Origin of the sequence: Rhizobium sp. MHM7A, from assembly GCF_005862215.1 — a bacterium.
GTDB classification, from domain to species: Bacteria; Pseudomonadota; Alphaproteobacteria; order Rhizobiales; family Rhizobiaceae; genus Rhizobium; species Rhizobium bangladeshense.
The window spans coordinates 169154-268320 of record NZ_VCHT01000011.1 but is presented as its reverse complement, the minus strand read 5'-3'; the positions used below and the strand labels follow the sequence as shown (position 1 = coordinate 268320).

The 99167-nt window shown below is 61.0% G+C and carries 93 protein-coding genes and 2 pseudogenes (1 of these 95 cut by a window edge); 47 read left to right on the top strand and 48 right to left on the bottom strand.

Going from position 1 to position 99167, the window contains the following annotated elements:
• The 10 genes and pseudogenes from FFR93_RS29475 to FFR93_RS29430 all read left to right on the top strand — a co-directional run.
• The coding region (locus FFR93_RS29475; RefSeq protein WP_138395752.1) for a GGDEF domain-containing protein at positions 1–501 on the top strand (501 nt) is incomplete at its 5' end.
• A gap of 133 nt (positions 502–634) precedes the next feature.
• Positions 635–1666, top strand: coding sequence for a LacI family DNA-binding transcriptional regulator (locus FFR93_RS29470; protein WP_138395751.1), 1032 nt, complete (start codon positions 635–637; stop codon positions 1664–1666).
• Between the two features lie 275 nt (positions 1667–1941).
• On the top strand, positions 1942–2955 hold the full coding sequence (locus FFR93_RS29465) for an SIS domain-containing protein (protein WP_138395750.1): 1014 nt from the start codon (positions 1942–1944) through the stop codon (positions 2953–2955).
• 121 nt (positions 2956–3076) lie between these two features.
• The gene (locus FFR93_RS29460; protein ID WP_138395749.1) at positions 3077–4417 is read left to right on the top strand and encodes an extracellular solute-binding protein; all 1341 of its coding nucleotides are present in this window, start codon (positions 3077–3079) and stop codon (positions 4415–4417) included.
• Between the two features lie 2 nt (positions 4418–4419).
• Complete coding sequence (locus FFR93_RS29455; protein ID WP_138395748.1) at positions 4420–5385, top strand: sugar ABC transporter permease; 966 nt, start codon at positions 4420–4422, stop codon at positions 5383–5385.
• The gene (locus tag FFR93_RS29450) at positions 5382–6242 is read left to right on the top strand and encodes a carbohydrate ABC transporter permease (protein WP_138395747.1); all 861 of its coding nucleotides are present in this window, start codon (positions 5382–5384) and stop codon (positions 6240–6242) included. Before FFR93_RS29455 ends, FFR93_RS29450 begins: the two co-directional genes overlap by 4 nt.
• A 19-nt stretch (positions 6243–6261) precedes the next feature.
• Positions 6262–7116, top strand: coding sequence for a sugar phosphate isomerase/epimerase family protein (locus FFR93_RS29445; RefSeq protein WP_246661373.1), 855 nt, complete (start codon positions 6262–6264; stop codon positions 7114–7116).
• The gene (locus FFR93_RS29440) at positions 7116–7970 is read left to right on the top strand and encodes a PfkB family carbohydrate kinase (RefSeq protein WP_138395745.1); all 855 of its coding nucleotides are present in this window, start codon (positions 7116–7118) and stop codon (positions 7968–7970) included. The genes FFR93_RS29445 and FFR93_RS29440 overlap by 1 nt, the downstream gene beginning before the upstream one ends.
• A gap of 4 nt (positions 7971–7974) precedes the next feature.
• Positions 7975–9381, top strand: coding sequence for an FAD-binding oxidoreductase (locus FFR93_RS29435; protein ID WP_138395744.1), 1407 nt, complete (start codon positions 7975–7977; stop codon positions 9379–9381).
• A gap of 124 nt (positions 9382–9505) precedes the next feature.
• Positions 9506–10243, top strand: a pseudogene (locus tag FFR93_RS29430) (GGDEF domain-containing protein); the annotation flags it as partial.
• Positions 10244–10302: 59 nt separating this feature from the next.
• Here the strand turns inward: FFR93_RS29430 and FFR93_RS29425 are convergent.
• Positions 10303–14757 (bottom strand): hypothetical protein, encoded by a 4455-nt coding sequence (locus FFR93_RS29425; RefSeq protein WP_138395742.1) that lies wholly within the window; start codon positions 14755–14757, stop codon positions 10303–10305.
• 439 nt (positions 14758–15196) lie between these two features.
• Here FFR93_RS29425 and FFR93_RS29420 point away from each other — a divergent pair, with 439 nt between their 5' ends.
• A complete protein-coding gene (locus tag FFR93_RS29420; protein ID WP_138395741.1) occupies positions 15197–16870 on the top strand; it encodes an RNA-directed DNA polymerase in 1674 nt (557 codons plus the stop codon).
• Positions 16871–17053: 183 nt separating this feature from the next.
• Here FFR93_RS29420 and FFR93_RS29415 read toward each other — a convergent pair whose 3' ends face one another.
• The 13 genes and pseudogenes from FFR93_RS29415 to FFR93_RS29355 all read right to left on the bottom strand — a co-directional run bounded on the left by FFR93_RS29415 (position 17054) and on the right by FFR93_RS29355 (position 29778).
• A complete protein-coding gene (locus FFR93_RS29415) occupies positions 17054–17863 on the bottom strand; it encodes an ABC transporter ATP-binding protein (RefSeq protein WP_138395740.1) in 810 nt (269 codons plus the stop codon).
• Positions 17860–18849: an ABC transporter ATP-binding protein gene (locus tag FFR93_RS29410; RefSeq protein ID WP_138395739.1), complete on the bottom strand. Its 990-nt coding sequence runs from the start codon at positions 18847–18849 to the stop codon at positions 17860–17862. The genes FFR93_RS29415 and FFR93_RS29410 overlap by 4 nt, the downstream gene beginning before the upstream one ends.
• A gap of 1 nt (position 18850) precedes the next feature.
• Positions 18851–19708 carry an ABC transporter permease gene (locus tag FFR93_RS29405; protein WP_064707247.1) on the bottom strand — a complete coding sequence of 286 codons (858 nt, stop codon included), beginning with the start codon at positions 19706–19708 and terminating at the stop codon, positions 18851–18853.
• A 3-nt stretch (positions 19709–19711) separates the two neighbouring features.
• Positions 19712–20716, bottom strand: a complete 1005-nt coding sequence (locus tag FFR93_RS29400) for an ABC transporter permease (RefSeq protein ID WP_064707246.1) — start codon at positions 20714–20716, stop codon at positions 19712–19714.
• Positions 20717–20834: 118 nt separating this feature from the next.
• On the bottom strand, positions 20835–22739 hold the full coding sequence (locus FFR93_RS29395; RefSeq protein WP_138395738.1) for an ABC transporter substrate-binding protein: 1905 nt from the start codon (positions 22737–22739) through the stop codon (positions 20835–20837).
• Between the two features lie 21 nt (positions 22740–22760).
• A complete protein-coding gene (locus FFR93_RS29390) occupies positions 22761–22952 on the bottom strand; it encodes a hypothetical protein (protein WP_138395737.1) in 192 nt (63 codons plus the stop codon).
• Positions 22953–24461 carry an alpha-N-arabinofuranosidase gene (locus tag FFR93_RS29385; protein ID WP_138395736.1) on the bottom strand — a complete coding sequence of 503 codons (1509 nt, stop codon included), beginning with the start codon at positions 24459–24461 and terminating at the stop codon, positions 22953–22955.
• 211 nt (positions 24462–24672) lie between these two features.
• Positions 24673–25596, bottom strand: a complete 924-nt coding sequence (locus tag FFR93_RS29380) for an ArsR family transcriptional regulator (protein WP_138395735.1) — start codon at positions 25594–25596, stop codon at positions 24673–24675.
• Between the two features lie 329 nt (positions 25597–25925).
• The gene (locus FFR93_RS29375) at positions 25926–26645 is read right to left on the bottom strand and encodes a hypothetical protein (protein ID WP_138395734.1); all 720 of its coding nucleotides are present in this window, start codon (positions 26643–26645) and stop codon (positions 25926–25928) included.
• A complete protein-coding gene (locus tag FFR93_RS29370) occupies positions 26642–27070 on the bottom strand; it encodes a heme-binding protein (RefSeq protein ID WP_138395733.1) in 429 nt (142 codons plus the stop codon). The genes FFR93_RS29375 and FFR93_RS29370 overlap by 4 nt, the downstream gene beginning before the upstream one ends.
• Before the next feature lie 2 nt (positions 27071–27072).
• A complete protein-coding gene (locus tag FFR93_RS29365; protein ID WP_138395732.1) occupies positions 27073–27792 on the bottom strand; it encodes a hypothetical protein in 720 nt (239 codons plus the stop codon).
• 24 nt (positions 27793–27816) lie between these two features.
• Positions 27817–28647 (bottom strand): annotated as a pseudogene (locus FFR93_RS29360) (alpha/beta hydrolase).
• A gap of 147 nt (positions 28648–28794) precedes the next feature.
• A complete protein-coding gene (locus tag FFR93_RS29355) occupies positions 28795–29778 on the bottom strand; it encodes an MDR family oxidoreductase (protein WP_138395731.1) in 984 nt (327 codons plus the stop codon).
• A 121-nt stretch (positions 29779–29899) separates the two neighbouring features.
• Here FFR93_RS29355 and FFR93_RS29350 point away from each other — a divergent pair, with 121 nt between their 5' ends.
• Positions 29900–30301, top strand: a complete 402-nt coding sequence (locus FFR93_RS29350) for a helix-turn-helix domain-containing protein (RefSeq protein ID WP_092751161.1) — start codon at positions 29900–29902, stop codon at positions 30299–30301.
• A 202-nt stretch (positions 30302–30503) separates the two neighbouring features.
• Here the strand turns inward: FFR93_RS29350 and FFR93_RS29345 are convergent, their stop codons facing one another.
• Positions 30504–31262, bottom strand: coding sequence for an IclR family transcriptional regulator (locus FFR93_RS29345; RefSeq protein WP_138395730.1), 759 nt, complete (start codon positions 31260–31262; stop codon positions 30504–30506).
• A gap of 131 nt (positions 31263–31393) precedes the next feature.
• Between FFR93_RS29345 and FFR93_RS29340 the strand changes: the two genes are divergently transcribed.
• Genes FFR93_RS29340 through pcaF form a run of 3 tightly spaced genes read left to right on the top strand, consistent with a single transcriptional unit; the run spans position 31394 to position 34003 of the window.
• Entirely contained in the window at positions 31394–32101 is a 708-nt protein-coding gene (locus tag FFR93_RS29340) for a 3-oxoacid CoA-transferase subunit A (RefSeq protein ID WP_138395729.1), read from the top strand.
• Positions 32098–32787, top strand: a complete 690-nt coding sequence (locus tag FFR93_RS29335) for a CoA transferase subunit B (protein ID WP_138395728.1) — start codon at positions 32098–32100, stop codon at positions 32785–32787. The genes FFR93_RS29340 and FFR93_RS29335 overlap by 4 nt, the downstream gene beginning before the upstream one ends.
• A 10-nt stretch (positions 32788–32797) precedes the next feature.
• A complete protein-coding gene (gene pcaF / locus FFR93_RS29330) occupies positions 32798–34003 on the top strand; it encodes a 3-oxoadipyl-CoA thiolase (RefSeq protein ID WP_138395727.1) in 1206 nt (401 codons plus the stop codon).
• 59 nt (positions 34004–34062) lie between these two features.
• Here the strand turns inward: pcaF and FFR93_RS29325 are convergent, their stop codons facing one another.
• Positions 34063–35001, bottom strand: coding sequence for a transglutaminase domain-containing protein (locus FFR93_RS29325; RefSeq protein WP_138395726.1), 939 nt, complete (start codon positions 34999–35001; stop codon positions 34063–34065).
• 262 nt (positions 35002–35263) lie between these two features.
• Between FFR93_RS29325 and FFR93_RS29320 the strand changes: the two genes are divergently transcribed.
• The 5 genes from FFR93_RS29320 to FFR93_RS29295 all read left to right on the top strand — a co-directional run bounded on the left by FFR93_RS29320 (position 35264) and on the right by FFR93_RS29295 (position 41521).
• Positions 35264–35746 carry an N-acetyltransferase gene (locus FFR93_RS29320; protein WP_138395725.1) on the top strand — a complete coding sequence of 161 codons (483 nt, stop codon included), beginning with the start codon at positions 35264–35266 and terminating at the stop codon, positions 35744–35746.
• A 135-nt stretch (positions 35747–35881) separates the two neighbouring features.
• On the top strand, positions 35882–37096 hold the full coding sequence (locus FFR93_RS29315) for an MFS transporter (protein WP_138395724.1): 1215 nt from the start codon (positions 35882–35884) through the stop codon (positions 37094–37096).
• 321 nt (positions 37097–37417) lie between these two features.
• Positions 37418–38212, top strand: coding sequence for an SDR family oxidoreductase (locus tag FFR93_RS29305; protein WP_064707228.1), 795 nt, complete (start codon positions 37418–37420; stop codon positions 38210–38212).
• Positions 38213–38314: 102 nt separating this feature from the next.
• Positions 38315–40471: a glycogen debranching protein GlgX gene (gene glgX, locus FFR93_RS29300; protein ID WP_138395722.1), complete on the top strand. Its 2157-nt coding sequence runs from the start codon at positions 38315–38317 to the stop codon at positions 40469–40471.
• Between the two features lie 15 nt (positions 40472–40486).
• Positions 40487–41521 (top strand): DNA topoisomerase IB, encoded by a 1035-nt coding sequence (locus tag FFR93_RS29295; protein WP_064707226.1) that lies wholly within the window; start codon positions 40487–40489, stop codon positions 41519–41521.
• Here FFR93_RS29295 and FFR93_RS29290 read toward each other — a convergent pair.
• From FFR93_RS29290 to FFR93_RS29280, 3 genes are read right to left on the bottom strand one after another with little or no spacing between them, the layout of a single operon-like run.
• Positions 41494–42219, bottom strand: a complete 726-nt coding sequence (locus FFR93_RS29290; RefSeq protein WP_064707225.1) for a glutathione S-transferase — start codon at positions 42217–42219, stop codon at positions 41494–41496. The genes FFR93_RS29295 and FFR93_RS29290 overlap by 28 nt on opposite strands.
• A gap of 2 nt (positions 42220–42221) precedes the next feature.
• Positions 42222–42512, bottom strand: coding sequence for a DUF3175 domain-containing protein (locus FFR93_RS29285; RefSeq protein ID WP_138395721.1), 291 nt, complete (start codon positions 42510–42512; stop codon positions 42222–42224).
• A gap of 53 nt (positions 42513–42565) precedes the next feature.
• Entirely contained in the window at positions 42566–42880 is a 315-nt protein-coding gene (locus tag FFR93_RS29280) for a plasmid stabilization protein (RefSeq protein WP_138395720.1), read from the bottom strand.
• Between the two features lie 175 nt (positions 42881–43055).
• On the opposite strand from FFR93_RS29280, the gene FFR93_RS29275 reads away from it, so the two are divergent.
• Positions 43056–43427 carry a hypothetical protein gene (locus FFR93_RS29275; protein WP_138395719.1) on the top strand — a complete coding sequence of 124 codons (372 nt, stop codon included), beginning with the start codon at positions 43056–43058 and terminating at the stop codon, positions 43425–43427.
• Between the two features lie 14 nt (positions 43428–43441).
• Here FFR93_RS29275 and FFR93_RS29270 read toward each other — a convergent pair whose 3' ends face one another.
• From FFR93_RS29270 to FFR93_RS29235, 8 genes are all read right to left on the bottom strand, one after another.
• Positions 43442–46168 carry a response regulator gene (locus FFR93_RS29270; protein ID WP_138395718.1) on the bottom strand — a complete coding sequence of 909 codons (2727 nt, stop codon included), beginning with the start codon at positions 46166–46168 and terminating at the stop codon, positions 43442–43444.
• A gap of 346 nt (positions 46169–46514) precedes the next feature.
• Positions 46515–47063, bottom strand: coding sequence for a hypothetical protein (locus FFR93_RS29265; protein ID WP_138395717.1), 549 nt, complete (start codon positions 47061–47063; stop codon positions 46515–46517).
• A gap of 11 nt (positions 47064–47074) precedes the next feature.
• Positions 47075–47806: an ABC transporter permease gene (locus FFR93_RS29260; protein WP_138395716.1), complete on the bottom strand. Its 732-nt coding sequence runs from the start codon at positions 47804–47806 to the stop codon at positions 47075–47077.
• The gene (locus FFR93_RS29255; RefSeq protein WP_064713364.1) at positions 47806–48243 is read right to left on the bottom strand and encodes a YqaA family protein; all 438 of its coding nucleotides are present in this window, start codon (positions 48241–48243) and stop codon (positions 47806–47808) included. The genes FFR93_RS29260 and FFR93_RS29255 overlap by 1 nt, the downstream gene beginning before the upstream one ends.
• A gap of 4 nt (positions 48244–48247) precedes the next feature.
• On the bottom strand, positions 48248–48523 hold the full coding sequence (locus tag FFR93_RS29250) for a metal-sensing transcriptional repressor (protein WP_171049276.1): 276 nt from the start codon (positions 48521–48523) through the stop codon (positions 48248–48250).
• A gap of 155 nt (positions 48524–48678) precedes the next feature.
• A complete protein-coding gene (locus tag FFR93_RS29245; protein WP_138395714.1) occupies positions 48679–49875 on the bottom strand; it encodes an MFS transporter in 1197 nt (398 codons plus the stop codon).
• A gap of 249 nt (positions 49876–50124) precedes the next feature.
• Positions 50125–51540, bottom strand: coding sequence for a chromate efflux transporter (gene chrA, locus FFR93_RS29240; protein WP_138395713.1), 1416 nt, complete (start codon positions 51538–51540; stop codon positions 50125–50127).
• A 16-nt stretch (positions 51541–51556) separates the two neighbouring features.
• On the bottom strand, positions 51557–52549 hold the full coding sequence (locus tag FFR93_RS29235) for a chromate resistance protein ChrB domain-containing protein (RefSeq protein ID WP_246661371.1): 993 nt from the start codon (positions 52547–52549) through the stop codon (positions 51557–51559).
• 96 nt (positions 52550–52645) lie between these two features.
• On the opposite strand from FFR93_RS29235, the gene FFR93_RS41985 reads away from it, so the two are divergent.
• Positions 52646–53605, top strand: a complete 960-nt coding sequence (locus tag FFR93_RS41985; RefSeq protein ID WP_138395712.1) for a Fe-Mn family superoxide dismutase — start codon at positions 52646–52648, stop codon at positions 53603–53605.
• A gap of 14 nt (positions 53606–53619) precedes the next feature.
• Positions 53620–54090, top strand: a complete 471-nt coding sequence (locus FFR93_RS29225; protein ID WP_138395711.1) for a chromate resistance protein ChrB domain-containing protein — start codon at positions 53620–53622, stop codon at positions 54088–54090.
• Positions 54091–54220: 130 nt separating this feature from the next.
• Here the strand turns inward: FFR93_RS29225 and FFR93_RS29220 are convergent, their stop codons facing one another.
• From FFR93_RS29220 to FFR93_RS29210, 3 genes are all read right to left on the bottom strand, one after another.
• On the bottom strand, positions 54221–54400 hold the full coding sequence (locus tag FFR93_RS29220) for a hypothetical protein (protein ID WP_064713367.1): 180 nt from the start codon (positions 54398–54400) through the stop codon (positions 54221–54223).
• A gap of 321 nt (positions 54401–54721) precedes the next feature.
• Positions 54722–54997 (bottom strand): DUF2934 domain-containing protein, encoded by a 276-nt coding sequence (locus tag FFR93_RS29215; RefSeq protein WP_064707215.1) that lies wholly within the window; start codon positions 54995–54997, stop codon positions 54722–54724.
• Positions 54998–55139: 142 nt separating this feature from the next.
• Positions 55140–55781 (bottom strand): UdgX family uracil-DNA binding protein, encoded by a 642-nt coding sequence (locus FFR93_RS29210; RefSeq protein ID WP_138395710.1) that lies wholly within the window; start codon positions 55779–55781, stop codon positions 55140–55142.
• Between the two features lie 160 nt (positions 55782–55941).
• On the opposite strand from FFR93_RS29210, the gene FFR93_RS29205 reads away from it, so the two are divergent.
• From FFR93_RS29205 to FFR93_RS29165, 9 genes are all read left to right on the top strand, one after another.
• The gene (locus FFR93_RS29205) at positions 55942–57405 is read left to right on the top strand and encodes a phosphatidylserine/phosphatidylglycerophosphate/cardiolipin synthase family protein (RefSeq protein WP_064707471.1); all 1464 of its coding nucleotides are present in this window, start codon (positions 55942–55944) and stop codon (positions 57403–57405) included.
• A gap of 94 nt (positions 57406–57499) precedes the next feature.
• Positions 57500–58315 (top strand): endonuclease/exonuclease/phosphatase family protein, encoded by an 816-nt coding sequence (locus tag FFR93_RS29200; RefSeq protein ID WP_138395762.1) that lies wholly within the window; start codon positions 57500–57502, stop codon positions 58313–58315.
• A gap of 160 nt (positions 58316–58475) precedes the next feature.
• Positions 58476–58781 (top strand): DUF5676 family membrane protein, encoded by a 306-nt coding sequence (locus FFR93_RS29195; protein WP_138395709.1) that lies wholly within the window; start codon positions 58476–58478, stop codon positions 58779–58781.
• A gap of 24 nt (positions 58782–58805) precedes the next feature.
• A complete protein-coding gene (locus tag FFR93_RS29190; RefSeq protein WP_138395708.1) occupies positions 58806–59180 on the top strand; it encodes a hypothetical protein in 375 nt (124 codons plus the stop codon).
• Positions 59181–59309: 129 nt separating this feature from the next.
• Entirely contained in the window at positions 59310–59576 is a 267-nt protein-coding gene (locus FFR93_RS29185; RefSeq protein WP_138395707.1) for a DUF2933 domain-containing protein, read from the top strand.
• Entirely contained in the window at positions 59569–60246 is a 678-nt protein-coding gene (locus FFR93_RS29180; protein ID WP_138395706.1) for an isoprenylcysteine carboxylmethyltransferase family protein, read from the top strand. Before FFR93_RS29185 ends, FFR93_RS29180 begins: the two co-directional genes overlap by 8 nt.
• Positions 60239–62464: a copper-translocating P-type ATPase gene (locus FFR93_RS29175; RefSeq protein ID WP_138395705.1), complete on the top strand. Its 2226-nt coding sequence runs from the start codon at positions 60239–60241 to the stop codon at positions 62462–62464. The genes FFR93_RS29180 and FFR93_RS29175 overlap by 8 nt, the downstream gene beginning before the upstream one ends.
• A gap of 94 nt (positions 62465–62558) precedes the next feature.
• A complete protein-coding gene (locus FFR93_RS29170; protein ID WP_138395704.1) occupies positions 62559–62993 on the top strand; it encodes an EF-hand domain-containing protein in 435 nt (144 codons plus the stop codon).
• 72 nt (positions 62994–63065) lie between these two features.
• Positions 63066–63428, top strand: coding sequence for a hypothetical protein (locus tag FFR93_RS29165; RefSeq protein ID WP_138395703.1), 363 nt, complete (start codon positions 63066–63068; stop codon positions 63426–63428).
• Between the two features lie 128 nt (positions 63429–63556).
• Here the strand turns inward: FFR93_RS29165 and FFR93_RS29160 are convergent, their stop codons facing one another.
• The 7 genes from FFR93_RS29160 to FFR93_RS29130 all read right to left on the bottom strand — a co-directional run bounded on the left by FFR93_RS29160 (position 63557) and on the right by FFR93_RS29130 (position 68431).
• Positions 63557–63934 (bottom strand): DUF411 domain-containing protein, encoded by a 378-nt coding sequence (locus FFR93_RS29160; RefSeq protein ID WP_246569458.1) that lies wholly within the window; start codon positions 63932–63934, stop codon positions 63557–63559.
• Positions 63935–64075: 141 nt separating this feature from the next.
• A complete protein-coding gene (locus FFR93_RS29155) occupies positions 64076–64363 on the bottom strand; it encodes a copper-binding protein (RefSeq protein WP_064713370.1) in 288 nt (95 codons plus the stop codon).
• A gap of 21 nt (positions 64364–64384) precedes the next feature.
• Entirely contained in the window at positions 64385–64864 is a 480-nt protein-coding gene (locus FFR93_RS29150; protein ID WP_138395702.1) for a plastocyanin/azurin family copper-binding protein, read from the bottom strand.
• Between the two features lie 33 nt (positions 64865–64897).
• Complete coding sequence (locus FFR93_RS29145) at positions 64898–66244, bottom strand: copper oxidase (RefSeq protein ID WP_138395701.1); 1347 nt, start codon at positions 66242–66244, stop codon at positions 64898–64900.
• 14 nt (positions 66245–66258) lie between these two features.
• Positions 66259–67722, bottom strand: a complete 1464-nt coding sequence (locus FFR93_RS29140) for a TolC family protein (protein WP_246661370.1) — start codon at positions 67720–67722, stop codon at positions 66259–66261.
• The gene (locus FFR93_RS41620; RefSeq protein WP_082928155.1) at positions 67719–67943 is read right to left on the bottom strand and encodes a hypothetical protein; all 225 of its coding nucleotides are present in this window, start codon (positions 67941–67943) and stop codon (positions 67719–67721) included. The genes FFR93_RS29140 and FFR93_RS41620 overlap by 4 nt, the downstream gene beginning before the upstream one ends.
• An 89-nt stretch (positions 67944–68032) precedes the next feature.
• Positions 68033–68431 carry a hypothetical protein gene (locus tag FFR93_RS29130; protein WP_082928156.1) on the bottom strand — a complete coding sequence of 133 codons (399 nt, stop codon included), beginning with the start codon at positions 68429–68431 and terminating at the stop codon, positions 68033–68035.
• Between the two features lie 330 nt (positions 68432–68761).
• Here FFR93_RS29130 and FFR93_RS29125 point away from each other — a divergent pair, with 330 nt between their 5' ends.
• From FFR93_RS29125 to ligD (FFR93_RS29070), 12 genes are all read left to right on the top strand, one after another.
• A complete protein-coding gene (locus tag FFR93_RS29125; RefSeq protein WP_138395700.1) occupies positions 68762–69793 on the top strand; it encodes an ABC transporter ATP-binding protein in 1032 nt (343 codons plus the stop codon).
• 187 nt (positions 69794–69980) lie between these two features.
• Entirely contained in the window at positions 69981–70952 is a 972-nt protein-coding gene (locus tag FFR93_RS29120) for a Fe(3+) ABC transporter substrate-binding protein (RefSeq protein WP_138395760.1), read from the top strand.
• Between the two features lie 54 nt (positions 70953–71006).
• Complete coding sequence (locus FFR93_RS29115) at positions 71007–72665, top strand: iron ABC transporter permease (protein WP_138395759.1); 1659 nt, start codon at positions 71007–71009, stop codon at positions 72663–72665.
• A 303-nt stretch (positions 72666–72968) separates the two neighbouring features.
• Entirely contained in the window at positions 72969–73691 is a 723-nt protein-coding gene (locus tag FFR93_RS29110) for a FadR/GntR family transcriptional regulator (RefSeq protein WP_097600853.1), read from the top strand.
• Positions 73688–74857, top strand: coding sequence for a PLP-dependent transferase (locus tag FFR93_RS29105; protein WP_138395699.1), 1170 nt, complete (start codon positions 73688–73690; stop codon positions 74855–74857). The genes FFR93_RS29110 and FFR93_RS29105 overlap by 4 nt, the downstream gene beginning before the upstream one ends.
• Positions 74858–74888: 31 nt before the next feature.
• Entirely contained in the window at positions 74889–76148 is a 1260-nt protein-coding gene (locus tag FFR93_RS29100) for a sugar ABC transporter substrate-binding protein (protein WP_138395698.1), read from the top strand.
• A gap of 188 nt (positions 76149–76336) precedes the next feature.
• Positions 76337–77272, top strand: a complete 936-nt coding sequence (locus tag FFR93_RS29095) for a sugar ABC transporter permease (protein ID WP_064707198.1) — start codon at positions 76337–76339, stop codon at positions 77270–77272.
• A 3-nt stretch (positions 77273–77275) separates the two neighbouring features.
• Complete coding sequence (locus FFR93_RS29090; protein ID WP_064707197.1) at positions 77276–78106, top strand: carbohydrate ABC transporter permease; 831 nt, start codon at positions 77276–77278, stop codon at positions 78104–78106.
• Between the two features lie 5 nt (positions 78107–78111).
• Complete coding sequence (ugpC, locus tag FFR93_RS29085) at positions 78112–79170, top strand: sn-glycerol-3-phosphate ABC transporter ATP-binding protein UgpC (RefSeq protein WP_064707196.1); 1059 nt, start codon at positions 78112–78114, stop codon at positions 79168–79170.
• Between the two features lie 229 nt (positions 79171–79399).
• The gene (locus tag FFR93_RS29080; protein WP_064707195.1) at positions 79400–80299 is read left to right on the top strand and encodes a Ku protein; all 900 of its coding nucleotides are present in this window, start codon (positions 79400–79402) and stop codon (positions 80297–80299) included.
• Between the two features lie 12 nt (positions 80300–80311).
• Entirely contained in the window at positions 80312–81130 is an 819-nt protein-coding gene (locus FFR93_RS29075) for a Ku protein (RefSeq protein ID WP_138395697.1), read from the top strand.
• A gap of 3 nt (positions 81131–81133) precedes the next feature.
• Complete coding sequence (gene ligD, locus FFR93_RS29070; RefSeq protein WP_138395696.1) at positions 81134–82186, top strand: non-homologous end-joining DNA ligase; 1053 nt, start codon at positions 81134–81136, stop codon at positions 82184–82186.
• Between the two features lie 42 nt (positions 82187–82228).
• Here ligD (FFR93_RS29070) and ligD (FFR93_RS29065) read toward each other — a convergent pair whose 3' ends face one another.
• Positions 82229–84877, bottom strand: a complete 2649-nt coding sequence (ligD, locus tag FFR93_RS29065) for a DNA ligase D (RefSeq protein WP_138395695.1) — start codon at positions 84875–84877, stop codon at positions 82229–82231.
• A gap of 311 nt (positions 84878–85188) precedes the next feature.
• Here ligD (FFR93_RS29065) and FFR93_RS29060 point away from each other — a divergent pair, with 311 nt between their 5' ends.
• Positions 85189–86520: an epoxide hydrolase gene (locus tag FFR93_RS29060; RefSeq protein WP_064707191.1), complete on the top strand. Its 1332-nt coding sequence runs from the start codon at positions 85189–85191 to the stop codon at positions 86518–86520.
• Positions 86521–86607: 87 nt separating this feature from the next.
• Here the strand turns inward: FFR93_RS29060 and FFR93_RS29055 are convergent, their stop codons facing one another.
• Entirely contained in the window at positions 86608–86922 is a 315-nt protein-coding gene (locus FFR93_RS29055) for a DUF982 domain-containing protein (RefSeq protein WP_064707190.1), read from the bottom strand.
• Between the two features lie 314 nt (positions 86923–87236).
• On the opposite strand from FFR93_RS29055, the gene pepT reads away from it, so the two are divergent.
• The gene (gene pepT, locus FFR93_RS29050; protein WP_138395694.1) at positions 87237–88469 is read left to right on the top strand and encodes a peptidase T; all 1233 of its coding nucleotides are present in this window, start codon (positions 87237–87239) and stop codon (positions 88467–88469) included.
• A gap of 26 nt (positions 88470–88495) precedes the next feature.
• Here the strand turns inward: pepT and FFR93_RS29045 are convergent, their stop codons facing one another.
• From FFR93_RS29045 to FFR93_RS29025, 5 genes are all read right to left on the bottom strand, one after another.
• Positions 88496–89320, bottom strand: coding sequence for a cell wall hydrolase (locus FFR93_RS29045; RefSeq protein ID WP_064707189.1), 825 nt, complete (start codon positions 89318–89320; stop codon positions 88496–88498).
• A gap of 248 nt (positions 89321–89568) precedes the next feature.
• Positions 89569–90609 (bottom strand): sulfate/molybdate ABC transporter ATP-binding protein, encoded by a 1041-nt coding sequence (locus FFR93_RS29040; RefSeq protein WP_138395693.1) that lies wholly within the window; start codon positions 90607–90609, stop codon positions 89569–89571.
• Between the two features lie 10 nt (positions 90610–90619).
• The gene (gene cysW, locus FFR93_RS29035) at positions 90620–91492 is read right to left on the bottom strand and encodes a sulfate ABC transporter permease subunit CysW (RefSeq protein ID WP_138395692.1); all 873 of its coding nucleotides are present in this window, start codon (positions 91490–91492) and stop codon (positions 90620–90622) included.
• Complete coding sequence (gene cysT, locus FFR93_RS29030) at positions 91482–92339, bottom strand: sulfate ABC transporter permease subunit CysT (RefSeq protein WP_064707186.1); 858 nt, start codon at positions 92337–92339, stop codon at positions 91482–91484. The genes cysW and cysT overlap by 11 nt, the downstream gene beginning before the upstream one ends.
• 8 nt (positions 92340–92347) lie before the next feature.
• A complete protein-coding gene (locus FFR93_RS29025) occupies positions 92348–93373 on the bottom strand; it encodes a sulfate ABC transporter substrate-binding protein (RefSeq protein WP_138395691.1) in 1026 nt (341 codons plus the stop codon).
• Positions 93374–93731: 358 nt separating this feature from the next.
• Between FFR93_RS29025 and FFR93_RS29020 the strand changes: the two genes are divergently transcribed.
• Entirely contained in the window at positions 93732–94748 is a 1017-nt protein-coding gene (locus FFR93_RS29020; RefSeq protein WP_064707184.1) for a porin, read from the top strand.
• A 49-nt stretch (positions 94749–94797) separates the two neighbouring features.
• Here FFR93_RS29020 and FFR93_RS29015 read toward each other — a convergent pair whose 3' ends face one another.
• The 4 genes from FFR93_RS29015 to kdpC all read right to left on the bottom strand — a co-directional run.
• Positions 94798–95253, bottom strand: coding sequence for a PTS sugar transporter subunit IIA (locus FFR93_RS29015; protein ID WP_138395690.1), 456 nt, complete (start codon positions 95251–95253; stop codon positions 94798–94800).
• A 41-nt stretch (positions 95254–95294) separates the two neighbouring features.
• Positions 95295–95987: a response regulator transcription factor gene (locus FFR93_RS29010; protein WP_138395689.1), complete on the bottom strand. Its 693-nt coding sequence runs from the start codon at positions 95985–95987 to the stop codon at positions 95295–95297.
• Positions 95988–95992: 5 nt separating this feature from the next.
• A complete protein-coding gene (locus FFR93_RS29005; RefSeq protein ID WP_138395688.1) occupies positions 95993–98692 on the bottom strand; it encodes a sensor histidine kinase KdpD in 2700 nt (899 codons plus the stop codon).
• A 294-nt stretch (positions 98693–98986) separates the two neighbouring features.
• On the bottom strand, positions 98987–99167 hold the 3' portion of the coding sequence (kdpC, locus tag FFR93_RS29000) for a potassium-transporting ATPase subunit KdpC (RefSeq protein ID WP_138395687.1). 389 nt of this gene lie beyond the right edge of the window; the window shows 181 of its 570 coding nt (coding positions 390–570); its start codon lies off the right edge, out of view; it ends in the stop codon at positions 98987–98989.

Genomic DNA, 99167 nt, shown 5'->3' with positions numbered 1-99167 from the left:
GACCAGGCGATCAAGGCCTCCTACACCGACGAACTCACCGGCGTCGCCAACCGCCGCTTCGTCATGGCGCGCGTCGAAGACATGCTGGCTTCAGTCCGGCATGGCAGCAGCGGCTGCCTCGCCGTCTTCGACATCGACAATTTCAAACGCATCAACGACCGGCTCGGCCACCACGCCGGCGATCTCGTGCTGCGCGATTTCGCCCACCGCATCCACCAGAACGTCCGCCGCAACGATTGTTTCGGCCGCGTCGGCGGCGAAGAATTCCTCCTCGTCATGCCGGCCACCGGCCCGGAAGACGCGCTTGCCATGGTCGAGCGCATGCTGACGGTGATCCGCTTCTCCCGACCGCTGCCGGACTCGCCCGACTTCAGCTACACCTGTTCCGCCGGCATCGCCGGGTGTTTGCCGACGGACAGTGCGTCCGAGCTTTACCGGCGTGCGGATCAGGCGCTTTATGACGCAAAGATGAGCGGGCGGGATAGGGTGCGGGCGGCTTAGGAGAGATACCGAGGTCCGGCCGCGCGGGTCGGGCCGCACCCATTCAAACGCCGCTCTTGAATTGGTCGGGCGTCCTCTGCTAGGCGTCATCCTGGCTTGAAGGCCGGACAAGATCCAGCGGGGACCGAGGGAAGTGGCGCCAAAGGCAGTGACGCTGATAGACGTTGCGCGCGCCGCGAACGTGTCGCGCGCGACCGCCGCCCGCGCATTGAACGGTTACGGCTATGTCGGCGGAGACGCGGCAGAGCGTGTGCTGGCAGCGGCTGATCGGCTCGGCTATCGCAGCAATCGCGTGGCGCAAGCTCTGCGGCGGGGGCAGCTGCCGCTCATCGGCTTCATGCCGGGCGATATCCAGAATCCGTTTTTTGCCCGGATCGCCCATGATGTCGATGTCGATCTGCGCGCCTTTCGGCACAACCTGCTGATCGCCAGCAGCGAAGAAGATCCGGAGCAGGAGGTGGAACTGCTGGAAAGCCTGAGGTCCCTCAACGTGCGCGGCTTCATCGTCGCGCCGACCTCGGCCGACAACAAGGAGCACCTGGTTCGGCTGGTCCGGGACGGAACGCCCCTCGTCCTCATCGACCGCGCCTTGCCGCAGGTTGCCTGTGACAGCGTCACCGTCGACAATGAGGGCGGCGCCCGCGAGGCCGTCAGCTACCTGATCGCCAACGGCCATCGCCGCATCGGCCTCATCCAGGACGATTCCCGCATCACGACCGCTCGCGGCCGTCTCGCCGGCTACATCCAGGCGCTGCAGAGCCATGGCATCGAGGTGGACGAATCGCTGATCATCGTCTCGCGATCGACCGTGGAATATGCGATCGATGCCACCATCCGGCTGTTCAGCCGGCCGTCGCGCCCGACAGCGGTCTTCACCGTCGACAGCCTGATGACGCAAGGGGCGCTTCTCGGGCTGCGCTCGATGGGCCTTGCCGTGCCGCATGCCGTTTCCCTGGTCGGCTTCGACGACTTCAACCTCGCCACTTTCACCGACCCGCAGATCACCGTCGTGGCGCAGCCGATCGCGCAGATCGGGCCGCTTGCGGTGAAGCTGCTGATGCAGCGGATCAACGGCAGCCGGGAGCCGCCGCACAGGGAGGAGTTCCCGACGCGCCTGGTCGTGCGCGGCTCCGTCTCCCGGCCGTCCCGCACGCCGGGACGCTGATCTGCTCGCGCCTCTCCTGGTCTGTCCGAGACAGGCTCTTTCCAGCGTCAGGTGAAATTTCTGCAAAAAGTGGCTTGCCATGCCGGCCGGAGCATGCATTAATCCGCGTGTGAGATCGGTCTCTCATCATTCCCGAGGAGCGACCGGTCTTTCTTTTGATCGCCGTGTGAGATCGATATCACATTTTGAAATTGGCGACTGCATGCCGCGCGCCGCAGTCCGCCGCCTGAAGTGGGGACGTGTGCGTGCTTTCTACTGACAGACAAGGGACCCGAATGTTGAACTTTGACCAAGCCCGCTTCCTGAAGATCCAGACGGGCGCCGTTGCGATTGCAGACTGGATCCGCCCGCTGATGCGCGAACTGCTCGATGCGGGGATCGAGCGGCTTTACTTCATGGGCACCGGCGGCGTGCAGCTCCTGACCCTTCCCGCGATCGAGCTCGCCGCCCGCCATACGACCTTTCCGGTCTCGGCCTGCTTCCCGGCCCAGGTGATCCTCGATCCGCCGGCCGGGCTCAACGAAAAGGCGCTGGTGGTGATGCCGTCATTGTCGGGCACGACCAAGGAGAGCGTCGCGCTTCTGCCTTTCCTCAGGGAACGCGGCGTGCGCCTGTTGACGCTCACCGGCCATGCCGACACGCCGCTCGCGCAGCAGGCCGATCATACCTATACCAACTTCGCCGAAGACGACACGTCGTCGGAGTCCTTCTACCTGCAGACCATGATCATCGTCCTGGCGCTCTTGGCCGAAACAGGCAGGATCGCGAATTTCGACGCGATCGTTTCCGAGCTGAAGAGGCTGCCGGGGCTGCTCGCAGAGGCCAAGGCGGCCTATGAAGACGAGGCGGCGAAGCTCGCCCAGTCCATCAAGGACGAGCCATACCATATCTTCACCGGCGCCGGCTCGGTCTGGCCGGAGGCGCATTATTACGGAATGTGCATCCTGGAAGAAATGCAGTGGATCCGCACGCGGCCCGTTCATGCCGCCGATTTCTTCCACGGCACGCTGGAACTGGTCGAGCCGGGCGTCAGCGTGTTCCTGTTCAAGGGCGAGGATGCGCTGCGGCCGCTCGGCGAGCGGGTCGAGCGCTTCGTCCATCGCTACACCGACAAGGTCTGGATCCTCGATTCCGCATCCGTCGCCCTTCCCGGCATTTCGCCGCAGGTCCGCAGTCTGATCTCGCCGGTGGTCCTCGCCACCCTGCTGGAGCGGCTGAGCGCCCATCTCGAAGTGCTGCGCCAGCACCCGCTGACCACTCGCCGCTACTACAAGCGGGTCGAGTATTGATGCATGCCGCGAGCCTCTTCGCCGCAGCGGCGAAAGAGGCTCGCCGCTTCTGACCGGCGGATGGCGGACGGTAGGACACCGCGATTTGCCGCACGATCAACAAGCAAAAGGGGAATGAAACATGCAACGGTCCATCCACTCCACTGCTGCGATGATTGCGGCAGTATCGGTCATCTCGATTTCCTGGGGAGCCTTCCCGGCAACAGCCTCTGCGGCCGGCGATGCGCCGGTTGCCGATCCGGCCGCCAAGGTCGACTACAGCGGCAAGCTGACGATCCTGACCAAGTTCGGCCTGCAGCTGCTTTCCCCCTATTTCGTCAATGTCGCCAAGGCCTATGAGGCGCAGCATCCCGGCGTGAAGATCGAGCTCATCCAGGAGAATGACGACAGCATCAAGGGCAAGACCAAGACCCTGGTCGCCTCGAACTCGCTGCCGGACATCTATTTCTCCTGGACGGGGACCTGGGGCGAGAACTTCATCCGCGGCAATCGCGCCGTCGATCTGTCCAAGGTCATCGGGCCGGAAACCGAATGGGGCAAGACGCTGAGCCCGGCGGCGGTGAAGGCCTTTTCGTATAACGGCAAATATTTCGGTGTGCCGCTTTATCTCGATGCGAAATTCATGGGCTACAACAAGAAGATGTTCGCCGATCTCGGCATCGAGCCGCCGAAGGATTTCGACGCCCTGTTGAAGGCGTGCGATGCGCTGAAGGGTTCGGGCGTCGTTCCGATCGCGATCGGCAACAAGGAATCCTGGCCGCTCGTCCATTATCTCGGGCAATTGCTGGCCTATAACGTGCCGACTGAGACGCTGGAGCGCGATTTCAACCCGAAAACGGCGACCTTCGATCATCCCGGCTATATCGCGGCGCTCGGGCAGTACCGCTCGCTTCAGGAGCGCTGCGCCGGCGGCGCCCAGGTCAACGGCCTCTCCTACCAGACCGCACTCCAGTCGATGAGCGACAGGAAGGCGGCCATGTACTACCAGGAGATCATCGAGTTCGATCAGGCCGCGACCAAGGAAACGGCCCTGAAGCCGGAGGAGTTCGGCTTTTTCAAGCTGCCGGCTCCGAGCGATGCCAAGGGCTCGGTCACGGCGCTCGAAGGCGCGCCCGAGGGTTACATGGTCAATGCCAAGGCGAAGAACGTTCCCCTGGCGATCGACTTCCTGAAATTCCTCACCAGCCAGGAAAACGGCAGGACGCTGTCGGCGCCGCCCTATGGCCAGCCGAGCGCCGTGATCGGCGGCGCGGATAAGACCAGGATCAATCCCAATGTCGCCGAAGGCATGGAAGAGATCGCCAAGGCAAGCTATCTCATGCCGTGGCTCGACACGGTCAACCATCCGCGTGTCGCCGCTGCCTGGCTTTCCGGCCTGCAGGCCTTCGCCGGCGGCTCCATGTCGGCGGAAGATCTTCTCGCCTCCGTTCGCAAAGCCGCCGCGGCTGCCGCCAGGCAATGACGATGGCGAGCGTGACGTCAACCCCGATAAGGAACGGTGCCGCCCTGCGCGGCGCCGTCTCCAACCGCAGGAGATGGCTGCGGCACGGCCTGCTGCAGCAGCTGGCGGCGTTGCGCTGGGGCATCGTGGCGCTGATCATCGTCGGCTGGTTCGTCTATTATCCGATCGTCGACAACCTGTTTGTCAGCACGACCACCCAGGACATCTTCACCGGCGAGGTCGATTATGTCGGGCTCGACAATTATCGCCGGCTGCTGGACGATCCGGTCGTCTGGCGGGCGCTGACCAATAACGGCCTCTATGCCGTGCTCTCCGTCATCTTCCAGGTCTTCGCCGCCTTCGTGCTTGCCGCGATCATCGAGGGGCTGAGGAGCCGCGCCTGGCGGAATTTCTGGCGGGCCGTCTATTTCATTCCCTCGGCAATCTCCACCACGGTCACCGGCCTGCTCTTCTATTTCATCTACCAGCCCGATATCGGCCTTCTCGACGCCCTGCTGCATCTGCTCGGGCTGCAGAACCTGTCTTACACCTGGCTGGGTGACGAGCGCACGGCGATCTACGCGATCATCGCGATGAGCCAGTGGCAGGGCTTCGGCTATTCCACACTGCTCTTCACCATCGCCATCCAGAAGATCCCGCGCGAACTCTACGATGCCGCCACTGTCGATGGGGCCGGACCGCTCCGCCAGCTTTTCTGCATCACCTTTCCGCTCACCCGCGAAATGACCGGCATGATGATCATCGTCACCATTGCCGGCGCCTTCCAGGTGTTCAACGAAGTCATGGTGATGACCGGCGGCGGGCCGAACAATTCGAGCCAGGTGCTGGGGACATGGCTCTACGAGCAGGGCTTCAACCAGAACGACATGGGCTATGCGGCCGCAATCGGCGTCGTCATCTTCCTCGCCACGTTGACGACAGGCCTGCTCCAGCTCTGGTACACCAAGCGGCGGAGGGTGGAGGCATGAGCGCGGTGGTCATTCCTGCGGGCGCTTCGCTGCGCAATCCCTGGCTGGTCATCGGCAAGGGCGTCCTCATGGCGCTGCTGGTGGCGGCGGGCATTCTCGTCGTCTACCCGCTGATCTGGATGGCGCTCGGCGGCTTCAAGTCGAACAGCCAGATCTTCAGCGATCCCTTCGCGCTTCCCGACCGCTGGTCCTTCGACAATTACGTCGCGGCCTGGAACCAGGGTGTGCGCAATTTCCTGTTCTCGAGCCTGCTGGTGACGGTCGTATCGACCATCACCACGGTCTTCATCAGTGCCTGGACCGCCTATGGCCTGACCCGGACGCAGATGTTCGGCAAGCCTGTCATCGTCGGTTTCGTGCTCGGCGGCATGATGCTCAGCCCGACGGTCGCGCTGGTGCCGCTCGTGCAGATGATGCAGAGCCTTGGCCTCTACAACACGCATTGGGCGCTGATCATCCTTTACACGGCCTTCCGCGTGCCCTTCACCACCTTCCTGATCCGCGCCTATATGCTCGACCTGCCGCGCGATCTGGACGAGGCGGCCATGATCGATGGCGCCAGCGAGGGGCAGATCTTCCGCAAGATCATGCTGCCGCTCTGCCGGTCGATCATCGTCTCCTGCATCATCCTGCACATCCTGTTTGCCTGGAACGAATATATCTTCGCGATGATCTTCACCAACCAGATCGACGTGCAGACCCTGCCGGTCGGCCTGACCTCGCTGATGGCCAAGCATGGCACCAATTTCGCCGAGGTCTTCGCCGCCATGACCATCTCGGCGCTGCCCATCGTCGTCATCTTCTTCTTCACCCAGCGTTATTTCATCCGCGGCCTCACCGAAGGCATCGGCAAATGATTTCATGAGGAAACCGGAAGTGCCAAAACTCTCGGCCAGGCAGCTGATCGGCGCCAATTTCAGCTTTCAGCACTATCCCTTCGAAAAGGTCGCGGAAATCATCCGCGGCTTCGGCTTCGCCGAAATCGAGCTCTGGGGGATCGCCCCCCATCTCGACCTCTTCCATGCCGATGCGGCCCGCATTGCCCGGGTGCGAGGCATCCTTGCCGACAATGGCCTCTCCACATGGTGTTTCACGCCCGAGCAGGTCATCTATCCGATCAACATAGCCTCCGGTGACAGGCAGTTCAGGCAGGACAGCATCGACCGCTTCCGCCACGCGGCGGAGATCTGCGCCGAGCTTGGTGGACGCTACCTGTTCCTGACAACCGGCCGCGGCTTTGAAAGCGCGCCCCGAGAGCGGGCCTGGGACGATGCGGCCGACGCGCTGCGGCAGATCGCAGCTCACGCTGCCGCCTGCGGCATCCGCTGCCTGCTGGAACCGCTGCAGCGAGTCGAGACGAATATCGTGACCAATGCCGCCGAGCTCTCGCGCATGCTTTCCGATGTCGGATCGCCTGTCATCGACGTGGTCCTGGATACCGTCGGCATGGCGACGGCAGGCGATACTGTCGAAGATTACCTCCGACTCTTCGGCGAGCGTCTCGCCCATGTGCAGCTGGTCGACGGCAACCCGGCAGGCCATCTTGCCTGGGGCGACGGCAAGCTGCCGCTGGGCAGCTATCTGCAGCAGCTCGCGGATGCCGGATACCGCGGCAAGCTCACCTTTGAGCCCTTCGGCAACGGCTCCTATGCTCTTGACCCCGTCACGACCTGGAGCCGCTGCCTTGAGGGGATCGCGCCTTATCTCCAGCAGGCAGGGGAGGTCGCGTGATGGCGGCGATGAGGCTGATTGCGGTTGGCGACAACTGCCTGGACGTTTACCTCAGCAAGAACAGCATGGCTGTCGGCGGCAATGCGCTTAATGTGGCGGTGCAATGGCATCGGCAAGGCTGCGATGCCCGCTATTTCGGCGTTGTCGGCAGGGATGCCGAGGGCGACGTGATCGCCACAGCGATCGAAGCCGTCGGTCTGCCTGGGGCGGACCTGGAGCGGCGGGACGGCCCCACCGCCGTTACCCTGCTCCTGGAGCAGGATGGCGACCGCAGGTTCCTGCTTGAAGATCTTGGGGTCGGGCGCAATTACGTTCCGTCTCCGGAGCGCTACGCGGCACTCAGGCGGGCCGATTGGGTTCACCTCGGCACCAATTCCAGCGCCGAGCTCGTCGAGCGGCTGATCGAGGACCGCATTCGCTTCAGCATTGACGTCTCGACGGCCCACCAGTCACTGGCTCTCAAGGGCGTGCCGCTGGTCTTCGCATCCGGGCCGGATGAGCCGCATGTGCCGGTCGAGCCCGTCATCGGAGCCTTGAGGGATCGTGGCGCTGCGAGGATCGTCCTGACCTGCGGCCCGCGCGGCGCCTTCTTTGACGACGGTGCGGAGCTCGTCCATGTGCCGGCGCAAGCAGTCGATGTCGTCGATACCTGCGGCGCCGGCGACAGTTTCATCGCCACCTTTATTGTCGCGCATCTTCTGAAAGGCATGAATGCCGGGGCAGCCATGCGCCTCGCGACCGATGCGGCCGCCGGGACCTGCCTGCATGAAGGGGGCTTCCCGCAGAGGCTGACTGCCATTCCGCCATGGCTCCTGCGGAAATATGCCGACGAAATCTCTGCCGCGGAGGGCTGACATCATGCGCTACACTTTGAGACCGCCTGTTTTGGCGCGTGGCGCGGACCGCTCCTTCTGGCTCCAGGACGCCGGTGCCGCCCCCGTCACCACGCCGCTCGCGGGCGATCAGGCCGCCGATGTCGCCATTGTCGGCGGCGGCTATACGGGCCTCTGGACGGCGCTGCGCCTGAAGGAGCAGGATCCCGGGCTCAAGATCGTCCTGCTCGAGGCGGATTGCTGCGGGGCAGGGGCCTCCGGCCGCAATGGCGGCCAGGTCCACTCCTGGTTTGCCGAGATTGATCTTCTCGCCGGGGTGGTGGGAGAGACGGAGGCGCTTTCGCTCTGCCGGGCGACCGCCGATGCGATCGACGAGCTGGAGGCCCTGCAGGCAAGCGGCGCGATCGGCATGGATCTCAGGCTGGACGGATGGCTATGGACGGCAAGCGCCAGGGCCCAGGAAGGCGCTTGGCGGCAGGCGCTTGACATGGCGGAGGCTCATGGCGAAGCGCGCTTCACCCCGCTTGATGCCGGCGAGATTGCCCGCCGCACCGGCTCTAGCGCCTCCTACATGGGCATTGCCGAGATGCGGGCAGGAACGGTGCAGCCGGGAAAGCTCGCCGCGGGCCTGCGCCGCCTCGCTCTCGCGCGCCATGTGATCATCCACGAAAAGACGCCCGTCACCGCGATCGAGCCGGGAGCCATCGCCACCCTGCACACGCCGCAGGGCCCCCTTCGCGCCGGCCGGGTCGTGCTGGCGGCGAATGCCTGGCTTGCATCCATTCCCGAGCTCCTGCGCTATATCTATGTGGTCGAAAGCCAGATCGTCGCCACGGAACGAGTGCCGGATTTGCTTCAGCGCCTGGGGTGGACGGGCGGCGAATCGATCTGCGACGCCCAGGCGCATGTGCTCTATTACCAGCGCACGCCGGAGGGGCGGGTCATCTTCGGCCGCGGCAGCGGCAAGATTGCCTACGGCGATCGGATCGGTCCCTCCTTCAACCGCGGCACGGAAAAGGGCGCGGACAACAGGCGCGAGCTGGACCGGGTCTATCCCGAACTGAGAACAGTGAAGATCGAGCACGACTGGTCGGGGCCGATCGACTGCACCGCCGATCACCTGCCGATCTTCGGCCATCTCACCGGCCAGCCCAATATCTTCTTCGGCATCGGCTTCAACGGCACCGGGATAGCCCAGACGCCCGTGGCCGGCCGCATCCTCGCGAGTCTCGTGCTCGGCCGGGATGATCAATGGAGCCGCAGCGGTCTTGTCGGACTTGGCAAGCGCAAGAAGCTGCCGCCGGAGCCGATCCGCTATCTCGGCGCCAGGCTCCTCCGCAAGGCGATCCGCCTGCGCAACGATGCCGAAATCGAGAACCGGCAGGTCAACCCGCTCGTCCGCTACATCTCCGAATTGAAGCCCGGCCGCTGACGCGTGGTATTGCGACCGTCATGCGGCGGCGGCCGAAAAGGAGCACAAGAAACGCGTCGCCAGCGTCGCTTGAGCTCGTAGTGCGACCTTCAAGATGAGTGTTGACCTATTTCATCGAGCCGAGCGGCGCAATTTCCATCTCGGCCGCGGCACCGTCATCCGCACGGAGAATTTCGAGGAGTGGCTGCGCTCGACGCAGTCGCGCCGCGGCAAGATCGGCTATCGCGCCTTCGAGACGGATCTTGCCGACGGCCGCTGGCTTTGGATGACCGAAGCGGTGCAGAAGAACGGCTGGATGCTCTGCATCGCCAGCGATATCACCCGTCTCAGGGCGCATGGCCGCACCGTCCGGCAGGATCGCGACCAGGCGATCAAGGCCTCCTACACCGACGAACTCACCGGCGTCGCCAACCGCCGCTTCGTCATGGCGCGCGTCGAAGACATGCTGGCCGCCGCCCGCCATGGCAGCACGGGCTGCCTCGCCGTCTTCGACATCGACAATTTCAAGCGCATCAACGACCGGCTCGGCCACCACGCCGGCGATCTCGTGCTGCGCGACTTCGCCCACCGCATCCATCAGAATGTCCGCCGTAACGATTGTTTCGGCCGGGTAGGCGGCGAAGAATTCCTCCTCGTCATGCCGGTCACCGGCCCGGAAGACGCGCTTGCCATGGTCGAGCGCATGCTGACGGTGATCCGCTTCTCCCGGCCGCTGCCGGACTCGCCCGACTTCAGCTACACGTGTTCTGCCGGCATCGCCGCTTGTGTGCCGACGGATAGCGCGTCCGAGCTTTACCGGCGGGCGGATCAGGCGCTTTATGACGCGAAGATGAGTGGGCGCGATCGGGTGCGGGCGGCGTAGGGCCTCGGCACATCGTCGGGTGCTCGCTGAGGCAGGAACCGAACAGCATCAAAGGTGTGTCATTTCGCGTTCCCGATGCCCATTATTTCCGGCCACGCCCTGCGAGACGCGATGTTCGGATGTCTTGGGCCCGCGTCGATGCCTCCTTCTTTGTCACGCTCTTCATCAATCTTGTTTAGATATTCAGACGCGAATGCACGCGTTTCCACATCGTCAGATGCCGTGAGGTCAAACAACCCTTCGCGCAGCCGGCGCAAGTCCCGAGGGATCAGTTCAAACTGGTTGGTTGCTTCACCTATCGGTTGGTGGTCATAAAGCAAATACTGCTGAGCGTTCCAACCAGCGCGAGCAATCACGCGCCGGCCGACGATATCACAAGCCAGCTTCAAGAAGGACTCATGGTCACCCCCCGCTAATAGCACCGACGCAACAAATTCCTTGATCCGTTGATTATCAGTGGCATTGAATCGATCGAGAAGTCGTTCTCTTTCCTCTGGCGGTAAAGCCGCGTAAAGCGTTTGTGGATAATCATACGGTGTGCCGCGACTCATCGCGTCTCTTCCGTATTTTCCGGACGCTAACTCCACAAGAAAATCGAGCGTAATTCGCCTTGGATTCTGCATTGCCATGTAGAGTTCATGCTGCGCGGCAAGTTCTGGAAATCGTTGAACGAATCCTCTTAGTAGTTGGATCCGTTCGCCCTCCGGTTTGTGCCGAACTATCGAAAGGATATCCCGGATCCGTATCCATGGAACCTTAATCTTGGTGTCGAGAAAGTCGAGGACCGTCAGCGTATCGTCTGGCTTATCGGAGAACGGCAAAAGTTTAATCCAGTCGATAATGTCCCCGAATTGGTCTTCCGAAATCCATTTGCTTTCAGCGCGCGCATCTAGAGTCTGTTTCAATGCATCCCTGATGACTGATGCCGGGACCATCAAACCCCCGACCAACATTTTGTTGGCGAGGTCGAGTTTGGAGCGGGGGTCGACATCGGCACAAATCAGTTCGACATAGAAGTCCATCCTTTGGCCATGTGGAAGAAGGGCGGCGCACCCTGCAAATTTCAGTGCACGGCGAAGGCCTTCCCCGGTGCCATCCGACTTGGCCCGCTTAGCAGCACGGAGGATAGCTTCGGCCGATACAGTCGATGTACCTCGGTCCCGGGACCGATTTGCCATTGCCCGTTCGAAATCCGGCCATGGGTGGTAGGCTTTCTTGATTCGAGGTTCGTTCCGCTGTTGCCAAATCATCTGAAGGCCTATTGCAGCCTCAACGCCGAATTCAGGATCCTCCAAGTGCGCGGCGAGAACACCTTCGGCCTCCGGTGTTCCCGCCTCCGTTAGCGACAGCCGGTACTCATGTGAGTAGGAGGACCGAATTTCCTGACGAGCCGCGTCATCTCGGCGGTTGTTCCGGAAAACAGCCTTCGCAGTGCTTAATGCTGCCAGGTCGGCATTAAGCATATCAGCAAGAATGCTGACCTGGCTGGGGTGGGCCAATCGTCGCATCACCCGAGCTAGTGCCCCCAGCTCTTGGCGACTTGCTTTTAGGTTCAGCAATTGCCGTCCCCATCCGTTCAGGAGAACGACGGCCCTTTCTCGTTGCTCGGCTGTTATCGGAAGATCTTCCCGATCATGATTGCGGCCGTGAGAGGCGATGACATAGCAGAGATCTGCAACTACTGCCGGCGCACAATCGGCTGAATAGAACTGTAATGCCTCAAAAAGAACGGGCGCGCGCGTGCTCTCGAGTATGTCGTGTAACTTTCTTACGGGGGCATAAGCGACTTCCGTGCGCAGCCCGGCAACACGAAACTCGCGCCAAGCTGCGAGGAGGCTCTCAAGGAGCCGCTTTATAGTTTCAGGGCCGACTAGGAAGGATGCATATTTAGCTGCATCACCGGCAACGTCCCCGTTAAGCAACATCTCGGGTAGGCGGCCAGAGTCGGTAGGAGCTTCTGCTTCAAGATAGCCAAATGGGCGAAATGGCAAATCGAAACCGTTCTCCAAACGCCACCGAAGTGCCGCGGCGACGGCCTCAGGTAACCTTCTGGCTGCTTCGGCCAAAGCATAAGCACCATGATCGCGGAAGGAATATTGGTAGTCCTGGAGAGTAGAAACAATAACTTCCCGTAGCGTAGCATCCGGAGCGAAACGACTAGCACTTAAGAGCCGGTCTTCGGGGCTGCGGGAGGCGGCGAGTTTTTGTTTTCGTCTCTCTAGGTCAGCAAGCAGCCAATCGTCGTGGATCGCATCTAAGTATCCGCGTTCCGCGACCATTTCAGCGAGTTCATCCCCCGACTTTCTAAGTAACTCCTCAATCCTCGTCGTTGCGCCACGGAAAGAAAGTCCAGCGAAAGCCTCGTAGCGTGTTGCGGTGCTCGGCTCCGAAAGAGCCAGCTCAAGTGCAGCATCCATACCGGTGCTGTCGCCATGATAAGCGAGTTCACCGAGTAGCGAAGCTCGGGTCTTGTCCGGAAGCGAGCAATATTTCCGTTTCAACAGATCGCCCAGCACAGATGGATTAAATCTTCGGACAAGCCGTATCGTATGCGATTGCACTTGACCGTCTTGGTTAGCCACTAAGGGCCACACAATGTCGGCGAACTCGGCCTGACCGGTGTCTATCATAAACGCTATGGCGCGATCGACTTGACCATAGGCGTGCCAAGCCCGTGCGAATGACGAGACCGGCCGGCTGACTAGTTCCCACAAGGCTGGACCCGACCTCCTTATGATCGCCGCTGCAAACGACGGATCGATCTTTAAGAGAATTTCAACTACGGCTGCAATCGCACGAACCCCAGTGGCGTCTGAACGGGACATGCGCTCACTGGCGAACAGTACTGTCTCGGCCCAAGCGGCCTCATTCAGAATCTCAATGACAATGGGGTGGTTAAGGCTGAGGTCGGTCTTGCTAGCTCGAAGGGCAACCTCCAGATCAAGCGAGGCGAACCATTCAAGGATTTGCTGATGCTGAAAGCCAAACAATTCCTCGTTCTGAACAAGGGAATGAGCATCGACTAGTTTGCTTAGGACATCCTGCGCATTCGGCGAAGCCGACGTTTCTCCGTCCTCGATTATGATTCTATTGACCGCGGCAACAGCGGCACGCGCCTCCTTCGCAGGAAGCGTTGCCCTTTCCGCTCTCTGTGCCAATGTCGCAAGAGCGGAAAGGTAGCGTCTTTGAAATCCAAAGAGTTCGCGGCTAAACAGGTCTGCGTTAGCTGGTTCAGCTTCGTGCGCGTCAACCATTCGACGCAGCACCTCCTCTTTTGTTTCGGGAAGCTTGCCTGCGTCGGAGATAGCTAAAAGAGAACGTAGATAGAGTGGGATAGAAACGAGCTCGCGAAGACCGCTCGTTCTCCAGGCTGCATCCAGGACGCGAGCGCCCGCGTCGCCCTTCAAGCCCCGAGCGATGTCCGCCTGTTGAGTGTCGGAGAGCGGCAATACGTCCAGGCGCCTACCTTTTAATGGCATCTCCAGCGATTCGCGTCTGCTGCTCATGACAATGTTCAACAAAGGAAAGTCCCTTTGCATTCCGTCCAGCTCCTTGATGAGCCGTCGCCTAGAACTTGCGGGAACCTCATTCCAGCCATCCAGAAAGAGCACCAACTCGCCATGGTGAGCGAGGATCTTCATATGATTGGCATTCAGCCCTTCATATCCATGGCGCCCGATCAACCAACCCCATAGGTCGGAGCCACCCTCGGCCCACTCTCCGAGTGGCACAAAGAGCGGCACAATACCTTCCGCCATCATAAAGCGGGCCGCCTGCAGGAGCGTCGTAGTTTTGCCGGTCCCCGGCCCGGAAATGAGCACGACTTTCTGGAGAGCAAGAATGACCTGCGGAAATCGCGAAATATCCATTGCCTCCACACGATCCCTCTCCGTGAACGCGAGCTCCAGATTTACGGGATGTCGGGGCCATGCCGGCGCCGCCTCGAAGGCCTCGATTTGAGCTAACGCGCCGGTTGCCGTTCGCGCTCTTATCCAATCCAGATCTTGCTCCTCTGGCAGCCCCAATAGCGACCGCAGGCCGCGCAATTCCTCAACTAGATCGTCGCTAGCGTTCAGAACAGCATGCCCGTGACCACCAACGAGCCGGCGGAAAGCTCGCTCCTCGGCTCCACGCTTCCACTCTAATAGAAGCTCGGTGGTGAAATGCTCTTCGTCGTGGTCGATGATGTGGGCGTGATCGGCGCAAAGCCACAATCCGTTTTCGAAAGCGCTTCGTTCCAGAACGGTCTGGCTCGGATCATACCGTGGACCTTCAGGTGCAGCTGCCTTGATATGAGCTGCGATGCCGGTACTGACGTAGCCACTGCCACCCTTCTTTGGCCCGACCGTAGGCCTTTGGCACTCCGGGTTAGAACAAAGGTAACCTACCCGCAGCGCTAACAGCCGCTTTGTGGCCGCCTTGAAATCGTCTCGCCGTCGTATTTGCGCGGAGGGGGCCGCCAGTACATCTGGGTCCTTAGGCGATGCATTGGCGGGCATATCAGCTTTTTCCATGCCGCACTTTTACGCGAGCTATGCGATTATTGCTAGAAACTGTAAGTGTCTCGGCGGGCTCAAGACGAGGTCGCGGTCCTTGCTATCTACCGGAGTGTGACAGAACACGCCCAATTGCCTGATGCCTGACCGATCATTTTATCGATCAGGCGTGGTGCTGCGGCTTGATCGACGTGAACCATTTCCCCACCTCAAGGCGACTACGGCCCTCGGGTCCCACATCAGTGATCCAATAACGTTGCTAGCGTTCGATTTGCCGAAGCGTACTACGGCTTAATCGCCTGTTAAGTGCGCATAACGGATCGATGTCTGATGCTAACACCTGCGGGAGAGGGTGAACGATCGCGCGGGCATAAAGGTTCCGAAATGTACATCCGTCCATTGCCGATGCTTCAGGGCGCAGGTATGTCTGGTTGCAGAACTGCGTTGGGGGGGGACGATGACCGCGAAGACAAAAACACAGCGTTTTAAGCGCCTGCTCTCGCACGGTTTCTTCGCGCCGGAATTGCCGCCGTGTTTTGTTTCCAATGACCTCGCGAAATACCGGAACTTCATATTGAGCGGCATAGAGGGGCTTCCTCTTTATAAGAATAAGCCCGACTTTCATCGATATATTTCAACACCCGCCTGGTTCTATCACCCGCGATTTGGCAAGAACGATCGACGTCACGGAGTGCCAAATCCGATTTCACACCTTCTCCTCTCAAATATCATCGCAAATAACTATATCGATCTCAGACGTCTAGCTAAAAGGTCCCGCATATCAGCATCGTCACCCGTTTTCGACTGGCGTGGCGGCAGGGCGCTCATGCGGCCCTCTGTCGATCTTCGGGACGATTTCCGACTGGATTTATCATCTAGACGTGAAGAGTATGCAGTCGCGGATATCCGAGCATTTTTTCACTCGATCTATACCCACGCTATCCCCTGGGCCATCTACGGAAAACCGTGGTCGAAAGCAAACCGTGACATCAAACATTACGGGAATTTGATCGATCTGCTGTGCCGGAATGCACAGGACGGACAAACTATCGGGCTGCCAGTCGGCCCAGATACATCGAGGCTAATCGCCGAAGTAGTAGCGTCCGCCATCGATGAACGACTTCAGTTGAGTATCCGCATCGGAACCCAAGATGCCTCCCGCTACATCGACGATTACACTATCAGTGCTGTTAATGGAGAATCGGGGGAGGCATTGCTCGCAGCATTGCGATTGGCGGCTACCCACTTCGAGCTCGAACTTAACAGTGATAAGTCGGCCATATTCCCCACCTCAGTACGGCAAAACCTTGGTTGGAAGCAGGCTGTCCGTAGTTTTATTCCCAAAGTTGGATCGAACAACACGGAGTTCCAACGCTTCTTCTACGAAGTCGGCCGCATCTGCGAAAGTCACCCCGATGTTAATGTCGAGAGATATGCACTGGGCAATGCTCGGTCATCCATCGTCAAGGCGGGGGACTGGCGGCAGCTGCAGAGTGCCCTCATAAATGCCTATCGTCGAAACACCAGCCTGATTTCTTTTTTGGTGGAAGTTCTGATCCTGCGGCAAACCGAGTTCATGGACGTCGACACTAAGCTTATCAGCGAGTTCATTGAGAACCGTGTGCCCGTCCTTGCTCAGGCGAATCGCACTGGAGAGGTGATATGGTTGTTGTTCCTCGCGATTAGGCTAGGGCTCGTGCTTACTCAGAAAACCTTGAAGCCACTCTACGCCACAGAAAATTCGATGATCGCACTGCTAGTAGTTTTCGCGTCAGCCCGTGGACTCGTGTCCGGACCGTTGGATCTAAGCGTTTGGAATGGTTCACTCGACTCCGACGGTTTGCGAAGCCCCATGTGGCTATTTGCGTACGAGACGGTGGGTCGCGGCATCAATCCTGCCGCCAGTACGGCGTTCATTGAAGGCGACAAATATTTCAAGCTTCTACACCTGAAGCGAGTACGGTTTCTCGACATCGATAACGGTTACAGCTCCGTTGCCGAAACTCTTCGTCTTCTTAAAGGTGAAAACGCGAGGACAAAACAGGTGAGAGATGACTTCTGGAATGATTTCGTAATTAACCTCTCCGACATAGGTTCAGATGAGGACGAAGACGAGAGTGACGCATACTGAGTTTCCGGCTTCAGTGTTCAGGCGAAACGAGTCGCGATGATCAACACATCCGAGATCCAATCGACCAGTCCTCATCTTAGTGTTTGTTCAGTCCCCGCGCATGTCGGGGCGTCTTTTAAGGAAGACATTGAATTACCAGACGGCAACGTGATCGGGTAACGGGCCGATTGATACCCCTACCACTCATACCGCACCAAACTCCGCCGCCAGCACCGCATCCTTCAGCGCCCGCGAATACGCATGCTGCGGATCATCCAGCACAGCCCGAGCCCGTCCCCTTTCGACAATCTCCCCTTTGCGCATGATGATAATATTGTCGCTGACATAATAAGCCGTCGCCAGATCATGCGTGATGTAGATGATCGAAAGACCGAGTTCGTTTTTCAGCCGGCCGAAGAGGTTGACGATCGCCATGCGCAGCGAGGCGTCGACCATCGAGACCGGTTCGTCGGCCACCAGCAGGCGCGGCTCAGGGATCAGCGCCCGGGCGATGGCGACGCGCTGCAGCTGGCCGCCGGAGAGTTCGTGGGGGAAGCGGCCCTTCACCTCTTCCAGCGTCAGGCCGACGTGATGGAGGGCGGTATCGGCCATCTTCTCCACCTCCCGCCGGTCCGGCCGGTTGCCGGAGGCGGAGAAGTTGCGGGCGGTTTCGAAGAGATAGCGGTCCACCCGCTTCAGCGGGTTGAAGGCCTCGAAGGGGTTCTGCAGCACCGGCTGCACCTCCTTCATGAAGGCCGTGCGTTCGGCCCTGTTGTGGATCGCGACGGTCTTGCCGGCAAATTGCAGCTCGCCTTCCGTCGGTTCCGTCTGGCCGAGGATCATCGCCGCCACCGTCGATTTGCCCGAGCCGGATTCGCCGACGATCGAGAGGATCTCCGGCTCCTCGCCGAGTTCGAAGCTGACATCCTTCACCGCGGTGATCAGCCGCCGGCCGAGCAGGCCGCCCTGGCGGTAGATCTTGGTGACATGCGAGAGGCGAAGCAGAGCACTCAAACCGGATCTCCCGTAACCGCAAAACACGCCACCCGCCGTCCAGGCTCGACGGTGACGAGCGGCGGAACCTTCTGTGAGCAGATGTCCATGCGCTTCGGACAGCGCGGATGAAAGCGGCAGCCCTCCGGCGGCATGGCGAGGTTCGGCGGCCGCCCCTCCAGCGAGGGCCGCGTGGTGGGGTCGCCGATCTTCGGCAGGCTGCCGACGAGGTGTTGCGTATAGGGGTGGAGCGGCATGCTGAAGAGCTTCGGGGTAGGCGCCTCCTCCACCAGCCGGCCGGCATAGACGATGCCGATGCGGTCGGAGACCGTCGCATGCACCCCCATGTCATGGGTGACGAACAGGAAGGACGAGCCCATCTCGCGCTGGATATCTCGGATCATCGAAAGCACGTCGCGCTGCACGATCACGTCGAGCGCCGTCGTCGGTTCGTCGGCAATGATGAACTCAGGCGTCAGGATGGTGGCGAGCGCAATGGTCATGCGCTGGCGCATGCCGCCGGAGAGCTCGTGCGGATAGGCGTCGAGCAGCTGCGGATCGAGCTTCAGCCTTTGCAGGTGGTTGGCGACCTTCTCGAAGAAGATTGATTTGCTCACCTTCACATGTCGAAAGGCGAAATCGGTGAAGGAATGGCGGATCCGGCGCACCGGGTTCAGCACATTCATCGAGCCCTGCATGATGTAGGAGAGGTGGCGCCAGCGCAGCGCCATGCGCTCCTCCGGCGTCATCGCATAAATGTCCTGGGTGCCGCCGCCGAAATGGAATTTGACGCTGCCGGAGACGACCCGGAGCGGCGGCCGGATGGCGCCGGCAATGGTCTTGATCAGCGTCGTCTTGCCGCTGCTCGATTCGCCGGCAACGCCGTAGACCTCGCCGCGGCCAATGGTCAGGCTGATGTCGTCGACGGCGCGCACTTCGCGATCGACCCCGAAAAGAAAGGCGCGGTAATAGGCTTTCAGATTCTCAATTTCGACCAGATTCTCCATGCTAACTTCCCATCCGGTTCAGCCGGCTGCGCGGATCATTATATTCGTTCATCGACATGGAGAGCAGGAAGAGCGCCAGGAAGAGGATGACGATGACGGCGACAGGGGCGGCCACCCACCACCATATGCCTGAAATCAGCGCCGAATGCGCATTGGCCCAGTAGATCATCATGCCCATGGTCGGCGTCTCGATATCGGTGAAGCCGAGCACCGAAAGGGTGATCTCCATGCCGATCGACCAGATCATGTTGTTCATCGTCGTGGCGAAGACGATCGGCAGCACATAGGGCAGGTGCTCCTCCACGAGGATCTTGCGCATCGTCATGCCGGAATAGACGCTCTGGGTGGTAAAGGGTCTGGTCTTCAGGCCGATCGCCACCGAGCGGATCAGGCGGGCGTCATAGGACCAGCCGAGCAGGGCCATGATGACGATCAGCGTCGTCCAGGTCATGCTGTCCTTCAGCACGAAATAGAAAAGGATCAGCAGCGGAAATTGCGGGATCACCATGACACTGTCGTTGATCGCCATCAGCACCCGGTCGACGGCGCCGCCTGCATAACCGGCCACCAGGCCGACGACCAGCGAGATGATGCGCGAGAGAATGGCGACGCCGATGCCGAAATAGAGCGTGTTGCGAAGTCCGGTCGTCAGCTGCCAGAAAACGTCCTGGCCGCGCGATGTCGTGCCCAGCCAGTATTCGCCGTCGGGCGGCATGTCGGGCGGCAGAAGATAGATGTCGCTCGCGCCATAGGGCGAGAAATAGGACAGGATGACCAGCCCGACGATCACGGCAAAGAGCAGCAGGCCGCAGAGGAATTCCATATTGTGGCGTGAGAGGTCGCGGATGATGGTAAACATGGCCTATTCCACCTTGATGCGCGGATCGATCAGCGGGCTCAGCACGTCGATGATGAAGACGGCGGCGGCGACGCCGACGATCGAGAGCGCGCTGAGGCCGAGCACCAGGCTGTAGTCGCCGGCATGCACCGCTTCGATCAGCAGGTTGCCGATGCCGGGATAGCCGAAGACGATTTCGGTGATGACGGTGCCGTTGAAGATGGCGCCCAGCGACATGGCAAGCCCGGTGAATTGCGGCACCATGGCGTTGCGGGCGATATAGGAGCGGAGGATCTTGTTCTTCGGCACTCCGCCGAGCTCGGCGAAGGTGACGTAATCATCGGTGATGATGTTGGAGACGAGCGCCCGCATCCCGATCAGCCAGCTGCCGGCGCCGACAAGGATCAGCGAGAGGGCGGGCAGGATGGAATGTTCGAGGATGTCGAGGACGAGCGCGAAGGAGAGGTCCAGATTGGCGTTCATCTCGTAGCCGCCGGTGATCGGCAGCACCGGCCAGAGATAGCCGAAGACGATGAGAAGCACGAAGGCGAGGATATAATAGGGAATGGGAAGCAGCGCGATGAAGACCAGGCTGACGCCCTTCAGCACCATGTTCTTGCGGTAGTAGCCGGCAAGCGCGCCGATCGCATTGCCGAGCACGAAGGTGATCAGCGTCGACACCGTCATCAGCCCGATCGTCCAGGGTAGCGAGCGCAGGATGATTGTCGAAACGGGTGTCGGGAAGGCCGAGAGCGAGGGGCCGAGATCGCCTGTCGCAAGCCGCAGCCAGAAATTCAGATATTGCTGCCAGATCGAGCCTTCCAGGCCGTAAAGCTCGCGCAGCGACTTGCGCATCAGCTCGATCGCATTGGGGTCGGACTGACCCATCTGGGTGATGGCGCCTATGCTTTCTTCGACCGGGTCGATCGGGGTCAGGTGGGTGACGAAGAAGGTGATCGTCACGCCGAGAAAGACGACGAGCAGAAACTGACCAAACCGCTTCAGCACAAAGATCAGATAGGACGTCATAAGGCGGAGGTTCCTCTCTGTTTTCCTTTCCGGAAAGGATCGACGAGCATGGCAACCGAGGCGCATGCCCGCCGATGAGGGGGCCGGCGCGATGGCTTGCGCGCCGGCGTTGGGAGGGTTATTGCGGCTGAGCCGGCTTCAGCTTGACCATCATCAGCCGCGAATTCGCCCAGTTCGGCACCGGATCCGTATAGGGATCCTTGATCGTCGGATATCCGGTCCAATAGGTCGTATCCATCGAGGTGAAGACGTTATAGGACATCAGCGGGATCGTCGGCATTTCGCGGGCGACCAGCTTCAGATACTCCTTGCCGAGCTCCATCCCCTTCGGATCCTCGGGACCGATGGCGCGGATGCTCTCAATGATCTTGTCGAGCTCCGGATTGGACCAGCGCTGCCAGTTGCGCGGCGGCTGGTTTTCACCCTTCTTCGCCACGAACTGCGAGTGCCAGCTTTCGAGGAAGAAGGAGAGGTCGGGATCGCCGCCCCAGGTCTCGACGCTCCAGGCGATCGCCACCTCGAAATCGCCGGGTTGCAGCGCCGTCTGCCAAAGTTTGGCGGCGGGCACGGCTTTGGCGTCGATGCCGAATGCAGCCCATTGCTGCGCGATCAGGGTGCCGGCCCGGGTGAAGACGGAGCGCGTATCGCCCTCGACAGTCATACGGATCCTGAACGGCTGGCCGTCGGGCGTCATCCACTTGCCGCCGGTTTTCTTGAAGCCGGCCTTCTCGAGCAGCTCGGTCGCCGCCTGCGGATCCGGTTTCCACCAGCCATAGCCGAAGGCATCGCTGATCGCCTGCGGGTCGGTCGGGATCTGATCCTTGAACTTCGGCTGCTTGCGCAGGATATCGGCAATCTGTTGCCCGATTGTAGGATCATATGGCTTGATCTTGCGCTTGCCGGTATCGATCTCGAAGTCCTTCAGCCAATCCTGCATCGGCGCCTGATAGTCCTTCATCGTGGCCGCCGTCGGCGGCACGCCGAGCGCCGAGAGTGTCGCAGCGCCACGATAGCTCGCCATGTCGACTGCCTTGATGTCGATCAGCAGTGCCAGCGCCCAGCGCACATCGGCCTTGTCGAAGGGCGGATTCTGGGTGTTGAAGATCACGGCCGGCAGTGTCGGATCCGGATGGGCGAAGGGGAAGCCCGGGAACCAGGTTTCGACCGTCTTGGATTTCTCCTTGAGGGTGAACATGCCCTCTGGCGTATTGTCGTGAATGATATCGAGATTGTGCTCGAGCTGAGCGATGGTGCGTTTATCCGGCGGGCCGGGATCGACATAGGTCACATATTTCGGGCCCGGTTCGCCAAAGCGGGCAAGCGAGGTCCGCTGCCAGTCCTCACGCTTTTCCCAGGTATACCACTGGCCCTGGGGATCGTAGGACTTGAGCTTGTAGGCGCCGAGCGAGACCGGATTGGCGAAATCGTAGCGGAGCGGATCCTCCACCTTCTCGAAGACATGCTTGGGCATGATCCAGGCGCCGTTCCAGCGCACCGTGAAGATCGCATGGAAACGCGAATTCGGCTTCTTCAGCTTGAACACCACGGTCTGGGGATCGGTCGCCTCGACGCTTGCCACCTGCACGGTGAAGGCCGCACTCCAGACCATGCCGGGGTGTTCCATCTGCGTCTTGACGGTATAGACCACGTCATCGGCCGTGAATTCCACGCCGTCGCTCCAGTAGAGCCCCTTGCGCAGCTTCACGGTCATTTCGGTGAAGTCGGCATTATATTGCGGCTTGTCGGCGGCGAGCGAATTATCCCAGGCTGCGCCGCCAAGCCCCTGTTCCGGGTCGATATACCAGAGCGTATCCATGGTCAGCTGCTGCAGGCCGGTGGAAACACCGCCGCCGCCATTGACCCAGATGTTGAACCAGCCGGGATTCTTGATCGTCCCTTCCGGATTTTCAACGATGAGCGTCTCCTTGCGCGGCAAGGAGGTGTATTCCTGGGCTCCGGCCACTGCGGTCAGGCCGATGGTGGCCAGCACGAAGCCGAATGCAAACCTCTTCCACTTTTGCATGAACTCCTCCCTTGAAAGCGATCATGCCGCGGCCGCTGGGGCACGCAGGGGCATGTCGCGGTTGCCGGTTCGCAGAAGCCTGGGAACGTCCAGGTCTTCGGCGAACCATTCCTCCAGCCCGCCTGCCTCCTCGCAGCCGAGCCGAACATCCCAGAGCATGATGCCGAAAAGTTTCAGCGATTTTCGGAAGACATCATGCTCTAACCATCTCATTCACACCGACAGCCGGATGACGTTATAGGACAGCGGCTTCAGCGTCGCCCGCACCCGTCCGTCTTCGACCCTTGCGCTCTCGACCTTGGCGGGCACGACCGTTTCCGGCCGCCGCGCCGTGTTGACGGCTTCGAGATCGCCATGGCTCATTTCCACCTGTTCGATCAGGCGGGCGCCGCCGAAGCCTTCCAGCCGCACGTCGAGATCGAGCGCCGTATCCGGATGGCGGTTGACGGCAAAGAAGGTCAGGCTCCTGCCATCCTCGGAATGCACCGCCGAGACGTCGAGATAGGGAACCTCGTTCTCCTCGTCGCTGTCATAGGTCGGGCCGTCGACGACGAGCTGCAGCGCGGTGCCGCGGCCATATCTGGAGGCGTAGTAGAAGGGATAATAGATCGTCTGGCGCCAGGCCGCGCCGCCGTCCTCGGTCATGATAGGGGCGATGACGTTGACGAGCTGGGCGATGCAGGCGATGCGCACCCGGTCGGAGCGGCGGATGAAGGTGTTCAAGATACCGCCGACCTGCAGCACGTCCTCGAAATTATAGATGTCCTCGAGCAGATGCGGCGCATCCGGCCATTCGTCACGCGCCAGGATCTCCTTGTCCTGCTGGTTGGAATGATACCAGACGTTCCACTCGTCGAAGGAAATGCCGATCGTCTTCTTCGAGCGCTTCTTCGCCTTGATGTAATCGATCACCCCGCCGATCGTGGTGATGTAGCGATCGAGCTTGGTCGCCCGGGCGAGATAGTTCAGCGTGTTCTTCTCGCGGTTGGCGAAATACATATGCAGCGAGATGTAGTCGGCGCTGTCATAGCACTGGTCGAGAACCTCGGCCTCCCATTGAGGATAGGTCTTCATGTCGGAATTGGACGAGCCGCAGACGACGAGCTCGAGCGACTTGTCGAAGCCGCGCATGGCTTTCGCCGTCTCGTCCGCCAGCCGGCCATATTCATAGGCCGATTTGTGGCCGACCTGCCAGGGGCCGTCCATCTCGTTGCCGAGGCACCAGAGTTTCACATCATGCGGATTGGACCAGCCGTGCTTGCGGCGCAGGTCCGACCAGTAGGTGCCGCCGGGATGATTGCAATATTCGAGGAAATTGCGGGCGGCATCGAGGCCGCGCGATCCCAGATTGACCGCAAGCATCGGCTTGGTGTTGGCCTTCTTGCACCAGTCGACGAATTCGTTGACGCCGACCTGGTTGGCTTCGCGGGTGCGCCAGGCAAGGTCGAGGCGAACCGGGCGCTCGGAGCGCGGGCCGACACCGTCTTCCCAATTATAGGCCGAGACGAAATTGCCGCCGGGATAACGGCAGTAGGGCGTGTCGAGCTCGCGCACCAGCTCGAGCACGTCGCGGCGGAAGCCGTCTTCATCGGCTGTGGGATGTCCGGGCTCGTAGATGCCGCCGTAGATCGCTCTGCCGAGATGCTCTAGAAACGAGCTGTAGAGCCTGGCGTCAATGGTCGCGATGCGAAAATCGCGGTGGGCAACGACATTCGTCTTCAACGGATCCTCCCCGTTTATGTATCAGGAATTTTGTTTTCTTGCCTCTAACTTGATATCAGCAATGCCGATCTGTCAACCAAGTTCCGGATTTAATCATACTAATAGAAAATCGGCGTAAAATCATTTTATTTCAGCAGGTTGCAGTAATTCAGCCATTGCTGAAATCGGAAATAATCGCGTTATTTAAATCAGGATTTCCGATATCATTTATTCAGACGTGCAGCCGCATGAGGATGTCGCGGCCGTGATTGCCGAAGCCGCGGCCGAAGATGTTCACGCCGCCGGTATGGCCGGCATTCTCGGCGATGCCGACCCGCAGCCGGATGGAGGAATGCTGGCCGAGCGCCAGATCGCTGAGCGTCACATTCGAGGCCGCCACCCCGTCGATGAAGGTGCCGCGCGTCGAAATCCGCCAGGTCTTCATCATTCCATATTGCGAGCCCTCGAGCTTCCACCAGGCCGGCGTGAAGGCGCCGCGCTTGTCGCCGTAATCGCCGGGTGACGTCCAGGTGCCGATCGCCATGCCGTTGACCCAGAGCGTGATGTCGGACGGCCAGTCCGGATTGGTGCCGGGCACCTCGGACGATAGCTCCAGCGCAAATTCGATGGCGCGTATATCCTTGTTCAACACCTTGGCATTGTTGGGAAATTTATATTCGACATAGCCCCGACCGAACCAGACGAGCCCGGCCTGCATGCGCTGCGGATCGAGGAAATAATCCGGCACATCGAGCGGGCCGATGACGCTCTCGGTCGAGCAGAGACCGCAGGGCGCGTGCACGTCGCAGCTCGTATAGAGCCCCACCGGCATCTCCACCTCGATGATATTGTTCGCTCGCTGCGCCGCACTTTCCTCGAAGCTGATCAGGATTTCGCTATAGACGGCCGAGCAGATCTTCTGGTTCCCCTTGCGCGCCTTGGCGAGCCGCGAATCCACCAGCCCCGCATCTTCCAGGATCTGAATACCGGTGGCGACGGTGGATTGCGGAAGGGAAAGCGCCTGGGCGATATCGTTGATATTGAGCGGTCCCTTGGCGCAGAGCAGCTTCAGAATCTCGATCCTCGCCGGCGCCGAAAGCGCCCGTATCGCCTCCCCATTCTCCCCGGCGGCAATCGTCAAAAACGAGCGTTCCATCAGTTCCCCATGGTTTCCGATGAAATGATGTATATCGGAAATTATGATACGGCAAGTGGGAGGGAACGGTTAGAACGATTTTGCGATCGGCAAGCAGGTCTGGCATCGGCTGCCGATGTGGAATGTCGAACTCGTCGCGCCCCGCGGCGGCGGGCGGGAAGCGCATCGGCGAGGTTGCGCAATACCGGCTCCTTGATCGCAAGTGCCGTATTGCGATGTGCGAAGGTGATCGGCTGACCACCCGCCGGACCCGGTCCTTGTAGAAGATGCTGGTGCGTCCCTGAGATGATCGCACCGATGCCTCGGCTAGGTTGCGGCAGAGAAGCGCTTCATTCGAAGCGGAAGTCGGAAAGGTCGACCGATACGATCAGCGGCGCTGCCAGAGGTGTATTGTTCGAGCCGCGCGGGAAGATGCGCATCCTTGATGGGAGAGAAATTCCGTCGATCTCGACGTAATCGGTGAGATAGCGTGCAGCGGCATTGCGACCTTGGATGTCCACTTCATAGTCATGCCGGACCAAAAGCCCCTCGGGATTGAAGTAGAACGTCTGTGCCCTGCTATGGGTGGCGATATCGTCCGGGAAGCAGACGTGCAGACGGCGCCAGGTCTCTCCGTTTTCCTGCCAGGGCTCGATCTCATCAGAGACGACACCCGGCCGCTTCAGGATGAAGGGTGAGGTCAGATAGGTCCACATTGTGTAACCGGCAAAGTATGCCACTTGTGGATTGCTCCAGTGGGCTTCCATTTCATAACCTTCGAAGGAACTCCGTGGATCGACGAGTTCTTCGACGACGGCCCCGTCAGGAGTCTCTATCGCCACACGGCTCGGTGTGAACACGGAATGGTTCATGGTCGGGGCAAAGGGCCAATGCGAAACGCGTTCGTCCCTGAGGTCCACGCGAACATGACAATCTTCCAGGACCGTGGGCTTGCCTTTTAGGCCCCAGAGAATGCCCCCCTGATGCAGCTTCGCCGTCAGCGATGAAAAGGCGTTGAAACGGTCGAAGCCGCCGTGCGCCCGGATGGCAAGATCGACGAGATTGGTCATGATATCTTCCTGTCTGTTCTGTCCTTGAATGCTGCCACGGCGGCTTCAGCGATCGCGACATCCTGTTCGATGCGGCCACCGCTAATGCCGACAGCCCCGATGATGCTCTCTCCCGATCGCACCGGAAGCCCGCCGCCGAGAATGACGTATTTGCCGCCGGCCACATTGTTCACGGCGAAGAGAGGCTCTCCAGGCTGGATCATCGGGACGAAGGTTGCTGACGGCGCCTGGAAGGCGCGCGCTGTTTGCGCTTTTCCAACTGCGAGGTCGAAGCCTCCTGGCCATGCATCATCCATCCGCGCGGCGGCGATGAGATTGCCGCCCTGGTCGAGGACGGCAATGGTCGCCTTGACGCCAATTTCCCTGGCGCAAGTTTCAGCGGCGGCGATCATGTGTCGCGCGGCGCTTAGTTCAAGAAGCGTCATGTCTAACGGAGCTCAATGTCGGAGATGTCGATGGAGACGACCAGGGGTTCGGCAAGGCTGCTGCCATCCGGCTGGCGTGGATAGATGCGGCGTTCGGTGGGGAACCTGATGCCCTGCACCTCGACGTAGCCGCCGATGTAATGCGCTCCCGGCGTGTTGCCCGCGATTTCGACGTCGTAGTCGTGCCGCTTCAGAAGACCTGCCTCGTCTACATAGAGCGTTTGGACCGCGCTATGAGTGGCGACCGCGTGCGGAAACGTCACCTTCAGCCGATGCCATGTCTCGCCTTTCTCTTGCCAGTCGCCAGCCTCTTCGCTGACGACGCCGGGTTTGGCGAGCAGGAAGGGGATGTTGAAATAGGTCCACATGGCAATGCCTGCGAAATATGCGAGCTGCGGTTCCGACCACGCGGTCTCCAGCTTATGTCCTGCGAAGGAGCTGCGCGGATCGGAAAGATCCTCCAGAACCTTGCCGGACGAATCCTTGAGTGTAACGCGACCCGGTTCGAAGCGGCTGCTTTTGCCCTCCGGTCCGAACGGCGCATGGGAGGCCCATTCCTCACCAAGGCCGACGGTGACATTGGTCTCGTCGAGCTTGCCGCCGTGACCCTTCAGTCCCCAGAGAGCACCGCCTTGGCTCAGGTGAGCGCGCAGGGTGGAAAACGTCTTCCAGGTCTCGAGACCGCCATGAGCGTCGATGATCTTCTTTGCGAGAGCATTCATTATGGTTTCCTTTCAATTCGATTGTCACGTGTCGAGGAAGGTCTTCACATGCGCGACGAAGGTTTGCGCATATTGGAAGAGGGCCCCGTGCCCGGAATCCGGGTAGATGATCAGGGTGGCGTCGCTCATCGCCTTGAACATCTCGTAGGCATTGACCGATGGAAACATCGTGTCATCGCTTCCATGGACGATAAGCGTCGGCTGTTTGATCGCCTTCAGCAACCCGTGATCGGGATCCTGTTCAGCACACTATGCAATGATCGATCTCGCCTGCGGCTCGCTTATGGCTTCGCCGCTGTCGGGATCGCGGTCCTGCGTTCTGGCCAGCGCTCGGTTGACGAACGCCTCACCTGCGAGCTGGCTTTTCTTCGACGGCGTGAAAAACAGCGGTAGCCGGACATCTCTTGCGTTCTTGGCGAAAGCGCCCTCGACGACCTGCAGAAGATACTCTTCGCCGCCTCTGGGCGCGCTTCCCGCGACGATCATCTTGCGCACCTTTAACGTGGCGCGCGACGCCATGATCTGGGCGATAAATCCGCCGAGCGAGAAGCCCAGAAGATCGACCTCGTCGAAGCCCAGAGCTCTTATGAAGGTCTCGGCATCGGCCGCCTGCTGCCCGACATTGTCCGGGACAGTGCCGGAGGAAGCGCCAACACCGGCGTTGTCGAACACGATAATGTTCCGGTCGGTCGCCAACCCGTTGACGACTGCCGGGTCCCAGGAATCAATCGTCCCCGTAAAGTGTTGCAGCAAAATGAGCGGCGTTCCGGTATCCGGGCCGAGACGGCGATAGGCGAAGCGAATTCCGCCTGTTTCGAGATATTCCGTTGGTGCAGTTTCCAGGGAAACAGCCATTTCACTTCCTTTCAGCGTGGGGGATTGGTAGCGGACGGCGATAGCCCCGCCGGGATGGGCTCTGCGCCATGGCAGGGCGGGGCTCCTGCATGGCGGCTCATGGAATGTCGTCTCGGAGGAATGGTGCCGGCCCCTCAGCTCGGTCGGCTATCGGCTGACATCGACCAGGGTTCGCCCGCGGACATGGCCTGCCAGCATTTGGCTTACCACCTCGGGCACATCGGCGAGGCCAACCTCGGACGCGGTCGAGGCAAGCTTCCCGAGGTCGAGATCGGTGGCAAGGCGCTGCCACGCCCGCTCGCGAACGGCTCGAGGGGCGTATACGGAATCGATGCCTGCCAGCATTACCCCACGAAGAATGAAGGGAAGCACGCTCGCCGGAAGATCCCTGCCGCCGACAAAGCCACAGGTCGTGACAACGCCCACATAGGCTGTCTGTGCCAGGATGTTTGCCAGCGAGCGCCCACCCACTGCATCGATCGCCCCGGCCCAGCGCTCCGTTGAAATCGGGGGTCCCTCGGCGGAGATTGTCGACCTGTCGATCAATGAAGTTGCTCCGAGTCCCTTCAGGTAAGGCGCCTCGCTCGGCTTGCCGGTAGAGGCGACTACGCGGTAGCCGAGCTTCGAAAGGAGCGCGATGGCAATCGAACCTACGCCACCGGAGGCACCGGTAACCAAAATATCGCCACGCGCAGGCGAGATGCCGCCATGCTCAAGCGCAAGCACGCTTAGCATCGCGGTGAACCCGGCGGTCCCGATCGCCATCGCATCGCGCGTCGAAATCGATTGCGGCAACTTCACGAGCCAGTCGCCGGGAACTCGTGCCCTCTGGGAGAACCCGCCGTGATGCGTCTGGCCGAGGCCCCACCCGGTCGCGACGACCTTGTCGCCGGGTGAATAGCGCGGATCAAGAGAAGTCACGACCGTTCCGGCGAAGTCGATACCGGTTATGAGCGGAAAGGTTTTGATGATATCATGGCCGGCCAGCGCGATGGCGTCCTTGTAGTTCACCGTCGACCACTCGACAGCGACCGAGACCTCGTCCTCGGGCAGGAATTCATCCGAAACCGTCTCTACGGTGGCAGTCATGATATCACCGCTCTGCCTTGCGACAATTGCTTGAAAAGACACTCCGCGCTTCCTCGCTCGTGGACCACGGTGCCATTTAAGCTGATCTGGAAGTCGTTGAAAGAATGCACAATTACAGCCTATACTATCATGGATGTAAGTAAGGCGCTGAGAGGCAGCTGAGATGAGACCGAAGCGTTTGGAGCCCAAGAGCGGCTGTGCTGCTGAATTGACGATGTCGGTGATCGGCGGACTTTGGAAGCCCACAATCCTCGTCAACTTGCTCATGGGCAAGAAGCGGTTCATGGAACTGTGTCGCCTGATACCGGACGCCACGCATCGGGTATTGACGCTGCAACTGCGTGAGCTCGAAGCCGACGGATTGGTGACACGCCGCGTCTTTGCGGAGGTTCCGCCGCGTGTGGAGTACGAGGCGACCGAGCTGGCAAGATCGGTCGCACCAATTCTGGCGAGTCTGCGCGACTGGGGAAACGCATTCCGAGACAATCAGCAGAGGCTTCCCGAACTTGAACCCTATTGCCCGGCAGAAGAGTTGGAGGCGGCGACCGCCTCGGCAGCAAGCTGACCCGGAAAGGCTCCCGGCTTTTGGGATTTCGATATGGGGGCCTCAAGCCGCTCAGACGGAAGACTGATCGAGGACCTCCATCGAATGAGGTGGTGGGACCGAGTCTCACGCAGCTCTCATCGGTTTCGACCGAACAGAGGCCGATCTTCTGCACGCATTCCAAGGCAAAACCGCTGCGCAATTTTGCGGCGACTGCTTGCCGTCAGCGGCGCAGCAGCGGCCGTAGGGCCGCCTGCGTTTCCTTTAGCAGCGGCAGATAACGCTCCTTCATCTCGGCCGCCGACACGATGGCCGCCGGGGCGCCGATATTGATCGCCGCGACCGTCTCGCCACGGTGGTTTTCAACAGGCACGGCAATCGAGCAGAGGCCGATCTCCAGCTCCTGATCGATAATGGCGTAGCCTTCGGCGCGCACCCGGCGGAATTCTTCGATCAGTTCGTCCGGATCGGTCTTGGTATTGGGTGTGTTCTGCTTCAGCTCGCTCCTGGCGAGAATGGCGCGCGCCTCGCTCTCCGAAAGGGCTGATAGCAGCACCCGTCCCATCGAGGCGCAATAGGCGGGCAGGCGGCTGCCGGGGGTGAGATTGATCGACATGACGCGGCGCTGCGCGGCGCGGGCGATATAGACGATCTCTGTGCCGTCGAGCACCGAGGCCGAGGCGCTCTGGCCGGCTCTTTCCGAGAGAAGGTCGAGATGCGGCTGCAACAGCGCCGGCAGCGGCGTTGCCTGGAGATAGGCATGGCCGAGCCGCAATATCTTGGGCGTCAGCGTGAAGAACTTGCCGTCGTAATCGGCAAAACCGAGCTCGGCGAGCGTCAGCAGCGAACGGCGCACGGTGGCGCGGTCGAGCCCGGTCAGCTTCGAGGCCTCGGCGATCGACAGCCGCTGCCGTGTCTCGCCGAAGGCTTCGATGACTTTCAGGCCGCGGGCAAAGCCGCTGACGAAATCGGTTTCGCGCATGGGTACGATCCTCCACTCTATGTACCAGTTTGTGCGATATATGAACAAAAGTCAAATAACGCACAAACTATCTTGCCGCTGCGCCTGTAACATTTTATTTCTGATGCAAAGGGCAGGCTGAGGAGATCCCCATGGACAAGACAATCGGCAGCACGGCGGAGGCCGTTTCCGAGATCGGCGACGGTGCGACCGTGATGATCGGCGGTTTCGGCGGCTCCGGCGCGCCGATCGAGCTGATCCACGCCCTGATCGACAAGGCGCCCAAAGACTTGACTGTCATCAACAACAATGCCGGCAACGGCCGCATCGGCATCGCCGCAATGATTGATGCCGGCCTGGTCCGGAAAATGATCTGCTCGTTTCCGCGCTCCTCGGATCCACGCGCTTTCACCGACAAATATCTCGCCGGCGAAATCGAACTCGAGCTGGTGCCGCAGGGCACGCTCGCCGAACGCATCCGCGCCGGCGGCGCCGGCATCCCGGCTTTTTACACCCCGACCGGCTACGGCACCGAACTTGCCGAGGGCAAGGTGATCGCCGAATTCGACGGCCGCCATTATGTGCAGGAGCGCTGGCTGAAGGCCGACTTCGCGATCGTGAAGGCTCGGGTCGGCGACGTCCACGGCAACCTGACCTACAACAAGGCCGGCCGCAACTTCAATCCGCTGATGTGCATGGCCGCGGCCAAGACCATCGCCCAGGTCTCCTCCATCGTGCCGGCCGGCGGCATCGATCCCGAGCATGTGGTGACGCCGGGCATCTTCGTCGATCGCGTCGTCGCCGTCCCCGATCCGCAGCAGGAAGAAGAGCTCATCCGAGCCGGAGTGGCCTACGCATGACGATCGATATCAGGGACGACATCAAGCTTTCCAATGCGCAGATCGCCTGGCGCGCCGCTCAGGACATCGCCGACGGCGCCTATGTCAACCTCGGCATCGGCTTTCCCGAAATGGTCGCCCGCTATCAGCCGCCCGGCCGCCAGGCGATCTTCCACACCGAAAACGGCATTCTCAATTTCGGCGAGCCGCCTGTTGAAGGTGAAGAGGACTGGGATCTGATCAATGCCGGCAAGAAGGCGGTGACGCTGAAGCCGGGTGCGGCATTCTTCCACCATGCCGACAGCTTCGCCATGGTGCGCGGCGGCCATCTCGACGTCGCGATCCTCGGCGCCTATCAGGTCGCGGAGAATGGCGATCTCGCCAACTGGCGGGTCGGCAGCAAGGGCGTGCCGGCGGTCGGCGGCGCCATGGACCTGGTGCATGGCGCCAAGCAGGTCTGCGTCATCACCGAGCATGTCACCAAGACCGGCGAGCCGAAGCTGGTGGAGAGATGCACCTTCCCGCTGACCGGCGTCGCCTGCATCACCCGCGTCTATACGAGCCATGCCGTCATCGACATCGTCGAGGGGCGTTTCGTGCTGCGCGAGAAGCTCGCCGCCATGTCTCTGGAGGAATTGCAGGCGATGACCGGGGCGCGACTGAACGTCGATGGGCCGGTGGCCGATCTCGTCGTTCCGAAACTCTAAAGGGAAAGCCATGACCGAAGCCTTTATCTGCGACTATATCAGGACGCCGATCGGCCGCTTTGCCGGTTCGCTCTCGCAGGTGCGCGCCGACGATCTCGGCGCCATCCCGCTGAAGGCGCTGATGGCGCGCAACGGCGCCGTCGACTGGGAAGCCGTCGACGACGTGATCTTCGGCTGCGCCAACCAGGCGGGCGAGGACAACCGCAACGTCGCGCGCATGTCGGCCCTGCTCGCCGGCCTGCCGATCGCGGTGCCGGGCACGACGATCAACCGGCTCTGCGGCTCCGGCATGGATGCGGTGATCACGGCGGCGCGCACCATCCGCGCCGACGAGGCCGAGCTGATGATCGCGGGCGGCGTCGAAAGCATGTCGCGCGCGCCTTTTGTCATGCCGAAGGCCGAGACGGCCTTTTCGCGGGCTGCCGAAATCCACGACACGACGATCGGCTGGCGCTTCGTCAATCCTCTGATGAAGAAGCAATATGGCGTCGATTCCATGCCGGAGACCGGCGAGAACGTCGCCGAGGATTACAAGGTCAGCCGCGAGGACCAGGACGCCTTTGCGGTTCGCAGCCAGGCGAAGGCAGCGGCCGCCCAGGCGAGCGGACGGCTGGCGAAGGAGATCACCCCGGTGACCATCCCGCAGCGCAGGGGCGATCCGGTTGTCGTCGACCGGGATGAGCATCCACGCGCGACGACGATCGAGGCTCTGGCGAAACTTGGCACGCCCTTCAAGCAGGAAGGGGGCACGGTGACGGCGGGTAATGCCTCCGGCGTCAATGACGGGGCGGCGGCGCTGATCGTCGCCTCGGAAGCGGCGGCGCGAAAATATGACCTGACGCCGATCGCCCGCATCCTCGGCGGCGCGGCAGCCGCCGTTCCGCCACGGGTGATGGGCGTCGGTCCGATCCCGGCTTCGCGCAAGCTGATGGCCAGGCTCGGCATGACCCAGGAGCAGTTCGATGTGATCGAACTCAACGAGGCCTTTGCCAGCCAGGGACTGGCGGTGCTGCGCGAACTCGGCATCGCCGACGACGATCAGCGGGTGAACCGCAATGGCGGCGCGATCGCGCTCGGCCATCCCTTGGGCATGTCGGGCGCCCGCATCACCGGCACGGCGGCACTGGAGCTTGCCGAAACCGGCGGCCGCTATTCGCTGTCGACCATGTGCATCGGTGTCGGGCAGGGGATTGCGATCGCGCTCGAGAGGGTTTGAGCGCAAACTGAACGCCAAATATTGAGAGGCGCCGCATCTCCGGATGAAGGTGTCGCGCCTCAGCCCTCCAACGCGCTTTCCTGACGCCGTCGCAGCGAGTTGAAGACGGTTTGGGGAAGCCGTAGTTTGTTATCCTCGGAGAAACGCCGGCTCAACGCGTCGAAATCTGCATCTGGATCGGCCGTAATCAAAGCGACCTCGTCAAAGAAATCCAGTTCGGAATGCGAAAGCGTCGCATTCAATGCTGGTTGTGCTCCCCAAACATCCCAAGGCAGGACTTCGCGACCGCTGAGAGTGGCGAGATCTCGGATCAGGTTACCGGCGATGAACCACAGACCACGAAGCTTCTCAAATTCGACGCCGAACAGATTTGGATCGAGTTCTCCGCTGCGGCATCTGCGCCAGGCCTCGGAAGCGGTCAGGAATTGGGCACGCGGCACGTCATGGATGTCGAAACCAATTCCGAGCTTGCGGATGAAAACCTCGTCGAGCTGGCTGTCCAGCAGGGCCCAGCGCCCATCAGCCGCTTTCCAGTACTCACATACCCAATGATCCTCGAACTTGCCCGGATTGAAGTAGGTGGCGAAGCCTCCGCGGCCACGGGCGGGAATTCCGTGCTGCCGAAGGATTGCGACGGACAGCAACATGTAATGGCGGCAGATTCCGACCAGACGCTTCTCGGGCAGCCGGGCGACGGAGAGCGGACGGTCGTCGAGCACCAGCAACGCATCAAGCATCTTCTCCATCGGCCGGATGTGGCTTTCGCCGCGCCGCGCTTCGGGAACCTTGTAACCATAGAATGGTTCTGCGGCGTGCTCATAGATCAGCAAAGCCTGCGCCGTGCGGGCAACGCCGGCCGGATCGGACGGCAGTATATCGAGGAGCGCAGAATGGCGGCCGGGCGCGCTAAAGGCAGAATGCCCTGCATAATGTTCATACTTACAACGCTGCGCGCCGTCATTGCCCGCGCAAAGGGCGGAAAGGGTCTTGGCGTTCATGATAAACCTCCTGTGGGTGGACTGCCAGTACGCCTGTTCTGCCATGGGGTCTGAAGGGGTGCTTGATCCTGGTTGCTGACATTTGCGCCGTATTCGCCCTCTCCGCTCTCCATCTCAGGCCGCATCGCCGGCACAATGGCACTGAGCTTGTGCAGACCGCGCGCTGTCGGCAGGGTGCATCGTAACCAGCACTTTATAACTGGCCGCGATCTCTGCGCGCGCGCAACGTTGCGTGCCGCGATCTACTTCGATAAAAACCCGCATGCTGATCCGACCAGCAAACAACGATGACCGAAGCGCGATCTGGGGGATCATCGGTCCGACGATCCGCGCCGGCGAGACCTATGCGCTCGACCGCGACCTCTCCGAAGCCGATGCGCTCGCCTACTGGATGGGCGCAGACCGCGAGACCTTCGTCGCGGAAGTGGATGGCATTATCCTCGGCACCTATTACATCAAGGCCAATCAGGCGGGCGGCGGGCGCCACGTCTGCAATTGCGGCTACATGACCGATCCCGCCGCCAGCGGCCGCGGTGTCGCCCGCCGCATGCATGAACATTCGCTCGAACATGCGCGCTTGCGGGGTTTTCAAGCCATGCAGTTCAATTTCGTCGTCAGCAGCAATCGCCGCGCCGTCGCGCTGTGGCAATCCCTCGGCTTCGAAATCGTCGGCCGGCTGCCCGGCGTCTTCCTTCATCCGACCGAGGGCTATGTTGACGCCCTGGTGATGTTCCGCACTCTCTAAACGGCACGGTGGTAAAAAGATGTGAGGGCGCTGTCGAAATCGCAGCGGTTCAAACGTCTTTAATCGCAAGGCGCGGAAAAGCAGCGATCTGCTGCACGCGTCGCGATCACTCTGTCGGCATGGAGGTATGAAGCCATGAGTGTTTCCTATCGTTGGGTCATCGTCGCCGTTGGCGCCCTGATGTCGTGCGTCGCCATCGGCGCAATGTTCTCGCTGGCGATTTTCCAGGAGCCGATCGCCACCGCCACCGGCTGGTCGCATGTCGGGATTGCCAGCGCCATGACGCTGAATTTCATCGTCATGGGCGTCGGCGGCTTCCTCTGGGGTGCGGCAAGCGACCGTTTCGGCCCGCGCCTCGTCGTGCTGGTAGGGTCCGTGCTGCTCGGCCTGGCGCTGGTGCTCGCCAGCCGAGCCGGGACGCTCATCGAATTCCAGCTGACCTACGGCATTCTGGTCGGACTGGCCGCCAGCGCCTTCTTCGCGCCGATGATCGCGGCGACCACCGCATGGTTCGACGTGAACCGTGGTCTTGCCGTGTCGCTCGTCTCCGCCGGCATGGGGGTGGCGCCGATGACGATCTCGCCTTTCGCGCGCTGGCTGATCTCGGCCTACGAATGGCGGCCGGCCATGTTGATCATCGGCATCGCCACCTGGGTGCTGCTGGTGCCGGCCGCCCTGCTGGTCAGGCGCCCGCCTGCCGAGAGCGTCGATGCCGGCACCGAGTTTGCCGCGGAAGGCGCCCCGCCACAGCTGTTGAAAGTCTTCCGGTCGCCGCAATTCATCGTCCTCGGCCTGACCTTCTTTGCCTGCTGTGCGGCCCATTCCGGCCCGATCTTCCACATGGTCAATTATGCGACGATCTGCGGCGTCGCCCCGATGGCAGCCGTCAGCATCTACAGCGTCGAAGGCCTGGCAGGGCTGGGCGGCCGGCTGCTCTATGGCAGCCTCGCCGACAGGCTCGGCGTGAAGCCGGTCCTAGTCACCGGCCTGCTGGTGCAGGCGGGCGCACTCGCGACCTATCTCTTCGTCAGCGAGTTGACCGAATTCTATGCGCTCGCCATCGTCTTCGGCAGCGCCTATGGCGGCGTGATGCCGCTCTATGCGGTGCTGGCGCGGGAATATTTCGGCCAGCGCATCATCGGCACCGTCCTGGGGGCGGCGACGATGCTCTCCAGCCTCGGCATGGCTTTCGGCCCTCTGATCGGCGGCTGGATCTTCGACACTTTCGCCAATTATTCCTGGCTGTTCATCGGCTCTGCCATCGTCGGCCTCGGGGCGGCGGCAATTGCGCTCGCTTTCCCGCCTCTTGCCCGCCGGCAGCAGGAGGCGGTCTTGGGCGTGTCTTCTTGAGGAGTTGGAGATCGGTGAGGTCAGCATAAGAAACCCCCTCCTCACGAGGGTCCCACAAGGGGGAGGGGCTAGCGTGCTGCGTCAACATCCCTTCACCGTTTCATCTGCAGAAAGCTTGCTTCTTGGCACTATACAGTGTGCCAAGTTAGCCTCGCCCTCTCGTGGAGTGGGGTCTTGGGCAGGTCCGAGCCTGGCCGGCCGTGGCATCCCCGCTATGCAGTTCTCCCGCTTTCGTGCATTGCCCATGGCTGATTTCGCCTGATAGACTTCCCCCGTCTGTTTCATCACCTATGTCATTGGTTTTCGGGAGGCTGTCTGGCCATGGCAGAACTTGCTCAATTGCTCGCATCCATCAAACTGCCGGATCTTTCCGGCAAAGCCGTGCTGATCACCGGCGCATCGACCGGGATCGGCGCGGCCGTTGCCCGCGCCTTTGCGGCTCAAGGGGTCAAGGTCGGGGTGCATTACAATGCCAGCCGCGAACCGGCGGAGAGGCTCGCCGAGGAAATTCGCGCTGCTGGCGGCACGGTGCATCTGATCCAGGGCGACGTGTCGAGGGAAGGGGAGACCGACCGCGTCGTCGAGGAGACGGCCAAGACCTTCGGCCATCTCGACGGGCTCATCAACAATGCCGGCGGCATGCTGGGACGCAAGCCGACCTCGGAATATACCGACGCGCATTATGCTGCGGTCATGGACCTCAATGCCCGCTCGGTGCTCGCAGCCACGCGCGCGGCCCATCCCTGGCTGAAAAAACAGGGCGGCTTCATCATCAACACGACCTCGATCGCGGCCCGCAACGGCGGCGGCAACGGCGCGATCCTTTATGCGGCGTCCAAGGGCTTCGTCTCGACCATTACGCGTGGCCATGCCAAGGAATTCGTTGCCGACAGGATCCGCGTCAATGCCGTGGCGCCGGGCGTCATCGCCACACCTTTCCACGAGCGTTATACGGATGACGATCAGATGGAGCTGCAGCGCAGGTCGATCCCGATGGGTTTCGTCGGCACCTCGGAGGATTGCGTCGGCGCCTATCTCTTCCTCGCTTCGCCGACGCTCTCGGGCTATATCACCGGGCAGATCATCGAGGTCAATGGCGGACAGCTAATGCCATAAACGCCTCCGCCCGGCGCGCCGTGCCTCTTCCATTTCCTTGGGGAGGGAACTTTCAAACCATCTTCACGTTTCCCGCTTGGTCTTTTCATCTAGCGGGGCGCCATGAGCTTTTCATTTTCGGAACTCGACTTCCTCAAGCCGGAGCTGGGGGCGGAGTATACGGGTTCCGGCACTCATTTCGCCGTCTTCTCGGCTCATGCGGAACAGATCGAGCTCTGCCTGTTTTCACCCGACGGAAAGGATGAGATCGCCCGATTGCCCTTGCCCAAGCGCGAAGGCGACATCTGGTCGGGGTATATTGCCGGCATCGGACCCGGCACCGTATACGGCTATCGCGCCCATGGCCCATATGATCCCGGCGCCGGCCACCGTTTCAATCCTAACAAGCTGCTGCTCGACCCCTATGCCAAGCAGGTGACGGGTGAATTGCGGTGGCATGATGCGCTGTTCGGCTATCGGATCGGTGAGGATGATCTTTCCTTCGACGACCGTGACAGTGCGCCTTTCATGGTCAAGGGCATAGTGCAGGATCCCGACTTCGACTGGGCGGGTGAAGAGGCGATCCGCCGGCCTTGGCCCGAGACCATCATCTACGAGGCGCATGTGCGCGGCCTGACGATGACGCATCCAAAAGTGCCCGACCGGCTGCGCGGGACTTTTCTAGGCATGTGCAGCGATCCGATCATCGACCATCTCGTCAAGCTTGGCATTTCGGCGATCGAGCTCCTGCCGATCCAGTATTTCCTCGACGACCGTTATCTCGTCGAAAAGAAGCTAAGGAATTATTGGGGCTATCAGACGCTCGGCTTCTTCGCGCCGCAGGCGCGCTACCTCTCGAGTGACAAGATCACCGAGATCAAGACCATGGTGAAGCGGTTCCATGCCGCCGGCATTGAGGTCATCATGGACGTGGTCTACAACCATACGGCCGAAGGCAGCGAGAAGGGGCCGACGCTGTCTTTCCGCGGGCTCGACAATGCGAGCTACTATATCCTCTCTCCCGACGATCCCCGCCACACTTTCGATACCACAGGCACCGGCAACACGCTGAACGTAGCCAATCCGATGGTGATGCGCATGGTGCTCGACAGCCTGCGCTACTGGGTGGGCGTCATGCATATCGACGGCTTCCGCTTCGATCTCGCCAGCACGCTCGGCCGCCAGGATCTGGAATTCGACCGTCAGGGCCTGTTCTTCGGCGCGATCCGTCAGGATCCGATCCTTGCCGGCGTCAAGCTGATCGCCGAACCCTGGGATATCGGCGATGGCGGCTATCAGGTCGGCGGCTTCCCGCACCCTTTCCGCGAGTGGAACGACAAGTTCCGCGACGACGTGCGCCGCTTCTGGAAGGGCGACAATGGCATGGTGTCGGAGCTCGCGGCCCGCATCACCGGTTCGGCGCCGCAATTCAATCACTCCGATCGGGGAGCGACCTCCTCGATCAACCTTCTGTCGGCCCATGACGGCTTCACGCTGATGGATACGGTTTCCTTCGACGGCAAGCACAACGAGGCGAATGGCGAGGATAACCGGGATGGCCATTCGGACAATCATTCCGACAATATGGGCGCCGAGGGCGCGACCGATAATGCCGACATCAATGCGGCGCGGGCGCGGCGCCGGCGCAACATGATGGCGACGCTGATGCTTTCGCAGGGCGTGCCGATGATCCTGGCTGGCGACGAGCTCGGCAACAGCCAGGGCGGCAACAACAATGCCTATTGCCAGGATAACGAGATCGGCTGGACGGGCTGGGACGGTCTCGACGATCCCTTCCTCGATTTCTGCCGGCAGGCAGTCGCTTTCCGCAAGGCCCATCCGGTCCTGCGCCAGGAGCGATTCCTGACCGGCGAGACCAGCGAAGACGGGCGCATCGAGATCGCCTGGTACAAGCCGGACGGCAGTTTCATGGACGACGGGGCCTGGAATGACGATGGGTTGCAGGTGCTTGGCGTCTACGTTTCGAAGAGCGCGCACGCGCTCGATACCGAGAAGATGGACGATCTCTTCCTCGTCTTCAACGCCGGCGGTGATTGCGAAGTTCATCTGCCTGAGGTGAATGGACTGACGCAGTGGTCACGGGTTCTCGACACCGGGGCGGAGACCGGCGCCTTCGAGGTGCACGATCAGCAAAATCCCGTGATGGTCTACACGCAGAGCCTGGCCGTCTTCGCACCGACAGGCCAGACCCAACCGCCGGAAGGGGCGACCAAGGCCCAGCGCCGCAGGTGGTTTCAGTTCGGCCGCCGCGGCAAATAGCAGGTCGCCAACAGCATGAACGCCGACGCCATCACCGAACTTGGCCTGATCTATGTCAGCGATACCGAACCGGGCATCCGCAGGCGAAGGAAAGGCAAGGGTTTCAGCTATGTGATGCCGGATGGAACAACGCTTTCCGATGAGGTGCAGCGGGCGCGCATCGGCGCGCTCGGCCTGCCGCCGGCCTACGAGAACGTCTGGATCTGTCTCTACGAGAACGGTCATCTGCAGGCGACCGGCATCGATGCTCGCGGGCGCAAACAATACCGCTATCACAAGGACTGGCAATCGTTCCGCAGTGCCGGGAAGTTCTACCAGCTGATCGAATTCGGTCAGGCACTGCCGAAGATCCGCCGCGCCGTCTTGCGCCATCTGGACACCGGTGCTGAGGATGTCAACGGCGTGCTGGCGGCTTTGACGACGCTGCTCGATGAGGCGCATCTGCGCGTCGGGAACCAGGCCTATGTCAGGGAGAACGGCACCTATGGGGCGACGACCCTGCTGAAACGGCATCTGAAGATCGTCGACGGGCGGATCGAGCTCAAATTCCGCGCCAAGGGCGGCAAGCGCGTCCAGCGAAGCCTCAAGCATCCCAGGCTGCAGAAAATCCTCGAAGAGATTTCCGACCTGCCCGGCCGCCAGCTCTTCGTCTGGAAGGATGAAAGCGGCGCGCTGAAACCGGTCGATTCCGGCCGGCTGAATGCCTATTTGGCCGAAATATCGGGCATTCCGATCTCCGCCAAGACGTTCCGCACCTGGGCTGGATCGCTGGCAGCCTTCGGTGCGGCCCGCGAAAGGATCGTCAGCGGCGGCCGCCCGACTGTGAAGGAGATGTCGGAAGCTGCGGCCGAGGCGCTGCACAATACGCCTGCGATCTCACGCTCGAGCTATATCCATCCGGCAATCATCGCTCTGGCCGGCAATGATCATCCTTTGATCGAAGGCGGCAACGAGCCGCTGCGGGGGCTGCGGGCCGAAGAAAACAGGCTGCTTGATTTCCTCATACGCGAGACCGAGGGACCTCATCTCGCGGCGTCTAGATCCGGGTAATGCCTGAAAATCCCCTCCTCATTGAAGGCGAGGCGGCGAGGAGAGGCGAGATAGCGGGCGATGTTCGGGCGCTTGGCCACCGAATCATGCAGGGCAAGGAGAGCAGGGTATTCCGCCATGCTGTTCGCCATGGCATTCGGAAAGGCGTAGGTGAGGCCCTCGATTACCTGAAAGAGCGAGAGGTCGACATAGGTGAGCGCATTGCCGACCATATGTTCGGTCCCTTTCGTATTGCGCGTCAGCACACGTTCGAAATAACCGAGGAATTTTGGAATGCGGTCCCGGATGAAGGCGGCCGAGCGGGCTTTGGCTTCCTGCTTCTGGTCTTCGTAATAAAGCGAGACATCGATCGGGTGGTGCGTATCGTGCACTTCGGCCACGAAGTCGGTGATGGTGAGCTGCAGGCCGTTGGCGACATAGCGGAGGCTTTCGTCCTCTGGCGCGAGGCTGAGCTTCGGCCCGAGGTAAAACAGGATATTGGCGACATGCGAGATTAGGAGGTCGCCGTCCTTCAGGAAGGGCGGAGCAAAGGGGATGTGCGGCTCGGCTTCGCTCTTCATGATCTCGAGCATGGCGCCTGTTCCCCGGCCGGGCTGACGCGTGACGTCGATATAGTCGGCGCCGGCTTCTTCCAGCGCCAAGCGCACAAATTCACCGCGGCCTTGAATGCCGTCCCAATAATAAAGCTCATATGCCATGCTCAATGCCTCGGTTGACGACCGAAGTCTTTTCGCAGTTCGTCCTTGGCTTTTTCAAGGGTGCCGCGCCGCTTTTTCGACAGCTGCTCGCCGGCGCGGTTGATGTAGAAGGTCAGCATCGACATGGCAGCGCGAAACGGGCTCGACTTGCGGCGATCGCTCTCTTCGGCGGAACGCTTGATCGACCGGGCGATCTTTTTCGGATCGTCCGATTTGAATACGCCTTCCTTCAGGTCCATCGCGTCGCTGCGTTCAGTAATGTCCTGCGACCATTTCTTCTTCGATTTGGCCATATCGGAAATCCCCTTGCCGCATCAGGCTGGCGATCCGCTGATGCCTGCCGATCCTAATGATGGCTGTGGTGCTCGTTACGCTTTCGTGTCGCGGCCGCCTTCTTGGCGGAAGCGGACCGTTCCTCCTTCGAGCGTGCCGCGGACGCAGCGCCGCCGGCCTTGCCGCCCTTTTTGGAAGATTCATGCGTATCTTTCTTGCCGCGGCCGGAACCGGATTTGTTGCCGCCGCCGCTTTCCTTGTTGACCGTCGCCCAGGCACGCCTTTCGGCTTCCTTCTCAGAGACGCCGCGCTCCTCGTAGCTTTCCTCGATATGCTCGGCCTTGCGCCTCTGCTTGTCGGTATAGTCGGATTTGTCTCCTCGCGGCATCTTCGCCTCCTGTCATTTGCAAAGCGATCGAACGCGGTTTGTAAAAGAATCCAACCGGTGCGAAGTCCAAAAGTTCCCTGAGGATCATTGTCCCGGATTTCGGAACAAAAGCCCGTTTTGTCAGGTTTTCGCTGCAAAAGTCTGCATAAGCTGTATACAGCAAGGAGCCGAGGACATGGAAAAACACATCGTCAAAGCCGATGGAAACGGCGCGATCGACGTGAACGGCCAGGTATCGCCGGTCACCTATACCGTCAGCTTCAAGGAAGGGAGGGGACACTCCTACGAGGTCGATATCCGCCTAATGGCGCCTCGCGACTGGCTGCTGCAGAGGGGCTTCAAGAGGGATGCGGTGCTTGTCAGCCAGAGCGGCGCCCGCATTCCCGTCTATCACGATGGCGGCAGTCATCACGATGATGTCGATCATCACGGCGGTCGTCTCGATACCTCCGACGCGATCTCGATTGAATTGACGGCGCGCGACGACAGCTGCACCAGCGAGGGCGACCTGATGCGCAAATATCCCGAGTTTGACGCCGCGGTTTAGAGCGGTTCAGCTTTTCACGGAAACTGCTGCTGGATGGCGGTCTTGACCGCTCTGTCGAGCGCAGCGCTATTATATGGTTTCGTCAGCAGCACTGAGCCGGAGAAGCGATCGGCGTCGGGCAGGTCGCTATCGCTGGTGGCGAAGACGAGACCGATGGATGGGAAAGCCTCCCGAGCCCTGGCGGCAAAGGCCGACCCTGACATGCCGGGCAGGCCGACATCCACGACGATGACGTCGACGATCGTGTGACCGAGGATGTCCACGCCGAGTTCGCCGCTATCGGCCTCGATAACGTCATAACCCAGATCCTGCAGGATCTCTGCTGTATCCATGCGAATGAAGGCGTCATCTTCCACGAGCAGCAGCTTCAGCTTTCTGCCTGTTCCTGATAGCTTCGGATTAGAATGCGTTGCATTCCACACCGGTACATTGGCGTCCGCCTGGTCGCGTTGCGGCCGGTTGGCCAGCACCTGGCGGATCTTGCGGGCGAGTTCCTCGCGCGTATAGGGCTTGGAGAGCAGCTCCAGGCCCGGATCGAGCCTGCCGCCATGGACGATCGAGTTTTCCGTATAACCCGAGGTGTAGAGCACGGCGATGTCGGGCAGGCGCTGTCGTGCCATGCGAGCAAGCTCCGGGCTTCGCAAGGGTCCGGGCATGACGACGTCGGTAAAGAGTAGGTCGATATGCGCGCCGCTCTCGATGACGGTGAGGGCGCTTTGCGCATCCTTCGCCTTCAGTACGTAATAGCCGAGATCCGAGAGCATCTCGATGACCGTGGCGCGAACGCCCTCGTCGTCCTCGGCGACAAGGATGGTTTCAGTCCCACCGGTTGCCGGCGCGGCGTCGGCCGCCGTGGCGCGATCCTCGCTGCGGAACGAGCGGGCGAGGTAGAGTTTGACGGTCGTACCTTCGCCGATCTCGCTATAGATCTTCACGTGACCGCCGGACTGCTTGACGAAGCCGTAAACCATAGACAGGCCGAGACCGGTGCCTTTGCCTTCCGGTTTCGTGGAGAAGAATGGCTCGAAAGCCTGCTCCATCACCTCCTGCGTCATGCCGGAACCTGTATCGGTGACGGCGAGCACGACATATTGGCCGGCCTTCACCTCGGGATGGGTGCGGCTGTAGGAATCATCGAGGAAGGCGTTGCCGACCTCGATCGTCAGCTTGCCGACGCCATCCATTGCGTCGCGCGAGTTGATCGCGAGGTTGAGCAGGGCGTTCTCGATCTGGGCTGGATCGGCGAAGGTGTTCCAGAGGCCGCCGGAAACGATCGTCTCGACTTCAATTTCCTCGCCGAGCGCGCGACGCAGCATATCATCCATGCCTGTGACAAGGCGGCCGATGTTGACGACCTTCGGTTCCAGCGGCTGGCGGCGGCCGAATGCAAGCAGCTGGCTTGCCAGCCGCGAGCCGCGTTCGACGGCGGCCAGTGCATTCGAAATGCGCTCCTTGGCCCGGCTGTTCTCCGCCACGTCTTTACCGAGAAGCTGCAGATTGCCGGAGATCACCTGCAGCAAATTGTTGAAGTCATGAGCAACGCCGCCCGTGAGCTTGCCGATCGATTCCATCTTCTGCGACTGCTGGAGCGCCGCTTCGGCCTGCTGGCGGTCGGCAATCTCGGCCGCGACCCGGACCTCAAGCATTTCGTTGAGTTTGCGCAGCTGATCTTCCATGTGACGGCGCTGGTCGATTTCGATTTTGGCGGCACGGAAGAGCCGGATATTGTCGATCGCGACAGCCGATTGGCCGGCGAGGCTCACGAGGCTTGCCTCCGCTGCCTGGGAAAACCGGCCGGGCTGGCAATGGCCGAAGAACAAGCCGCCGATGACGCTGCCGTCGCGCGATTTCACCGGCACGGCAAGGTAGCTCCTGACCGGCAGATGCCCGTTCGGCATGCCGGAATGCGGGGGATTCTGGCCGTAGCGCGGGTCGAGCAGGATATCGTCGGAGCGCACGATGCCTTGGCCGCTGAAGGTCGGCTCAAAAACTTTGGTATTTCGTGGCATCGGGAATTTCTCGAAGTTTTTACGGTCGACGCCGGAGAGCGCGTAAAGCATATAGCTGCCGCCCTCGCCATCATCGACATTGTAGAAGAAAGCGCCGAATTCGGCGCCTGTCAGCGTCACGCCGGCATCGACGACAATCTGGGTCAGACGTTCGACATCAGGCTCGACAGTGATAGCGGCGCCGGCCCGGTTCACGACTGCAAGCGCATCCGATTTGGCGCGCAGTTCTTCCAGCGCCAGCTTCTCGCCCCGTTTGGCCGCCACCTGGTCGGTGACGTCGAGGGTTGCGCAGAGTATGCCGGCGATGGTGCCGTCATCGTCGCGCAGCGGCGTATACGAGAAGGTGAACCAGGTATCCTCGGTGCGGCCGTCGCGACGCATCGGGATGAGCAGCTCTTTGAAGAGCTGCGGCCTGCCTTGGAGCGTGCTGGCCACGATCGGCGAGAATTGCTCCCAGATATCCGCCCAAACCTCGCGGAAGGGTCTTCCCAATGCGGCAGGATGCCGGTCAGGGAAAACAGGCACGTAGGCATCATTGTAGAGAAAGGCGAGATCCGGACCCCAGGCAACGAATTTCGGCTGGCGCGAGTTCAATACCATCTCGGCGATAGGCTTGAGAGAAGCTGGCCAGCTTTCGACCGGTCCGAGACCGACGGCGTCAAAGGCCGGATGCCGCAACAATTCGCCGATTTCGCCGCCGCCTCTTGGCCAGCCGTTGCCGACGCTTCTCATTCGAAACCGCTTCCCTGTCGCCCGCCGCGCGGTATGAGCGGCAGCAAATCAATGTTCTACAGCATCCTTTGCGCCTCCGAATAGATGGCGCCGCCGCCGTAGGGGTTCAGTTCGTCCAACGTCAACATAGAGGCTTGCGATGGCAGGGAAAGGGTTCGGCCGTAATATCGTTGTCGCCCACACGTTCTAGCCTAACGTGGGCACCGGCTTCCTTTTTGCGACGCTGCGAAGGCGCGGCCGATGTCGCATGCTGAATAGATCGCGTCCAAGCGCCCAGAGCCACTTTCGGCCAGAAACGCAGCCCCTTGTCCTTAAAGCACGACCGCTCTGTCAAGCCCGGAAAAGTTCAGTTCTCGATCTGCTGCTCTGCGACGACGCTCGCGAGCACCTCGTCGCTGCCGTTAGGGTAGATGGGAAGGTCGAGCGTCACCGCCTCCTTAAACCCATCGCGCTCGATCGTGAAGAACTTGCGGACACGTCCTTCGCCGTTCTGCTCGCCGGATGGATTTGCCGCCCTTGTCGAAACAAGGCTGCGCTCGAAGCTTGCGGCATCGGCCCCCGCGAAAGCCGTCGTGCAACTCTCGACTAGCTTATCGCCGATCATTCCCCTCCCGACTACCAGGGCCTCGAAGGGCGCCTCGCTGCCCGCCCCGATGCTCCAGCCCTCGAATGCCACGGGTTCCGAAAGAGGAAGGATGCTCAGTACCAAGTCGGCAGCAAGCGCCGGCCAGTTGTTTCGACGGGCGAGAGCGACGGCGCGATCATACTGCGGCCCGCGGTCAAGGCAGCGGTCGGCGAAGCGGTCGAACGAAGACCGACCGTCGTCCGCAAGGGCGCCGCCGAGAGGCGCGAACACGATTGCCGCGAAGCCAAGCAAAATAGGAAGTCCTCGCATCGCTCTTATCCTCATTGCACTGCCCCCCAGTTCGCTATCTCGACCGCCGCGATCGCCACAAGCACAAGGCCAGCCAGACCGCCCGTCGCCCGCGAGACGAAGGCCAGCAATTGCGGATGCTTTCTCATCAAATAGGAGATGCGGTCGCGGAAGACCACGGTGAGGAGAGCGACCGCGGACAAGGTCAGAGCGACGCCCATCATCATGGTGGCGGCAAACAGCAGGCCCGTAACGACGACCTGGTGGATCATCGCGAACGTCATCACGAACAGGGTGAGCGGGCACGGTACCAGGCCGGCGGCAAATCCCATCAGCAGGCCTTCGCCCTCAGCATGCGCGTGACTGTGCCTGATGACGGCGGTCAGCACCATCCAGACGCCGATGATGCCCAGCAGTCCGCGGCTGACGACTTCGAGCGCCCTAGACGATCCAGCGTCGACGAAGGAGTGAGAGACCAAGGGAAGGGCGAACAGCGCGATCACGACCGCCATCGTGACGTGGGTGAAGGAAAGCGCGAGCGACACCAGAAGAGCCTTATGCGCCTGGGTCGAGGATCCAGCGAGATAGGTGGCAAGCACGGACTTGCTGTGGCCGGGCGTCATCGCATGGACGGCTCCGAAGACAATTCCCATCGGCAGGAATGCCAGGAACGACTGCCACCCGCCGCCAGCGGCGTAGTCCTTTATATGGCCTGCGAAGGTCAGATAGATTTCCCGCTGGATGTCGACGATCTGCTGGAACATCAGGCTAGCCCGGTGGTGGCGGCTGCGAGCGCGAGATAGCGTCCGACCTTGGCGACGGTCACCAGCAGCAGAAATGTTGACAGCGGCTCTCGCAGGAGACCAGCCACAACAGTGATCGGGTCGCCGACGATCGGCAGCCAGCTTCCGAGCAGCGACCACTTTCCGAAGCGGCGATACCATAGCTGCGCCCGGTCAAGTGCCACCGGACCGACGGGAAACCAGCGTTTCTCCCGGAAGCGTTCGATGCCGCGACCGAGCAGCCAGTTCGCCAGCGCCCCCAGGACGTTGCCGATACTGGCAACAACAACGAGCCAGAAGGCGGAGAACTTCTCGGACAGGAGGAGGCCGACAAGGACAGCTTCCGACTGCATTGGAAGGATAGTCGCAGCTCCAAAAGCCGTCGCGAACAATCCCAAATAGGCCAAAAGGTCGGCCATGCCGTCAGAGATACTTAGTGATCGTCTTGAACCCGTCGATCGACTGCCGCGTGTCGCGCGGAAGCGCCCCGAGGGTCTTCTCGAGGCAATGGTCGAGATGGTCCTGGATCAGTGTTCGCTTGGTGTTGACGATTGCCTTCTCGACGGCAGGCAGTTGCTGCGCGATCTCGAGGCACGGCTTGCCTCTCTCATTCATCGATGACGCTCTCCGGGTGACCTCGGCCCGCGTCAGGCGCTTGACGATCTCCGGATGGGTGTCGTGGGTCTGCGGTTCGGTCATTGTGTTCATGTCTCGAGCCTTCCGAGGGGAAGGTGGCTGACTTTACGCCGACGACCGCCTCCGGGACAAGTCGGTGATGATGCCCTTCCGGCTCTTGCATCCGAAAGGGAAGGCCCGTCAATCTCGACGCCCGCCAGCCGCGGCAGCGCGGACGGCTAACCTTCCTCAGGCGGTTTGAGGTGCCGGAACTGCCATAGCAGCAGCAGGTCATAGGTAATTTTCAGTGAGGCGCAGATAAGGAGCGGCCAAGCCCGATAGGATGCAGCGAAGAGAGCGCCTGCGAGGGCAGGGCTGGCCGCCGCGGCCAAACTTCGGGGCACCGACGTGAAGCTTGCGGCCGCGGCCCGCTCCGCCTCGGTGACAACAGCCATCACGTAGGAAGAGCGGGTCGGCACATCCATCTGCGAGAGCGCCGCTCGAATGAGCAGCAATGTGATGGTGAGGGGCAAGGTGGGTGCGAATGCGGCGAGGCCAAGGGCAATGCTGGACGGAATGTGGGTGAACACCATGGTGTTGACGAGTCCAACCCGCTTCGACAGCCAGGCGGCGACAGGAAACGAGAACGCCGACAGCACTCCGGTCCAAAAGAAAAACAGTCCGGCCTCGGAGAGCGAGAGATCGAATCGTTCGAACAGCCACAGCGCGAGCAGGGACTGCACCACGAAACCTCCCGCGAAAGCATCGAGACTGAAGAGGGCTGCAAGCTTCAGGACGATGGCGCGTGAAGGTCCGAGTGCCGCCGGATTATCGGCGTCGTGTTTCACCGGGCGAGGCGGAATGCGAGCATAGAAAAGGCCACCGAGAATGCCGACCAGCGCATAGGCAATGAACATCAGCTTGATCGAAGTCAGTTGCGCAATCCCTAACCGAGTCATTGCGTCAGGCAGCGCCGCGGCGAGTGCGCCGCCGGCACTTGCGAGCGCCCCGACGAGGCTGTAACGGGCGAACATCCTCGTCCGATCCGCGCTGGTCGCTTCGCGGGCAAGGACTGCATGCTCAAGGGGCACGAAGATGCTCACGCTGCCGGCCGAAGGATTGATCGTGCCGGCAAACGCGACCACCAGCAGCAACCCATAATCGTTGATCATCGGCACGGCGATACCGGTGGCGACCATCAGGCCAGCGGCCGCCAGAAGCAGGTGGCGGAGATCATGACGCGCGCCAAGAAATCCAATGACGATGGTCAGGAGCGCAGAGCCAAAAAGCGATGCCGTGGCGATGAGGCCGACCTCTAAGGGTGAGAATCCGAGAGCCAGCAGATACACCGGCAACAGGATGGCGACGAACCCGTCGCCGAAGTCGCGCAAAGAGCGGGCTGCGAAGAGCCATGTGATCGGCCGAGTGCTGCGCATTCCTCACCTGCTTCAATTAGAGCCTTTCCGGGTTAGCTTGAAGCATTCTGTTGGCTCAAACGGAGTCGGATGGTCGATCAGCCGGCCCGTTTCAGCCAACCCGGAGGGCCGGGCATGTTTCCGCCGGGATCAAAGGCGATCGGCTCGGACGTACCTTGGGGTATGCCCTTCGCCAATCGCCCTTGCCCTGACGAAAACCTGCTCCGGCAGAATGCTTCAATCTAACCCGTAAAGGCTCTAGTTCGCGCTTTACACCCACCCGACGAACAGACCGTAGAGAAGCCCGAGGATCGCGCAGGCTGCGAGCACGGTCAGCATACCGACCTTGAAGCGGAACACGGCGATGACGGCGCCAACTGTCAGGATCAGTGACGGGACGTTGACGGAACTCAGCACCGGGAGATCGACGGCCATCCCTAAGCCACGCGCTGCCTGGAGTTCGCCGAACAGCACATGCAGCGCGAACCATACCGCAAGGTTCAAAATGACCCCGACGACGGCCGCGGTGATTGCCGCCAGCGCTGCGGAGAGCGCCTTGTTGTTGCGCATCGTCTCCATGAACGGCGCGCCTAGGAAGATCCAGAGAAAGCAGGGGACGAAGGTCACCCAGGTGGTCAACAGGCCGCCCAGCGTGCCGGCCAGCAACGGATCGAGGAAACCCGGCGCGCGATAGGCGCCCATGAAACCGACGAACTGCGTCACCATGATCAGCGGGCCGGGCGTGGTCTCGGCCATGCCGAGGCCGTCGAGCATCTCACCGGGCTTCAGCCAGTGGTATTGTTCCACCGCCTGTTGGGCGACGTAGGACAGGACGGCATAGGCGCCGCCGAACGTGACCATCGCCATTTTCGAGAAGAAGATCGAGATATCGGTGAAGACGTTGCCCTGTCCGAGAAAAAGCAGCAGGGCAAAGACAGGCCCGCCCCAGAGCAGCAACCCGACCGCGGCCACCTTGAGAGACCAGCTGGCTGGCGGGCGGGCGTGGGCGGGGGTGTCTTCGCCGAGAAGACTATCGGCGTCGGCCACCTGTTTGCTCCCGACCTTACCGTGGCCATTGCCCGCCTGGAACGCTTTCCAGCCGGCCTGGCCACCGATATAGCCCACGACGCCCGCAACCAGGACCACAAGCGGGAAGGGGGCGTGAAACAGGAAGAGAGCAAGGAACGCGGCAACGGCGAGACCGATCATCACATTGTTCCTGAGGGCCCGCTTGCCAATACGCAGGACGGCCTCGAGCACGATCGCCAGCACCGCGGCCTTCAATCCGAAGAACAGCGCCTGGACGGCCCCAACATTGCCGAAAATGGCATAGATCCAGCTCAGCGCCATAATGGCCACGACGCCGGGTAGCACGAACAAGGTCCCCGCCACCAGGCCGCCTTTGGTCTTGTGCAGCAGCCAGCCGATATAGATTGCAAGCTGCTGTGCCTCCGGCCCGGGCAACAACGTGCAATAGTTCAGCGCGTGCAGGAATCGCGTTTCGCCGATCCAGCGCTTCTCCTCGACGATGATGCGATGCATCATCGCAATCTGTCCGGCGGGACCGCCGAAGCTCAGGGCGGCCACGCGCGCCCAGACGCGAACTGCTTCGCCAAATGAAATCCCATGCGAGGGCCCATCAACGCGGTGAACGGGGGTGGGGTCGACGCTCTCGATCTTATTCATGGTTGCTTTCCGTGTGTCAGCCACGCTTTGCGCGGAAATATTGGTGGAGGTTGTCGAAGACCGGCCCGCCGTGGACGATCCGTTGCTCGTCCTGCGGCTGGGCTGCGCAGATCCCGGCAATCAAGCTGGCGATGCCGGTCGTCTCCTCGCGTCCGAACTTCGCATCCTTCAGATCGATGTCGTGAACGATCTCGGCGATCGCCTGGAGTGCCGGATCCGTAATCCCAGCCCTGGCGAGGAGGACCTCGAAACTGCAGCGATCGCCTTCATGGGTGATCTCGCCCTCGAACATGTCGAAGCGAATTTCGCCGGCATTCGGGATATAGCCCTTGCCCGGCACGAAGCGAATGACCGCATCGGGATCGATGAAACGGCGGATCAGCCAACTGCAGGCAATTCGATCGACGTGCACACCCTTACGAGTAATCCATACGCGTTCCTTCAGATCGGCCGCGGTCAGCGGCCTCATTTTCGGAACCTCTTTGACCATCTCCATATCCTCTGCAAGTCTGCTCTCAAGTTCCACGATCAAGCTTTCCGCCGAGAGGCGGCTGGTCGCTCCGAAGAAATCGATCGCCGTGACGTCGGAGAGCCGCTTGCGCAGACGGCCGAGCTGCGAGCGTAGCTCGGCCTTTTCCTCTGCTGTCCTAGTCGCCTCCAACCGCGCTGAGAGCGTCCGTGCCTCGTTGGCGATTGCCTCGTAGTCCTCGTCGCGGGCCGCATCGAACAGTGCGTGCACCTGAGCGTCGGAGAGGCCGTCGATCAGGCGCGCCTCGCAAACCATCGCCTCGCCACCGCCTTCGAGGATCTCCTTCAAAAGCCATTCGAAATCCTCCTGCGTCTCGGCGTTTGCCGGCAGCGCATAGACTGTACTTTTGACGGCGACCGCCCCTATGCGCTGAAGACGACGCCAGATCTTCACCCGGAAGTAGGCCGGCTTGCTCGGAAGTTGGTGAATCAGAAGCAGCCAGCGTTGCTCCGCCGGTGAGGTGCGGTCGATCATGTTCATACCGTATCATCGAAAACTGAAAAAGCAACACTTGTATCATTCGAAGTTCAGGCGTAGCGTTGCGGGCGGTCATATTACCCCGAGCGAGGACGCGTCATGCACCGGATCATGCCACTACCTTTCAAGCCGCCGCGTCTCGACGGGCTGTCCGAGCGGCTGCTGGCCAGCCACTACGAGAACAATTACGGCGGCGCGGTGCGACGCCTGAATGCGATCGAGCGCCGGCTGGATGAGCTCGACTGGAGTGCGGCGCCGGTCTTCGACATCAATGGGCTGAAGCGGGAGGAGCTGATTGCGGCAAACTCCGCAATCCTTCACGAGATATATTTCGACGGGCTTGGTGGTTCCGGGGATGCGGCGGGCGGTCTCGCCGAAGCGCTGGAGCGCGATTTTGGCAGTGTTGCCAATTGGCGCGCCCGCTTCACGGCCTGCGCCAAAGCGCAGGCGGGCGGTTCCGGCTGGACGCTTCTTGCGTGGTCGGAGCGTCATCAGCGCCTCATGATCCAATGGGGAGCTGACCACACCAACTGCCTCGCCGGCAGTGTACCGATCCTGGCGCTCGACATGTATGAGCACGCCTATCATATCGATTTTGGCGCCAAGGCGGGTGCCTATGTCGATGCCTACATGAAGAACATCCATTGGGAGCGTGTCGGCGCTCGTTTCCGGCGATTGACCGAGCGGCTGGCCGACATTTCTGAGATTGAAACCGCGGGGCAGGACGACGTCGCGCCGGAGGACCTGCTCGCTCGACTTCAACGCAAGGAAGACCTCGTGGTGCTCGACGTCTGTCTCGCCGATGATCTGCCGAAGCGCAGCGATATGCTGCCGGACGCCATCGCCCGTCCTTCCGAGACGATTGCAGGCTGGGCCGACCAACTGCCGCAGGACAAGCCGATCGTCGTCTATTGCATCTACGGCTTCCAGGTCAGCGGCAATGCCGTCGCCGAACTCCGCCGTCGCGGCCTGGACGCACGAGCGCTCGCCGGCGGAATTGCCGCCTGGCATGCGATCGGCGGCCCGACCGTCCCGTACACAACTGCTGAAAACCGCTGAAGGAGGTGAGTACGATGAAATGGGTTACCCGCGAACGTCCGGTCATCGACCGTATCGCCTGCCCTTGGCTGATCGCGCGGTTCATCGACAACGACCCGGAATTCCTGTTCGTGCCGCCGGAACAGGTGCTCAAGGTGGCAGAGGAGACCGGAGCCACGCCTTACGATGTGCCCGGCGTCGAATACACGCATGTGGGCGAGGGTTGCAGTTTCGACAGCTTCGTCGACAAGCACGGATTGGACAGCGATCCGGCAATCGTCACCATCGCCGCCATCGTCCGCGGCGCCGACACAGACCGGCACGACCTCACGCCGCAATCGGCAGGGCTGCTGGCAATCTCGATGGGGCTTCGGGACGTGACGCCTGACGATCACGAGGTGCTGAAGCACGGCTTCGTCATTTATGACGCGCTCTATGCGTGGGCTTCGCGGCGCAAAACCGAGACACACAGCTGGCCGCCTGCAATGAAGCCGACTGCAGCCTGAACTCGGCCAAGGTCGCCGCCTCCGGCTCACCATCCTCAACATAGACGCTAGCGAAGGCAGGTAAGGGTTGGGCGAAATATCGTTATCAGCCCGTGGTTCGCGCTCTGTCCGATAGCCGGGCTGACAACCGTTATTTCCGGTAGAGTTTTTGCGACGCCGCGAAGGCGCGCGCGATGTCGAAGGAGGGCAGTTGCAGCGGCGAACGGGGATCGCGGAAAACCAGCCCGACGAGATTGTCGACCACCAGGATGAACCCAAGTGCCAGACCGAGATAAAGCAGTGCGGCGATGAGCAGGAGCGATATTTCCATGGCTCACACGACCGCGCTGGAGGCACGATTGCAGGCCGGAAGAGGCGTGACGAAGAACATTTCGATACGGTCGTTCATGGCTGCTTCCCTCGTTTCGCCAGAAACCGTTTTTGCATGGTCTTGTTCCCGGCCTGTGGGCGAAGAATAAGTTTTTTGGGAAGCCTCAGAGCTTGCAGCGTCATCCCGGCCTTTATTCGCCCCCGCGCGGAAAACCCGCCTGCAATTTCCATAAATCACAACTAATTCAGCCATATGACAAAGAACGGCCGAAGGGCGTCACCGCGACGCCCTTTCCTATCGATGCGATCGGTATTCCAATTTTCAGGGCGCCGTCTTGCGGCTTGCCGTCCGCTTAGGCGCCGGCGTGACGACGCCGTTCGTCTTGGCGCCTGGTGCTGCACGTTTCGTGGCCGTTGCGGCGCTCTTCGGTTTGGGTTTGGCTTGTTTGCCGTTGGACGAGGCAGCAGAGCCTTCGAGCGCTTCGCGCTCGTGCCGTGCCTGTTCCCAATGGATGGAATCTCGCCCTGTCGGATAGCCCTCTTCTTCCCAAAGGGCGTATGCACGTTTCTTGATCCACTCTTCCCGAGTTTCTGCCATCGCTGATCTCCAGTCACATTATGCCGTCGTTCGAACGCGATACTGCTTGGATGGTTCCAGAGGAGGGGCGCGGTTTCAAGTGAAATCGAGCTGCAACCGCAAATATTTCGCATTGCAGCATATCAAGGTTGAGAATCGGCACTCACCGAGACTGAAATACCGCCGCCCTGTGCAGATCTGAGACGAACGCGCGGCGTTGCCGGTGCTGTTCGGCCTCATCGCGGATTCGCAGGAGAAAGGAGGGGTGGATGGTCACCAGAACCGGCGGATGGTTTGCCGGTTGCAGGATGTGGCCGCGCTCGGGTGTCAATTTCGCCTTCGGCCCGAGCAGCGCATAAAGAGCGCTTGCGCCCAGCGCCACGACGAGTTTCGGCTGCAGGATGTTGAGCTCCGCCCCGAGCCACCAGGAGCAACGCCGGATCTCGCCGGCATTGGGTTTTGCATGCAGGCGCCGTCTGCCGCGCGGCGTGAACTTGAAGTGCTTGACGGCATTGGTGACGTAGCACCGTTGACGGTCGAGACCGGCCTCCTCGAGACAGACGTCGAGAAGATGGCCGGCTGGGCCGACGAAAGGCCTGCCGCTGATATCTTCCCGGTCACCCGGCTGCTCACCGACAAGCACGATCTCGGCCGTTTCCGACCCTTCACCGAACACGATCTGCGTCGCATTCCGATAGAGGTCGCAGCGGGTGCAGCCTTCGGCCTGATGCCGGAGTTCGGCGATGCTTTCGGCATCTGCGACCTCCAGCGCCAGGGCGGGACCGAGGTTTGCGGCGATGCTCATTGATGGCGATCCTCATCTCCTGTGAAGGAATCGATCTCAATCGGGATTGTTCCCGCGGTCGAACCGACGATTGGGAGAACGGACACGGCGAAAAATTTCGCGTCATGGGAGAGTGGCGGCGCAATTGAACGCCGCCGTTTCGCGGCTATATTGGCGAGCGATGTTCTATCTGCTGTCGACCTACTGGCCGCATATCCTCTTTGTCGTTTCGATCGCCATGGGGGCCGCGGCGGCGATTCATGCCGCCATGACCAAGGAGGAGGTGCGCGCGGCGATCGGCTGGGTCGGCGTCATCATCCTCTCTCCTGTTGTCGGTGCGCTGCTTTATGCAATTGCCGGCATCAATCGTATCCGCCGCAAATCGCTGAGCATTCGCCGCGACGCCCTGCTGCTTGCGCCCGGGATCGACGAGCTGGAGACGTTCGACGCCGACGCCGAGACGGTGATCAGCCAGTTCGGCCGCCGTTTTGCGGCGCTGCAGACGCTTGGCGACCGCGTGACACGCAACCCGCTGACATCAGGCAATACCATCGACATGCTGGAGACCGGCGACGAGGCCTATGCCGCAATGAAATCGGCCGTCGACGAAGCGAGGCGCAGCATTCTGCTCGAAACCTACATCTTCGACCGCGACGTCATCGGAATTCGGATCGCCGATGCGCTGATTGCCGCGGTGAAGCGCGGCGTCAAGGTCCGGGTGCTGATCGACGCCGTCGGCGCGCGCTATTCGGTGCCGAGCATTCTCGGTTACCTCAAGGAGGGCGGCGTCACCGTCGCCGTCTTCAACGGCAATGTCATCATGGGTTTGCGGCTGCCCTACGCCAATCTGCGTACCCACCGAAAGATCCTGATCGTCGACGGACGCATTGCGCTGACAGGCGGGATGAATATCAGGGCGGGCTTTAGCGAGGAGGCGACGGGCGAGACCTTTGCCCATGATACGCATTTCAGCGTCACCGGCCCGGTCGTTGCCGACCTCTTCGACCTTGCCGCCGAAGACTGGCGCTTCACCACTGACGAACTGTTGAACGACGAGGCTTGGCGCATCGAGTCGCCGCAGCGCAGCCCCGGCGACCCAATCCTGATGCGCGTGGTCGCGTCGGGGCCCGACCGCAGCGTAGAAACCAATCATAAGATGCTGATGGGCGCCTTTTCCGTGGCGCGCCAATCGATCCGCATCATGTCTCCCTATTTCCTGCCGGATCGCGAACTGATCAGCGCTCTCGTGACCGCGGCGCGGCGCGGCGTCGAAGTCGATATCGTCGTGCCTGATGTTAACAATCTCATGCTGGTCGACCGGGCGATGACGGCACAATTCGATCAGATCCTCAAGAATTATTGCCGCATCTGGCGCTCGACCGGCAGCTTCAGCCATTCGAAGCTTTTGACGATCGACGGCACCTGGGCCTATGTCGGCTCTTCCAACCTCGATCCGCGTTCGCTCAGGCTGAATTTCGAGGTCGATCTCGAAGTGCTGAACGAGGGCTTTGCCGCCGAGATCGATGAGCGTATCGAGGAAATCCTGAAATCGGCAACGCTGGTGACGCTGGACGGCTTACGCGCGCGGCCCTTCCCGGTGCGGCTGATTGAGAAGGTGTTGTGGCTGGGATCGCCCTATCTCTGACGGATTTTTTGCATTCCGACATGGCAAGTTCTGCGCGTCCGCCTATACTGCGGAGTGAGTAGCCTCTTTGATCAACGAAACAAGTGCGCCGCCGATGCACGCCAGGAAAGACAGCCTCCCCGCCAGCATTCTCGACTCGATCAAGAGCAGGAAGAAACGGCTCGACGCGGCGCATATGGAGGCAAGGCCGCGTAGCGCCGGAACGTTGATCGCCTCCTATAATGTACACAAGTGCGTCGGCACCGACCGCCGCTTCGATCCGGAGCGTACCAGCCGGGTGATCCATGAAATTGGCGCAGACGTGATCGCGCTGCAGGAGGCTGACACGCGTTTCGGCGAGCGCACGGGCATTCTTGATCTGGGCCGGCTGGAACGGGAGACGGGGCTGATCCCTGTGCCGGTCGCCGGCATGGCGAAGGCGCATGGCTGGCACGGCAATGTCGTGCTGTTCAAGAAGGGGCTGGTGCATGATGTGCACCAGGTCAAGCTGCCGGGTCTGGAACCGCGCGGCGCGCTGGTCGCCGAGATCGAGCTCGAGCAGGGCGGGGTGCTGCGCATCATTGCCGCACATTTCGGCCTGTTGCGCCATAGCAGAGCACAGCAAGCCCACACATTGGTCGAGCTCATCAAGAACCGGCACGAAATGCCGACCATCCTGCTCGGCGACCTCAACGAATGGCGGCTCGGCGACCGTTCCTCACTCAACACCTTCCAATCCGCCTTCGGCGAGCTGCCGCCCGCGGTCCCGAGTTTTCCCTCCGGCCTGCCATTGCTCGCGCTCGACCGCATCATCGCCAACCGCAAGGGCATTATCACGGAGGTCGAAGCGCATGATACGCCGCTGGCGCGCATCGCATCCGACCACCTGCCGATCAAGGCGCTTGTCGATCTGAAACGGGTGGGCGGTTAGGCATCGAGACTGGCCGCATCGGTTCCAGATCTGGCTGAGTTGACATCATCCCGTGGCAACCGGCTAGGGCTTTTTGATGTGGATCAAGGAATTTGCGGAGGATAGGCGCAGTATCGCCCTGTGGTCGTGCAGCAATCAGCAGCTCCAAAGGAGAACCACAATGGCAAACACAACATTCCACACTCGCTCCGACGCGTTGACGGCGACGCCCTCGCATGTCTCGGTTCCAGTCCTTGGCGCGACGCTGGCCGTATTTGCGGCCATCTCGTTCCTGCTTTGCATGCTCCTGGGCTTCGTCGCTCCCGAATGGGGCCTCCATAAACCCTGGCTGCAATTCTACGTGGGCGTCACAGGTTTCGATCCTGCGAGCCTGTTGCTGGGCACGGTTCAAAGCGTCGTCTTCGGTGGCTATGCGGGAGCATTGATCGCCGCGATCTTCAACTTCATCAGCCGGCGTCTCGGCTGAACAAAAAGACGGGGATTCAAACTTATGATCGCCGACTGGCGCAAGAAAGCAGGGACGATCGCAGTGCTGACCTTCGTCGTCGTACTTGCGGTCGTCTTTGCGCCGGTGCCGGGCGTGCAGGCGATGCAATGCCGCGAACATCCGACCCATGACCAGAGCGGCGTCGCGCATGCCCTCGCATTGAGAGGCGATCTTCACGCTGCTCAAGGCGGATTTCACAACTCCAATCATGTGGCTTGCTGCGTCGCGCAATGTGATGTTTGCGTCTTCACCTCAAGCATTGACGACACGGAAGCGCCCGCAGCCATCGGTTCGTTCCTGCATTTTGTACGGGGTGATCAGACCGGCCGTGGTCTAGCGCTCCCCCCAACACTTGGCCCTCCCCGCCTTTCGACCTGAGCCTTCCGGAACTCATGTCGTCTACCACATGGCAACGGGCATATGGCCTACGTCACCTACGGCGGCATCGGCTGACGCAGTCCACAGACCGCGCGCCTTCCCGAAACTCTTGCGAACGAGACACCTATCATGAGCGACAATCATTCCTCATCCGCCTGGAGCACATATAGCCGGATTGTCTTCATCGCCTTCGCCGCGATCGCTCTGGGGCTCATCGCCTACGAGCACCGCGTGCACCTTCTTGGCATCCTGCCCTGGTTCCTGATCTTGGCTTGCCCGCTGATGCACCTGTTCATGCATCACGGCCATCATGGCCATGGCGGCTATCCCGGGCATGACCATCCCCGTCACCGGGCGGGTACGGTACGACCGAACAAGGAGACGGGCGATGTCTGACACCTCGGCATACGGGCTCTGGAGCCTCGTAATCATCAATTCCGTTGTTTTCATCGTGTTTGCAGCAAGCTTCACCAAACTCGAAACAAAACGGGATTGGCGTTCCCTTGGCGCCTTCTCCGCCTTCATCGTCGCGCTCTTCACCGAGATGTACGGTTTCCCGCTGACCATATACCTGTTGACCGGTTGGCTAGGGCGGCAGTTCCCCGGCGTTGACTTTTGGTCGCATGACGCTGGTCACCTGCTGGAAATGATGTTCGGCTGGCGGGTCAACCCGCATTTCGGGCCGTTCCATCTCGCAAGCACCGTGCTGATCATCGCCGGCTTCTGGCTGCTCGCCTCGAGCTGGCATGTGCTCTACGCCGCCCAGCGCGAGCATCGCCTCGCGACCACCGGTCCCTATGCTCGCGTCCGGCACCCGCAATACGATGCTTTCGTCTTGATCATGTTCGGCTTCCTGCTGCAGTGGCCGACGCTGGTGACGCTCGCAATGTTCCCGCTTTTAGTCTGGATCTATGTGAGGCTGGCGAAGCGGGAGGAGGAGGCTTCTCGGGCTGAGTTCGGGACGAGGTGGGAGGCCTATGCCAGGGCGGTCCCCCGGTTCCTTCCAAAATTCGACCGGGGAACGGACGCCGCCGGAACTCGTCGGGGAGGAACGGTCCATGACTGATCATCACATGAACGAAGGGCCAGCGCGCTCCCACGGTGGGCATCCTTTCCACGGCGAGAAGGCGCCCATCGCAGGGGCGGGCGTGAGGCCGGAGCCACGGGAAGGCGTGATCTATACCTGCCCGATGCATCCGCAGATCAGGAAGCTCGGCCCCGGCACATGTCCGATCTGCGGCATGACGCTGGAGCCGGAGGTCGCGACCATGGAGTCCGGGCCGAGCGCCGAGCTCGTCGACATGACGCGGCGGTTCTGGACCGGCCTCGTGCTGACCCTGCCGGTGCTTGCTCTTGAGATGGGCGGCCATCTCACCAACCTGCACATGTTGCTCGGCCCGCAGCTTTCGAATTGGATCCAGCTCGTTTTCGCGACTCCCGTCGTGCTCTGGGCGGGATGGCCGTTTTTTGAAAGAGCCTGGGCATCGCTCGTCAACCGCAGCCTCAACATGTTTACGCTGATCGCGATGGGAACAGGCGTCGCCTGGATCTATAGCGTTGTCGCCACGGTCGCACCCAGCGTTTTTCCGGCCACCTTCCGTGCCGGCGATGGTTCGGTGGCAATCTATTTCGAGGCGGCCTCCGTCATCGCCGTCCTCGTGCTGCTGGGGCAGGTGCTGGAGCTCAGGGCGCGGGAGCAGACCGGCGGTGCCATCCGAGCGCTGCTCGATCTTGCGCCCAAGACGGCCCGCCGAGTGAGGGAGGACGGCTCGGACGAGGATGTCGGACTCGAGGTCATCGCGGTCGGCGACCGCCTGCGGGTCCGGCCCGGCGAGAAGGTGCCGGTCGACGGCGAGCTGATCGAGGGACGCAGTTCAGTCGACGAATCCATGATCACCGGCGAATCCATGCCGGTCACCAAGGAGGTCGGAGCGAAGCTGATCGGCGGTACGCTCAATCAAAGCGGCGGCTTTGTCATGCGGGCGGGCAAGGTTGGGCGCGACACCATGCTGGCGCAGATCGTACGAATGGTTGCGGACGCTCAGCGCTCCCGCGCGCCGATCCAGCGTCTCGCCGACCAGGTGTCAGGCTGGTTTGTCCCGGTCGTAATCCTCATTGCCATCGCGGCCTTCGTCGCATGGGGGATATGGGGGCCGGAGCCGCGCTTCGCCCATGGCCTCGTCGCCGCCGTCGCCGTGCTGATCATCGCATGCCCTTGTGCTCTGGGGCTGGCCACCCCGATGTCGATCATGGTGGGTGTCGGGCGTGGGGCGGGGATGGGCGTGCTCATCAAGAACGCCGAGGCATTGGAGCGCTTTGAGAAGATCGACACGCTAGTGGTAGACAAGACCGGCACGCTGACTGAGGGCCGGCCAAAGGTCACGGCGCTGAAGACCGTCGGCGACTTTGAGCAGACTGAGCTTCTCAGGCTGGCCGCCACCCTCGAGCGCGCCAGCGAGCATCCGCTTGCTGCAGCCATCGTCGCCGCAGCCAAGGACCGAAATATCACGCTCGGCGAGGCTAGCGAGTTCGACAGTCCCGTCGGCAAGGGCGTCACCGGAGTTGTCGATGGCCGAAAGCTGGTCATCGGAAGCCACCGCATCATGGGAGAGGCGGGTATCGATCTGTCGGCGCTGATGGCCGACGCCGAGACGCTGCGCGGCGAGGCGGCGACCGTGATCTACGTTGCTGTCGACGGCAATCTCGGGGGCCTCATCGCCATCGCCGATCCGGTCAAGGCGACAACTCCGGCGGCGCTCCGTTCGCTAAAGGAGGCAAACATCCGCGTGGTCATGCTGACCGGAGACAACAGGACGACGGCACAAGCGGTGGCGAGAAGGCTCGGCATAGACGAGGTGGAGGCGGAGATCCTGCCGGAGGACAAAGGCAAGGTAGTCGAGCGGCTACGAAGCGAAAGACGTGTCGTCGCCATGGCGGGAGACGGCGTCAATGACGCCCCGGCGCTTGCCGCAGCCGACGTTGGCATCGCCATGGGCACGGGGACTGACGTCGCGATTGAAAGCGCCGGCGTGACGCTGTTGAAGGGCGACCTACTGGGGATCGCGAGGGCGCGCAAGCTCAGCCACGCGACCATGCGCAACATCCGTCAGAACCTGTTCTTCGCCTTCATCTACAACGCCGCTGGCGTGCCGATCGCGGCGGGCGTGCTCTATCCCGGCTTCGGACTGCTGCTGTCGCCGATTATTGCCGCAGCCGCCATGGCGCTATCTTCGGTAAGCGTCATTGCCAACTCTCTCAGGCTGCGCCGTTTATCGATCGACTAGCTCGACTAATCCCGGTTCGCCGGGCAGGGCATTCGGATTCCGCCGGTCCCGGGTCAGGGACGGGCGGATACAACCAAGCAAAAGGAGAAACGACATGAGAACGAGAAGACTTGCGGGCGCGGGCCTACTGGTCGTGGCTATTGCCGCCGGCAATGCCGGGTTTGCGTTCGCGCAGACGAACGGGGCCGATCCGCATCATCCTGCGAATGGATCTGAGGGCGCCTCTCCTGCGGGAGCGGAGCAGACGAGTGGACAAGGCCAGGAGGCCATGCCCGATGCCGGCTCGATGCCCAGCCAAATGATGGGCCAGGGAATGATGATGCACCCCGGCATGACGGGCGGCATGCCACCGATGGGCATGCGCGGACAGATGATGAAGATCATGTTCGCGATCGCTGACAGCGATGGGGATGGGGCGCTGTCCTTCGAGGAGGCTACGGCCATCCACAAGCGCATTTTCGACAGCGTCGACGCCAACAGCGACGGCAAGGTCACACGCGAGGAGATGCAGGCTTTCTGGCGACCGTAGGTGGTTTACTAGCAGTCGCGGAGCCTCCCGGAATATGATAGTTTAAAACGGCATTGACCACGGGAGGGGAAGATGCGCCGCATCCTTCTGTCTCTGATATTGTGCGTCCACTCCGCATCGATGTCGGCCGCATCAGGCGTTTTCCACACGACTGCGTTCGAGGGCGGTCGGTCGGTGAGCCTCAGTTTGACGGAAGGTGGACCGGCCGACGATCCCGCTTTCGACTTCGACGTCGTCATCACGCTGTCAGAAATCGACGGCGGCGGAGCGGTGCTCTATCGGGACGAAGGAAGGCATGGCGCGAGTGTGCGCTGCGTTTCACCTGCCACGGTGCGCGTGAATTCTGCCGAATATGCAGTCGATATTTCCGCCCTGCCGGGGACCGACTGGAAGCACGATCTCTGGGCGACGCTCTGCACCGCCCCTGCTTCCTGAGCGCTAGAGCATCCCCGTAATTCGTATCGATTGTCGGAAAGCCTGACGTTCGGGATTGAAAAATTAGAGCGTCGCTTCTGCGCCCCGAATGGACCCGCGCGCTCTCGTACGGCCGGCCAGTCGCGGCATCAACCCTTTCGCGGACGAACCTCCATGAACAGGTAGGGTGCGCCAGCTCCCAAGGGAACAGCATAGACGTCATAGGACGCCTGCGGGTCGTCACCCATCCCCAGGGAGCCGGGCGGCATGCCCGCCACCGCGAGCCCCCGGAGCGGCGGTCGCTCCGACAGCAGGCGCCGGACAGGATCGAGCGGCACGTGTCCCTCGAGGTAATATTCCTCGACCACGGCCGTGTGGCATCCCTCCAGGTCGACAGGCACGCCCAGCCGCGCCTTGACCGCGGCAAGGTCGTCTGTATCGCGGGCCTCGACGGAAAATCCCGCCGCCGCCATTGCCTTCGACCATTCATGGCAGCAACCGCAGTTCGGATCCTTGTAGACGATCATCTTTGCCGGCGCGGCGGCGAAGGCCTAGCCGCTGCGCAATGCCAGCGCGGAAATCGCCATCGCAATGAAGCTTCTCCTATGCATCGTCTCCACTCCTCTTCCGCTGCCGCCCGGACGCGGATCCGGGCGGCAGGAGTTAAACTATTTAACTTCGGTGACCGTCAGCTTACCGTTCACGCGTTCGGCGACGAACTCGATGCTGGAGCCTTCCTTCAGCTTGTCGATGATAGCTGGATCCTCGACCCGGAAGACCATCGTCATCGCGGGCATGTCGAGGTTCTTCAGGTCCTCGTGCTTGATGGTGACCTTTTTAGCCTTGGCGTCGACCTTGTTGACGACGCCTTTGGTGAACTCCTCAGCAAACGCACCGAAGGCCGCACTGACGGAGAGCAGGGCGGCTAGACTGATTTTGATCATCGTAGTTTTCATATTCGTGGCTCCTTGTTGGGATTATTTCCCGGCGACGCTGACGTCGCCGTGCATGCCGGCTTCGTAATGACCGGGGATCAGGCAGGCGAATTTGAACTCGCCGTCGGTGGTGAATTTCCAGACGATCTCGCCGGATTGACCGGCCGGAAGGCGGATGGAATTGGGATCGGCATGTTCCATTTCCGGGAACTTCTCCATGACCTTCTTGTGCTCCAGGATCTTGTCTTCTTGATCGAGCACGAACTCGTGGTCGACGGTGCCGGCGTTCTTGATCGCAATCTTGACCGTCTGTCCCTTGCGGACATTGAAGACGGCGGGCGTGAACAACATCTTCCCGTCGTCGGTTTCCTTCATCGTGACGCGGATCGTCTGTGTTGCCTTGGCCTTGTCCCCAGGCTCTCCGACCGCCATTTTTTCACCGTGACCGCCGGCATGATTGCCGGAGGCGAGGGCAGGAGTTGCGAGCGCTGCAAGCGCCAGTGCCAATACATAATTCTTCATGTGTAGATCCTTTTTGATGTGGGATGTTGAACCTCAGCCATTCGTCGGCTTCGGCGTGATTTGCGTCTTCGCGTCTTTCGCCTTGGTCGCGTCCGGCAGTTCGCCGGTCCACTCCCAGGCCTGCGTCCCGGGCGGGTTCTCGTACCAGCCCGGATCGGAGTAATCGTCCGCCGAGATGCCCTCGCGGACCTTCACGACCGAAAACATGCCGCCCATCTCGATCGGGCCATGGGGCCCCCAGCCGGTCATCATGGGAATGGTGTTCTCGGGAATGGGCATTTCCATTTCGCCCATGTCGGCCATGCCCTTGGTGCCCATAGGCATGTATTCCGGCTGAAGCTTCCTGATCTTCTCGGCGACCTTCGACTTATCCGCTCCGATGAAGGTCGGGATGTCGTGACCCATGGCGTTCATTGTGTGATGCGATTTGTGGCAATGGATCGCCCAGTCGCCGAGGTATTTGGCGTCGAACTCGTAGGCGCGCATGGCGCCTACGGGGATGTCGATGCTGACTTCCGGCCAGCGCGCCTCCGGGCGGACCCAGCCGCCATCCGTGCAGGTTACCTCGAAGTCGTAGCCATGCATGTGGATGGGATGGTTGGTCATCGTCAGGTTGCCGACGCGCACGCGCACTCGATCGTTCCTGGAAACGACGAGCGGGCTGATGTCTGGAAACACGCGGCTGTTCCAGCACCACATGTTGAAATCGGTCATTTCCATGACGCGCGGCACGTAGGAGCCGGGATCGATGTCGTAGGCGTTGAGCAGGAAGACGAAGTCGCGGTCGACGCGCATGAACGTCGGGTCCTTGGGATGAACGACGAAGAAGCCCATCATGCCCATGGCCATCTGCACCATCTCGTCGGAATGCGGGTGGTACATGAAGGTGCCCGATTTCACGAGGTCGAACTCGTAAACGTAAGTCTTGCCAACAGGGATGTGCGGTTGGGTCAACCCGCCGACGCCGTCCATGCCCGACGGAAGTATCATACCGTGCCAGTGGATCGTCGTGTGTTCCGGCAGCTTATTGGTGACGAAAATGCGCACCCGGTCGCCTTCGACCGCCTCGATCGTCGGACCCGGAGATTGGCCGTTATACCCCCAGAGATATGCGGTCATGCCGTCGGCCATCTCGCGTTCGACCGGCTCGGCTACGAGGTGGAACTCCTTGACGCCGTTGTTCATCCGATGGGGCAGGGTCCAGCCATTGAGGGTGACGACCGGCTGATAGTCCGGACCGGAGGTCGGGTGGAGCGGCGGCTGCATGTCCGCCGATTCCATTGTCGGGGCATCGGGCAGACCCATCGCCGAGGTTTTCGTCCATGCGCCCGCCGCCAGCAGCGCTGCGCTCGCACCGAACAGTTGTCGTCTGTTGAACATGGTGGGTTCCTTTCTCAATGGCCGCCACCGCTGTCGCCGGAGACAGCGGCGACTTCGGTCTCTGCCGATGCGTTGGTCGCGCCGCCGCCGTAGATCGCAGGCGCGAGATTGGCCTCCGCGAGCCAGAAGTCGCGCTTCGCGTTGACGGAAAGCAGGATAGAGTTGATCTTGTCGCGCGTGTCGGTGAGCAGCTCGAAGGTGTTGGTGATCATGCCGTTGTAGGTCAGCAGGGATTCCTCCTCGACCTTGGTACGCAGCGGCACGACATTATTGCGGTAGTGGCGCGCGATGTCATAGTTCGAACGGTACGCCTCGTAGGCCGAACGTGCTTCCGAGCGGACATTGACGGCCTTTTCCGCCAGCTGGTTCGCCGCCCGCATGTATGCGAGCTCGGACTTGCGCATCCGCGCCTTGCCGGTGTCGAAGATCGGGATCATGAATTCCAGCTCGACCTGGCCGGTCGTTCTGGTCTTCTTCTCGTCGTCCTCGATTTCCCGTTCCGTTTCGAAGCCCGTCAGGATTTCGAGATCTGTCACATAGCGTGTCGCTTCGGTGAGCCCGTAGGACTTGGCTGTCGCCTCTAGTTCGAGCTTCGCCACCTGAAGGTCGATGCGGTTCCTCAGAGCCTCCGACTCGATGGTGTCGCGTCTGACGACGGCCCTGGGCAGCGGCGGCAGGCTGTTCGGGACTTGGTAATCCAGGTCTGATCCCCAGAGACCCATCATCCGCGTCAGGTCCTCCTTGGCAAGACGTGCCGCCAGACGGGCCTTCGCGGTCTCACCGGCGAGCTCGGCGACGAACACATGTTCGCGTGCCTGCGCGCCTTTGGTCATTGCACCGGTCTCGCCAAGCTTCTCCGCAAGTTCTGAAGCGGCGTCCGCCGTCGCCTGGGCGCGTTGCAGCTGCCCGACGTTTTCCCAGGCCGCCACCGCGCCGATCCAGGCGCGCCGCGTCTCTGCGGCCACCTCCAGCGTTCTTACGGCGGCGGTCAATTGCGCCTGTCGGAAGCGGGTATCGGCGATCGCTATGTCGCGGTTTCTCGTTGCAAGGGCCAGGATGTTCGTCGTGATCATTCCCTCGATCGTCTTGAACGCCTCCAGTTCAGGTGTGCCGATACCTGTCGTACCGATGGAAACGGTCGGGTTGATGAGCATCGTCGACTGCCAGGCATCCGCCGCGCTGTCGCCGAGATCGGCGTAGGCGGCCTGGAGGCCCTTATTGTTGAGCAGGGCGATCTGGACGGCCGTCTCGGCGTCGAGGACCTTCTTTCTCGCGAGTAGACTCTTGACCTCAGCGGAGGCAGACCGGGCCTGGTTCTGGTTCTGGATCCAGACCGTCTGCTTCGCGGTCGCGATCGCGGTTTTGTCCGCCACGGAGGCGAAGCCTGCTTGCTTGCTCGAATATTCAGCGCCGCTGACGCAGCCACCGAGGGCGATCGGCAATAGGGCCATCATTGCGAGCTTCCTGATCGAAGTCATGAAGCATCTCCATCCGCTGGAGATTGTCGGTCGTTCTGTTGTCGCCATGGCTTTGGATCGGCCGGCTGGCGGGCGACATAATCCGAAATAGGCGATCGATATCGAGCGGCAGGGGCTATCGGCGCCTGCTGCACCTCGTCCAATGCGACGACGTTAGGGGGAGTGGACGCGCAGGCGGCCGCAATCAGCGGCAACCCCAGCGCCAATAGGAAAGGTCTCATTTTTTAAGAATCCGAATATCAAGCTACGGGCGGCGCGCACGCAAAGTTCGCGCGCCGTACGGGCCCGTTCGAAACGGGTGGATCCCTATTCAGATATTCGGAGGCCGATGCAGGGGCGGCAACTCACCAAGCATGGCTTGGTCGTTGACAAATTGCCGGATCGAGGACACGACAGGCCCGCCCATGACTTGACCTGTGCACAGCAATACGAAGCCGCCGCAAAAGTCGTTGCAGCATTCTTGTTTGACGATCTTTGAGGGGCCGGCGTCGTCGGCCCTATCGCCATGCGAATGCTGATGGTCCGAGACCCCGGCCAAATCGTGCTCAGCGTGCGCGGCAATGCCCGACGCTGTCTTCTCGATTTGAGAGGCAGGACCGTGCATGGCTGCGTTTACGTTGGACACGTTGTACCCCGCCAGCGATACGACGATCGCCAGCCGCACAAAGAAGAGCAATCTGCTCAGTGCGATTCGGTACATCCTGACCATGCTCTGTCGATTACATTGATCGTGCCAGATTTTCAACTGCAACCAAGGACTCCCAGAACTTCGCGTCGTTTCTGTGGCGCCAGTACCGCAGAAATACCATGGCGGTGTTCGCCAAGATCCGCCGCTCCGCCATCCTGTGCAGTCTGAAGATGCCGACCGCGACTGAAACGCATAGCGCCTCGAATTTCCCGAAGGAGGTTTTACCGCGATTTTGAACAGCAGACTTCTCGCCGCCCTTGAGGACAGATTGCGCTTGTCCCCGCTCGCCTCGGTATGTTTAGGGTGATTGGAGACTTGCACTGGAACCCACCGGCGAGCATGAAAGCTGAAATGAGCGAAATCGCAGTACGACTGGAAAACGTTACCCGTCGCTTCGGCATCACTGCAGCCGTGCGCGATCTTTCTCTTCACATTCGGCGCGGAGATGCGCTTTCGCTCGTGGGCCATTCCGGTTGCGGCAAGTCGACGCTCCTGCGGATGATCGCCGGTGTCGACACACCGGAATCGGGCCGCATCTTTCTCGAAGGCCGCGAGGTGGCAAGTTCGGCCACTTTCGTCGAACCGGAGGCGCGTGGCGTCGGTTTCGTCTTCCAGGACTATGCTCTTTTTCCGCATCTGACTGTACGGGACAATATCCTCTTCGGTCTCAAGCGACATCCGAAGGGTGAAGCAATCGCGCAGGCAGAGGAGATGATCAGCAAGGTCGGAATAGAACATCTGACCCATCGCTATCCGCACACCCTCTCCGGCGGCGAACAGCAGCGTGTCGCGCTAGCCCGTGCCCTGGCGCCCCGGCCGAGTATCGTCCTGATGGACGAACCCTTTTCCAATCTGGATCAGGGCCTGCGTGGTAAGGTACGCAGCGACACCTTGAACCTCTTGAGGGCACTCGGCACGACCGTGATCATCGTGACGCATGATCCCCAGGAAGCACTTTCCGTCGGAGATCAGGTGGTTCTCATGCGGGCAGGTGAAATCGTCCAGTCCGGCTCCGCCTATGATCTGCACGACCGTCCAACGAATGCCTATGCGGCAGAGTTCTTTTGCGCGTCCAGCAAAGTTCCCGGCGTTTACCGTGGCGGATTAATCGAGACCGCGATCGGTAACTTCGCCTATAGGCTCGATCGTCCGCCCGCGAGCTCGGTGACCCTCTATATCCGCCCGCATGCAATTGCGCTTTCTCCCGGCTCGGGAATCGCCGCTCGTATCGAGAACCGTGTTCTGCATGGCGAATTCGAGCAGATCACCTTGAAGGTTGATGGCCTCGAGGAGCCGCTTAAGACGAGGGCTTTGGAGCGGCTGCCCGCGGGCGCCGAGAATATTCAGATATCAATCCTCCCCGAGCGGCTGCTGGCTTTTTGACAGCTGACTTGCGCAAGCGTGTTCTGCTGACCTCTTCATCAAGTTTCCGTGATATTTGGCATCAAGTCCCAGGGAAAACTTGACTTTCAGGGTCATGAACTGCTGCAAGGAATGCGCGTTCATTCGGAGGGACATAATGAATTCGCGCTCCATCCTCACATCCTTGCTGCTTGCCGCTTCGGCGCTGATGTCGCCTTGCATCGCTGCCGCCGCAGAAATCAACCTCTACACGACGAGAGAACCGGCTCTGATCGCACCTCTTCTGGAAGCGTTCACCAAATCGACCGGAACGAAGGTCAATACCATTTTCCTGAAGGACGGCCTGGCAGAGCGTGTCGCCTCCGAGGGCGCCAGCTCGCCGGCTGACATCCTGATGACGGTCGATGCGGGCAACCTTGTCGATCTGGTCGACAAAGGCGTAACGCAACCGGTGGAATCGTCTGTTCTGAACTCGGCTATCCCGGAACAGCTGCGTGATGCCAAGGGCAACTGGTTTGCACTTTCGATGCGCGCGCGCGTGCTCTACGCGGCCAAGGATATCGACATCAGCACGTTCAACTACGAGGAGCTCGCCGATCCCAAGTGGAAGGGCAAGATCTGCATACGCTCGGGTCAGCACCCCTATAATACGGCGCTGTTTGCTGACTACATCGCTCATTACGGCGCGGAAGAAACCGAGAAATGGCTGACAGGTGTCAAGGCCAATCTCGCCCGTAAGGCAGCCGGCGGCGATCGCGATGCGGCCAAGGACATCCTCGGCGGCATTTGCGATATCGGTATCGCCAACTCCTATTATGTCGGCCTGATGCGGTCCGGCAAGGGTGGTGAAGAGCAGGTCAAATGGGGCGACGGCATCAAGGTCGTCCTGCCGACTTTCAAGAACGGCGGGACGCAGGTGAATATCAGCGGCGCGGCCATCGCCAAGCATTCACCAAACAAGGCTGAAGCCGTCAAACTTCTCGAATATCTCGTCTCCGACGAAGCGCAGAAAATCTATGCCGAGGGCAATTACGAATATCCCGTGAAGGCGGGGGTCGCGGCCGATCCGATCATCGCATCCTTCGGCGAACTAAAGATCGACAGCAAGCCCCTGTCCGAAATCGTCAGCCATCGCAAGCAGGCGAGTGAACTCGTGGACAAGGTCGGCTTCGACAACTAAGGAAAGGGAAGGCGCCGCTGACAGGCGCCTTCCTCCCCGAGAACGGATCGAATGATGTTTTCCAGCCCGGCGCCCGCCCGCTCTGCAAAGCGCCCTGGCAGGGTATGGCTGACGATTGCTGCCACTATCGCCCTCATCGCCATTCTGCCAATCGGGGGATTGATTCTGGAAGCTTCGAAGGGGTCGGCGGGTCTTTGGGGGCATCTTTTCTCGACCATCCTTCCGGTGGCGCTTCTCGACACCGTCATTCTGCTTGCGGGGGTCGGCGTCATCACTGCCGTGGTTGGCACGACGACGGCATGGCTGGTGACCGCCTATGATTTTCCCGGCAGGCATGCGCTGGAATGGATGCTGCTTCTGCCGCTTGCCGTTCCGACCTACATCGTCGCCTATGCCTATCTGGACATAATGCATCCAATCGGTCCGGTGCAGGATGCCGTGCGGTGGTTGCTTGGATACGAGACCCCGCGCCAGTTTCGCCTTCCGGACGTCCGTTCCATGGCCGGCTGCATCCTGCTTCTCGGAATCGTTCTCTACCCCTATGTCTACATCCCCACCCGCGCGATGTTCCTCACCCAATCCGGTAATCTCGTCGATGCGGCACGCACTCTCGGCACAACTCGCCGCGCGGTCTTCTGGCGGGTCGCCCTGCCGCTCGCGCGCCCGGCTGTTGCCGTGGGTATCAGCCTTGCCCTGATGGAAACGTTGAACGATATCGGCGCGGCCGAATTCCTCGGCGTCCGGACGATCACCGTTTCAATCTACACGACATGGATCACCCGCTCCGATTTATCGGGCGCGTCGCAGATCGCTCTTGCCCTTCTTCTGATCGTCGTCGCGATTGTTGCGCTGGAGCGATGGGCGCGGCGCAAGCAGCGCTACGCGATCGATGTACGCCGGATGCGGAATTTCCAACCGCGGCGGGTACCCCTGGGAAAAGGCATACTGCTGTTTCTCGGCGGTCTTCTGCCGGTCATCCTAGGCTTCGCCGCGCCCGCGCTCTATCTCTTGATCGAAGCGGCAAAACGCTACCGGTTCGCCGGCATATCTCCTCGCATCATCGACGAGGCCGTAAATACGCTCGTTATCGCTACCCTCGCGACAGTGGCAACCGTCATTCTTGGCCTTCTCGCCGCCTACGCCACCCGCCTGCGCCCGGGCCAGCCGTCCTCTTGGCTCCTGCGCTGTTCCACGATGGGCTATGCGGCTCCCGGCACCGTGGTCGCCATCGGCGTGCTGATCATCCTTGGCGGGCTCGATCAGTTTATCGACCGCACGGTACTTTCCCTGTTTGATGTGTCCACCGGTCTGCTTCTGATGGGATCGGGTGCTGCCGTCATATATGCGCTCGTCGTGCGGTTTCTGGCGATCTCCGCCGGCGGCATAGAAGCCGGTCTCTCGCGCATTTCCCCGTCGCTTGATCATGCGTCGCGTTCGCTGGGGCAATCCACCGCAGGCACTTTGCGCTACGTGCATTTGCCGCTCTCGAAGGCGGCAATCTCGGCTGCCGCGCTACTGGTCTTCGTCGATTGTGTGAAGGAGCTGCCGGCGACGCTCCTCCTGCGGCCACTCAATGTCGAGACATTCGCAACTCACCTTTATGGAGAGGCTGCCAGAGGCACCTATGAGGAAGCCTCGATTGCAGCTCTTGCCATTGTGCTGATCGGCATCCTGCCGGCCATCTTGCTCTCGCGAATCGGACGTATCCGCTAGCAGGCCGACCACGACCTTCAGAGCTCAGATGGAAAATTGCGCACCCTCTCCGGGGGCTCATCGCCGTGAGCAGATACGAAGTGATGGCTAAGCAAAGCGGTTATTTCGGAACTACGGTCAGTCCGCGTCCAAGGGCGGCGAAGGCTCCTGAGAAAAGGTACGAGTGCGATTTCGGAGAGACAAAGGGAATAGTGGAGGGGCGGGATCAGAAATCGCCGTCGCCGGCTTGACGGCTCGCCCCGTTTGCGAAATGCTAAGATGTCAGACCAATTCCGCGACTGCCTAGAAGAAATATGGGGAACCATGAAGGCAAATCGTAGCGACAGGCCGGTGATACGGCCGCTTCCCGTCATGGACCGCGCGCGTCAGGTGACCGACGCGCTGGCGGATTATGTGGAGGAAGCGCGGCTGCAGGCGGGTGACCGGCTGCCGGCCGAACGTGAGCTGATGGCGGCGCTTGCCGTCGGGCGTTCGACCATTCGCGAAGCGATCAGGCATTTCCAGGCGCTCGGTGTCATCGAGACGCGCAAGGGCAGCGGCACCTATCTGTTGAAGCCCGTTTCCAGGGCGACGATCCATATGCCGCTGTCTTTCGATGCGGTGCATCTGCGCGACGCGCTCCTGCAGACGCTGGAGGTCCGCCGCGGCATCGAATGCGAGGCGGGCATGGTCGCGGCCAGGCGGCGCACCGAGAAGGATCTCGTCGTCATCGAGGAGAAGCTCAACGAGATGGAGCGGGTGCACCTGGAGAAGGGCACCTCCGGACCGGAGGATCTCGCCTTCCATCTCGCCGTCTACGACGCCACCCATAATCCGCTGTTTCGCCAGCTGCTCGAGCAGATGCGCGAAACCTTCGAGCGCTTCTGGGAGCATCCGTTCGATCGGCAGGATTTCGCCCGCCGGTCCTTTCCCTTTCACCGCACGCTTTTCAACGCGATCGCTGCGCGGGATGCCGAGGCGGCGCGGGCGGAAACATTGAAAATTCTCGACATCGTCGAGGAAGACATCAAGGAAATGTCCAAATGAGCAACGGCGCAGATCCGTTCGATCTTGCTTCCCTCATCACCGCTCACGACGACGGCAACTTCGCCGACGCCGTCGTGCCGCCGATTTTCCAGACCTCGCTTTTCACCTTTTCCGATTACGACGAGATGATTGCCGCCTATCGCGGCGAGAAGGTGCGGCCGACCTATACGCGCGGGCTCAACCCGACGGTGCGCGCTTTCGAGGAAATGCTGGCCAAGCTCGAGGGTGCGGAGGATGCACTCGGTTTTGCGAGCGGCATGGCGGCGATCTCCTCGGCGGTGCTGAGCTTCGTCGAGCCCGGTGACCGCATCGTCGCCGTCAAGCATGTCTATCCCGATGCCTTCCGTCTGTTCGGCACTATCCTGAAGCGGATGAAGATCGAGGTGACCTATGTCGACGGGCGCGACGAAGAGGCCGTCGCGAAGGCGCTGCCCGGCGCCAAGGTTCTGTACCTGGAAAGCCCGACGAGCTGGGTGATGGAAGCGCATGATGTCGGGGCGCTCGCGGCGTTGGCCAGGCATCATGGAGTCGTGTCGATGATCGATAACAGCTGGGCGAGCCCCTTCTTTCAGCGGCCGCTGACGCTCGGCGTCGACCTCGTTATCCATTCCGCCTCGAAATATCTCGGCGGTCACAGCGATGTGGTGGCGGGCGTCATCGCCGGCTCGAAGACAATGGTCTCCCGTGTCAAGGCCGAGGCCTATCCCTATCTCGGCGGCAAGCTTTCGCCCTTCGACGCATGGTTGCTGATCCGCGGGCTGCGGACGCTGCCGCTGCGCATGAAGGCGCATGAGGCGTCCGCACTTGAAATCGCCAGGCGCCTGCAGAAGCTCGAGGTGGTGGAGGCGGTCTGTCATCCAGGCCTCGCCAATCGTCTGCCGGCCGGGCTCAACGGCACCTCGGGCCTGTTCTCGTTCATCTTCCGCGACGGCGTCGATATCCGCGCCTTTGCCGACCGTCTCAAGCTGTTCAAACTGGGTGTAAGCTGGGGTGGACATGAAAGCCTGATCGTACCGGGCGAGGTGGTGCTTCAGCAGAAGGCACAGCCGAATTCCGCGCAAACCTTCGGCATTCACCCGCGATCCGTACGCCTCCATGTCGGCCTCGAAGGAACCGAGGCCTTGTGGAGGGACATCGAGGAGGCGCTCGCCGCCTCACAATCCTGAAACCCGAGAGACCTAAAAGGGGGAACTGAGCATGAAAAAACTAATAATCTCGACGCTCTTCGCTTCGATGATGGCAGGTACCGCGCTCGCTGATACGACGCTGAAGCTTGTCGAAGTCATCACCAGCCCGGAGCGGACCGAAACGCTGAAATCGATCGTCGGCAAGTTCGAGGCGGCCAATCCCGGCACCAAGGTCGACATCATCTCGCTGCCCTGGAACGAAGCCTTCCAAAAGTTCGCGACCATGGTGTCGGCCGGCGACGTGCCCGATGTGATGGAGATGCCGGATACCTGGCTGTCGCTCTATGCCAATAACGGCATGCTGGAAAGCCTCGAGCCCTATCTCGAAAAATGGGAACACACCAAGGAACTGACGCCGCGTGCGCTCGAACTCGGCCGCGACGTCAAGAACACCGCCTATATGCTGCCCTACGGCTTCTATTTGAGGGCGATGTTCTACAACAAGAAGCTGCTTGCGGAGGCTGGTGTCGACGCGCCGCCGAAGACGCTTGAGGAGTTTGCCGCCGCTTCGGAAAAGGTCTCCAAGCTACCGGGCAAATACGGCTACTGCATGCGCGGCGGCCCGGGCGGCCTCAACGGCTGGATGATCTTTGCCGCCACGATGGCCGGCGACAACAAGTATTTCAAGGAAGACGGCACCTCGACTATGAACAGCGAAGGCTGGGCGAAGGGTATCGAGTGGATGGTCGATCTCTACAAGAAGGGCTATGCGCCCAAGGACAGCGTCAACTGGGGCTTCAACGAAGTCGTCGCCGGCTTCTATTCGGGCACCTGCGCCTTCCTCGACCAGGATCCCGATGCGCTGATCGCGATCGCCGAGCGTATGAAGAAGGAGGATTTTGGTGTCGCGCCGCTGCCCAAGGGTCCTGACGGCAAGTCGTTCCCGACCATCGGCTACGGCGGCTGGTCGATGTTTTCAACGAGCCAGAACAAGGACCTTTCCTGGAAGCTGATAGCCACGCTCGAAGGGCCGGAAGGCAATCTTGAGTGGAACAAGCGCATCGGCGCCCTGCCGGCCTATACGTCCGCGGAGAAGGATCCCTTCTATGCCGGTGATCAGTTCAAAGGCTGGTTCGAGGAGCTGGCGGACCCGAACACGGTGCCGACGGTCATGCCGACCTATCTGGAAGAGTTCGCCTTCTTCAAGGATTCGCTGGCGATCAAGACTTCGCAGCAGGCCCTGCTCGGCGACATCTCGGCCAAGGATCTGGCCGACCAGTGGGCGGAGTACCTGACCAAGGCGCAGCAGAAGTTCCTGAGCAAGAAGTGAAGATAGAAGGGGCTTCGAGATTCGAGCCCCCTAATCCGCCTGCCGGCACCTTCTCCCCGCTGGGGCGAAGAGACTCGTGGCGGCGCCTCATTGCTCTTCTCCCCGGCGGGGAGAAGGGCCCCGAAGGGTCGGATGAGGGGCCGCCTACGCATTCGAAGCCTTGATCTACATTTGGAAACTGCAATCCGATGACCATTTCCGCCGATACGCTCGACATGCGTCGCGACCGCAGGCCGTGGCTGCGTCGCCTTGCCGATGCTTCGGAGCCTTATCTCTATAGCGCACCCTCGCTGATCCTGATCGTCGCTGTCATGCTGGTGCCGCTGACGCTCGGACTGTCCTACGCCTTCCGCGATATCCAGCTGCTCAATCCTTTTTCCGGCGGTTTCGTCGGGCTCGAACATTTTCGCGAGCTTTCAAGCGATCCTGCCTTCTACGGAGCGCTCAGGAATACGCTCTGGTGGACCGGCGCCTCGGTCGCTCTGCAATTCGTCTTCGGGCTGATCCTGGCGCTGCTGCTCGACAAGCCATTCCCGGGGCGGGCGATCGCGCAGGCATTGGTCTTCCTGCCCTGGGCCGTGCCCTCATTTCTCGCCGGGCTGAACTGGGCCTGGCTGTTCAATCCGGTGATCGGGCCGATCCCGCACTGGCTTTTCGGGCTCGGGCTGATGCATGAGCCGGGCAACATCCTTTCCGATCCAAATTATGCGATGTGGGGCCCGATCGTCGCCAATGTCTGGTGGGGAATCCCCTTCTTCGCCATCACGCTGCTTGCCGCCTTACAGGCGATCCCGCGTGATCTTTACGAGGCGGCGTCGATCGACGGCGCCGGCTGGTTCCAGCGCTTCCGCTCGATCACCCTGCCGTTTCTCGCGCCGACAATCGCCATCACCGTGCTCTTGCGCACCGTGTGGATCTCCAATTTCGCCGATCTGATCGTCGTCATGACCAATGGCGGTCCGGCCGACCGCACGCAGATCGTCGCGAGCTACATCTTCACGACCGCCTTCAAGCGGCTCGATTTCGGATACGCCTCAGCGATCGCGCTGGTGCTGCTCGCGCTGCTGCTTGCCTATTCGATGCTGATCATCCTGCTGCGGCAGACGCTGCTGAACAAGGATTGAGACATGAAACGATCCGTCATCCCCACGATCGCGCACCGTCTGGCGATCCTCTGCTATATCGCTTTCGCGCTCTTCCCGCTGTTCTGGCTGCTCAAGGTTTCGGTGACGCCGAACGATCTGCTTTATACCGAGGGCGTGCGCATGTGGCCGTCGCGCACGAGCTGGGATCATTATGCCTTCGTGCTGCAGCACAGCGCCTTCCCGACCTTCTTCAAGAACAGCCTGATCGTCTCGGCCTCGACAGCCGTGACAGTGACGATCTGCGCCTCGCTTTCCGGCTATGCGCTGTCGCGCTTCAATTTCCGGGCGAAATACTGGATCGTCGCGCTGATGCTGCTGACCCAGATGTTCCCACTCGTCATGCTGGTCGCGCCGATCTTCAAGATCCTCTCGCCCTTGCATCTGACCAACAGCCTGACCGGGCTCGTCATCGTCTATACCGCCTTCAACGTGCCCTTCGCCACCTTCCTGATGCAGTCCTTCTTCGACGGCATACCCAAGGACCTCGAAGAGGCGGCGATGATCGACGGCGCCACGCAGTTCACGGCCTTCCGCCAGATCATCCTGCCGCTGACGCTGCCGGGCATAGCCGCCACGCTCGGTTTCGTCTTCACCGCCGCCTGGAGCGAACTGCTCTTCGCACTGATGCTGATCAACGGCAATGACGCGGCGACCTTCCCTGTGGGGCTTCTCACCTTCGTTTCGAAATTCTCGGTGGATTTCGGACAGATGATGGCGGCGGGCGTCATGGCGCTCATACCGGCCGGACTCTTCTTCCTGCTCATCCAGCGTTATCTCGTCCAGGGCCTGACGGCCGGCGCGGTCAAGGGTTAAACAGAATGGCATCGATCGATATCCAGAATATCCGCAAAGCCTATGGCCACGTGCAGGTGCTGCACGGCGTCGACCTCGAAATCAGGGACGGCGAATTCGTCGTGCTCGTCGGCCCCTCCGGCTGCGGCAAGTCCACGCTTCTGCGCATGATCGCCGGACTGGAGGATGTCACATCAGGCGAGATCCGCATCGCCGGCAGCCGAGTGAACGAGCTGCATCCGAAGGACCGCGACATTGCCATGGTGTTCCAATCCTATGCGCTCTATCCGCACATGAATGTCGCCGGCAATATGAGCTATAGCCTGAGACTGCGGAAGACTACCAAAGAGAAAATCACGAGCGCCGTGGCGGCCGCCGCCGCCAAGCTCGGCCTCGACCCACTGCTGGAACGGCGGCCGAAGGCGCTTTCCGGCGGCCAGCGCCAGCGCGTCGCCATGGGCCGTGCCATCGTGCGCCAGCCAAAGGCCTTCCTGTTCGACGAGCCGCTCTCGAATCTGGATGCCCGGCTGCGCGAACAGATGCGCGCCGAGATCAAGAAGTTGCATGGCGAGCTGAAGGCGACCTCGATCTATGTCACCCATGACCAGATAGAGGCGATGACGCTGGCGGACCGGATCGTCGCCATGCATGGCGGCGTCGTCCAGCAGGTCGGCAGTCCGCTCGAGCTCTACGACCGCCCCGCCAATCTCTTTGTTGCCGGCTTCATCGGCTCGCCGGGGATGAACTTCCTGGAGGCCAGCTATACCGCCGGCGGCGTCAGGCTGCAGGACGGAACGATCGTGCCGCTGGCAAAGCCGCTGCCGCTATCAGACGGTGCGAAGGTGACGCTCGGCATCCGGCCGGAGCATGTGCTGATGACGAATGACGGAGCTGGCCTTGCCACGGATGTGGAACTCATAGAACCGACAGGCTTCGGCATCATCCTGCACCTTGCCCTGCACGGGCTGCCCTTCAAGATCTTCACGCTGGACCGCGATGCGTTGAAGGCGGGGCGGAAGGTCAATGTGGCCTTCCCCGCCGAATATCTGCATGTGTTCGACGGCGAGGGAAAGCGCGTCGGCTGAGCAGTCGAAACAGGATCCATTCCTCAGGCGTCCCTATCTCCTGGTTGTTTCCGCCGTAAAAGCACCTGGTGAGAAAAAAGATCGATCAGATTCAAGGGGATGAACGAGAGACTCGGAAAAGGCGTGAATCATTCTGGCTAAGCTCTTGAAATTTGATTCGTTTTGACTCGGAACCAATGGCAAACTGATTCGGTTGACTCGCACTGGTTGCGTCAGGAGCGCGTGCAAAATGGTTGGGCCGAGAGCGAATTGGAAGGGCTTTATCAAATTCGGGGAGGTGGCTTTCCCGGTGGCGCTCTACACCGCCGCCTCCACATCCGAGCGGATCGCGTTTCATACGCTGAACAGGAAGACCGGCAATCGGGTTCGCCGAGAATTCGTGGACGGCGAGACCGGCGATCCGGTCGAGCGCGAGGATCAGGTCAAGGGTTTTGAGATCGAGGACGGTCGCTACGTCGTGCTCGAGGCCGAAGAGGTCGCAGCCGCCATCCCCGAAAGCGACAAGACGCTGAAGGTGGAGGCGTTTATTCCTTGTGACGAGGTCGACGACGTCTATTTCGACAAGCCCTATTATCTGGCGCCTGACACGATGGGCGGCGACGCTTTCAAGCTCCTGAGGGATGGCATGAAGAAAGCCAAGGTCGCGGCCATTGCCAGGACGGTGCTGTTCCGGCGCCTGAGAACGCTCCTCATTCGCCCGCATGGCAAAGGGCTGGTCGGCTCCACCTTGAATTTCGACTATGAGGTCCGCTCCTCCGAGAAGGCTTTCGAGGAGATGCCGGATCTCAAGATTGAAGGCGAGATGTTGGAGCTCGCCAAGCACATCATCAACACCAAGAAGGGCAAGTTCGATCCGAAGCAATTCGACGACCGCTACGAAGCGGCCGTCGCTGAACTCGTGAAGGCCAAGATGGAAGGTCGCACCCTACCGAAGAAAAAGGCGGCGCCGGCTGCGAAGCCGAACGACCTCTTACAGGCACTGCGCGAAAGCGCCGGCATGGCGGCGCCAGCAAAGACGAAGCGCACGGCTGCAAATGCCAATGCTGGCAAGAGCAGGCAGAAGGTCGCGCGCGCATCGGCTCCGAAATCACGCAGCCCAAGCGGCGCTCACCAGCGCCGCGCCGGGTGATCGGAGGCTGTCTTGGCAATCCGGCCATACTGGAAAGGTTACCTGAAGCTATCGCTCGTCACCTGCCCGGTGCAGATGATGCCGGCCACGTCTGAAAACGAGAAGGTGCGCTTTCACACGCTCAATCGCGCGACCCAGAACCGCGTCATCAGCCATTATGTCGACGCCGTCACCGGCAAGGACGTGAAAGATGAAGACGAGGTGAAAGCCTATCAGCGCGGTGAGAACGAATATGTCATGCTCGAAGACGAGGAGCTGGAGAACGTTGCGCTTGAAAGTACAAAGACAATCGACATCGAGGTCTTTGCGCCGCGCAACAGCGTCGAATGGATCTGGCTCGACACGCCTTACTATCTTTCACCCGACGATCCGGTTGGCCAAGAGGCATTCTCGGTGATACGCGACGCCATGGCGGCTGAGGACATGGTTGGCATATCGCGGCTCGTGATTGCGCGCCGCGAGCGCGCCGTCATGCTGGAGCCACGCGGCAAGGGCATCGTCCTCTGGACTCTTCGCTACGGTGACGAGGTGCGCGACGCGGAGAGCTATTTTGAACGGGTGGACGACCAACCGGCGGACAGCCAAATGATGCCGCTGGTCCAGCAACTCATCAAGAAGCAGACGCAGCACTGGAACCCAAAGATGGCTTCCGACCCCGTGCAGGACAGGCTGCTCGACATCATCGAGGCAAAGAAGAAGCTGATGAAGAAGCCTGCCAAGACAAAACCCAAGGGCAAGGAAAAGGCAGAGCCGACACCCAGCAATGTCATCAATATCATGGACGCCCTGCGCAAATCCGTGGATGCCGAGAACCGGTCCGGCAGGCATTGAGCGATGACGAGACTACGCCGGCCCTCCGTCCCCCTCCTTCGCGACTCCAATGCCTCCATACAATCGCGACCTGTCCGTCGCCGTGATGCCGACCAGCCAAGCCTGCCGTTCGACGCAATGCCGTCCAGAGTGGAGCCCTGCCTGGCGCTGCTCAAGCAAACGGTGCCGCACGGTCCCGATTGGCTTTATGAGGTGAAGTGGGACGGCTACCGATTGGCGATCCACATCGAGCCGAAGAGTATTCGCATCCTCACCCGCGGCGGCCATGACTGGACCCATCGATTTCCAACGATTGGCGCAGGTGCAAGAGAACTCGGTGTATCGACCTGCATTCTCGACGGAGAAGCCATCGTTCTAAATGAAGAGGGTCGCTCCGACTTTGGAGCGTTGCAGCGCTCGCTCGGCGGCAGGGGCGGCAAGCGGGTCTCAACCGAATCTATCTTTTGCGCCTTCGATCTATTGTACCTCGATGGTCACGACCTGACGCGCACGGAACTGTCGGTGCGCCGTCATCTTCTGGAGGACCTGATCCCCGAGACCGACGACGCTGCCATTCGGTTCTCGCAAGAACTCGATCTCGGCAGCGAGGAACTGCTTGAGCACGCATGCCAGCTTGGCCTGGAAGGCATCATCGCCAAGCGTAGGGACAGCCCTTATCGAAGTGGTCGCCTCGGGGATTGGCAGAAGATCAAGTGCGTTCAGAGCGCCAGTTTCATGATCGTCGGTTACGAGGAATCCGTCAGCACCCGCGGTGGGCTCGGGAGTCTTTTGCTTGCGGGTCGAAAGGGTCACGACTGGATCTATGTCGGATCCGTCGGCACGGGCTTCAACCGAACGGAGGCGGAGTATCTGCGGAAGACGTTGAACAGCCTCCAGACGAAAAAGCCTGTTGTGCCGCTGAAAGGAAAGCGCCTTGTCTTTTCCCAGCCGACCCTCATCGCCGAAATCGAGTTTCGCGGCTGGACGCATGAGGGCAGCCTACGCCACCCCTCGTACAAGGGTCTCCGCGAGATCCAGGACAACGCCGCCGTCTTCGATATGACCCGGTGCGATTGAGATCCCGTAAACCCACCTGCACCCTGTCCCGCCATTGCAGTGTCACGCGGCATGCTTGCCGGTGCGGGCCAGCCTCTTGATGGCCTGCTCTAGGGGACGTTGCCCCTCACAATAGTCCTCCCAGGCTGTCGACTTCGATAGCAAGGCAGGCACGGTTCGCACCGTAAACCTTTTCGGGTCAAGGTCTGATTTCACCTGCGTCCAGGTTAGAGGCATTGATACGGTCGCCCCCGGCCGGGCTCGAGGGGAGAGCGGAGCGACGGCCGTCGCCATGCGATCGTTGCGCAAGTAATCGAGGAAAATGCGACCGCCCCGCAGGCTCTTCGTCATTTTGATGAGGTAGAGATCGGGGTTGTTTCGGGCCATCTGCTGGCAGACGTCATGCGCGAAGGCTTTTGCCTCCGGCCATGACAAGGGCTTGCGCTTGTTGACCGCAAGCGGCGTCACGACATGCAGGCCCTTACCGCCCGTCGTCTTGCAGAAGCTGATCAGTCCGAGGTCCTCCAGTCGATCGCGCATTTCGCGGGCAGCGGCGACAACCGTGGAAAAGGCAACGTCAGGCCCCGGATCGAGGTCGAATACCAGGCGACCAGGCACCTCCGGTTGACCGGGCTCACAGTTCCATGGATGGAGCTCCACCGCCGCGATCTGGGCGACGGCGGCAAGGCCTTCGATGCGATCGATCTGCAGGTATGGCTTCTTGTCGCCGAACACCTTGACAAGTTCGAGCAGGTTCGATTGTCCAGGCATCGCATGGCGCTGAAAGAACTGCTCGCCGCCAATTCCATCCGGGGCACGTATGATAGAGCAGGGCCTGCCCTTGATGTGGTCGATCATCCAGTCGCCAACTGCTTCGTAATAGCGGGCCAATTCTTCCTTCGTCACCGGTCCGCTGTCGTTCTCATCCGGCCACAACGGCTTGTCCGGGTTCGAAATGAGCACTCCCATGACATCGGCTTTCTGGCCCTTGCGACGCGCTGGTTTTTGTCTGGCCCTCGGAGTCGGCTCCGTAACCTCCGCTTTAGTGGGGCGCAGCGGTGGCTCAGCCTCGACTTCCTTGGCGGGCTTATCTTCGCGCAATCCCTTGAAAGCTGCCTGCCGGACGAGACCGTCCGCGGTCCAACCCTCGAATTCGATCTCGGCGACAAGCTCCGGCTTCACCCAGACGACCTCAACCTGCTTCTTCGGAGCCCCGTCGCCTGTGAAAGGCGATGTCGCCGTCTCCAGGGCTTTCAGTTTAGGAAGCAGCGTTTCGACCTTCTTGGCGCCGTAGCCGGTCCCGACACGGCCGACATAGACGAAATGATCATCGCTGAAGACGCCGACGAGAAGGGAACGAAATTTGCCGTTAGTCTTGGCATAGGCGCCGATGACCACCTCGTGCCCCGCCCGGCATTTCGATTTCCCCCAGCTTTCCGTTCGACCTGATTTATAAGCGGCGTCCGCCTGCTTTGACACTATGCCTTCCAGCGAGAGCTTGCATGCCGACCTGAGAACGGCGTCGCCGCCGCCTGTAAAATGTTCGACGTAGCGGATGCGAGGGTCGTCACCGGCGTCAGCGAGGAGCTCCTGCAATCGCGCCTTTCGCTTGATCAGGGGGTTGAGGCGCAGATCCGCGCCGCCGTCATAAAGCAGATCGAAGGCGAAGTAGACGAGGCTGCCGGTCCGGCCCTCCGACAGCGCGGCTTGAAGGGCGGCGAAGTCGGGCGCGCCGTGCTCATCGAGAGCGCATATTTCGCCGTCGAGAATGCAATCTGGAAGTGCGGACGCCGCTTCAGCGATTTCGGGGTACTTGGCCGTCCAGTCGAGACCTTTCCGGGTCTTCAGCGTCGCCTCTCCATCGAGCACGCGCATCTGGGTGCGGTATCCGTCGAATTTGATCTCATGGACCCAGGCGTCCCCAACGGGCGGCCGCTCCAGCTTCTCGCAAAGCTGCGGTGAGATGAAATCCGGAAGATCAACTGCTGTCGCCGTGCTGGCGCGCCGTCCGCCTTTCGCCTCCGACTGCCGCTCCTCGGCGGCCAGTCCGTGATTGCTGTCCCAGACGGCATCCGCCTGCACCTTGCCGCCTTCGACCATGAAGGGTTTTGGCTTGCGCCCCTTTCCGGCTGCGATCGTTTCCATGCTGCGGCCCGACGCCACCGAGGTGTCGTGTTCCTCGAGGATGGCAGCGCCGTTCTCCTCCACGGAAAACTCGTCATGATGCTTGATCAACAGCCAGTTGGTCCGCTTGCTGCGCTCGCGATCGTTGCGCATGCGCACCAGCACGAAGCTCCCCTGCAGGCGTTCGCCTACGAGCGTGAACTTGAAGTCGCCCTTGGCAAGCGCTTGCTCAGGGCTCTTCCGCCCCTCCGGCTCCCAGTAGCCGCGATCCCAGAGCATGACCGTGCCGCCACCATACTGACCTTTCGGAATCGTGCCTTCGAAGTCGCCATAATCGAGCGGATGATCCTCGACCTCGACTGCCAGGCGCTTGTCGTGCGGATCGAGCGATGGACCTTTGGTGACAGCCCAGCTCTTGAACACGCCGTCGAGCTCGAGCCGCAGGTCGTAGTGCAGACGTGTCGCATCGTGCTTCTGGATGACAAAGCGGCGGCGGTTGCTCTTTTTGACGCGTTGCTCACCGCTGGGCTCAGCAGTCTGCTGAAAATCGCGTTTTGATCGGTAGCTCGATAGACTGTCGCTGGCCATGACTGTTCCCGGACATTCGATCCACAAACGAAATTGCGGTCATCGTTGTTCCAACGCCGGGCGACCGGCCGGATCCCTGAAAGGGAAGGGGAACGGTCATAAATTCAAATCGATCCGGCGGCATTCATCATTTTGGGCTGCCAGGACAGCAACTACCTGTCCCCGCGCCAATTGTATGATCACGTATCTAACCACTGCTAAGCCACATTTTGTAACAGAACAGACCCCGATCGGAAACATATGTGATACTTCGACCGCCTAGCACTCCGCTCGCGAGACAGTCGCAGAACGACACGCGAAGGAGTCTGTCCATGATCGATATTGCCAAGTTTTCCACGTCGCGCCCGCTGCTAGGGCGCGCGATCGCCATTGCGGTCGGATCGCTGATAACCGTTTCTTACGTGCAGTCCGCACGCGCAGAAGAAAGCGGTGTGACGACCGCCCAAGCAAGACCGGCGTCGGACGAGAGCATCCGCCCCTTTCGAATCCACGTCGACCAGAGCCAGCTTGATGATCTCAAGCGACGCATAGCAGAAACACGTTGGCCTGATAAGGAGACTGTCGGCGACATCTCGCAAGGCATCCAGTTGGCTCGTGTCGAGGACCTTGTTCGCTATTGGGGGACGGATTACGACTGGCGCAAAGCCGAAGAACAGCTGAATGCCTTGCCCCAGTTCGTCACGACGATTGACGGCGTCGACATTCATTTCATTCACGTTCGCTCTCGCCATCCGAACGCTCTCCCGGTCATCTTGACGCATGGCTGGCCGGGATCGATCTTCGAGTTCATCAAGACGATCGGGCCTCTCACCGATCCCACGGCCTATGGTGGCAAGCCGGAAGACGCCTTCGATGTGATCATTCCTTCAATTCCCGGTTACGGCTTTTCCGGCCGACCGACAGATCAGGGATGGGGACCTGACCGCGTTGCCCGGGCCTGGGACGTCCTGGTGAAGCGCCTGGGTTACACACATTACGTTTCGCAGGGTGGCGACCACGGCTCGGTGATCTCAGATGCCTTGGCACGGCAAGCACCGGAAGGCTTGCTGGCGATCCACCTGAACATGCCGGCAACCGTCCCGGGCGCTCTCATGCGGGCGATCAACAGTGGCGACGCGGCGCCCGCCGGACTCTCCCCGGCGGAAAAAGGAGCTTACGATTCTCTGAGCGCCTTTTTCGGCCGCAACGCCGCCTACGGCGCTATGATGGTCACGCGGCCGCAGACTATCGGCTACTCGCTCTCGGATTCACCGTCCGGCTTGGCCTCATGGATTTATGAAAAGTTCGTCCAATGGAGCGACAGTGACGGCGTTCCTGAACGCATACTGACCAGAGACGAAATGCTGAACGATATCACTCTCTACTGGTTGACCAATACCGGCGCGTCGTCGTCGCGCTTCTACTGGGAAAACAACAACAATAACTTCAGCTCCGACGCCCAGAAGACGAAGGATATCAAAATCCCGGTCGGCATCACGGTTTTTCCAAAAGAGATCTATAAAGCGCCGGAGAGCTGGAGCCGACAGGCTTATCCTTCCCTCGTTTACTACCATCAGGTGGAGCGCGGCGGACATTTTGCTGCTTGGGAGCAACCCCAACTCTTTGCGGAAGAATTGCGGGCTGCTTTCAAATCGGTTCGCTAACGTCGCTTTTGAGCTGGCGCGGCTCCTTCCGGGGCCGCGGGGGTATCTCGAACTCCGCGTCGGACGTGACCTCCGGAGACTCCGGCTCTAGCGAAGTGCAGCGACACGCGTGGGTCGCATCGGACGGTTGGTGGCCTGCGCCTGCCAGGGACCCACGACTGCCGGCATGCCGGCTTCGACGCACGCGGCCAGGAAAGCCTCCCGTGCAATCAACGGCGCAATAACCCGGTTAAGGGCGCCGCGACAGGTCTTGACGGCGCGCTTGTGGCGCTCCCCATGGCCCAATGGCCATTCATTTTCCAGGAAATCCAAGGCGTCATAGACGCCCGTAAAAGTTCGTTCCAGGCCGCACTGCAGCCGGACCGTCACTGGACGAGTCCAGAGCACATCATTCAGCGGCATTTTCTTCCTCCTTTCGATGCCAGCGTGATCCCGCAAAAATATTGGAAACGGCCTTCGGTTGTTCAAGACCGCAGCGATATCACCTAAATGGCGTATGTCGGACGCTGACTACAGACAAATTCCGCCTGCCGCTGTCGGATGCGTGAGAAAGAGCGCAACAGCTCCTCGGCTGGACTTGCCCGGGCCAGCCAGATCAACCCGTCTCCCTCAACAAAACGGCTGTCGTGCTGGAATGATTCGCCGAGCTGAAAAATCTTTTGCCGCTTCGCCCGGGAGGGCTATATCCTCGAGTGATCTCAATGGACTGGATTGAAATGACTGACACTGTTCTCGACCGCTTTCTCCGTTATATCGTGATCGACACCCAATCCGATCCCTCCTCATCGACGCAGCCTACCACCGAGAAGCAGAAGGATCTCGGACGGCAGCTGGTGGACGAACTGCTGGAAATGGGCCTTTCCGATGCGCATCTCGATGAACACGGCTATGTCTATGCCACCATTCCGGCCAATAGCGGCAAGGCGGTGCCGGTCATCTGTTTCTGCTCCCATATGGATACGGCGCCCGATTTCACCGGCACCGATGTCAAGCCGCAGATCGTCCGGAATTATGCCGGCGGCGATATCAGGCTTAGTGGCGATTCGGGTCGGGTGATCCGTGTCGCCGAGCATCCGGAGCTGAACAACCAGATCGGCAACGACATCGTCACGACCGATGGAACGACATTGCTCGGCGCCGATGACAAGGCGGGACTGGCAGAAATCATGACCGCGGCCCAGATTCTTGTCGACAATCCCGATATCCGCCACGGAACGATCAAGATACTGTTTACGCCCGACGAGGAAGTCGGTCGCGGCGTCAACAAGGTCGACCTGGTCAAACTCGGAGCGGACTTCGCCTATACGATGGATGGCGAGACGGCGGGCCACATTGAGGACGAAACCTTTTCGGCGGACGGCGTCGAGATCAGCATAACAGGCGTGGCGATCCATCCCGGTTTTGCCAAGGACCGTATGGAAAATGCCATCAAGATCGCCGGCGCCATCATCGACCGGCTGCCGAAGGACCTGGCGCCGGAGACGACTGAAGGCAAGCAGGGCTTTATCCATCCAGTCGGCGTGACCGGCTCGATGGAAAAGGCGTCGCTGAGCTTCATCATCCGCGATTTCACCGACGAGGGGTTGGCGGAAAAGGAGGCCTTGCTCGAAGCGATGGTGAAGGAGGTCATGGCCGGCTATCCCGGCTCGACCTATCATTTTGAGGTGACGGAACAATATCGCAACATGAAGACGGTGCTCGACCGCCATCCGGAGATTGTCGCTAACGCGCTTGAAGCCGTGCGCCGTGCCGGCATGACGCCGGTGCGCGGCAGCATTCGCGGCGGCACCGACGGCTCGCGCCTCTCCTTCATGGGGCTGCCGTGCCCGAACATTTTCGCCGGCGGCCATGCCTTCCACTCGCCGCTCGAATGGGTGAGCCGACAGGATATGGAAAAGGCCGTTCAAACGATCGTAGAACTTGCGAAGGTCTGGGAAGAGCGCGCTTAAGACGCTCTTCCTCACTGAACGACATGTCAGCCGCCATTTGCCGGAATGTCCCCGCGCAACATGACGCTGTCATAGGCGGGGCGGGGGGTCGGAATCGCGATCCGCATTCCCGGCTCGGGTCCGGCCGAAGGTTCCGGCGCGGTTACCGGCGCCGTTATCTGCATCGGTGCCGTGCTCGCCGTGGCCATGGGATCGGGAGCCGGCAGGGGAACGGGGACGGCCGAGGGTATCAGAGCCTCGAATTGCGGCGGCAGCATGCTCTCGCCGGGCACATAATTCATCGCCACCTCATAGGAAGGCAGCGGCGGCGGCGTTTGAAGCGTGCCGTTGGAGTCGCGCTTTTCGTAGAAGGCGTTGCCGCCGGCGACCGTCACATAATGCATGTTGTTGTAGGGGAATTTCAGCCCTTCGGTGTGAAAGAACATCGCATCCTTCACCGCGGGATGGCGCGCGCCCTTCAGGAGGATCGCATCGGCGGCGGTGGCAAGCTGCGGTTCGGCCTGCGGCTTGACTTCGCGCGTCATTACGCCGGGCGCAAACTGCTTCTCCTGGGCGACAACGCCACAGATCGACGGCGGGTAGGCGCCTGAAGTCAGCCTGTTCATGACGACGGTGCCGACGGCGAGATAACCGTCTTCGTCGGAATGCTGTGATTCGAAATACATCGCGCGCTTCAGGCAGTCGCGATCCTTGGCGGTATAATTGAAAGTCACTTTCGCCGGTTGAACCTGCGTCGTCTTGGTTTTTGCCGCCGTCGTCGCCGGCTTTGGTGTTGTGGTGCAGCCTGCAGCCGCCAGTCCTACGAATAAAATCCCGACCAGGGATTTTCCAAAGGAAATCTCCGCCCTCAACGCCAGGTGCCTCCTATTGGATTAGTCCAGCCCTTTATGATTAACGCGAAAAGTTTTACCCGGCATGTTACAAGAATACAAACAACCTGCGATCACAAAAAGCCCCGGGGACTCTCGCCATATGCGATTCCTGCGATGATCCCCGCTGCCACCCGCCGCATTATCCCTCAGGTTTGAGGGATCGCAGACAATTCAAGCTGTTACTGCGCGATGTGCGCGCCGGAAAGGCACGTGTGGCGTACTTCACATCAGCTGTGAAAGAGCTTCCAGCGGGTCGGCTTGAAGGCGACTCGATTGCGGTCGAGCCGGTCAGCCTCGCTCGGCGGTAGCTCGATTTCGATATGCGGGCGGTCATTGCCGATATCGAGCTCGATATGGCGCGTACCGGCCACGCGCCGGCTGGAAACGCGCTGACCGGCAATGCAGTTTTCGGCTGATTCGCAGAGCCTGACATCATGCGGGCGGAAGTAGAGCTGCGCCGGTCCATCCGGCTCGCCAGCGGCATTGAGGCCGAGCGAGCGACCTTCGAAGAGGATGTCGCCGCCTGATATATCGACCTGCAGGCAGTTCGATTGACCGATGAAGCCGAAGACGAAGGGCGAGTTCGGATTGTCGTAGACTTCATCGGGTGTTCCGACCTGTTCGATCGCCCCCTGGCTCATGACGACGACCCGGTCGGCAAGCTCAAGCGCCTCGTCCTGGTCGTGGGTGACGAAAACGGTGGTGTGGCCGGTGCGGTCGTGGATCTCGCGCAGCCATTTGCGCAGGTCCTTGCGCACCTGGGCATCGAGCGCACCGAAGGGTTCGTCGAGCAGAAGCACGTTCGGCTCGACGGCCATGGCGCGGGCGAGCGCCACGCGCTGGCGCTGGCCGCCGGAAAGCTGGGCGGGATATCGTTTTTCGAGACCTGATAGCTGGACGAGTTCGAGCAGTTCCAGCGCCCGCCGACGGATGTCTGCTTTCGCTGGACGCCTCGCGCCCTTTCTAACTCTCAGGCCGAAGGAGACGTTGTCGAGCACCGTCATGTAGCGGAAGAGAGCATAATGCTGGAAGACGAAACCGATATTGCGTTGCTGTACTGATTTCTTAGAGGCATCCTCGTCGCCGAAGAAAATCTGCCCTTCGGTCGGGCTTTCCAAGCCGGCGATCAGGCGCAGCAATGTCGTCTTGCCTGAGCCCGAAGGGCCGAGCAGTGCGATCAGCTCGCCCGAGCGGATGTCGAGCGAGACCTCGTGCAGCGCCGGAAAACGATCGAATTCCTTGCGGATGTTTTGAACGCGTACTTCCATTCCAATTCCTTCAGTGCCGCCGGCTGGCGGAGATTTCGGCGCTGTAGCGCATTTCCAGCAGTGTCTTCAAAACAAGAGTCACGAGGGCGAGCAAGGCCAAAAGCGTGGCGACGGCGAAAGCGCCGGTGAAATTATATTCGTTGTAGAGAATTTCCACCTGCAGCGGCATGGTATTCGTCTGGCCGCGAATATGGCCGGAGACGACCGACACGGCGCCGAATTCACCCATGGCGCGGGCGTTGCAGAGCAGCACGCCGTAGAGCAGACCCCACTTGATGTTCGGCAGCGTCACGTACCAGAAGGTTTGCCAGCCGCTGGCGCCGAGCGACAGGGCGGCCTCCTCGTCGGCGGTTCCCTGTTCCTGCATTAATGGGATCAACTCGCGGGCGACGAAGGGGAAGGTGACGAACATGGTGGCGAGCACCAACCCCGGCACGGCGAACAGGATCTTGATGTCATAGGCACTGAGCCATTGGCCGAGCCAGGTATTGGCGCCGAATAGAAGCACGAAAACCAGACCCGATATGACCGGTGAAACCGAGAAAGGCAGGTCGATCAGCGTCGTCAGAAAGGCCTTGCCCTTGAACTCGAACTTGGCGATCGCCCATGCAGCGGCGACCCCGAAGGCGAGGTTGAGCGGCACGCTAATGCCGGCGACGATCAGTGTCAGGCGGATCGCCGAGAAGGTTTCGGCATCGATCAGCGCTTCGAGAAACGGGCCGGCGCCCTTGCGGAAAGCCTCGACGAAGACGGCGGCGAGCGGCAGCAGCAGGATCAGCAGCAGGAAGACGAGCGAAACGGCGATCAGGCTGTAGCGCGCGATCCGGTTTTCGGTCGTCACCGAACGCAGCTTTGCCGGTTGGACGGTCGCATCAAGCGCCATAGCCGTACCTCCGCCTGCTCCAGCTCTGAATGAGGTTGATGACCAGCAGCATGGCGAAGGAGATGATCAGCATGATCGCTGCAATGCCGGTCGCCGCCGCATAATTATATTCTTCGAGTTTGATGACGATCAGCAGCGGGGCGATCTCCGATTTGAACGGCAGGTTGCCGGCGATGAAGATGACCGAGCCGTATTCGCCGACGCCGCGGGCAAAGGCGAGCGCAAAGCCGGTGAGCACGGCCGGCGCCAGTCCCGGCAGCAGCACGCGGAAAATCGTCTGTAGGCGGTTGGCGCCGAGCGTTGCCGCAGCCTCTTCCACCTCCTTGTCGATTTCCTCCATGACCGGCTGCACGGTGCGCACCACGAAGGGAAGGCCGACGAAGATCAGCGCCACGACGATGCCGGCCGGAGTAAAGGCTATCTTGATGCCAAGCGGCGTCAGGAACTGGCCTATCCAGCCGTTCGGCGCATAGAGCGTCGTCAGCGCGATGCCCGCAACGGCGGTCGGCAGCGCGAAAGGCAGATCGACCATGGCGTCGATGATGCGCTTGCCGGGGAACCGGTAACGCACAAGCACCCAGGCGAGGATGATGCCGAAGACGGCATTGACAATAGCGGCGATGAAGGCGCTGCCGAAGCTGATGCGCAGCGCGTTCAAAGTGCGCGGATCGACCGCGATCGACCAGAATTTCTCCCAGCCGAGCGCGCTCGACCGGACGGCGAGGCCCGAGAGCGGGATGAGGATCAGAAGGGTGAGCCAGGTCAATGTAAGGCCGAGCGCCATTCCGAAACCCGGAATGACGCTCGGCCGTTTGAACCGCCACCGCGTGGGGCTATGTGCTTTCATGAAGTCTATTATTGTGCCGGCTTGTAGATTTGGTCAAATACGCCGCCATCCCCGAAGAATTTCGGCTGCGCCTCTTTCCAGCCGCCGAAATCGTCGATGGTGGCAAGCGTCAGCTTCGGGAAGCGGGCAATGTCGGCCGGATCGGCGGCTTCAGGCTTGATCGGCCGGTAATAATGCTTGGCGGCGATCTTCTGGCCTTCATCGGAATAGAGGTAGTTGAGATAGGCTTCGGCGACCTTGCGCGTGCCCTTCTTGTCGACATTGCCGTCAACGACGGCGACCGGCGGGTCGGCACGGATGGAGAAGGTCGGCGTCACGATCTCGAACTGGTCGGGGCCGAGCTCTTCGAGCGAGAGATAAGCTTCGTTTTCCCAGGCGAGCAGCACGTCCCCGAGGCCGCGCTGGACGAAAGTGGTCGTGGCGCCGCGTGCACCGGTATCGAGAACCGGAACGTGCTGCAGCAGCTTGCCGACATAGTCCTGCGCCTTGGCATCATCACCGCCATTCGCCTGCTTGGCCCATGCCCAGGCGGCAAGAAAATTCCAACGGGCGCCGCCCGAGGTTTTCGGATTGGGCGTGATGACCTGCACGTCATCCTTGATCAGGTCGCCCCAATCTTTGATGCCCTTCGGGTTGCCTTTGCGGACGAGGAAAACAATCGTCGAGGTGTAGGGCGTCGAATTGTTCGGGAGCTTGCTCTTCCAATCGGCCGGAATCTTGCCGGTTGCCTTGGCGATGGCGTCGATATCGCCTTCAAGGGCAAGCGTGACGACATCCGCGTCGAGGCCGTCGATGACAGAACGCGCCTGGGCGCCGGAGCCGCCATGAGAGGCTTTGATCGTAACGGTTTCACCAGTGTCCTTCTGCCACTTGGCGGCAAAGGCAGCATTGAAATCCTTGTACAATTCGCGCGTCGGGTCATAGGAAACGTTAAGCAGCGCCTGATCCGCGTATGACGGCGCAACGCTCGCGATGACGAAGCTGCCTGCCATGACCGCGGCTGCGAGGAGCCGGGTGAGCCGTATTGTCTGCATGGGAACCCTCCTGTTTCTGTCTTAACTCTATCAAGTCAGTCGTATAATGAAACGAAACATCTTCCGGTTCTGGGGGGTCGCTTAGAATGTCATTCCATTTGAGGGTCGATTTTGAAATGGACGCGCCAGAGTTGGCCGCGGCCAATCGCACTGCCGCCGCCGCCTTGCCGCAGAACCGTGTTTTTTTCGCCACAGTTCCTCCACATCAGACGCGGGCAATGCTGATTTTTGCCCATGTTTTGCCGCGATGACGCTTGCGGATTCCTATATGGCGGCGGTGCGGTCGTATCGCCGGCCGCTACGTGGGGGCATCCCTTGAAATGCGCCTCACACTCCAAACCTGTTAGGGCCATTCAAAATGAATATCAGAACTATCCTTTTTGCCTCCGTTGCCGCCCTTGCCGCGGCCTCCGGAGCACGCGCAGCCGACGCCATCGTGGCGGCGGAACCCGAGCCCGTGGAATATGTTCGTGTTTGCGACGCCTACGGTACCGGCTATTTTTATATTCCGGGAACGGAAACATGCCTTTCGATCGGCGGTTACATCCGTACCGAAGTGCGCTTCGGTGACAACATTGCCGGCGATTCCGACGTAAACTTCTGGACTCGCGGTCAGGTCACCTTCCAGGCCAAGAACGACACCGAGTACGGCACGCTTACCGGTGTCATGACGCTGCGTTACAACGTCAATAATGCCTCCGATCAGGAAGCGCTGCTGGATGAAGGCTACCTCGATATCGCCGGTTTCCGCGTCGGTAAGCTGTACAGCTGGTGGGACGACGACATGAGCGGCGAGACCGACACGCTTGCCAGCAACGAGACGACCCACAACTCGATCCGTTATCAGTACGAGAATGGTGCCTTCGCGGCCGGCCTCTCGATCGACGAGCTGGAAGAAGACTACGCCACCAAGCCGGGCGAAGGCCCGAACAACTTCGGTGTGGCAGGCCAGGTCTCCTACAAGGCCGGCGCTATCAGCGCTTACCTGCTCGCCGGTTATGACACCGACACCAGCGAAGTCGCGGTCCGCGGTATCGTCTATGCCGATATCGGCCCAGGCACGCTCGGTATTGCCGGCATTTGGGCAAGCGGCGCCAACTACTACTACGAAGAGTCCGAATGGACGATCGCAGCAGAATATGCCTTGAAGATCAACGATAAGTGGAAGATCACTCCCGGCTTCCAGTACTTCGAGAACATCGCTCTCGAAGCTGACGGCAATGGCTTCACCGGCGGAAGCGCCTACACGACCGGTGTGACGATCGACTACCAGATCGTCGAAGACCTGCGTTCGAAGCTCAGCGTGCAATATCACGATGAGGACGAAGGTGACGACGAAGTGTTCGGCTTCCTGCGCTTCCAGCGCGATTTCTAAGATCGTCTGATTGCAGCGAGTGGGGCGCGGCCTTTGGGCCGCGCCTTTTTCATGCCCGTGAATCGGCGATGAAGCCGGAATAGAATTCGTCCGCCGTCCTTGCCTTGCGTATGGCGGCCAGCAAGCCATCCGATTGCAGCCTCCGGGCAATGGCAGACAGCACGTTCAGATATTCGCCGCGGTTGTTCTCCCCGAAAAGCAGCACGAAGGCGATGTCGGTCGGGATATCGTCGATCGCCTCGAAATCCAGTGGCTGCGCGAAACGGATGAGGACGCCGCGCGGGCTCGTCATGCCCTCGATGGCGGCATGCGGAATGGCTATGCCGTTGCCGATGCCCGTGGAGCCGAGCCTCTCACGCGCTTCGAGCTCCTTCAGGATGATTTGGCTGTCGACGGAGAAGGCCCTGGCGGTCTTTTCGGCGATAATCTGCAGCGCGCGCCATTTCGTCGGTGCCGAGACGCCGATGAAAGTGTGCTCCGGCCGGATGATGTTGGGAAGGTTCATGGCATTCTCGATAAGTGTTGTCGAACACCGGGAGAGAGAGATCAGTCCGGTTCCCTGAGCCGATAGCCGACGCCGGTCTCGGTGGTGATATAGTGCGGCTGGTCGGGACTTTGCTCGACCTTTTGCCTGAGCTGCCTGATGTAGACGCGCAGATATTGCACATCGGCTGCCGGCCCCCATACCTGCTTTAAGAGAAACTGGTGTGTCAGCACCTTGCCTGCATGCTGGGCGAGCACGCGCAGGATGTCATATTCCTTCGGCGACAATTTAATCTCCTCGCCGTCAACCTTGACGATGCGCTTGACGAGGTCGACCGATAGCCCGCCAGTCTGGAAGATCGCCTTTTCGCCCTGCTGCTGCAAGCGATGGCGCAGCGCCACGCGGATGCGGGCACCAAGTTCGTTGATGCCGAAGGGCTTGGTGACGTAATCGTCGGCGCCGCTCTCCAGCGCCTTGACGATGCCTGCCTCATCGGTGCGGCTGGACAGGATGACGACGGGTATGGAATGCCCTTCGTCTCGCCATGCCTGCAGCAGGTCATGGCCCGATATGTCCGGCAGGCCGAGATCGAGCAAGATGAGGTCGGGCCTGGAGTCGGCGACCGCCTGACGCGCGCTCGAGGCATTCGGCGCCTCCTGTACTTCATAGCCTTGTGCGGTCAGGCCGACGCGGAGCAGTTTGCGTATCGGAGGCTCGTCGTCGACGACGAGGATTTTGACGGCTGAACCGGTCATTTGAGTTAATCCAGTTTCGGTATGTCGTTGGGTTTCGGCAGACGGATGGTGAAGACCGCGCCGGGGCGGCCCGCCCGGTTTCCGGCGGTGATCGTGCCGCCCATCGCCTCGATGAAGCCGCGGCAGATGGACAGGCCGAGGCCGGTGCCGGCGCGCACCTGATCGCCCTTGCGCACACGGTAGAAGGTGTCGAAGAGACGGGTGAGATCGGCCGCCGGAATGCCCGGGCCCTCGTCCGTGACTTGCAGGACGACGTTATCGGCATCGGCCCAGCCCTCGATGTGGACCACCGATCCCTCAGGGGCATATTTCGCGGCATTGTCGAGAAGGTTGAAGATCACCTGCTCGAACAGGACGGCATCAACACGCACCATCGGCAGGTCAGCGGGAAAACTCGTCTCGGCCTTGTGGTGCTCGAGGATCTTTCCGGCGCGGCGCAGCGCACTGCCGACGATATCGCCGGGATAATGCAGCGCGAAATTCGGCTCCATCGCACCGGATTCGATCTTGGTCATATCGAGAAGGTTGGCAATGAAACGGTTGAGGCGCTCGGATTCGTCGACGACGGTGGAGAGCAGATCGCTGCGATCCTCCTCCGGCATGGCGGCAAAATAATTACGCAATGTGCCGGCGGCGCCGAGGATGGCGGCAAGCGGTGTTTTCAGGTCATGCGATATTGAGGTGAGCAGGGCCGAACGCAGCCGGTCCGCTTCGGCAGCGAGCCTTGCCCGGTCGACATCGGCAACGAGCTGGACGCGTTCGATTGCGAGGGCCGCCTGGTCGGCCAGCGCGTCGAGCAGCCGCTGCTGCTCAGGCGTCAGCAGCGGCCCGTCGCGGCGGTCGCTGTCGAGGCCGATGACACCGACTGCGGTGCGGCCCGTTCTGAGGGGCACATAGAGGCGTTTGGCGCCGGGCAGGGTATCGGCGCCGCGGCCGGCGGCGTGATTGTGCTCCCAGGCCCAGCGGGCGGCGGCGATATCGGCATCGTCGAGCGTATCATCGGGCGGGTAACCGGCCTTGACGGCGATGCTGCCCTCTTCCGGCAAGAGCAACACGACGCGGACCTTCAGCATCGAGGCGAGCTGGAAGGCGGTCGCCCAGAGCACGTCGTCAAGCGTGCCGGTGCCGGCGAGCTTCTTTGAGAAAAGATAGAGATCTTCCGTCGTGCGCGCCCGCTGCCTGGCGGCGGCAGCCTGACGCTGAACGGTCGCGGTCAGGTTGCTGGCAATGATCGCGACGCCCAGAAAGAAGAATAGGGCAAGCACGCTTTCCGGATCGCTAATCGTCAGCGTGTAGCGCGGCGGCAGGAAGAAAAAATTGAAGGACAGTGCACCGAGAATACAGCTGTAGAGCGCCGGCCGTAGCCCATGCAGGACGGCGGAGGTCAGAACCGCCATAAGGAAGACGAGTGCGAGGTTGCGCACGTCGAGCACCTGGTCGAGCACGATGCTGACAGCGAGCGCGACGGCGACATAGACGGTCGCCAGCAGATAGGCTCTGAAATCAAACTGGGGAGCGGAGGCCGCCGCCCGGACCCCGCGTGCGGTGGTGCCGTCCTTCTCATTGCCTGAAATGACATGGACGCTGATCTCGCCGGTCTTGCCGATCAGCTCGTCGGTGATCGAACGGCTCCACCAGTCGCGCCATGTCGCCGCCTTGGGAGCGCCGATGACGATGTGGGTGACATTGTTGGCGGTGGCATGGCGGACGAGCTCTTCGGCCACTTCGCGGCCGGGAATGGTAATCGCCTCGCCGCCGAGCTGTTCCGCAAGACGCAGCGTCGCGGCAACGGTGTCGCGCTCGACTTCGGTCAGATTGACCGAACGGTTGGTCTCGACATAGACGGCGGCCCAGGGCGCACGCAGGCGCGAGGCCATGCGGGCTGCATATCGCACCAGCGAGGCGGAGCGTGGGTGATGGTCGACGGAGACGAGGACACGTTCACCTGCCGCCCATGGGCCGGAGATCGCATGAGCCTGCATATGGGTGAGCAGCTGATCGTCGACGCGCTGGGCGGTCTTTCGCAGCGCCAGTTCTCGCAGCGCCGTCAGGTTGCCCGGGGTGAAATAGTTGGTCAGCGCCCGCTCGGCGGTGCGGGGCACGTAGACCTTGCCGTCATGCAGCCGCTTGATCAGATCGTCCGGGGTCAGATCGATGATCTCGACGTCGTCGGCAAGGTCGATGATCGAATCCGGCACCGTCTCACGCACGCGGATCCGGGTGATCTGAGAGACGACGTCGTTCAGGCTTTCGACATGCTGGATGTTGAGCGTCGTGTAGACGTCGATGCCGCGATCGAGCAATTCCTTGACATCGAGGTAGCGCTTCGGATGGCGGCTACCCTCGGCATTGGTATGGGCGAGTTCGTCGACCAGCACGAGATCGGGTCTGCGGGCGAGGATGCCGTCGAGGTCCATTTCCTCGAGCGGGCGGCCCTTATAGTCGATTTTGACTCGGGGGATGATCTCGAAACCGGCGAGCAGCGCCTCGGTCTCCTTGCGGCCGTGGGTTTCGACGACGCCGATGACGACGTCGAGACCGTCGGCGATCTTGGCACGGCCGGAGATCAGCATTTCGTAGGTCTTGCCGACACCTGGGGCGGCGCCGAGGAAAATCTTCAGACGGCCGCGCATCTCTGCCCGGGCTCTTTCGAGAAGGGCATCGGGCGAGGGCCTGCCGGCCTGGTCGCGATTGTCGTCTGGCATGTGTGTGGTCTTTCTGCAGATGGCCACCGAGAATGCGTTACGTCCGTACCCTCATCAACTCAGTGCAGCCGAGGTGCCGGCATTGTTTGGTTCAGCTGGCGGGCCGAAATTCCTGACACAAGTGTCTTCACCGTAAGCGGTGCGTCACGCCCGCCCCACCCTCCGTCATGCTCGGCCTTGAGCCGAGCATCCACTGCCGCATCCACCGGTAGCTGCGGCATGGATCCCCGGGTCAAGCCCGAGGGATGACGGAGAGTTGGCCTTGTCGTCAAGCCACACTAAACCTGCCAAACTTCACTCAGTCATAGAATTATCAAGGCTTTGGTTCAACGCCAGAACATTGACGGTGGGTTCGCCGAGGATGCCGAGTTCGCGGTCGTGAATGGCGTGGTCGACCAGCGCCTTGACCTTCGCCTCATCAAGGCCTCGCGCCTTGGCGACGCGCGGCACCTGGAAGTAAGCGGCCTCGGGCGAG

What these genes read in the sequence shown, in the direction of transcription:
- FFR93_RS29405 (WP_064707247.1), bottom strand. Translation starts at nt 19,708, where the DNA reads ATGTTTACCATCATCCGCGACCTCTCACGCCACAATATGGAATTCCTC.
- FFR93_RS29140 (WP_246661370.1), bottom strand. Translation starts at nt 67,722, where the DNA reads ATGACTTCGATCAGGAAGCTCGCAATGATGGCCCTATTGCCGATCGCC.
- FFR93_RS29055 (WP_064707190.1), bottom strand. Translation starts at nt 86,922, where the DNA reads ATGCCGCTGAATGATGTGCTCTGGACTCGTCCAGTGACGGTCCGGCTG.
- ugpC (WP_064707196.1), top strand. Translation starts at nt 78,112, where the DNA reads ATGGCATCGATCGATATCCAGAATATCCGCAAAGCCTATGGCCACGTG.
- FFR93_RS29340 (WP_138395729.1), top strand. Translation starts at nt 31,394, where the DNA reads ATGGACAAGACAATCGGCAGCACGGCGGAGGCCGTTTCCGAGATCGGC.
- FFR93_RS29345 (WP_138395730.1), bottom strand. Translation starts at nt 31,262, where the DNA reads ATGCGCGAAACCGATTTCGTCAGCGGCTTTGCCCGCGGCCTGAAAGTC.
- FFR93_RS29290 (WP_064707225.1), bottom strand. Translation starts at nt 42,219, where the DNA reads ATGGCATATGAGCTTTATTATTGGGACGGCATTCAAGGCCGCGGTGAA.
- FFR93_RS29185 (WP_138395707.1), top strand. Translation starts at nt 59,310, where the DNA reads ATGAGCGACAATCATTCCTCATCCGCCTGGAGCACATATAGCCGGATT.
- FFR93_RS29260 (WP_138395716.1), bottom strand. Translation starts at nt 47,806, where the DNA reads ATGTTCCAGCAGATCGTCGACATCCAGCGGGAAATCTATCTGACCTTC.
- FFR93_RS29195 (WP_138395709.1), top strand. Translation starts at nt 58,476, where the DNA reads ATGGCAAACACAACATTCCACACTCGCTCCGACGCGTTGACGGCGACG.
- FFR93_RS29465 (WP_138395750.1), top strand. Translation starts at nt 1,942, where the DNA reads ATGTTGAACTTTGACCAAGCCCGCTTCCTGAAGATCCAGACGGGCGCC.
- FFR93_RS29145 (WP_138395701.1), bottom strand. Translation starts at nt 66,244, where the DNA reads ATGTTCAACAGACGACAACTGTTCGGTGCGAGCGCAGCGCTGCTGGCG.
- ligD (WP_138395696.1), top strand. Translation starts at nt 81,134, where the DNA reads ATGACGAGACTACGCCGGCCCTCCGTCCCCCTCCTTCGCGACTCCAAT.
- FFR93_RS29365 (WP_138395732.1), bottom strand. Translation starts at nt 27,792, where the DNA reads ATGAATGCTCTCGCAAAGAAGATCATCGACGCTCATGGCGGTCTCGAG.
- FFR93_RS29350 (WP_092751161.1), top strand. Translation starts at nt 29,900, where the DNA reads ATGAGACCGAAGCGTTTGGAGCCCAAGAGCGGCTGTGCTGCTGAATTG.
- FFR93_RS29210 (WP_138395710.1), bottom strand. Translation starts at nt 55,781, where the DNA reads ATGAGCATCGCCGCAAACCTCGGTCCCGCCCTGGCGCTGGAGGTCGCA.
- pcaF (WP_138395727.1), top strand. Translation starts at nt 32,798, where the DNA reads ATGACCGAAGCCTTTATCTGCGACTATATCAGGACGCCGATCGGCCGC.
- FFR93_RS29200 (WP_138395762.1), top strand. Translation starts at nt 57,500, where the DNA reads ATGCACGCCAGGAAAGACAGCCTCCCCGCCAGCATTCTCGACTCGATC.
- FFR93_RS29390 (WP_138395737.1), bottom strand. Translation starts at nt 22,952, where the DNA reads ATGAGATGGTTAGAGCATGATGTCTTCCGAAAATCGCTGAAACTTTTC.
- FFR93_RS29020 (WP_064707184.1), top strand. Translation starts at nt 93,732, where the DNA reads ATGAATATCAGAACTATCCTTTTTGCCTCCGTTGCCGCCCTTGCCGCG.
- FFR93_RS29090 (WP_064707197.1), top strand. Translation starts at nt 77,276, where the DNA reads ATGAAACGATCCGTCATCCCCACGATCGCGCACCGTCTGGCGATCCTC.
- FFR93_RS29155 (WP_064713370.1), bottom strand. Translation starts at nt 64,363, where the DNA reads ATGAAAACTACGATGATCAAAATCAGTCTAGCCGCCCTGCTCTCCGTC.
- FFR93_RS29130 (WP_082928156.1), bottom strand. Translation starts at nt 68,431, where the DNA reads ATGGTCAGGATGTACCGAATCGCACTGAGCAGATTGCTCTTCTTTGTG.
- FFR93_RS29375 (WP_138395734.1), bottom strand. Translation starts at nt 26,645, where the DNA reads ATGACCAATCTCGTCGATCTTGCCATCCGGGCGCACGGCGGCTTCGAC.
- FFR93_RS29380 (WP_138395735.1), bottom strand. Translation starts at nt 25,596, where the DNA reads ATGGAACGCTCGTTTTTGACGATTGCCGCCGGGGAGAATGGGGAGGCG.
- FFR93_RS29225 (WP_138395711.1), top strand. Translation starts at nt 53,620, where the DNA reads ATGAAATGGGTTACCCGCGAACGTCCGGTCATCGACCGTATCGCCTGC.
- FFR93_RS29305 (WP_064707228.1), top strand. Translation starts at nt 37,418, where the DNA reads ATGGCAGAACTTGCTCAATTGCTCGCATCCATCAAACTGCCGGATCTT.
- cysW (WP_138395692.1), bottom strand. Translation starts at nt 91,492, where the DNA reads ATGGCGCTTGATGCGACCGTCCAACCGGCAAAGCTGCGTTCGGTGACG.
- FFR93_RS29165 (WP_138395703.1), top strand. Translation starts at nt 63,066, where the DNA reads ATGCGCCGCATCCTTCTGTCTCTGATATTGTGCGTCCACTCCGCATCG.
- FFR93_RS29060 (WP_064707191.1), top strand. Translation starts at nt 85,189, where the DNA reads ATGATCGATATTGCCAAGTTTTCCACGTCGCGCCCGCTGCTAGGGCGC.
- FFR93_RS29425 (WP_138395742.1), bottom strand. Translation starts at nt 14,757, where the DNA reads ATGGAAAAAGCTGATATGCCCGCCAATGCATCGCCTAAGGACCCAGAT.
- FFR93_RS29080 (WP_064707195.1), top strand. Translation starts at nt 79,400, where the DNA reads ATGGTTGGGCCGAGAGCGAATTGGAAGGGCTTTATCAAATTCGGGGAG.
- FFR93_RS29320 (WP_138395725.1), top strand. Translation starts at nt 35,264, where the DNA reads ATGCTGATCCGACCAGCAAACAACGATGACCGAAGCGCGATCTGGGGG.
- FFR93_RS29220 (WP_064713367.1), bottom strand. Translation starts at nt 54,400, where the DNA reads ATGGAAATATCGCTCCTGCTCATCGCCGCACTGCTTTATCTCGGTCTG.
- FFR93_RS29005 (WP_138395688.1), bottom strand. Translation starts at nt 98,692, where the DNA reads ATGCCAGACGACAATCGCGACCAGGCCGGCAGGCCCTCGCCCGATGCC.
- FFR93_RS29175 (WP_138395705.1), top strand. Translation starts at nt 60,239, where the DNA reads ATGACTGATCATCACATGAACGAAGGGCCAGCGCGCTCCCACGGTGGG.
- FFR93_RS29420 (WP_138395741.1), top strand. Translation starts at nt 15,197, where the DNA reads ATGACCGCGAAGACAAAAACACAGCGTTTTAAGCGCCTGCTCTCGCAC.
- FFR93_RS29410 (WP_138395739.1), bottom strand. Translation starts at nt 18,849, where the DNA reads ATGGAGAATCTGGTCGAAATTGAGAATCTGAAAGCCTATTACCGCGCC.
- FFR93_RS29100 (WP_138395698.1), top strand. Translation starts at nt 74,889, where the DNA reads ATGAAAAAACTAATAATCTCGACGCTCTTCGCTTCGATGATGGCAGGT.
- FFR93_RS29095 (WP_064707198.1), top strand. Translation starts at nt 76,337, where the DNA reads ATGACCATTTCCGCCGATACGCTCGACATGCGTCGCGACCGCAGGCCG.
- FFR93_RS29025 (WP_138395691.1), bottom strand. Translation starts at nt 93,373, where the DNA reads ATGCAGACAATACGGCTCACCCGGCTCCTCGCAGCCGCGGTCATGGCA.
- FFR93_RS29015 (WP_138395690.1), bottom strand. Translation starts at nt 95,253, where the DNA reads ATGAACCTTCCCAACATCATCCGGCCGGAGCACACTTTCATCGGCGTC.
- cysT (WP_064707186.1), bottom strand. Translation starts at nt 92,339, where the DNA reads ATGAAAGCACATAGCCCCACGCGGTGGCGGTTCAAACGGCCGAGCGTC.
- FFR93_RS29245 (WP_138395714.1), bottom strand. Translation starts at nt 49,875, where the DNA reads ATGCGCAGCACTCGGCCGATCACATGGCTCTTCGCAGCCCGCTCTTTG.
- FFR93_RS29105 (WP_138395699.1), top strand. Translation starts at nt 73,688, where the DNA reads ATGAGCAACGGCGCAGATCCGTTCGATCTTGCTTCCCTCATCACCGCT.
- FFR93_RS29120 (WP_138395760.1), top strand. Translation starts at nt 69,981, where the DNA reads ATGTCGCCTTGCATCGCTGCCGCCGCAGAAATCAACCTCTACACGACG.
- FFR93_RS29395 (WP_138395738.1), bottom strand. Translation starts at nt 22,739, where the DNA reads ATGCAAAAGTGGAAGAGGTTTGCATTCGGCTTCGTGCTGGCCACCATC.
- FFR93_RS29325 (WP_138395726.1), bottom strand. Translation starts at nt 35,001, where the DNA reads ATGAACGCCAAGACCCTTTCCGCCCTTTGCGCGGGCAATGACGGCGCG.
- FFR93_RS29435 (WP_138395744.1), top strand. Translation starts at nt 7,975, where the DNA reads ATGCGCTACACTTTGAGACCGCCTGTTTTGGCGCGTGGCGCGGACCGC.
- FFR93_RS29455 (WP_138395748.1), top strand. Translation starts at nt 4,420, where the DNA reads ATGGCGAGCGTGACGTCAACCCCGATAAGGAACGGTGCCGCCCTGCGC.
- FFR93_RS29295 (WP_064707226.1), top strand. Translation starts at nt 40,487, where the DNA reads ATGAACGCCGACGCCATCACCGAACTTGGCCTGATCTATGTCAGCGAT.
- FFR93_RS29125 (WP_138395700.1), top strand. Translation starts at nt 68,762, where the DNA reads ATGAGCGAAATCGCAGTACGACTGGAAAACGTTACCCGTCGCTTCGGC.
- FFR93_RS29215 (WP_064707215.1), bottom strand. Translation starts at nt 54,997, where the DNA reads ATGGCAGAAACTCGGGAAGAGTGGATCAAGAAACGTGCATACGCCCTT.
- FFR93_RS41985 (WP_138395712.1), top strand. Translation starts at nt 52,646, where the DNA reads ATGCACCGGATCATGCCACTACCTTTCAAGCCGCCGCGTCTCGACGGG.
- FFR93_RS29255 (WP_064713364.1), bottom strand. Translation starts at nt 48,243, where the DNA reads ATGGCCGACCTTTTGGCCTATTTGGGATTGTTCGCGACGGCTTTTGGA.
- FFR93_RS29335 (WP_138395728.1), top strand. Translation starts at nt 32,098, where the DNA reads ATGACGATCGATATCAGGGACGACATCAAGCTTTCCAATGCGCAGATC.
- FFR93_RS29205 (WP_064707471.1), top strand. Translation starts at nt 55,942, where the DNA reads ATGTTCTATCTGCTGTCGACCTACTGGCCGCATATCCTCTTTGTCGTT.
- chrA (WP_138395713.1), bottom strand. Translation starts at nt 51,540, where the DNA reads ATGAATAAGATCGAGAGCGTCGACCCCACCCCCGTTCACCGCGTTGAT.
- pepT (WP_138395694.1), top strand. Translation starts at nt 87,237, where the DNA reads ATGACTGACACTGTTCTCGACCGCTTTCTCCGTTATATCGTGATCGAC.
- FFR93_RS29275 (WP_138395719.1), top strand. Translation starts at nt 43,056, where the DNA reads ATGGAAAAACACATCGTCAAAGCCGATGGAAACGGCGCGATCGACGTG.
- FFR93_RS29010 (WP_138395689.1), bottom strand. Translation starts at nt 95,987, where the DNA reads ATGACCGGTTCAGCCGTCAAAATCCTCGTCGTCGACGACGAGCCTCCG.
- FFR93_RS29440 (WP_138395745.1), top strand. Translation starts at nt 7,116, where the DNA reads ATGGCGGCGATGAGGCTGATTGCGGTTGGCGACAACTGCCTGGACGTT.
- FFR93_RS29170 (WP_138395704.1), top strand. Translation starts at nt 62,559, where the DNA reads ATGAGAACGAGAAGACTTGCGGGCGCGGGCCTACTGGTCGTGGCTATT.
- FFR93_RS29150 (WP_138395702.1), bottom strand. Translation starts at nt 64,864, where the DNA reads ATGAAGAATTATGTATTGGCACTGGCGCTTGCAGCGCTCGCAACTCCT.
- FFR93_RS29235 (WP_246661371.1), bottom strand. Translation starts at nt 52,549, where the DNA reads ATGAACATGATCGACCGCACCTCACCGGCGGAGCAACGCTGGCTGCTT.
- FFR93_RS29315 (WP_138395724.1), top strand. Translation starts at nt 35,882, where the DNA reads ATGAGTGTTTCCTATCGTTGGGTCATCGTCGCCGTTGGCGCCCTGATG.
- FFR93_RS29460 (WP_138395749.1), top strand. Translation starts at nt 3,077, where the DNA reads ATGCAACGGTCCATCCACTCCACTGCTGCGATGATTGCGGCAGTATCG.
- FFR93_RS29180 (WP_138395706.1), top strand. Translation starts at nt 59,569, where the DNA reads ATGTCTGACACCTCGGCATACGGGCTCTGGAGCCTCGTAATCATCAAT.
- FFR93_RS29450 (WP_138395747.1), top strand. Translation starts at nt 5,382, where the DNA reads ATGAGCGCGGTGGTCATTCCTGCGGGCGCTTCGCTGCGCAATCCCTGG.
- FFR93_RS29270 (WP_138395718.1), bottom strand. Translation starts at nt 46,168, where the DNA reads ATGAGAAGCGTCGGCAACGGCTGGCCAAGAGGCGGCGGCGAAATCGGC.
- FFR93_RS29285 (WP_138395721.1), bottom strand. Translation starts at nt 42,512, where the DNA reads ATGGCCAAATCGAAGAAGAAATGGTCGCAGGACATTACTGAACGCAGC.
- glgX (WP_138395722.1), top strand. Translation starts at nt 38,315, where the DNA reads ATGAGCTTTTCATTTTCGGAACTCGACTTCCTCAAGCCGGAGCTGGGG.
- FFR93_RS29250 (WP_171049276.1), bottom strand. Translation starts at nt 48,523, where the DNA reads ATGACCGAACCGCAGACCCACGACACCCATCCGGAGATCGTCAAGCGC.
- FFR93_RS29160 (WP_246569458.1), bottom strand. Translation starts at nt 63,934, where the DNA reads ATGATCGTCTACAAGGATCCGAACTGCGGTTGCTGCCATGAATGGTCG.
- FFR93_RS29370 (WP_138395733.1), bottom strand. Translation starts at nt 27,070, where the DNA reads ATGACGCTTCTTGAACTAAGCGCCGCGCGACACATGATCGCCGCCGCT.
- FFR93_RS29190 (WP_138395708.1), top strand. Translation starts at nt 58,806, where the DNA reads ATGATCGCCGACTGGCGCAAGAAAGCAGGGACGATCGCAGTGCTGACC.
- FFR93_RS29115 (WP_138395759.1), top strand. Translation starts at nt 71,007, where the DNA reads ATGTTTTCCAGCCCGGCGCCCGCCCGCTCTGCAAAGCGCCCTGGCAGG.
- FFR93_RS29265 (WP_138395717.1), bottom strand. Translation starts at nt 47,063, where the DNA reads ATGCGAGGACTTCCTATTTTGCTTGGCTTCGCGGCAATCGTGTTCGCG.
- FFR93_RS41620 (WP_082928155.1), bottom strand. Translation starts at nt 67,943, where the DNA reads ATGAGACCTTTCCTATTGGCGCTGGGGTTGCCGCTGATTGCGGCCGCC.
- FFR93_RS29280 (WP_138395720.1), bottom strand. Translation starts at nt 42,880, where the DNA reads ATGCCGCGAGGAGACAAATCCGACTATACCGACAAGCAGAGGCGCAAG.
- FFR93_RS29400 (WP_064707246.1), bottom strand. Translation starts at nt 20,716, where the DNA reads ATGACGTCCTATCTGATCTTTGTGCTGAAGCGGTTTGGTCAGTTTCTG.
- FFR93_RS29040 (WP_138395693.1), bottom strand. Translation starts at nt 90,609, where the DNA reads ATGGAAGTACGCGTTCAAAACATCCGCAAGGAATTCGATCGTTTTCCG.
- ligD (WP_138395695.1), bottom strand. Translation starts at nt 84,877, where the DNA reads ATGGCCAGCGACAGTCTATCGAGCTACCGATCAAAACGCGATTTTCAG.
- FFR93_RS29110 (WP_097600853.1), top strand. Translation starts at nt 72,969, where the DNA reads ATGAAGGCAAATCGTAGCGACAGGCCGGTGATACGGCCGCTTCCCGTC.